The organism is Nonomuraea sp. NPDC004702 (assembly GCF_053601695.1).
The window spans coordinates 225291-335824 of the sequence record NZ_JBSGCE010000004.1 but is presented as its reverse complement, the minus strand read 5'-3'; the positions used below and the strand labels follow the sequence as shown (position 1 = coordinate 335824).

The 110534-nt window shown below is 72.4% G+C and carries 100 protein-coding genes and 1 tRNA gene (2 of these 101 cut by a window edge); 51 read left to right on the top strand and 50 right to left on the bottom strand.

Annotated features, from left to right (window positions below; translation table 11 throughout):
• The 6 genes from ACWEJ6_RS08505 to ACWEJ6_RS08480 form a co-directional block, all read right to left on the bottom strand.
• A protein-coding gene (locus ACWEJ6_RS08505; protein WP_452422405.1) for an ATP-binding protein crosses the window boundary here: on the bottom strand, positions 1–229 show its start. It extends 1097 nt beyond the left edge of the window; only the first 229 of its 1326 coding nucleotides appear in the window; its start codon is at positions 227–229; its stop codon lies beyond the left edge, outside the window.
• Positions 226–891, bottom strand: coding sequence for a response regulator transcription factor (locus ACWEJ6_RS08500; RefSeq protein WP_364339606.1), 666 nt, complete (start codon positions 889–891; stop codon positions 226–228). Before ACWEJ6_RS08500 ends, ACWEJ6_RS08505 begins: the two co-directional genes overlap by 4 nt.
• Positions 892–900: 9 nt before the next feature.
• Positions 901–2211, bottom strand: a complete 1311-nt coding sequence (locus tag ACWEJ6_RS08495; protein WP_387672514.1) for an MFS transporter — start codon at positions 2209–2211, stop codon at positions 901–903.
• A 108-nt stretch (positions 2212–2319) separates the two neighbouring features.
• A complete protein-coding gene (locus ACWEJ6_RS08490) occupies positions 2320–4536 on the bottom strand; it encodes a glycoside hydrolase family 6 protein (protein ID WP_452422402.1) in 2217 nt (738 codons plus the stop codon).
• 26 nt (positions 4537–4562) lie between these two features.
• Positions 4563–5537: a GNAT family N-acetyltransferase gene (locus ACWEJ6_RS08485; RefSeq protein WP_452422400.1), complete on the bottom strand. Its 975-nt coding sequence runs from the start codon at positions 5535–5537 to the stop codon at positions 4563–4565.
• A 58-nt stretch (positions 5538–5595) separates the two neighbouring features.
• Positions 5596–5841, bottom strand: a complete 246-nt coding sequence (locus ACWEJ6_RS08480) for a DUF2630 family protein (RefSeq protein ID WP_387672525.1) — start codon at positions 5839–5841, stop codon at positions 5596–5598.
• 38 nt (positions 5842–5879) lie between these two features.
• Here ACWEJ6_RS08480 and ddaH (ACWEJ6_RS08475) point away from each other — a divergent pair, with 38 nt between their 5' ends.
• Complete coding sequence (ddaH, locus tag ACWEJ6_RS08475) at positions 5880–6626, top strand: dimethylargininase (protein WP_452422398.1); 747 nt, start codon at positions 5880–5882, stop codon at positions 6624–6626.
• A gap of 239 nt (positions 6627–6865) precedes the next feature.
• Positions 6866–8572: a 2-isopropylmalate synthase gene (leuA, locus tag ACWEJ6_RS08470; protein ID WP_387672531.1), complete on the top strand. Its 1707-nt coding sequence runs from the start codon at positions 6866–6868 to the stop codon at positions 8570–8572.
• A 67-nt stretch (positions 8573–8639) separates the two neighbouring features.
• Here leuA and ACWEJ6_RS08465 read toward each other — a convergent pair whose 3' ends face one another.
• Positions 8640–9335: a TetR/AcrR family transcriptional regulator gene (locus ACWEJ6_RS08465; RefSeq protein WP_452422396.1), complete on the bottom strand. Its 696-nt coding sequence runs from the start codon at positions 9333–9335 to the stop codon at positions 8640–8642.
• A 119-nt stretch (positions 9336–9454) separates the two neighbouring features.
• Here ACWEJ6_RS08465 and ACWEJ6_RS08460 point away from each other — a divergent pair, with 119 nt between their 5' ends.
• From ACWEJ6_RS08460 to ACWEJ6_RS08450, 3 genes are read left to right on the top strand one after another with little or no spacing between them, the layout of a single operon-like run.
• Positions 9455–9808 (top strand): YrdB family protein, encoded by a 354-nt coding sequence (locus ACWEJ6_RS08460; RefSeq protein ID WP_352327992.1) that lies wholly within the window; start codon positions 9455–9457, stop codon positions 9806–9808.
• A 2-nt stretch (positions 9809–9810) separates the two neighbouring features.
• Positions 9811–10722 carry an NAD-dependent epimerase/dehydratase family protein gene (locus ACWEJ6_RS08455; protein ID WP_397160622.1) on the top strand — a complete coding sequence of 304 codons (912 nt, stop codon included), beginning with the start codon at positions 9811–9813 and terminating at the stop codon, positions 10720–10722.
• Complete coding sequence (locus tag ACWEJ6_RS08450; RefSeq protein ID WP_358292079.1) at positions 10719–11603, top strand: Gfo/Idh/MocA family protein; 885 nt, start codon at positions 10719–10721, stop codon at positions 11601–11603. Before ACWEJ6_RS08455 ends, ACWEJ6_RS08450 begins: the two co-directional genes overlap by 4 nt.
• Here the strand turns inward: ACWEJ6_RS08450 and ACWEJ6_RS08445 are convergent.
• The 4 genes from ACWEJ6_RS08445 to ACWEJ6_RS08430 all read right to left on the bottom strand — a co-directional run bounded on the left by ACWEJ6_RS08445 (position 11587) and on the right by ACWEJ6_RS08430 (position 15991).
• Positions 11587–12411, bottom strand: a complete 825-nt coding sequence (locus tag ACWEJ6_RS08445; RefSeq protein WP_364339585.1) for a trypsin-like serine peptidase — start codon at positions 12409–12411, stop codon at positions 11587–11589. The genes ACWEJ6_RS08450 and ACWEJ6_RS08445 overlap by 17 nt on opposite strands.
• Positions 12412–12482: 71 nt before the next feature.
• Positions 12483–13487, bottom strand: a complete 1005-nt coding sequence (locus ACWEJ6_RS08440; RefSeq protein WP_452422393.1) for an acetamidase/formamidase family protein — start codon at positions 13485–13487, stop codon at positions 12483–12485.
• Positions 13484–14854, bottom strand: coding sequence for an APC family permease (locus tag ACWEJ6_RS08435; protein WP_387672543.1), 1371 nt, complete (start codon positions 14852–14854; stop codon positions 13484–13486). Before ACWEJ6_RS08435 ends, ACWEJ6_RS08440 begins: the two co-directional genes overlap by 4 nt.
• Positions 14855–14911: 57 nt before the next feature.
• Positions 14912–15991 carry a substrate-binding domain-containing protein gene (locus ACWEJ6_RS08430; protein WP_452422391.1) on the bottom strand — a complete coding sequence of 360 codons (1080 nt, stop codon included), beginning with the start codon at positions 15989–15991 and terminating at the stop codon, positions 14912–14914.
• Positions 15992–16042: 51 nt separating this feature from the next.
• Between ACWEJ6_RS08430 and ACWEJ6_RS08425 the strand changes: the two genes are divergently transcribed.
• Positions 16043–16528, top strand: coding sequence for a MarR family winged helix-turn-helix transcriptional regulator (locus tag ACWEJ6_RS08425; protein ID WP_452422389.1), 486 nt, complete (start codon positions 16043–16045; stop codon positions 16526–16528).
• Here the strand turns inward: ACWEJ6_RS08425 and ACWEJ6_RS08420 are convergent.
• The 3 genes from ACWEJ6_RS08420 to ACWEJ6_RS08410 form a co-directional block, all read right to left on the bottom strand.
• Positions 16497–16979: a cupin domain-containing protein gene (locus ACWEJ6_RS08420; RefSeq protein ID WP_358292092.1), complete on the bottom strand. Its 483-nt coding sequence runs from the start codon at positions 16977–16979 to the stop codon at positions 16497–16499. The two genes, ACWEJ6_RS08425 and ACWEJ6_RS08420, sit on opposite strands and share 32 nt — an antisense overlap.
• A gap of 28 nt (positions 16980–17007) precedes the next feature.
• Entirely contained in the window at positions 17008–17202 is a 195-nt protein-coding gene (locus ACWEJ6_RS08415; protein WP_352323421.1) for a hypothetical protein, read from the bottom strand.
• Between the two features lie 72 nt (positions 17203–17274).
• The gene (locus ACWEJ6_RS08410; protein WP_358292094.1) at positions 17275–18552 is read right to left on the bottom strand and encodes a Glu/Leu/Phe/Val family dehydrogenase; all 1278 of its coding nucleotides are present in this window, start codon (positions 18550–18552) and stop codon (positions 17275–17277) included.
• Positions 18553–18768: 216 nt separating this feature from the next.
• Here ACWEJ6_RS08410 and ACWEJ6_RS08405 point away from each other — a divergent pair, with 216 nt between their 5' ends.
• The 4 genes from ACWEJ6_RS08405 to ACWEJ6_RS08390 all read left to right on the top strand — a co-directional run bounded on the left by ACWEJ6_RS08405 (position 18769) and on the right by ACWEJ6_RS08390 (position 22907).
• Entirely contained in the window at positions 18769–20322 is a 1554-nt protein-coding gene (locus ACWEJ6_RS08405) for an alkaline phosphatase D family protein (protein WP_452422386.1), read from the top strand.
• A gap of 9 nt (positions 20323–20331) precedes the next feature.
• Positions 20332–21057, top strand: coding sequence for a class I SAM-dependent methyltransferase (locus tag ACWEJ6_RS08400; protein WP_452422384.1), 726 nt, complete (start codon positions 20332–20334; stop codon positions 21055–21057).
• Between the two features lie 73 nt (positions 21058–21130).
• Positions 21131–21721, top strand: coding sequence for an RNA polymerase sigma factor (locus tag ACWEJ6_RS08395; protein WP_452422382.1), 591 nt, complete (start codon positions 21131–21133; stop codon positions 21719–21721).
• The gene (locus tag ACWEJ6_RS08390) at positions 21714–22907 is read left to right on the top strand and encodes a CU044_5270 family protein (protein WP_452422380.1); all 1194 of its coding nucleotides are present in this window, start codon (positions 21714–21716) and stop codon (positions 22905–22907) included. The genes ACWEJ6_RS08395 and ACWEJ6_RS08390 overlap by 8 nt, the downstream gene beginning before the upstream one ends.
• A 124-nt stretch (positions 22908–23031) precedes the next feature.
• Here the strand turns inward: ACWEJ6_RS08390 and rocD are convergent, their stop codons facing one another.
• The 3 genes from rocD to ACWEJ6_RS08375 form a co-directional block, all read right to left on the bottom strand.
• Positions 23032–24237, bottom strand: a complete 1206-nt coding sequence (gene rocD / locus ACWEJ6_RS08385) for an ornithine--oxo-acid transaminase (protein ID WP_387672562.1) — start codon at positions 24235–24237, stop codon at positions 23032–23034.
• Position 24238: 1 nt separating this feature from the next.
• Complete coding sequence (gene ddaH, locus ACWEJ6_RS08380; protein WP_352323414.1) at positions 24239–25036, bottom strand: dimethylargininase; 798 nt, start codon at positions 25034–25036, stop codon at positions 24239–24241.
• A 124-nt stretch (positions 25037–25160) separates the two neighbouring features.
• Positions 25161–25649: an Lrp/AsnC family transcriptional regulator gene (locus ACWEJ6_RS08375; RefSeq protein WP_358292110.1), complete on the bottom strand. Its 489-nt coding sequence runs from the start codon at positions 25647–25649 to the stop codon at positions 25161–25163.
• A gap of 91 nt (positions 25650–25740) precedes the next feature.
• Here ACWEJ6_RS08375 and ACWEJ6_RS08370 point away from each other — a divergent pair, with 91 nt between their 5' ends.
• Positions 25741–28089: a GH1 family beta-glucosidase gene (locus ACWEJ6_RS08370; protein WP_452422378.1), complete on the top strand. Its 2349-nt coding sequence runs from the start codon at positions 25741–25743 to the stop codon at positions 28087–28089.
• Here the strand turns inward: ACWEJ6_RS08370 and ACWEJ6_RS08365 are convergent.
• The 5 genes from ACWEJ6_RS08365 to ACWEJ6_RS08345 all read right to left on the bottom strand — a co-directional run bounded on the left by ACWEJ6_RS08365 (position 28086) and on the right by ACWEJ6_RS08345 (position 33798).
• The gene (locus ACWEJ6_RS08365) at positions 28086–29033 is read right to left on the bottom strand and encodes an isopenicillin N synthase family dioxygenase (RefSeq protein ID WP_452422376.1); all 948 of its coding nucleotides are present in this window, start codon (positions 29031–29033) and stop codon (positions 28086–28088) included. The genes ACWEJ6_RS08370 and ACWEJ6_RS08365 overlap by 4 nt on opposite strands.
• A gap of 80 nt (positions 29034–29113) precedes the next feature.
• Positions 29114–30511, bottom strand: coding sequence for a glycoside hydrolase family 16 protein (locus tag ACWEJ6_RS08360; protein ID WP_452422374.1), 1398 nt, complete (start codon positions 30509–30511; stop codon positions 29114–29116).
• A 96-nt stretch (positions 30512–30607) separates the two neighbouring features.
• A complete protein-coding gene (locus ACWEJ6_RS08355) occupies positions 30608–31396 on the bottom strand; it encodes a hypothetical protein (protein WP_452422372.1) in 789 nt (262 codons plus the stop codon).
• Positions 31397–31573: 177 nt separating this feature from the next.
• The gene (locus ACWEJ6_RS08350) at positions 31574–32293 is read right to left on the bottom strand and encodes a DUF5941 domain-containing protein (RefSeq protein WP_352323408.1); all 720 of its coding nucleotides are present in this window, start codon (positions 32291–32293) and stop codon (positions 31574–31576) included.
• On the bottom strand, positions 32290–33798 hold the full coding sequence (locus tag ACWEJ6_RS08345) for a CDP-alcohol phosphatidyltransferase family protein (RefSeq protein WP_452422369.1): 1509 nt from the start codon (positions 33796–33798) through the stop codon (positions 32290–32292). Before ACWEJ6_RS08345 ends, ACWEJ6_RS08350 begins: the two co-directional genes overlap by 4 nt.
• Positions 33799–33938: 140 nt before the next feature.
• Between ACWEJ6_RS08345 and recO the strand changes: the two genes are divergently transcribed.
• From recO to ACWEJ6_RS08325, 4 genes are all read left to right on the top strand, one after another.
• Complete coding sequence (recO, locus tag ACWEJ6_RS08340) at positions 33939–34673, top strand: DNA repair protein RecO (RefSeq protein ID WP_352352515.1); 735 nt, start codon at positions 33939–33941, stop codon at positions 34671–34673.
• Entirely contained in the window at positions 34670–35452 is a 783-nt protein-coding gene (locus ACWEJ6_RS08335; RefSeq protein WP_358292126.1) for an isoprenyl transferase, read from the top strand. Before recO ends, ACWEJ6_RS08335 begins: the two co-directional genes overlap by 4 nt.
• Positions 35453–35572: 120 nt before the next feature.
• Positions 35573–36481 (top strand): ABC transporter ATP-binding protein, encoded by a 909-nt coding sequence (locus ACWEJ6_RS08330; RefSeq protein WP_452422367.1) that lies wholly within the window; start codon positions 35573–35575, stop codon positions 36479–36481.
• Positions 36478–38067, top strand: coding sequence for an ABC transporter permease (locus ACWEJ6_RS08325; protein ID WP_452422365.1), 1590 nt, complete (start codon positions 36478–36480; stop codon positions 38065–38067). Before ACWEJ6_RS08330 ends, ACWEJ6_RS08325 begins: the two co-directional genes overlap by 4 nt.
• A 257-nt stretch (positions 38068–38324) precedes the next feature.
• Here the strand turns inward: ACWEJ6_RS08325 and ACWEJ6_RS08320 are convergent, their stop codons facing one another.
• Positions 38325–38852, bottom strand: coding sequence for a CGNR zinc finger domain-containing protein (locus tag ACWEJ6_RS08320; RefSeq protein ID WP_352323427.1), 528 nt, complete (start codon positions 38850–38852; stop codon positions 38325–38327).
• A 91-nt stretch (positions 38853–38943) separates the two neighbouring features.
• Between ACWEJ6_RS08320 and ACWEJ6_RS08315 the strand changes: the two genes are divergently transcribed.
• Complete coding sequence (locus ACWEJ6_RS08315; protein ID WP_452422363.1) at positions 38944–39861, top strand: DMT family transporter; 918 nt, start codon at positions 38944–38946, stop codon at positions 39859–39861.
• On the opposite strand, the gene ACWEJ6_RS08310 is transcribed toward ACWEJ6_RS08315, so the two are convergent.
• The 5 genes from ACWEJ6_RS08310 to ACWEJ6_RS08290 form a co-directional block, all read right to left on the bottom strand.
• Positions 39801–40190: a Fur family transcriptional regulator gene (locus tag ACWEJ6_RS08310; protein WP_352323403.1), complete on the bottom strand. Its 390-nt coding sequence runs from the start codon at positions 40188–40190 to the stop codon at positions 39801–39803. The two genes, ACWEJ6_RS08315 and ACWEJ6_RS08310, sit on opposite strands and share 61 nt — an antisense overlap.
• Positions 40187–41059 (bottom strand): metal ABC transporter permease, encoded by an 873-nt coding sequence (locus ACWEJ6_RS08305; protein ID WP_352323402.1) that lies wholly within the window; start codon positions 41057–41059, stop codon positions 40187–40189. The genes ACWEJ6_RS08310 and ACWEJ6_RS08305 overlap by 4 nt, the downstream gene beginning before the upstream one ends.
• Entirely contained in the window at positions 41056–41835 is a 780-nt protein-coding gene (locus tag ACWEJ6_RS08300; protein WP_387672591.1) for a metal ABC transporter ATP-binding protein, read from the bottom strand. Before ACWEJ6_RS08300 ends, ACWEJ6_RS08305 begins: the two co-directional genes overlap by 4 nt.
• Complete coding sequence (locus ACWEJ6_RS08295; RefSeq protein ID WP_397160594.1) at positions 41832–42737, bottom strand: metal ABC transporter substrate-binding protein; 906 nt, start codon at positions 42735–42737, stop codon at positions 41832–41834. The genes ACWEJ6_RS08300 and ACWEJ6_RS08295 overlap by 4 nt, the downstream gene beginning before the upstream one ends.
• A 93-nt stretch (positions 42738–42830) precedes the next feature.
• Positions 42831–43175 carry a DUF6703 family protein gene (locus tag ACWEJ6_RS08290; RefSeq protein ID WP_387672597.1) on the bottom strand — a complete coding sequence of 115 codons (345 nt, stop codon included), beginning with the start codon at positions 43173–43175 and terminating at the stop codon, positions 42831–42833.
• Between the two features lie 57 nt (positions 43176–43232).
• On the opposite strand from ACWEJ6_RS08290, the gene ACWEJ6_RS08285 reads away from it, so the two are divergent.
• Together ACWEJ6_RS08285 and ACWEJ6_RS08280 are read left to right on the top strand one after the other, a co-directional pair.
• On the top strand, positions 43233–43520 hold the full coding sequence (locus tag ACWEJ6_RS08285) for an antibiotic biosynthesis monooxygenase family protein (protein WP_352352524.1): 288 nt from the start codon (positions 43233–43235) through the stop codon (positions 43518–43520).
• A gap of 94 nt (positions 43521–43614) precedes the next feature.
• Complete coding sequence (locus ACWEJ6_RS08280; RefSeq protein WP_387672600.1) at positions 43615–45000, top strand: glycine--tRNA ligase; 1386 nt, start codon at positions 43615–43617, stop codon at positions 44998–45000.
• A gap of 90 nt (positions 45001–45090) precedes the next feature.
• Here the strand turns inward: ACWEJ6_RS08280 and ACWEJ6_RS08275 are convergent, their stop codons facing one another.
• On the bottom strand, positions 45091–46002 hold the full coding sequence (locus ACWEJ6_RS08275) for a dienelactone hydrolase family protein (RefSeq protein WP_452422359.1): 912 nt from the start codon (positions 46000–46002) through the stop codon (positions 45091–45093).
• Positions 46003–46152: 150 nt separating this feature from the next.
• Here ACWEJ6_RS08275 and ACWEJ6_RS08270 point away from each other — a divergent pair, with 150 nt between their 5' ends.
• Both ACWEJ6_RS08270 and ACWEJ6_RS08265 read left to right on the top strand, forming a co-directional pair.
• Entirely contained in the window at positions 46153–46815 is a 663-nt protein-coding gene (locus ACWEJ6_RS08270) for a response regulator transcription factor (protein WP_352323395.1), read from the top strand.
• Positions 46812–47984: a HAMP domain-containing sensor histidine kinase gene (locus ACWEJ6_RS08265; protein ID WP_452422357.1), complete on the top strand. Its 1173-nt coding sequence runs from the start codon at positions 46812–46814 to the stop codon at positions 47982–47984. Before ACWEJ6_RS08270 ends, ACWEJ6_RS08265 begins: the two co-directional genes overlap by 4 nt.
• Positions 47985–48124: 140 nt before the next feature.
• Here the strand turns inward: ACWEJ6_RS08265 and ACWEJ6_RS08260 are convergent, their stop codons facing one another.
• Positions 48125–48568, bottom strand: coding sequence for a hypothetical protein (locus tag ACWEJ6_RS08260; RefSeq protein ID WP_452422355.1), 444 nt, complete (start codon positions 48566–48568; stop codon positions 48125–48127).
• 419 nt (positions 48569–48987) lie between these two features.
• Here ACWEJ6_RS08260 and ppdK point away from each other — a divergent pair, with 419 nt between their 5' ends.
• Both ppdK and ACWEJ6_RS08250 read left to right on the top strand, forming a co-directional pair.
• Positions 48988–51624 carry a pyruvate, phosphate dikinase gene (gene ppdK / locus ACWEJ6_RS08255; protein ID WP_452422353.1) on the top strand — a complete coding sequence of 879 codons (2637 nt, stop codon included), beginning with the start codon at positions 48988–48990 and terminating at the stop codon, positions 51622–51624.
• Between the two features lie 285 nt (positions 51625–51909).
• Positions 51910–52380 carry an N-acetyltransferase family protein gene (locus ACWEJ6_RS08250; RefSeq protein ID WP_452422351.1) on the top strand — a complete coding sequence of 157 codons (471 nt, stop codon included), beginning with the start codon at positions 51910–51912 and terminating at the stop codon, positions 52378–52380.
• On the opposite strand, the gene ACWEJ6_RS08245 is transcribed toward ACWEJ6_RS08250, so the two are convergent.
• Positions 52377–53867, bottom strand: a complete 1491-nt coding sequence (locus ACWEJ6_RS08245; protein WP_397160580.1) for a M48 family metalloprotease — start codon at positions 53865–53867, stop codon at positions 52377–52379. The genes ACWEJ6_RS08250 and ACWEJ6_RS08245 overlap by 4 nt on opposite strands.
• Before the next feature lie 80 nt (positions 53868–53947).
• Here ACWEJ6_RS08245 and ACWEJ6_RS08240 point away from each other — a divergent pair, with 80 nt between their 5' ends.
• Together ACWEJ6_RS08240 and ACWEJ6_RS08235 are read left to right on the top strand one after the other, a co-directional pair.
• Positions 53948–55168 carry a deoxyguanosinetriphosphate triphosphohydrolase gene (locus ACWEJ6_RS08240; RefSeq protein ID WP_387672619.1) on the top strand — a complete coding sequence of 407 codons (1221 nt, stop codon included), beginning with the start codon at positions 53948–53950 and terminating at the stop codon, positions 55166–55168.
• Positions 55169–55245: 77 nt separating this feature from the next.
• Positions 55246–56409 carry an NAD(P)/FAD-dependent oxidoreductase gene (locus ACWEJ6_RS08235; protein ID WP_452422348.1) on the top strand — a complete coding sequence of 388 codons (1164 nt, stop codon included), beginning with the start codon at positions 55246–55248 and terminating at the stop codon, positions 56407–56409.
• On the opposite strand, the gene ACWEJ6_RS08230 is transcribed toward ACWEJ6_RS08235, so the two are convergent.
• Entirely contained in the window at positions 56372–57277 is a 906-nt protein-coding gene (locus ACWEJ6_RS08230) for a M23 family metallopeptidase (protein WP_387672625.1), read from the bottom strand. The genes ACWEJ6_RS08235 and ACWEJ6_RS08230 overlap by 38 nt on opposite strands.
• A gap of 209 nt (positions 57278–57486) precedes the next feature.
• Between ACWEJ6_RS08230 and dnaG the strand changes: the two genes are divergently transcribed.
• Both dnaG and rpoD read left to right on the top strand, forming a co-directional pair.
• The gene (dnaG, locus tag ACWEJ6_RS08225; RefSeq protein ID WP_452422346.1) at positions 57487–60285 is read left to right on the top strand and encodes a DNA primase; all 2799 of its coding nucleotides are present in this window, start codon (positions 57487–57489) and stop codon (positions 60283–60285) included.
• Between the two features lie 355 nt (positions 60286–60640).
• A complete protein-coding gene (gene rpoD / locus ACWEJ6_RS08220) occupies positions 60641–61744 on the top strand; it encodes an RNA polymerase sigma factor RpoD (protein WP_241563834.1) in 1104 nt (367 codons plus the stop codon).
• A gap of 100 nt (positions 61745–61844) precedes the next feature.
• Here the strand turns inward: rpoD and ACWEJ6_RS08215 are convergent, their stop codons facing one another.
• The 7 genes from ACWEJ6_RS08215 to ACWEJ6_RS08185 are packed head-to-tail and all read right to left on the bottom strand — an operon-like array spanning position 61845 to position 70144.
• Positions 61845–62651 carry a transporter substrate-binding domain-containing protein gene (locus ACWEJ6_RS08215; RefSeq protein WP_452422344.1) on the bottom strand — a complete coding sequence of 269 codons (807 nt, stop codon included), beginning with the start codon at positions 62649–62651 and terminating at the stop codon, positions 61845–61847.
• The gene (locus ACWEJ6_RS08210) at positions 62648–64027 is read right to left on the bottom strand and encodes a hypothetical protein (protein WP_452422342.1); all 1380 of its coding nucleotides are present in this window, start codon (positions 64025–64027) and stop codon (positions 62648–62650) included. Before ACWEJ6_RS08210 ends, ACWEJ6_RS08215 begins: the two co-directional genes overlap by 4 nt.
• A complete protein-coding gene (locus tag ACWEJ6_RS08205) occupies positions 64024–64659 on the bottom strand; it encodes an FHA domain-containing protein (protein WP_452422340.1) in 636 nt (211 codons plus the stop codon). The genes ACWEJ6_RS08210 and ACWEJ6_RS08205 overlap by 4 nt, the downstream gene beginning before the upstream one ends.
• A complete protein-coding gene (locus ACWEJ6_RS08200; RefSeq protein WP_387672641.1) occupies positions 64659–65945 on the bottom strand; it encodes a vWA domain-containing protein in 1287 nt (428 codons plus the stop codon). The genes ACWEJ6_RS08205 and ACWEJ6_RS08200 overlap by 1 nt, the downstream gene beginning before the upstream one ends.
• Positions 65938–66789, bottom strand: a complete 852-nt coding sequence (locus tag ACWEJ6_RS08195) for a PP2C family serine/threonine-protein phosphatase (protein WP_452422337.1) — start codon at positions 66787–66789, stop codon at positions 65938–65940. Before ACWEJ6_RS08195 ends, ACWEJ6_RS08200 begins: the two co-directional genes overlap by 8 nt.
• The gene (locus ACWEJ6_RS08190) at positions 66786–68981 is read right to left on the bottom strand and encodes a tetratricopeptide repeat protein (protein ID WP_452422335.1); all 2196 of its coding nucleotides are present in this window, start codon (positions 68979–68981) and stop codon (positions 66786–66788) included. Before ACWEJ6_RS08190 ends, ACWEJ6_RS08195 begins: the two co-directional genes overlap by 4 nt.
• The gene (locus tag ACWEJ6_RS08185; RefSeq protein ID WP_452422333.1) at positions 68978–70144 is read right to left on the bottom strand and encodes a hypothetical protein; all 1167 of its coding nucleotides are present in this window, start codon (positions 70142–70144) and stop codon (positions 68978–68980) included. Before ACWEJ6_RS08185 ends, ACWEJ6_RS08190 begins: the two co-directional genes overlap by 4 nt.
• Positions 70145–70320: 176 nt before the next feature.
• Between ACWEJ6_RS08185 and ACWEJ6_RS08180 the strand changes: the two genes are divergently transcribed.
• From ACWEJ6_RS08180 to ACWEJ6_RS08170, 3 genes are read left to right on the top strand one after another with little or no spacing between them, the layout of a single operon-like run.
• Positions 70321–70479 carry a hypothetical protein gene (locus tag ACWEJ6_RS08180; RefSeq protein WP_352318900.1) on the top strand — a complete coding sequence of 53 codons (159 nt, stop codon included), beginning with the start codon at positions 70321–70323 and terminating at the stop codon, positions 70477–70479.
• Positions 70480–70511: 32 nt separating this feature from the next.
• Positions 70512–71786, top strand: coding sequence for an amylo-alpha-1,6-glucosidase (locus ACWEJ6_RS08175; RefSeq protein WP_387672653.1), 1275 nt, complete (start codon positions 70512–70514; stop codon positions 71784–71786).
• On the top strand, positions 71783–72256 hold the full coding sequence (locus ACWEJ6_RS08170) for a hypothetical protein (protein ID WP_452422330.1): 474 nt from the start codon (positions 71783–71785) through the stop codon (positions 72254–72256). Before ACWEJ6_RS08175 ends, ACWEJ6_RS08170 begins: the two co-directional genes overlap by 4 nt.
• 55 nt (positions 72257–72311) lie before the next feature.
• On the opposite strand, the gene ACWEJ6_RS08165 is transcribed toward ACWEJ6_RS08170, so the two are convergent.
• Positions 72312–72629 carry a YtxH domain-containing protein gene (locus ACWEJ6_RS08165; RefSeq protein WP_352318894.1) on the bottom strand — a complete coding sequence of 106 codons (318 nt, stop codon included), beginning with the start codon at positions 72627–72629 and terminating at the stop codon, positions 72312–72314.
• Between the two features lie 126 nt (positions 72630–72755).
• Between ACWEJ6_RS08165 and ACWEJ6_RS08160 the strand changes: the two genes are divergently transcribed.
• The 5 genes from ACWEJ6_RS08160 to ACWEJ6_RS08140 all read left to right on the top strand — a co-directional run bounded on the left by ACWEJ6_RS08160 (position 72756) and on the right by ACWEJ6_RS08140 (position 78508).
• A tRNA-Asn gene (locus ACWEJ6_RS08160) sits at positions 72756–72827 on the top strand.
• A 674-nt stretch (positions 72828–73501) separates the two neighbouring features.
• A complete protein-coding gene (locus ACWEJ6_RS08155; RefSeq protein WP_452422328.1) occupies positions 73502–74644 on the top strand; it encodes a nitric oxide synthase oxygenase in 1143 nt (380 codons plus the stop codon).
• A gap of 41 nt (positions 74645–74685) precedes the next feature.
• Positions 74686–75459 (top strand): enoyl-CoA hydratase-related protein, encoded by a 774-nt coding sequence (locus tag ACWEJ6_RS08150; RefSeq protein WP_452422326.1) that lies wholly within the window; start codon positions 74686–74688, stop codon positions 75457–75459.
• Positions 75460–75616: 157 nt separating this feature from the next.
• Positions 75617–76654: an NAD(P)-dependent alcohol dehydrogenase gene (locus ACWEJ6_RS08145; RefSeq protein ID WP_452422324.1), complete on the top strand. Its 1038-nt coding sequence runs from the start codon at positions 75617–75619 to the stop codon at positions 76652–76654.
• Between the two features lie 24 nt (positions 76655–76678).
• Positions 76679–78508 (top strand): glycoside hydrolase family 15 protein, encoded by a 1830-nt coding sequence (locus ACWEJ6_RS08140; RefSeq protein ID WP_452422322.1) that lies wholly within the window; start codon positions 76679–76681, stop codon positions 78506–78508.
• Positions 78509–78513: 5 nt separating this feature from the next.
• Here the strand turns inward: ACWEJ6_RS08140 and galK are convergent, their stop codons facing one another.
• Positions 78514–79626 (bottom strand): galactokinase, encoded by a 1113-nt coding sequence (gene galK / locus ACWEJ6_RS08135; RefSeq protein ID WP_452422320.1) that lies wholly within the window; start codon positions 79624–79626, stop codon positions 78514–78516.
• Between the two features lie 43 nt (positions 79627–79669).
• Here galK and ACWEJ6_RS08130 point away from each other — a divergent pair, with 43 nt between their 5' ends.
• The gene (locus ACWEJ6_RS08130) at positions 79670–80506 is read left to right on the top strand and encodes a 1-aminocyclopropane-1-carboxylate deaminase/D-cysteine desulfhydrase (RefSeq protein WP_452422318.1); all 837 of its coding nucleotides are present in this window, start codon (positions 79670–79672) and stop codon (positions 80504–80506) included.
• On the opposite strand, the gene ACWEJ6_RS08125 is transcribed toward ACWEJ6_RS08130, so the two are convergent.
• The 3 genes from ACWEJ6_RS08125 to ACWEJ6_RS08115 form a co-directional block, all read right to left on the bottom strand.
• Positions 80440–81111, bottom strand: coding sequence for a DUF6766 family protein (locus ACWEJ6_RS08125; RefSeq protein WP_452422316.1), 672 nt, complete (start codon positions 81109–81111; stop codon positions 80440–80442). The two genes, ACWEJ6_RS08130 and ACWEJ6_RS08125, sit on opposite strands and share 67 nt — an antisense overlap.
• Positions 81112–81190: 79 nt before the next feature.
• A complete protein-coding gene (locus ACWEJ6_RS08120) occupies positions 81191–81571 on the bottom strand; it encodes a hypothetical protein (protein ID WP_452422314.1) in 381 nt (126 codons plus the stop codon).
• A 46-nt stretch (positions 81572–81617) separates the two neighbouring features.
• Positions 81618–82163, bottom strand: coding sequence for a hypothetical protein (locus tag ACWEJ6_RS08115; protein WP_357979448.1), 546 nt, complete (start codon positions 82161–82163; stop codon positions 81618–81620).
• 114 nt (positions 82164–82277) lie between these two features.
• Here ACWEJ6_RS08115 and ACWEJ6_RS08110 point away from each other — a divergent pair, with 114 nt between their 5' ends.
• The 4 genes from ACWEJ6_RS08110 to ACWEJ6_RS08095 are packed head-to-tail and all read left to right on the top strand — an operon-like array spanning position 82278 to position 86637.
• Positions 82278–83009: a TetR/AcrR family transcriptional regulator gene (locus ACWEJ6_RS08110; RefSeq protein WP_452422312.1), complete on the top strand. Its 732-nt coding sequence runs from the start codon at positions 82278–82280 to the stop codon at positions 83007–83009.
• The gene (locus ACWEJ6_RS08105) at positions 83006–85483 is read left to right on the top strand and encodes a PEP/pyruvate-binding domain-containing protein (protein WP_452422310.1); all 2478 of its coding nucleotides are present in this window, start codon (positions 83006–83008) and stop codon (positions 85481–85483) included. The genes ACWEJ6_RS08110 and ACWEJ6_RS08105 overlap by 4 nt, the downstream gene beginning before the upstream one ends.
• Before the next feature lie 49 nt (positions 85484–85532).
• Positions 85533–85679, top strand: a complete 147-nt coding sequence (locus ACWEJ6_RS08100; RefSeq protein WP_387672686.1) for a hypothetical protein — start codon at positions 85533–85535, stop codon at positions 85677–85679.
• Complete coding sequence (locus ACWEJ6_RS08095) at positions 85666–86637, top strand: phosphotransferase family protein (RefSeq protein ID WP_452422308.1); 972 nt, start codon at positions 85666–85668, stop codon at positions 86635–86637. The genes ACWEJ6_RS08100 and ACWEJ6_RS08095 overlap by 14 nt, the downstream gene beginning before the upstream one ends.
• A gap of 62 nt (positions 86638–86699) precedes the next feature.
• On the opposite strand, the gene ACWEJ6_RS08090 is transcribed toward ACWEJ6_RS08095, so the two are convergent.
• Together ACWEJ6_RS08090 and ACWEJ6_RS08085 are read right to left on the bottom strand one after the other, a co-directional pair.
• A complete protein-coding gene (locus ACWEJ6_RS08090) occupies positions 86700–88682 on the bottom strand; it encodes an APC family permease (RefSeq protein WP_387672691.1) in 1983 nt (660 codons plus the stop codon).
• A gap of 82 nt (positions 88683–88764) precedes the next feature.
• A complete protein-coding gene (locus ACWEJ6_RS08085; RefSeq protein WP_452422306.1) occupies positions 88765–89736 on the bottom strand; it encodes a PP2C family protein-serine/threonine phosphatase in 972 nt (323 codons plus the stop codon).
• A gap of 138 nt (positions 89737–89874) precedes the next feature.
• Between ACWEJ6_RS08085 and ACWEJ6_RS08080 the strand changes: the two genes are divergently transcribed.
• The 5 genes from ACWEJ6_RS08080 to ACWEJ6_RS08060 all read left to right on the top strand — a co-directional run bounded on the left by ACWEJ6_RS08080 (position 89875) and on the right by ACWEJ6_RS08060 (position 96867).
• Complete coding sequence (locus tag ACWEJ6_RS08080) at positions 89875–91980, top strand: ATP-binding protein (protein WP_452422304.1); 2106 nt, start codon at positions 89875–89877, stop codon at positions 91978–91980.
• Positions 91981–92111: 131 nt separating this feature from the next.
• Positions 92112–93326, top strand: a complete 1215-nt coding sequence (locus ACWEJ6_RS08075; RefSeq protein WP_452422302.1) for a cytochrome P450 family protein — start codon at positions 92112–92114, stop codon at positions 93324–93326.
• A 242-nt stretch (positions 93327–93568) separates the two neighbouring features.
• Complete coding sequence (locus ACWEJ6_RS08070) at positions 93569–94513, top strand: alcohol dehydrogenase catalytic domain-containing protein (protein WP_397160528.1); 945 nt, start codon at positions 93569–93571, stop codon at positions 94511–94513.
• A gap of 3 nt (positions 94514–94516) precedes the next feature.
• On the top strand, positions 94517–95809 hold the full coding sequence (melA, locus tag ACWEJ6_RS08065) for an alpha-galactosidase (RefSeq protein WP_452422299.1): 1293 nt from the start codon (positions 94517–94519) through the stop codon (positions 95807–95809).
• Positions 95806–96867, top strand: coding sequence for an amidohydrolase family protein (locus ACWEJ6_RS08060; protein ID WP_452422297.1), 1062 nt, complete (start codon positions 95806–95808; stop codon positions 96865–96867). The genes melA and ACWEJ6_RS08060 overlap by 4 nt, the downstream gene beginning before the upstream one ends.
• A gap of 4 nt (positions 96868–96871) precedes the next feature.
• Here the strand turns inward: ACWEJ6_RS08060 and ACWEJ6_RS08055 are convergent, their stop codons facing one another.
• Positions 96872–97774: a sigma-70 family RNA polymerase sigma factor gene (locus tag ACWEJ6_RS08055; protein ID WP_452422295.1), complete on the bottom strand. Its 903-nt coding sequence runs from the start codon at positions 97772–97774 to the stop codon at positions 96872–96874.
• A 219-nt stretch (positions 97775–97993) separates the two neighbouring features.
• On the opposite strand from ACWEJ6_RS08055, the gene ACWEJ6_RS08050 reads away from it, so the two are divergent.
• Entirely contained in the window at positions 97994–99301 is a 1308-nt protein-coding gene (locus tag ACWEJ6_RS08050; RefSeq protein WP_452422293.1) for an FAD-binding oxidoreductase, read from the top strand.
• Here ACWEJ6_RS08050 and ACWEJ6_RS08045 read toward each other — a convergent pair whose 3' ends face one another.
• Positions 99302–100576: a C39 family peptidase gene (locus tag ACWEJ6_RS08045; protein WP_387672717.1), complete on the bottom strand. Its 1275-nt coding sequence runs from the start codon at positions 100574–100576 to the stop codon at positions 99302–99304.
• 253 nt (positions 100577–100829) lie between these two features.
• On the opposite strand from ACWEJ6_RS08045, the gene ACWEJ6_RS08040 reads away from it, so the two are divergent.
• Both ACWEJ6_RS08040 and ACWEJ6_RS08035 read left to right on the top strand, forming a co-directional pair.
• Entirely contained in the window at positions 100830–101816 is a 987-nt protein-coding gene (locus ACWEJ6_RS08040; protein ID WP_452422291.1) for a polysaccharide deacetylase family protein, read from the top strand.
• A gap of 72 nt (positions 101817–101888) precedes the next feature.
• Positions 101889–102347 (top strand): GNAT family N-acetyltransferase, encoded by a 459-nt coding sequence (locus tag ACWEJ6_RS08035; protein WP_452422289.1) that lies wholly within the window; start codon positions 101889–101891, stop codon positions 102345–102347.
• Between the two features lie 39 nt (positions 102348–102386).
• On the opposite strand, the gene ACWEJ6_RS08030 is transcribed toward ACWEJ6_RS08035, so the two are convergent.
• Positions 102387–102833, bottom strand: a complete 447-nt coding sequence (locus ACWEJ6_RS08030; RefSeq protein WP_357979480.1) for an Lrp/AsnC family transcriptional regulator — start codon at positions 102831–102833, stop codon at positions 102387–102389.
• A gap of 93 nt (positions 102834–102926) precedes the next feature.
• Between ACWEJ6_RS08030 and ACWEJ6_RS08025 the strand changes: the two genes are divergently transcribed.
• Positions 102927–106409 (top strand): indolepyruvate ferredoxin oxidoreductase family protein, encoded by a 3483-nt coding sequence (locus tag ACWEJ6_RS08025; protein WP_452422287.1) that lies wholly within the window; start codon positions 102927–102929, stop codon positions 106407–106409.
• On the top strand, positions 106406–107539 hold the full coding sequence (locus ACWEJ6_RS08020) for an acyl-CoA dehydrogenase family protein (protein ID WP_352352574.1): 1134 nt from the start codon (positions 106406–106408) through the stop codon (positions 107537–107539). The genes ACWEJ6_RS08025 and ACWEJ6_RS08020 overlap by 4 nt, the downstream gene beginning before the upstream one ends.
• Positions 107540–107644: 105 nt before the next feature.
• Here the strand turns inward: ACWEJ6_RS08020 and ACWEJ6_RS08015 are convergent, their stop codons facing one another.
• Positions 107645–108205, bottom strand: coding sequence for a GNAT family N-acetyltransferase (locus tag ACWEJ6_RS08015; protein WP_452422285.1), 561 nt, complete (start codon positions 108203–108205; stop codon positions 107645–107647).
• Positions 108206–108400: 195 nt separating this feature from the next.
• Here ACWEJ6_RS08015 and ACWEJ6_RS08010 point away from each other — a divergent pair, with 195 nt between their 5' ends.
• Positions 108401–108721, top strand: a complete 321-nt coding sequence (locus tag ACWEJ6_RS08010; RefSeq protein WP_358292272.1) for a hypothetical protein — start codon at positions 108401–108403, stop codon at positions 108719–108721.
• A 405-nt stretch (positions 108722–109126) separates the two neighbouring features.
• Positions 109127–110534, top strand: partial view of a serine/threonine-protein kinase gene (locus ACWEJ6_RS08005; RefSeq protein WP_452422282.1) — the 5' portion only. The gene runs 365 nt beyond the window's last position; only the first 1408 of its 1773 coding nucleotides appear in the window; the start codon lies at positions 109127–109129; its stop codon lies beyond the right edge, outside the window.

Here is a 110534-nt window from a genome sequence, read left to right as displayed (position 1 = left end):
CCGCGCCGTACAGGTCGGCGTAGCGGGACACCTCGGTGATCAGGCCCGTGCGGTCGTCGTCGCGGGCCGCGGCGTCGGCCAGCTCGGCGAAGCGGGTGGCGTCGGCGCGCCGGTCGAGCAGCAGGCGGTTGGTCCGGTGGGAGGCGTAGGCCAGGCCGAGCGGCACCGCCAGCGCCGCGATCAGGAAGACGATCAGCGTGGTGAACGTGACCACCAGCCGCGCGTTCATCCCGCCGGGCCCAGCCGGTAGCCGGTGCCGCGCAACGTCTCCACCAGCCCGGGACGCCCGGTCTTGGACCGCAGCCCCGCCACGTGCACGTCGAGCGACCGGGACGCCGACAGCAGCGGATCGCCCCAGACCTCGTCGAGGATCTCCTCCCGGCTGCGCACCACGCCCGGCTCGCGGGCCAGCAGCGCCAGCACGTCGAACTCGCGCCTGGTCAGCGCCACCGGCTGCCCCGCCACCGTGACCTGCCTGCACTCCAGGTCGATGCGCACGTCGCCGACGCACACCACGTGGTCGCGCGCCGGCATCGGACGCGTGCCGCGCCGCAGCACCGCCTCCATGCGGGCCATCAGCTCGACCGTGCGGAACGGCTTGACCAGGTAGTCGTCGGCCCCCGAGCGCAGGCCGCGCAGCACCTCGCGCTCCTGCGTGCGCGCGGTGACCACGATGAGCGGCACCGCCGAGACGCGGCGCAGCCGGCGCAGCACGTCGAGCCCGTCCATGTCGGGCAGGCCCAGGTCGAGCAGGACGAAGTCGACGCCCCCCGCCAGGCGGAGGGCGTCGACGGCCAGGCCGGCGCGGGTGACCGAATGGCCGTGCCGGGCCAGCGCGGTGGTGAGCGCGGAGGCGAGACGATCGTCGTCCTCGACCAGGAGAACCCGCATGGTGCCAGGTTAGACGCGGGCGGTGACCGGATCCGACGGCTCGGCGCCCTCGCTGCGGGACAGCGCCGCGTCGCGGGTCTCGCGCATGGTCAGGTAGACGACCAGGGAGACGGCGGCGCAGGCGGAGACGTACCAGTAGAAGCCGGACTCGATGCCCTTGTCCTTGAACCACAGGGCGACGTACTCGGCGGTGCCGCCGAACAGCGCGTTCGCGATCGCGTACGGCAGCGCCACCCCCAGCGCGCGCACGTGCGTCGGGAACAGCTCGGCCTTCACCACCGCGTTGATCGAGGTGTAGCCGGTCACGATCACCAGGCCGGCGAGCGACAGGACGAGCGCGCCCCCGAAGCCGCTGGCCCCGCCCAGCGCGGTCATCAGCGGCACCGTTCCCAGCATCGACCCGATCCCGAACGTGATCAGCAGCGGCCGGCGCCCGATGCGGTCCGACAGCGCACCGGCCAGCGGCTGCAGGCACATGAAGATGAACAACGCGCAGAAGCTGACCAGCGTGGCCGTCTCCTTCGGCAGGCCCGCGGTGTTCGACAGGTACTTGGTGAGGTACGTCGTGTAGGTGTAGTACGCGACCGTGCCGCCCATGGTCAAGGCGATGACCAGCAGCGCCTCCTTCTTGTGCGCCAGGAGCTGCCTGATGGTGCCCTTGTCCCGGCGCTCCTCTTCCTCCTCGCCGTACGCCTCGGTCTCCAGCAGGCTGCGGCGCAGGTAGAACACGACGGCGGCGGCCACGGCCCCGACCACGAACGGCACACGCCAGCCGTAGGAGTTCAGGGCCTCCTTCGACATCGTGTTCTGCAGGACGATCTGCAGGCCGAGGCCGACGAGCTGGCCGGCGGTCATGGAGACGTACTGGAAGCTGGAGGCGAAGCCGCGCCGGCCGCGCGGGGTGGCCTCGGTCAGGTACGTGGCGCTGGCGGCGTACTCGCCGCCCACCGACAGGCCCTGGAGCAGCCGCGCGACCACCAGGACCAGCGCACCGGCGTAACCGACCGACTCGTACGTCGGGGCGATGGCGATCAGCAGCGCGCTGGCCGACATCAGCGTGACGGTGAGCGTGAGCGCCGCCTTGCGGCCCCGGCGGTCGGCGTAGCGGCCGAGCAGCCAGCCGCCGAGCGGGCGCATGAAGAAGCCGACGGCGAAGATGGCCGCGGTGTTGAGCAGCTTGGCCGTGTCGTCCCCATCAGGGAAGAACGAAGCGGCGAAGTACACGGCGAAGCTGCTGTAGACGAACCAGTCGTACCACTCGACCAGATTGCCGACGGAGCCGCCGATCACTGCCTTCCACGGCACGCGCGCTTTGTTCATGTAGGACCTCCTGGGGGGAGTGGATGCAGGCCAGAGCCTCTCCCCAGAAGGTTGTTCGGACAAGGTGCGGCGGCTCAGATCTAACGTGCGCTTAACATCGGGTTTTCCTCAGCGCAACGGGGGCCGGGCGTTCTTCGCGCGTTCGAGCGCCAGATCGGCCCACCACTCGCCGCTCGCCGGCGCCACCACGCCGCGTTCGGGGTCCTTGTCGCCGTTCGTGCCGCGCCGGCACCGTCCGCCGGAGCTGCCGGCCCGGGTGATCCACAGGTAGGCGTCCGCCAGCTCCTCGCCCGTGTCGGTCGTGGGCCGCTCGCCGACGCCCCGGCCCGGGGGGTTGCACCAGGTCTGCGGGTCTTTGTACTTCTTCGTCGGCGACCACGAGCCCTGGCCGTTCCTGGCCGTGTCCACCACGAAGTGCGGCAGGTCGCCGCCGGGGTCGGCGTCCTTCGGGCAGGTGGCGCCGCCCGTCCTGCGCATGACGGCGATGCAGGCCGACAGCGACTTGCCGTACTCGACGGCCTTGGGGGTGGGCTGGAAGGAGGCGGTGTTGACGAAGAACCCGTCGGCCCGGTCGATCCCGGCGCCGATCAGGCGCTGGGCCATGACCTCGGTGCCGGGGTAGAGGTCCTGGCTGCCGTCGAGGTAGACGGCCGTGCCGGGGTGCCCGGTCTTGAGCGATTGCACGGCCTCGCGCAGGTCCCGGTAGCGCTGCTCGGCCGTGCCGGCCAGTGTGCAGTCCTTGGTGCCGGGGAGGTTGACCAGGCTGGACGGCTCCAGGATGATCACCGCCTTGCGGTCGCCGATCTGCCGGGCGACGCCCTTGACCCACTGCTGGTAGACCTGCATCTCGCCCGCGCCGACGGCGGCGCAGTCGCCGCCGCCCGGCATGTAGTTGACCAGGAAGACGGGCACGCCGCCCGCCTCCTGCGCGGCGGTCACGGCGGTCTCGACCGTGGCCCTGACCTCGGGCTGGTTCAGGCGGATGGCGTGCGGGACGGCGGCCAGCCGGTCCATGAGCGCGGCGTCGGCCGGACGGTCCTCGCGCCACACGGCGGCCTGGCGGGCGGCGGCCTTCTCCTTCTCGGACCAGAAGGTGACGCCATTCTCGCGCAGCGGGTTGCGGGGGGCGGCGGTGGAGGCCGGTTCTGTGCCGGTGGCCGTGTGGGTGCTCGCGGGGGTGTCGTCGTGGGGCCACAGCAGGGCCGTGGTGACGCCGGCGGCCGCCACCACGACCGCCGCGGCCGCGGCCAGCAGCCTCGTCCGCCGCTTCCCCGCCGTCGTCGCGTCCGTCCCTTCGAGAGGAGAAGGGGGGACGGTGGCCGGCGTCCCGGCGGCGGGAGGAGAAGGGGGGACGGTGGCCGGCGTCCCGGCGGCGGGTGGTGAAGGGGGGAGGGTGGGCGGCGTCCCGGCGGCGGGTGGTGAAGGGGGGAGGGTGGGCGGCGTCCCGGCGGCGGGAGGTGAAGGGGGGACGGTGGGCGGCGTCCCGGCGGCGGGGGAGGGGGGTGGGGTGGGGAGGGCGGCGGAGGGGGTGGCGGTGCTGAGGGCGTCCATCAGGTCCTGGGCCGTGGGGCGGGCGGCCGGGCTCTTGGCCAGCGACGCGGTCACCAGGTCGAGCAGCGGCCCCGACAACCCCCGCAGCTCGGGAGCCTCGTTGACGATGCGTAACAGGACCGTCGGCACCGACCCCGACCCGAACGGCGGCAGCCCCCCGGCGGCGAAGGCGACCGTGCAGCCCCACGAGAAGATGTCCGAGGCCGGCCCGACCCGCGACCCCGCCACCTGCTCGGGCGACATGTACGACGGCGTCCCCACGATCGCGCTGCTCATCTCCGACTCCGCCAGCCGCGCGATGCCGAAGTCGATGACCTTGGGCCCCACCTGGGACAGCAGCACGTTCGACGGCTTGAGGTCACGGTGCACGATCCCGGCCCCGTGGATGGCCCGCAACGCCATCGCCATGGCCGCGGCCAGCCCGTCGAGCGCGGAGCCCTTCAGCGGCCCGGAGTCGCGCACCGCGTCGTCCAGGCTGGGCCCCTCGACGTACTCGGTGACCAGGTAGGCCACGTCCGCGTGCACGTCGGCGTCGAGCACCGGGGCGGTGCAGAAGCGGGCGACCCGCCGGGCCGCGGCCACCTCGCGAGCGAACCTGCGCCGGAAGTCGGGGTCGGCGTCCATCCTGGCGTGGATGAGCTTGACCGCCACCCGGGTGCCGCCGGGCTCCTCGCCCAGATAGACGACGCCCATGCCGCCCTCGCCCAGCCGGCCCAGGAGGGCGTAGCGCCCCACCTGCCGCGGATCCGCGTCCCTCAACGCCTCCAACGTCATGACGTGTCAGGTTAGCCGGGGAAAGGTCAGACCGTCAGCCGCCACTCGTCCCACTCGTCGAGCAGCTCGAACCCCATGGCCTCGTTGATGGCCAGCATGTGGGCGTTGGACGTGGCGTTCCAGGTGATGATCCGCTCCAGGTGGGGCTCGCGCTCGCGCAGCCACAGCAGGTTGGACAGTTTCAGCAGCAGGCCCAGCCGATGGCCGCGGTGCTCGCGCAGGACGGTGGTGTCGGCCTGGTGGCCCCAGCCGTCGGAGCGGTCGGCGGTGAGGTAGATCCGCGTGTAGCCGGCGGGCGCGCCGTCGGACTCGCGCCTGGCGATCATCGTGTAACAGGTCTCGCCGCCGAGCGTGACGCGCTCCTCACGCAGGCGCAGGCGGTCGAGGTTGAAGGTCATGTCCTCGACGTCGGCGTCGCGCGGGGCGTCGTTCATGCCGCTCATCAGCGTGGCGAGGTCGGCCAGCAGCTCAGGGCCGGCCGGGCCGGCGAACCGCTCGACGCGGTAGCCGGGCACCTCGGGCAGCATGCCGCGCAGCGCGGCCCAGTCGGCCGTGCGCAGGTCGAGCGTGCGGCGGGCCTCCCGGAGCGCGACCGTCATCCCGTGGGCGCGGGCGAAGCGGGCGCCGACGCCGGTGGTGGGCGTCTCGGTGAGCAGCAGGGTGCGGCCGTGGGCGCGCATCCGGCCGAGGGCGTGCTCGAACAGCTCGCTCCCGAGGCCGCGGCCGCGCAGCTCGGGCCGGACCACGAGCGGGAACAGCCAGCCCATGTGCCGGTTGTCGGACTGGGGCAGCGCCAGGCTGTAGCCGCCGGCGACCTTGCCGCCGTCGGTCAGGACCCAGGACTCGACCCGGTCACCGGGCGGGCCCAGGAGGGCGATGACGGACAGGCGGGTGAGCGACAACTTGGGGCCGGGCTCGTGCGCGTGGGCGGCCAGGTAGGCGTCGTGCAGGCCCGTCATCAGCTCGCCCGGCCGGTCGGAGTCGATTGGCTGGATGTGCATCCGTCCAGCCAATCGCATCGGCGCCGCCTCCGGCCAGCCGTTTTACCGCCGGTGGGCCCTACTGCCGGTAGTTCTCCACCTCGCCGGCCGGGCGGACGGCCGCGCCGTCGGGGTCCTCGCCCGCGCCGCGCCTGGCCCGGCGCTGCCGGAGCAGGTCCCAGCACTGGTCGAGCGCCACCTCCAGCTGCTTGACCCGCGCGTGCTCCTCGTCGGAGGTGACCTCGCCCGCCGACAGTTTGCCGCGCAGCTCGTGCTCCTCGGCGACCAGAGCGCTGATCCTGGTGAGAATCTCGTCGTCCCGCATGCCCAAGACTCTAACGACTGCGTGATAGAACACGCCCTATGTCTGGTATCGCGCTGGTAAGGAAGCCCGGACCCCGGATCGCCGAGGGCATCGTCACGCACATCGAGCGCGAGCCCGTGGACCACGAACGCGCACGTCACCAGCACGACGCCTACGTAGCGGCGCTGGCCGCGACCGGATGGCGGCCGGTCTACGCCGAGGACGCCGACCACCTGCCCGACGCGCCCTTCGTGGAGGACGCCGTGGTGGTGTCGGGGCGGCTGGCCGTGCTCACCCGGCCGGGCGCGCCGGAGCGGCGTCCGGAGGTGGAGTCCGTGGAGCGGGCCGTACGGGAGCTCGGCCTGAAGGCGGTCCGGATCGCCCGCCCCGGCACCCTGGACGGCGGCGACGTGCTCCAGGTCGGCCCCACCGTGTACGTCGGCAGGTCGGCCCGCACCGACGACGAGGGCGTCAGCCAGCTCGCCGCCCTGCTGCCCGAGCGGCGGGTCGTGCCCGTGGGCCTGCGCGGCGTGCTGCACCTGAAGTCGGCGGTGACCGCCCTGCCCGACGGGACGCTCATCGGCGATCCCGGTCGCGTCGAGCTGCCCGGCCTGCTCGAACCGCCGGAGGAGCCGGGCGCGCACGTGGTGCCGCTGGGCGGCGACCGGGTGCTGCTGGCCGCCTCCGCCCCGAGGACCGCGGCGATGCTGGAGCGGCGTGGGCTCGTCGTGACGAGGGTGGACATCTCGGAGTTCGAGCGGCTGGAGGGCTGCGTCACCTGCCTGAGCGTGCTCATCCCCGACTAGCGGCGGCGCGCGCCGGAATTTCGCGGCCCTGACCTGGTGTTTCACCATCGGTGGACCGATCGGCTCTCATGATGTGAGATCAAGGGCAGCGAATCCCGAGACGTCTGGTAGCGTGCTTGGCATGCTGCGCGGGCTGCTTCTTAGCTGCCGCGGCGAGGGCCTGTAAGGCCGGCTCCCTCGTCGCGGAGCCAGTCATGCGCGTCGGCCGCTTTCGACTCGACCGACGAGGAGCAGCAGACATGAACGCCCAGCAGCCCAGTCCCATGCCGGCCCATCGTTATCAGCCGTTCGAACCCATCCGGCTGACCGATCGCACCTGGCCCGACCAGGTCATCACCAAGGCGCCCCGGTGGTGCGCGGTCGACCTGCGCGACGGCAACCAGGCCCTGATCGACCCGATGGACTCCCACCGCAAGCTCCAGATGTTCGAGCTGCTGGTACGCATGGGCTACAAGGAGATCGAGGTGGGCTTCCCGGCCGCCTCCCAGACCGACTTCGACTTCGTCCGGCAGATCATCGACGAGGGCCGCATCCCCGACGACGTCGTCATCCAGGTGCTGACCCAGGCCAGGCCCGAGCTGATCGAGCGCACCTTCGAGGCGATCGAGGGCGCCAAGCAGGCCATCGTCCACCTGTACAACTCGACCTCCACCCTCCAGCGCCGCGTCGTGTTCGGCCAGGACAAGGAGGGCATCACCGCCATCGCCGTCGAGGGCGCCAAGCTGGTCAGGAAGCTGGCCGAGGCCACCGACGTCGACGTCTTCTACCAGTACTCGCCCGAGTCGTTCACCGGCACCGAGCTGGAGTACGCCGTCGAGGTGTGCGACGCCGTCAACGAGGTGTGGCAGCCCACCCCCGACCGCAAGGTCATCATCAACCTGCCCGCCACGGTCGAGATGGCCACGCCCAACGTCTACGCCGACCAGATCGAGTGGATGCACCGCAACCTGCGGCACCGCGACTCGATCGTGCTGTCGCTGCACCCGCACAACGACCGGGGCAGCGCCGTGGCCGCCGCCGAGCTGGGCTACATGGCCGGCGCCGACCGCATCGAGGGCTGCCTGTTCGGCAACGGCGAGCGCACCGGCAACGTGTGCCTGGTCACCCTGGGCATGAACCTGTTCTCGCAGGGCGTCGACCCCGAGATCGACTTCAGTGACATCGACGAGATCCGCCGCGTCACCGAGTACTGCAACCAGCTGCCCGTGCACCCGCGCCACCCGTGGGGCGGCGAGCTGGTCTACACCGCCTTCTCCGGCTCCCACCAGGACGCCATCAAGAAGGGCTTCGAGCACCTGGAGCGCGACGCCGCGGCGGCCGGCACGCCGGTGGCCGAGTTCACCTGGGCGGTGCCCTACCTGCCGATCGACCCCAAGGACATCGGCCGCACCTACGAGGCCGTCATCCGGGTCAACAGCCAGTCGGGCAAGGGCGGCGTGGCCTACATCATGAAGGCCGACCACCAGCTCGACCTGCCGCGCCGGCTGCAGATCGAGTTCTCCAAGGTCGTGCAGGCCCGCACCGACGAAGGCGGCGGCGAGATCAGCCCCACCGCCATGTACGAGATCTTCCGCGACGAATACCTGCCCAACCCCGCCAACCGCTGGGGCCGGCTGAGCCTCATGGCCCACCGCCACGAGTCGACCGTCGACGACAAAGACCGCATCGGCGCCGACGTGCGTCTCGACGGTGAGATCCGGGAGATCGCGGGCGTGGGCAACGGCCCGATCTCGGCCTTCATCGACGCCATCGCCGGCGTCGGCATCAAGGTGCGCGTCCTCGACTACGTCGAGCACGCGATGAGCGCCGGCACCGACGCCAAGGCCGCCTCCTACCTGGAGTGCGAGGTCGACGGGCAGGTGCTGTGGGGCGTGGGCATCGACGCCAACACCACCACGGCCTCGCTCAAGGCCATCATCTCGGCGGTCAACCGCGCCACGCGCTGACGTTCTCGCGCAAGGGGCAGGAGTGCACGTTCACTCCTGCCCCTTTCGCCGTGCCGGGACGTTCCGGTCACGCGGCGAGGCCGAGCGCCGCGGCGGCCAGCCGCAGTGCGTGGTCGAAGGCCGCCCGCCTGCTGTCGATCGTGTTGTTGAACTGGCCGAACACCTCGAAGTTGACCCAGCCGTAGAGCGTCGACCAGGACGCCATCGCCCGCCAGACCACGTCGTCCGGCACGCCGGGCATCAGGGCGCGGATGTTCTCGGCGTCCGCGGCCACCTCGGCGGGCGGCTCGGGGGCGGCCGGCGGGTGCAGCCCGCCCGCGTTCCAGGCGTCGGTGACGATCGCGCCGAGCACGGTGACGTCGCGCAGCCGGGCCGCGACGGTGTCCTGCGGCGCCTGGTAGCCGGGCACGGGGGAGCCGTAGAGCAGGGCGTACTCGTGGGGGTGGGCCACCGCCCAGCCGCGGACGGCATGGCCGGCGGCCAGCCAGCGGCCGAGGTGGGCCGTGCGCGGGCAGGCGGCCTCGGCCTGCTCGACGGCCTGGCCCAGCGCGTTGTAGCCGTCGATGATCAGGGCGGTCAGCAGGTCGTCGCGGCTCGGGAAGTAGCGGTAGATGGCCGAGGAGACCATGCCCATCTCCCGCGCGACGGCCCGCAGCGACAGGCCGCCCGCGCCGTCGGTGGCCAGTTGGCGGCGGGCGATGTCGGTGATCTCCCTGGTGAGCTCGGCTCTCACGCGCTCTCGCGCGGTACGGCTGGCTGTCATGCACAGCAGGTTACCAGAGCACTGGCAAAAAACGAGAGCACCGCTCTTGACGAGTGCCGCTCTCTTGAGAGAGCATTGCTCTCGTAAGCGAACAGCGCACACCCCCTCAGGAGATCCCCATGCTCGCCCTCGCCAAGAACGCCAACGCCGCCCTGATGTTCTTCCTGGAGCTCGGCGTGCTGGGCGCGGTGGCCTACTGGGGCTTCACGCTCAGCCCCAACTGGGTGATCAAACTCCTGGCGGGGCTGGGCGGCCCGGCGCTGTTCATCGCCGTGTGGGCGCTGTTCGGCGCGGGAGGCGGCGCGAACGCCACGATCCCGCTCACCGGGCTGGCCCGCGTCGCGCTGGAGATCGTCTGGTTCGGCGGCGGCGCGCTCGCGCTCTACGCCGCCGGCCGGGTCACCCCGGCGATCGTCTTCGCCGCCGTCTTCGTCGTCAACGCGCTGCTGCGCGTCATCTGGAAGCAGGTCTGATCATGGGTAAGCACGTCGTCGTGGGGTCCGGCCAGGTCGGCACGCACCTGGCCGCCAAGCTCGCCGCGCAGGGGCACGAGGTCGTCGTCGTGACCCGGTCGGGCCGCGGGCCGGAGGGCACGGTCAGGGTGGCCGCCGACGTGGCCGACCAGGCCCGGCTGTCCGAGCTGGCCAAGGGGGCCGACGTCCTGTACAACTGCGTCAACCCGGCCTACCACCGGTGGCTGACCGACTGGCCGCCGATGGCCGCCTCGTTCCTGGCCGCCGCGGAGTCGAGCGGCGCCGTCCTGGCCATCCTGGGCAACCTCTACCCGTACGGGCCCGTCTCCGGCCCGATGACCGAGGACCTGCCGCTGGCCTCCACCACCCCCAAGGCCCGGGTGCGGGCCAAGATCTGGCACGACGCGCTGGCCGCCCACCGCGAAGGGCGGATCAGGGTGACCGAGGTGCGCGGCTCGGACTTCTTCGGCCCCGGCGCCACCGACCAGTCCCACCTGGGCACCCGCTTCATCCCCCCGCTCAGGGCCGGCCGGACGATCCGGCTCGTCTTCCCCGCCGACGTCCCGCACAGCTGGACCTACCTGCCGGACGTGGCCGACGCCCTGATCGTCGCCGGCGCCGACGAGCGGGCGTGGGGCCGTCCCTGGCACGTGCCCACCAACGACCCGATGACCTTCCGCGAGGTCGGCGCCCGGATGGCCGCCCTGCTGGACCTGCCGGCGCCCACGATGACCACGCTGCCGTGGCCGCTGCTGCGGGTGTCCGGGCTGTTCTCGCCCATGATCGGCGAGCTGCGGCACGTGCGCTACCAGTTCACCGCGCCCTACGTGCTCGACTCCTCGGCGTTTCAGCAGGTCTTCGGCGTCGCGCCTACGCCGGTGGAGGCCGCGCTGAAGGCTACGCTCGACGGATGAAGATAGCCATGATCGGCCTGGGCGACATCGCGGAGAAGGCGTACCTGCCCGTGCTCGCCGCCCAGTCCCTCGACCTCCACCTGTGCACCCGCAACACCGCGCGGCTCGACCGGCTCGGTGACGCCTACCGCGTCGCCGACCGGTCCACCAGTGTCGACGAGGTGATCAAGGCGGGGGTCGACGCCGCGTTCGTGCACGCCGCGACCGAGGCGCACCCGGAGATCGTCGAGCCGCTGCTCAGCGCCGGGATCCACGTCTACGTCGACAAGCCGATCGCCTACAGCCTGGCCGAGTCCGAGCGTCTGGTGCGCCTGGCCGAGTCCGAGGGCAGGTCGCTGATGGTCGGCTTCAACCGCCGTCACGCCCCCGGCTACGCGGGGCTCATGGCCCTTCCCCGTCATCTCGTGCTGCTGGAGAAGAACCGCGACAACTACCCCGACGCGCCCCGGCGGGCCATCTTCGAGGACTTCATCCACGTCGTGGACACGCTCAGGTTCCTCGCCCCCGGCCCGGTCACCGAGACCAGGATCCGCACCCGCGTCCGCCGCGACCTGCTCGAACACATCGTCCTTGAGCTGTCGGGCGCCGGGTTCACCGCGATCGGCGTCATGAACCGGGTCAGCGGCGCGGCCGAGGAGACCTGCGAGGTCATGGGCGACGGCATCAAACGGCGGGTGGTCAACCTCGGCGACGTCCTCGACTACGAGGGCGGCGAGACGCTCACCAGGCGGCCCGACTGGGTGCCGGTCGCCCGGCAGCGCGGCATCGAGCAGATCTGCCAGGAGTTCCTGCTCGCGGTCCGCGAGGGCCGGGTGATCAGCGCCGAGGACGCCCTGATCACCCATGCCATCTGCGAAGAGGCCGTCAGCCTGGCTTCCTGACCCGCATCGACTCGTCGGCCCTGGCGAACATGCGGTCGAACGTCGTCCCGCCCAGCCGGGCGAGCACCGTGTAGCCGTCGGTGTCGCTCAGCGGGCTGGAGGAGGAGACCACGCCCGCCACCGAGTCGCCGTACAGCACCGGGCCGCCGCTCCCTCCGGCGGCGGCATGGCAGTTGCGGGTGACCATCAGCCCCGGGCCCACCGTCGAGCCCTCGACCGCGTCGCCCAGGCAGCGGTACATCTGCGTGCCCGGGTAGCGCTTGCCCGCCGGGTAGCCGAGCAGTTCGAGCCCGCGCAGCCCGGCGCCGCGGCTCGTGCGCAGGGGCGGCAGGCCCTGGCCGACCACGTCCTCCAGCGGGCGTTTGCCCTTGACGACCCCGACCAGGCCGACGTCGTACGGCAGCACGTCGGGGGAGTCGGGGTTCGCCCGCCAGCGGTCCGGCGCCCACGTGCGCACCGCGGACCAGACGCCGTGCCGCGGGTTGCCCCTGTCGAACCCGGGCATGAAGACCAGCCGCTTGAGCGGCCGTCCGTCGTGGTAGAGGCAGTGCGCGGCCGTCAGCACCAGGCTGCGGCTGCGCGAGCCGATGATCGCGCCGCCGCACCACACGTCGGTGCGGGTGACGGGGTCATGGCCGAGCAGCACCCCGGTCAGCCGCCGCGCCCCCGTGTAGGGGCGCGGGACCGGCGCGTAGCCCAGGCGGTCGCCGTCCGGGGTCAGCACCTGGGGGACGGGGACGCTGCGCTGCGCGACATCGGTGACGCCAGCCGGATCGAGCAGGACCAGAGACAGTACCAACCTGAGCACTTTCCCACTCTACGGGGAAGATGATCAATGCCCTGACCTGCGACACCAAGGTTTACCTAAGTGGGGGATTGTCATGCGTCGTACTGGGCGCCCAGGGCGCGCAGGCGGGCGTGGGCGTCCTCGTACACCGAGGGGGCGCCCAGGTAGGTCTTGGGCAGCTTGGCGACCATGGTGTAGTTGGTGTCGCACACGTTCCCGACCGGCGCCTGGCCGGCCTGGCTGACGAGCTGGTACGCGTCCAGCGTGTCGAGCCCGGTCAGCTCCGACGTCCAGGTCACCAGGTCGTGCTGGCTGATGCGGTAGGCGTCCTCCAGGGGCCTGGCCGAGCCGGTGGACATCAGGTGCAGGTCGTCCTCCAGCCGGGGCCACGGCGTGGCCACGCCCTTGATCAGCTCGACCGCGACCACCGTGTTCATGGCCGACTCCACGGCCGTGCCGCAGACCTCGCCGTGCCCCTGCAGGCCGTGGCCGTCGCCGATCGAGAACATGCCGCCCTCGACGTTGACGCCCAGGTAGACGGTGACGCCGGCGCGCAGCTCCGGGGTGTCCATGTTGCCGCCGTGCGCGTCGGGGGTGATGGTCATGCGGGCCTCGTTCGCGCCCGGGGCCACGCCCACCGTGCCGTGCATCGGGTCGAGCGGCAGCGCGACGCTGAAGTCGCTGTTGCGCGCGTGGTAGACGGCCACGCCCTTGTCCACGTCGATGTCGTAGCGCCAGACCCGCTCCTCCAGCGGCGGCTGGAGCGTCGCCGTGGTGTGGGTGCCGGTCAGCGCGCCGAAGTGCGGGAACGTGGTGGAGACCGCCCAGTCGCGGGCCGGGGTGATCTTGACGAAGTGCAGCGCCAGCGTGTCGCCCGGCTCGGCCCCCTCCAAGTGGAAGGGACCGGTGACGGGGTTCAGGTACGGGAACTCGCAGACCCGCGACGGCAGGTCCTCCACGGTCCGCACCCGGCCGCCGAAGCAGTCCTCGGTGTACAGCTCCAGCACCGTGCCGGGCCGCACCCTGCCCAGGGCGGCACGGCCGCCGAAGGTGTAACTGAGCTCCTCCGGCGTGGGGTGGTAGGAGACGACGTTCACTTGACCTCCGAGGGAAGAACGGGCCTGCGGCCGACGAGATAGCTGACACCCAGGATGACCAGCCCGACCGCCAGCCAGATCAGGCCGACCGTCTGGGTCACCAGCTTGGTGTTGTACACCACGGCGGCCAGGACGAGGAAGCCGATCGCCGGCGCGACCACGTGCGCCCACACGTTCCCGCTGCGCCTGCGGAACCAGTGGTGGACGACGACGGCCACGTGCAGGATCAGGAAGGCGGTCATCGCGCCGAAGTTCACGAGCTGGCTGAGCAGCGGGATGCCGTAGTTCTCCAGGCTGCTCATGTAGAGGCCGATGCCCAGCGACAACACGGCGACGGCCAGCGTGGCGTTCACCGGCACCTTGTGCTTGGGGTGGACCTTGGCCAGGAACGAGGGGAGCATGCGGTCGCGGGCCATCGCGAACAGCAGCCGCGAGGTGGCCGCCTGGGCGACCAGCGAGTTGGCGAAGCCCCAGGCGATCGCGGTGGCGACGGCGGTCAGCACGCTCAGCCAGTGGCCGCCGGCGAACTCCGCCATGCGGTAGAAGGCGTCACCGTTCTCGTCGCCCTTGGCGATCAGCTGCGCGCGGTCCGGCATGAGCAGCGCCGCGACCCACGTCTGCGCCACGAACAGCACCGCGGCCAGTCCGAGCGCCGCCACCATCGAACGGCCGAGCCGCCTGCCGTCCTCCTTGTTCTCCTCGGCCAGCGTCGAGATGCCGTCGAAGCCGAGGAAGGACAGCACCGCCGTGGCCGCCGCGCCGAACACCAGCGTCCAGGTGAACGTCGAGGGCTCGAAGATCGGCGTGAACGCGCCCGCCTGGGCCTTGCCCTGCGCCAGGGCGATGCCGCCGACCACCAGGAAGATCGCCAGCACGGCCAGCTCGGCGACCAGCATCACCCGCGTGATGCGCGCGGTCATCTGGATGCCCATGTAGTTGACGGCCGTGTTGAGCAGCACGAAGATGACCAGCCAGCCCCAGACCGGGATGCCGGGCACGAACGAGTTCATGGCCAGGCTGGCGATGAGGTAGAGCAGCGACGGCACCAGGATGTAGTCGAGCAGGATCGCCCATCCGGCGATGAACCCGACCGGCGCCGAGATGCCGCGCCCGGCGTAGGTGTAGACGGAGCCCGCCATGGGGAACGCCTGGGCCATCTGCGAGTACGACAGCGCCGTGAACGCCATGGCGACCAGGCCGATGATGTAGGCCAGCGCGACCATGCCGCCGGACGACTGGAACACGCCGCCGAAGATGCCGAACGGTGCGATCGGCACCATGAAGATCAGGCCATAGATCATCAGGTCGGCGAAGCCCAGAGAGCGTTTGAGCTCTTGGCGGTAGCCGAACTGCTCAACGGTGCTCATGTTGCGCGGCTCCTTGTTGAGGTTGGGGGGCGTTTCGCACCTTAGAGCCAAAGCTTTCTAGTGAAAAGGTTTCTCAAGCAAGAAATCCAGGCCGTCCGCCCTGCCGAGGTGCACCGTGCGCCGCACCTGCCGGTTCAGCAGCGTGAGCGGGCCGCGCGCGCTGACGATCGTGGTGCCGTCGGCCACCGCGTCGAGGGCGGGGACGGCCAGGCTGCCCGCCCGCGCGGAGAGGGCGGCGAGCATCGCGACGGCCTCGTAGCAGCCATGGCCGTGGGCGTTGAGCATGGGGGCGTGCGGGCCGAAGCGTTTGGCGTACCGCTCGGCGAAGTGCAGGCTGGCCTCGGTCGGCAGGTCGCGGAAGTAGCCCATCGACGCGTAGAGCTCGCCGGTGCCGTCGCCGCCGATGCCGAGCAGCCCGTGCTCCTCCAGCGCCCCGCACAGCCGGGCCGCGCCGAGGCCGGCGGCCGCGTAGGCCCGGTTGAAGGCGACCAGGTCGCTGCCGATCAGCGTGAGCAGGATCGCGTCGGGGTGGGCGTCGGCGATCCGGCCGAGCCAGGAGGCCGCCTCGCCGTACCGGACGAACGCCTCGCCGACGACGGTCGCGCCGCGCGCCCGCAACCGGCGGCGGGCGCCCGCGTGCACCAGGCGGGGCCAGACGTAGTCGTTGCCCAGCAGGTACCAGCGGCGTGCCCGGTGGACGCTGACCAGCCATTCGATGCCCGGTTCGAGCTGCCTGCCGGGGGTCTCGCCGAGGAAGTAGACGCCCGGCGCGTGCCCTCCGCCCTCGTACGGCGGCGCGTACACGAACGGGACCCGCCCGCCGATCGCCGCGACCACGTCGATCCGCACGTCGCTCGCGTGCGTGCCCACCACCGCCTCGACCGTGCCGGACGCCACCAGGCCGGCCACCTCGGCCGCCACCTCGCGCCCCGGCCGCCCGCCGTCGACCAGCACCAGCTCGATCTGCCTGCCGAGCACGCCGCCCCGGGCGTCGACCTCCTCGGCGGCCAGCACCGCGCAGTTGATCGCGCACGGCCCCACCAGCCCGAGCACCCCCGACACGGGCACGACCAGGCCGATCCGGACCGCGTCCGAGGGGATGAGCCGGGCCTCGAAAGGATCGACGATCGCCGCCACGCCGACGAGTATCCTCCGAACTAGCTCTCCGGTGAAAGGACCTGATCTCTCATGGCTAAATCCGGGCTGGGGTCCTCACTCGCGTACGTGCTCAGCCGCGCCGAACGCGAGGTCACGCGCGGCCTGGCGGCGACCCTGGCCGGCGAGGACGTCACCGTCGAGCAGTGGCGCATCCTGCGCGCGCTGGCCGACGGCCGCGGCCACTCGATGGGGGAGCTGGCCGAGGCGGTGCTCATGCCGCACCCGACGCTCACCAAGGCGGTCGACCGGCTGATCGACCGGGCGCTGGTCCACCGGGGCGCGTCGGCGGGCGACCGGCGGCGGGTGGCGGTGTTCCTGGCCGACCGGGGGCGCGACCTGCTGGCCCGGGTGGACGGCGCGGTGGCCGACCACCACCGGGCCGTCGCCGCCGCGTTCGGCCAGGAGCGCACCGAGCGGCTGATGCGCGAGCTTGAAGAGCTGGCCGCGGCCCTCGACCGGGCCTCGGCGCAGGCGCCGGCCCCCGTCAGTCCAGCCAGTACGTGTCGTGGCGGATGAAGAACTCGGCCTTCTCCTCCTCGCTCTTGCCGGCCAGGTCGAGCAGCCCCTCGAAGTAGCCCTCGCGAGGGGCGCCGGGGGCGAAGTGCAGCAGCATGGTCGCGGGCTCGCCCGACTCGTTGCGGAAGGCGTGCACGCCGCCCTCGGGCACGTGCACCCAGTCGCCGGGGCGGGTGTCGATCCAGCGGCTGCCGTCGTAGATCCGCACCGATCCGTCGAGGATGTAGAACGACTCGGAGATCGACTTGTGGAAGTGGGGGCTCGGGCCGGACGGCTCGGGCCCCATCACCCAGCGGTAGAGCCCGAACTGGCCGTTGGTGGTGGCCCCGGTGGCCAGGTAGTGGGCGGTGTTGCCGGTCGGGTAGGTCAGCTCGGGGGCGTGCTCGTAGGGGCGGTACGTGGCGGACAGCTCGCCTTTGTCGCCCGAATAGCGTGGTTCCGGATAGGTCATGAGGCCATCCTGCCCGACCCGTCCGCGATCAGCTCTCGCGGTTCTTCCCGTCGTGGCCGGACCACAGCAGCAACGCCAGGCCCGCGACCGCGAGCCCCAGGTAGGCCGCCAGCGGCAGCTCCACGAACCGCCCCACGAACCCCCACTCCGTGTCGAACCAGACGCGCCCGGCGAACCCGCCGAGTCCCTGGATGATGGCCATGACCCCGATGAAACCCCTCATGACCACGACCGTCGCAGAACGGGACCCGCCCCGGCATCCGACCTTGGGCGGGTCACGTGCGACCAAAGTAGGTCAGGGGTAGAGGCCCCGCATGCTGTGGGCCTCGGCGACCCGGCCCACGCCGATCACGTGCGCCGCCTCCCGCAGCGTCAGCCCGCGCTCGGCGGACATCGACTTGACCTCGGCGAAGGCGCCCTCCATCAGGTCGCGCAGCTTCACCTCGACCTCACGGGAGCTCCAGGAGAAGGCCTGCATGTTCTGCACCCACTCCAGGTAGGACACGATCACCCCGCCCGCGTTGGCCAGGATGTCCGGCACGACGGTGGTGCCGTTCGCGGCCAGGATCTCGTCGGCCTCCGGCGTGGTGGGGCCGTTGGCGCCCTCCACGATCAGCCGGGCGCGCACGCGGGGCGCGTTCGCCTCGGTGATCACGCCTTCGAGCGCGGCCGGGACGAGCACGTCCACGTCCAGCTCGAACAGGTCGTCGTGGGCCATGGCGTCGGCGTGCGGGTAGCCGGCCACGCCGCCGGTCTCGGCCACCCAGGCGCGCACGCGGGCGACGTCGAGGCCGCCGGGCGCGTAGAGCGCGCCGGTGACGTCGGAGACGGCGACGACCTTGCAGCCCTCGTCGGACAGGTACTGCGCGGCCAGCGCGCCCACCTTGCCGAAGCCCTGCACGGCGACCGTGACGCCCTCCGGCGAGCGCCCGAGCGCGGCCAGGGCCGCGATCTGCACGCCGCGCGAGGTCGAGCCGGTGCGGCCGAGCGAGCCGCCGAGCGTCATCGGCTTGCCGGTGACCACGCCGGGCACCGAGTAGCCGGCGTTGACGCTGTAGGTGTCCATGATCCAGGCCATGGTCTGCTCGTCGGTGCCGACGTCGGGGGCCGGGATGTCCTTCTCCGGGCCGATCAGCGGCAGGATCTCGTTGACGTAGCGGCGGGTGAGCCGTTCGAGCTCGATCGTGGTCAGCGCGCCCGGGTCCACGGCCACGCCGCCCTTGGCGCCGCCGTACGGGATGCCGACCAGCGCGCACTTCCACGTCATCCACATCGCCAGGGCGGTGACCTCGTGGATGTCGGTGCTGGGATGAAAGCGGATGCCGCCCTTGGCGGGGCCGCGCGAGACGTTGTGCTGGACGCGGTAGCCCTGGACGACGTCCATGCGTCCGTCCTCGCGGCGCACCGGGACCGAGACGGTCAGCGAGCGGCGGGGCGTGGCCAGCATCGTGCGGAGGCCGTCGTCGAGCCCGAGGTGGGCGGCGGCCTGGTTGAGTTGGTGAAGAGCGGAGTCGAGCGCCTGTTGACCAGGTGTGATCAGCGCCGGCGTCTTTGACGGCACCATGATGCTCATGGTCGAGTTTCCTCCTGTATGCGCGCCCATTTTGTGGGAGAAGGCGCCGTTGCCTTCCCTCTTGGGCGTGTTGTCTCGATCATCCTAGGCCGGGCAGTTTGACCTTGCCTAGGTTATGAAGGGATATCCAAGCCGTTGATCAACGTGCTGGGAACGTGCCACTCTGGCAGGCTATCGAGCGAGAGTGTGCCGAATCGTCGAAAACCGGAGGGTTGGATGCCCGCACTCGTGGTTGGGCCGATGTTGCGTCACGTCGACTCGGTCAGTGCCTCGATCTGGGTGGAGACCAGCGAGCCCTGCACGGTCACCGTCGAGACGGCAGGCGGGGCTTATCGGTCGCCCACCTTCACCGTGCACGGTCACCACTACGCGATCGTGGATCTCGTTGACCTGTCCCAGGATATCGCCTCCTATTCCGTCAGCCTCGACGGGGACCAGGTCTGGCCGCTGGCGGGTCGCCCGGCCAGCCGGGTGCGGCTGCTGCCCGCCGAAGGGCCCCGCAGGCTGGCGTTCGGGTCGTGCCGCACGAGCGTGCCGCACGACTCGGCCCACGTCCGCACCCACGGCGACGACGTGCTGCGCGCCTATGGCGTGAGCCTCATGCGCGCCGACGAGGAGGAGTGGCCCGACCTGCTGCTGCTCCTCGGCGACCAGGTCTACGCCGACAGCCCCTCGCCCCAGATGCTCGACTACATCCAGGCGCGCAGGACCACCGAGCCGCAGGGCGAGATCGCCGACTACGAGGAGTACGCCGAGCTCTACCGCCAGGCGTGGACCGACCCGGAGATCCGCTGGCTGCTGTCCACCGTGCCCACCGCCATGATCTTCGACGACCACGACCTGCGCGACGACTGGAACACCTCCCAGCCCTGGCGGGAGAAGATGGCCCTGACGAGCTGGTGGCCGCGCCGCGTGGTCGCCGGGCTCGGCGCCTACTTCGTCTACCAGCACCTCGGCAACCTGACGCCGGCCGAGCGCGCGGCCGACCCGCTGGTGCGCGAGCTCACCGAGGGCGGCGGCGACGGCGGCCCGGCCCTCGACGCCTTCGCCGCCAAGGCCGACGCCGAGCCGAGCAGCAACCGCTGGAGCTACACCCGCGACCTCGGGCACACCCGGCTCATCATGATCGACACCCGGTGCGCCAGGCAGCTCACCCCCGGCGACCGGCGCATGCTCGACCCCGAGGAGTGGGCCTGGCTCCAGGAGCAGGCCGCCGCGCCGGCCGAGCGGCTGGTCATCGGCTCCTCGATCCCCTTCCTGCTGCCCGAGGGCGTGCACGGCGTCCAGAACTGGAACGAGGCGCTGTGCGACGGCAAGTGGGGCCGTACGGTGCAGCGGTGGTCGGAGCAGCTGCGCCAGGCCGTCGACCTGGAGCACTGGGCGGCCTTCCGGCGCTCGTTCGAGGACCTGGGCAGGCTGCTGGTCCGGCTCGGCAAGCCGGCGGTGATCCTGTCCGGCGACGTCCACTACTCCTACCTGGCCAAGGCCTCGGCCGGGCAGATCTACCAGGTCGTCTGCTCGCCGATCCGCAACCCGCTCAGCCGGCTGCTGCGCTGGGCCAACGTGCTCACCCAGTTCGGGCTGGCGACGCTGGTGGGCGGCCTGCTGGCGCGGCTGGCCGGCATCCCGCGCCCGCCGTTCCGCTGGCGGGTGACCAAGGGCCCGCTGTTCCAGAACGCGCTGGCCACGCTGACCTTCCCCGACACGATCACCTGGTACGAGTCGGCGGGCGACGGTGTCAGGCCGATCGACTCGGCCCGGCTGGCGTAGAAATGACCCATGACTGATGACCAGTACTCCAGGGCCGTGCCGTTCTACGACCTGTGGCACGAGGACGGGCACGTCCCCGAGATCCGCGAGTCGCTCCCGCCCCTGCTGAAGGGGGTGCGGGGCGGCGTCATGGAGATCGGCGCGGGCACCGGCCTGATCACCGAGGTGATCGTGCGCGCGACGGAGGGCGAGGTGTACGCCGTCGAGCCGGCGCCGGCCATGCGGTCGGTGCTGCTGTCGCGGCTGGCCGCCGGCGAGCAGGCCCGGCGCCGGGTCACCGTGCTGGCCTGCGGGGCGCTCGACGTCGATGTGGAGGAGCCGGTCGAGGCCGTTGTGATGATCTCGGTGCTGCAGGCGTTCCCGGCCGGGCGGCGGGAGGAGTTGTGGCGGGTGCTGGCCAGGCAGCTCGAACCGGGCGGGCTGCTGCTGTTCAACTGGCGCGAGCGGCCCGCGCCCACGCCGGGTGAGCTGGAGCTCATGGGGTCCTACCAGGTCGGGCGGCACGCCTACGAGGTCTGGGGCCAGGTGCTCGACGTCACCGGCGAGACCGTGCGCTCCCGCTTCCTCTACCGGATCAGGCAGCGCGGCGTGGTGATCAGCGAGGACGAGGTGACCAGCGAGGCCCACCGGCCCGGCGGCGACCGGCTCGCCGCCGAGCTGACGGCGGCCGGGTTCGTCGGGGACGAGGCCCCCGACGGCCTGTCCGCCTGGCGAAAGCGGCGAAAGGCGGCATAGCCCGAAAAAGGTGGAACCGGGCTTCCGGGTGCGGCCAACAACAGGGTGACCGCATGAGAGAGGACCGGATGTGGTGAGTGTCGAGGACACAACCGCAACGCTGGATGACTCGACCCTGATCGGGCATTCGCTGAGCGATCCTGAGCGTTTCGCCGCGCTGTTCGACCGGCACGCCGACGAGATCCACAGGTACGCCGCCCGCCGCCTGGGCGTCGAGCTGGCCGACGACGTGACGGGGGAGGTGTTCCTCGTCGCCTTCCGCGGCCGCGGCCGCTACGACCGCACCCTGCCCGACGCCCGTCCCTGGCTGTACGGCATCGCCACCAAGGTCGTGTCCCAGCACCGCAGGGCCGAACGGCGGCGCACCGCGGCCATGGCCAGGGTCGGCGCCGAGCGTCCGGGCACGTTCGACGAGCGCAGCGCCGACCGGGTCACCGCCGAGCAGCTCCAGCCTCGCCTGGCCAGGGCGCTGACCAGGCTCAACGCGGGCGAGCGCGACCTGCTGCTGCTCGTGGCGTGGGCCGACCTGACCTACGAGGACGCCGCGCGCGCCCTCGGGGTGCCCGTCGGCACCGTCCGGTCCAGGCTGCACCGGCTCCGCGTCAAGGTACGCAGGGCGCTCGGCGGCATCGATCCCTTCGCAGAGGAGCCCCAGCATGGATGACGAGATCCGGACGTTCGCCGACGGCAGGCCGCCGGCGCCGCCGTACGAGCCGCAGGCCCGCGCGCGGGCCAGGGAACGACTGCTGGCCGAGGCGCGCGGCGGGCGACGCCTGCGGCTGCCCAGGCTCGGCTGGCAGACGGCCGCGGCCTTCGGCGCCACGGTGGTCCTGGTCGGCGGCGTGGCGGTGGCGCTGTCCGGCCAGGGCGGGACGGACGCCCGTCCGGCCACCTCCGTGATGCTGTCGGCCGGCGAGCTGAACCCCCGGCCGGACCAGTTCATCCTGATCGAGTCCGACACCATGTACGGCTCGCAGTCGATCGACAGCTCCGGCGCGCAGAGCCGCTACCTCTACCGCCAGCACCGCAGGATCTGGAAGTCCGTGGACGGCAGCAAGGACGGCCTGCTGCAGATCGAGGGCCGCGAGCCGCGCCCCTGGCCGGGCGAGCCGCTGCCGGCGGACGCCACGAGCCGGCGGGGCAGCGAGTGGAGCCGGCTGGCCTCCTGCCCCGACCTGCGCGGCCCCTACCGCGACGACTACGCCTACCTGAGCACGCTCCCGGCCGACGCCACGGCCATGCGCGACCGCCTCTACCAGTCGGCCCCCAAGGGCGACAAGGACGTCGATCCCGACGCCGTCGCCTTCACCCGCGCCGGCGACCTCGTCAGGGAGAACTACCTGCCCAAGGCGCAGCGGGACGCCCTGTTCGAGGCGGTGAAGGCGATCCCCGGAGTCGAGGCGGCCGAGGGCGTCGCCGACTCCTCGGGACGCGTGGGCGTGGCGCTGGGCCGGGTCGCCGACCGGGGCGTGCGCGAGGAGCTGATCTTCGATCCGGCCGGGCACACGTTCCTGGGCGAGCGGCAGGTCGTGGTCGACGCCAAGGCGGGCGCGCCCAAGGACAGCGTCGTGGCGTTGACGGCCCAGCTCGACGTCTCCGTGGTGGACGCCCTGCCGGAGGCCCCCGACGCCGCGGCCGACGCGAGCTGCATGCCGCAGACCCAGGCCCCCACGCCCATACCGTCGGAGTCCGGCTCGACGGCGGAGAAGCTGCCGACGGCCGAGGCGACGATCACGTTCACCCCGGAGCCGACCAGCGTGCCCGCGGTCGAGCCGACCGCCGAGCCGGAGCCGACGGTGACGCGTACCGTCACCCTTACCCCGATGGAGAGCGCCCCCGCCGGTTCGTGACCCCCAGCAGGCCCACAGGGCGCGCCGTCACGGCGGCGCGCCCGCGCAGGGTCGGCGGCCGCTTCCTGGAGGGCCGCCGGCCGTGGTACGGCGGGCGGCCCGACCAGGCGAAGCCGTAGGAGACCTAGAGCTCTTCGAGGACGGCGGCGAGCTGGTCGACCGCCCAGACCAGGTCCTCCTCGGAGATCACGATCGGCGGCGCGAGCCGGATCGTGGACCCGTGGGTGTCCTTGGCGAGCACGCCGCGCGCCATCAGCGCCTTGGAGACCTCGCGCCCGGTGCCGAGGGCCGGGTCGATGTCCACGCCCGCCCACAGCCCGCGCCCGCGCACCGCCACCACGCCCTTGCCGGCCAGCTCGCGCAGCCGCGCGTGCAGCACCTCGCCGAGCCGGGCGGCCCTGGCCTGGAACTCGCCGGTGTTCAGGATGTCGATGACGGCGATGCCGACCGCGCAGGCCAGCGGGTTGCCGCCGAACGTGGACCCGTGCTGGCCCGGCTTGATGACCCCGAGGACGTCCTCGTCCGCGGCGATGGCCGAGACCGGCACCACGCCGCCGCCGAGCGCCTTGCCCAGGATGTAGACGTCGGGGACGACGTTCTCGTGGTCGCAGGCGAACGTGCGGCCGGTGCGCCCGAGGCCCGACTGGATCTCGTCGGCGATCATCAGCACGTTGTTCTCGGTGCAGATGCGCCGGACCTCGGTCAGGTAGCCGTCCGGCGGCACCAGCACGCCCGCCTCGCCCTGGATCGGCTCGACGAGCACGGCCACGGTGTTGTCGTCGATCGCCTCCCTGATCGCCTCGGCCGAGCCGTAGCGGACGATCTTGAACCCGGGCGTGTACGGCCCGAACCCGTCGTGCGCGTCGGGGTCGGTGGAGAAGCTGATGATCGTGGTGGTGCGGCCGTGGAAGTTGTCCTCCATCACGATGATGTTGGCCTGCTCCGGCGCGACGCCCTTGACCTCGTAGCCCCACTTGCGGGCCACCTTGATCGCGGTCTCGACGGCCTCGGCGCCGGTGTTCATCGGCAGGATCATGTCCTTGCCGGTGAGGTCGCCGAGCCCGGCGCAGAACTGGGCGAACTGGTCGTGGTAGAAGGCCCGGCTGGTCAGCGTGAGGTTCTTCAGCTGCTCCTGGGCGGCCTCGATGATCTTCGGGTTGCCGTGGCCGAAGTTCAGTGACGAGTAGCCCGACAGGCAGTCGAGATAGCGCTTGCCCTCGACGTCGGTGACCCACGCGCCGTGCGCCTCGTGGATGACCACGGGCAGCGGATGGTAGTTGTGCGCGCTGCGGCGCTCGCTTACTTCGATCAGCTCTGCGCTGGTGCTCATGTTACTTCTCCCCCCTGATCTCCAGTGTGCAGCACTTGGGACCGCCGCCCGCCTTGCGCAGCTCCGACAGCTCGACCGGGATCACCTCGTAGCCGTGCCGCTTGAGCTCCAGCTGGAGCCCGGACGCCTCGGAGTTGATCACCACGTTCCGGCCGTCGCTGACCGCGTTGAGGCCGAGCACCTCGGCGTCCTCGGCGGTCGCGATCACCGCGTCCGGGAACATCGCGCGCAGCACCTCCTGGCTGCCCTGGGAGAAGGCGCCGGGGTAGTAGGCGACGTTGCGGCCGTCGAGCGGGAACAGCGCGGTGTCCAGGTGGTAGAAGCGCGGGTCGACCAGCTTCAGCGAGACGACCGGGCGGCCCAGGTACTCCTGCGCCTCCTGGTGGGCGACCACGTCGGTGCGGAAGCCGGTGCCGGCCAGGATGACGTCGTCGAGGGTGAGGAAGTCGCCCTCGCCCTCGTTGACGTGCGTGGGCTCCAGCGTCGGGTAGCCGCGCTCGACGAACCAGCGCAGGTAGGCCGGGCCCTCGGGGCCGCGCTCGGGGAAGGTGAAGCGGGCGCCGTAGACCCGGCCGCCGACGACCAGCGCGCCGTTGGCGGCGAACACCATGTCCGGCAGGCCCTCGATCGGGTCGATGAGGCTGACCTGGTGCCCGAGCTCCTCGTACGCCGACTTCAGCCCCTCCCACTGCCGGATCGCCACCTCACGGTCGGCGCCGGCCTCGGGGTCCATCCACGGGTTGATGGCGTACTCGACCGCGAAGTAGTCCGGGCGGCACATGAGGAAGTGTTTGGGCATGCAGGGCTCCGTCGTCGTCAGTTCAGGGGAAGTTCCCGTGTCGGGGGAGACGGGGACAGCCTAAGAATTGACGTTTGCGCAGGCCAAGCGGTGCGCATTGCGCGTTGGCGCAGGTCTGTTGCGTCTATCGGCCAGCGACGTGCGATCCGTTGCGCGAGTCCGTCAGGGCGGCTCCCGGCGGGATGTCCACCAGCCGCGACAGCACGATCGAGCTCTTGGTCCGCACCACGAAAGCCTCCGCCGCGATGCGCTCGATGACCCGCTCGACGTGCCGCACGTCGGTGGCCCTGATGTGCAGCAGCGCGTCGGCCTCGCCGGTGATCGTGGCCGCCGCCACCACCTCGGGGAACCTGGCCACGGCCAGGGCGATGTCCGACGGCTTGGTCTTGCCCTGGCAGAACAGCTCGACGTACGCCTCGGTGGTCCAACCGAGGGCCTGCGGCGCGACCCGCGCGCTGAAGCCGGTGATCGCCCCGCTCTTCTGCAGCCGGTCGACCCGCCGCTTGACGGCCGACGCGCTCAGCCCCACCTGCTGGCCGATGTCCGCGTAGGTCGCGCGGGCGTCGTCGACGAGCGCCGCGATGATGTCACGATCGAGCCGGTCCAGTTCCACGGGCTCTGTATACCGCCTGGCCAGGCTGGCGCGCGACGAGCGCCGCGCGGGAGACTGGGCGTTCGGTCCACTGCCGGAGGATTGCCGCCACATGAATATCGCACGTTTTCCCGAGGGTTTCGTCTGGGGGGTCTCGACGTCGGCCTTCCAGATCGAGGGCGGCACGGCCGCCGACGGCCGCGGGCCGTCCATTTGGGACGCCTTCGCCGGTGGCCCGCCCGACGCCTGCGACCATTACCACCGATATCGCGAGGACGTCTCGCTGATGAAAGAGCTGGGAATGGCCGCGTACCGGTTCTCGGTGAGCTGGCCGCGCATTCTTCCGGACGGCTCGGGAAAGGTGAACACGGCCGGTCTCGACTTTTATCAGCGGCTGGTCGACGCGCTGCTGGAGGCGGGCATCACGCCGTTGGCCACCCTTTATCACTGGGATCTGCCGCAGGCGCTGGAGGAGCGCGGCGGATGGCCGTCCCGCGACACCGCCCGCTGTTTCGCGGACTACGCGGCGATCGTGGCCGAGCGGCTCGGCGACCGGGTCGGCACCTGGTTCACCGTGAACGAGCCGTGGGTGGCGGCCTTCGTCGGCCACGGCTCGGGCGTGCACGCGCCGGGCCGCCGGTCGGCCGCCGAGGCGTTCAGGAGCGCCCACCACCTGCTGCTCGCCCACGGCCTGGGCGCCCAGGCCCTGCGCGCCGCCGGGGCCGCCGAGGTGGGGGCCGTGCTCAACTTCTCGCCCGTGCTGACGCCGGCCCAGGTCGGCGACTTCGACCGGCCGCTGTCGGAGGAGGACGCCGAGGCCGTGGCCAGGATCGACGCGCTCGTCCACCGGCAGTTCCTCGACCCGATGCTGCGCGGCGCCTACCCCGCCGACCTGCTGCCGGTCATCGAGGAGCACGCCGGGCTCGGGCACGTCCACGACGGCGACCTGGCCGACATCGCCCAGCCGCTCGACCTGCTCGGCGTCAACTACTACGCGCCGGCCGTCGTCCAGGCGCAGCCCGGCGAACCGGCCGACCCGGCTTATCCGGGAAGCGCGGGCGTGCTTTTCAGCACCATTCCCACGGCGGTCACCGCGATGGGCTGGCCGATCGTCCCGAACGCCCTGTCGCTGTTACTGCGGCGGCTCGCCGGCGAATATCCGGAACTCGAACTGATGATCACCGAGAATGGCGCGGACTTCGTCGACACGGTCACTCCCGACGGCATTCACGACGTCGATCGCGTGCATTTCATCGAGGAACACCTGCGGGCCCTGCGGACCGCCGTCGAGGAGGGCGCCAACGTCCGCGGATATCTCGCCTGGACGCTGCTGGACAATCTCGAATGGGCCGAGGGGTACCGGCGCAAGTTCGGCCTCGTGCACGTCGACTTCGACACCCAGCGCAGGCGGCCCAAGGACAGCGCATTGTGGTACCGCGACGTCATCAGGCGCAACGGCCTGACCGAGGCCCCGCCCAGGCGTCCCACGCTGGAGACGGTGGCCGCCCGCGCCCGCGTCTCCCGGGCCACGGTCTCCCGCGTCGTCAACGGCGAGGCGTCGGTCAGCCCCGAGGTGCGCTCCACGGTCCTGCGGGCCGTCAAGGAGCTCGGCTACGTGCCCAACGCCGCCGCCCGCAGCCTGGTGACGCGGCGCACCGACACCGTCGCGCTCGTGCTGTCGGCCCCCAGGCGCGCCGCCGACCCGATGGTCGCGGCCGTCGTCCAGTACGTGACGAGCCTGCTGGAGGGCGCGGGCAAGCAGATCACCCTCATGCTCGCCGACACCGCCGACAGCCGGCGCCGCATCGTCCGGCACGCCGAGGCGCGCCTGGTGGACGGCGTCGTCCTGCTGCCGCCCGAGCGGGGCGACACCCTGGCCGAACGGCTCTCGCGCACCGGCGTGCCGCTCGTGCTGCTGGGCCGGCCGCCGGTCGCCTCGCTGGTGCCGTACGTGGACGCCGACAACGCCGCGGGCGCGGCGGCGGCCACCGAGCACCTGCTGGCCACCGGCCGCCGCCGGATCGGCATGATCTGCGGCCCGATGGACCTGGTCGCCACTCAGGACCGGCTCGCCGGCCACCGCGCGGCCCTCGACCGCGCCGGGCTGCGACCCAGACTGGCGATCGGCGACCTGACCCGGGCCTCCGGCACGGCGGCGGCCGGCCAGCTCCTCGGCGACGCCCCCGACCTGGACGCGATCTTCGCGGCCGACGACCAGATGGCGATCGGCGCCCTGTCGGCCGCCCGCGCCGCGGGCCGGCGGGTGCCCGACGACCTGGCGATCGTGGGCTTCGACGACATCGACGCCGCCTCGGCCACCACCCCGGCCCTCACCACCGTCCGGGTGCCCGTGACCGAGCAGGCGCTGGCGCTGGCGCGGCTGCTGCTGTCGCGGCTGGAGGGCCGGAGCACCACGCCGGTCGTCCTGCCCACCCGGCTGATCGTGCGGGAGTCGGCCTAGATCTGCCGCTCGAACAGGCTCGGGAAGACCTTGGACACCTTCGACAGCAGGTACTCGCCGTAGGTGCCGGTGAAGTCGACCTGGCCGTCCCAGCGCTCGCCGGCGGCGTAGGGGAGGGGCGGCACCACGCTGTCCCAGCCGGGGTCGAAGAAGAACGGGTAGCTCAGGCGCTCGTTGCCGCTGCGGTTGCGCACGCGGTGCGGGGTCGAGCGGTAGCGGCCGCCCGTGAGCTTGTCGAGCATGTCGCCGATGTTGCAGACGAACGTGCCCGGCAGCGGCGGCGCCTCGATCCAGCCGTCCGCCGTCCGGACCTGGAGGCCGCCGTTGGCGTCCTGGAGGAGCAGGGTGAGCAGGCCGTAGTCGGTGTGCTCGCCCACGCCCCAGGTCTCGTCGTCGTCCGGGGGCGCGGGCGGGTAGTGGAAGATGCGGAACAGGACGGTCGGGTCGGCGGTGTAGCCGGTGCGGAAGTAGCCCTCGTCCAGGCCCAGGCTGAGCGCGATCCCCGACATGACCGCCTGCGCGACCCCCGTCATCGTGTCCAGGTAGGCGAGCACGGCCTCGCGCAGCTCGGGCACCTGGACCGGGAACTGGTTGGGGCCGTGCAGCGGGAGCGGACCGGGCGGCTCCTCGGCGCCGAAGTAGACGCCCTCCTTCAGGTCCGGACGCCCCGAGGTCAGCTCGCCGCCCACCGGGAAGAAGCCGCGCCAGGCCGGGCCGCCGCGGTCCATCGAGATCTCGTCCTTGACCTCCTCGGGCAGCGCGAAGAAGCGCCTGGCGGCGGCGTCGAGCCGATCGAGGAGCTCCTGCGGCACGCCGTGCCCGCGGACGTAGAAGAAGCCGCTGTCCCGGCAGGCGGCGCCGATCGCCGCGCCGACGGCCTGCCTGTCGCCGCCCGGGGTGTCGCCGAGCAAGGGGGAGATGTCGATCACCGGCAATTCGCGCACCGTCTCATTGTCCCCCAGCCCGGGGGCGGCGGGCCGGGCCCTGGGTACGCCCGCCGCCCCCGAGGAAGGCCCTGAGAGGTCTAGGTCGTCGAGAAGGTGAACCAGTTGACGTTGACGAAGTCGGCGGGCTGGCCGCTGCTGAAGGTCAGGTAGACGGTGTGCGTCCCGGTCACCCCGCTGATGTTGGCGGGGACCGTGCGCCAGCTCTGCCAGCCGCCCGTATTGGCCAGCGCGAAGTCGCCGATCGGCGGGGCGGACGGGCTGTCCAGCCGCACCTGCACCAGCCCGCTCACGCCGGCCGCCGCCCCTGACGCCACCCTGGCCTTGAACTGGCGGGCGGGCTCGGAGCCGAAGTTCACCCCGTCGTAGCGCAGCCAGTCGCCGTTCGCGATGGCGCCGACGTTCTGACCGCCGCCGGTGTCAGTGGTGGTCTCGACGATGGTGCCCGACTGGGCCTGGTAGCGCTCGGCCTGGATGGTGGAGCGCGCGTCCACGCCGCCCGGGACGGTCGGGGTCGCCGTCGGTGTGGAGACCGTGCCGCTCTGCCAGACGGCCACGTAGTCCACCAGCAGCGGGTGGCCGGGGACGGTCGCCGCCGTCGGCGTGCCGGTGCCGGCCAGGGCGTTGGGGAACGCGCCGCCCATGGCCAGGTTGAGCAGCAGGAAGTAGCCGCCGTGCCCGGTCATGTTGGTCCAGGTGGTGGCGTCGAGCTGGTTCTGGCTCACGCTGTGGAACTGCTGGCCGTCGACGTACCAGCGGAGCTGGTTCGGGCTGGCGGCGCGGTCCCACTCGAAGCGGTAGGTGTGGAAGGCCGACTGGCAGGACGATCCGGGGCAGGCCCGGCTCGCGCCCAGGCCGGTCGTCTCGTTGCAGGGCCCGCCGGGGCTGACGCCGCAGTGGAGCACGCCCCACACCGAGTTGATGCCGTTGACGTTCTCCATGATGTCGAACTCGCCGATGCCCGGCCAGTTCCAGTAGTTCCCCCGGTACGGCGCCCCGAGCGCCCAGAACGCCGGCCAGTAGCCGAGCGCCGCCTGCCCGGTCACGTCCGGCATCTGGATCCGGCCCTCGATCCGCAGGACGCGCCCGGCGGCCGGCTTGAAGTCGGCCCGCCTGGTCTCGATGCGGGCCGAGGTCCACTCGCCCGAGCCGCTGCGCAGGGGCGTGATGCGCAGGTTGCCGGAGCCGTCGAGGCTGACGTTGGAGGTGCTGGAGGTGTAGTTCTGGATCTCGCCGGTGCCCCAGTTGCCCGGCCCGCCGGGGTAGCCGTGCCCGGTGTCGATGATCCACTCGGCGGACGAGGGCGGCGTGCCCGCCGAGCCGTTGAAGTCGTCGGACCAGACCAGCGACCAGCCGGACGGCGTGGACGGCACGGACGCCGAGGCGCTGACGGCCACTTTGACGAGCAGGCCGGTGAGTGCCACGAGCACCACCGCCACGGCCACCAGGCGGCGCCTGTGCCGGATCTCTGTTGTCATCCCTGCTCCATGGGGGGTGGTGGAGTCGAGTGAGAGAGCGCTCTCTTGACGCGACGTAAACACGCTGCTGACCGCGTGTCAATATGGGAGAGCGCTCTAGAGCAGGTCGACGGACGACGTTCCGGCGGCCTCGAACGCCGCCCGCCAGAAGCTCTCCAGCAGCAGGAACCGGTCGGGGTCGGACTTCTTCGCCCGCAGGAATCCGTGCACCACCACCGCGTACCCGGACAGGTCGGGCAGCAGCCGCGCGTCCCGCAGTTCCTCGATCTTCCGGCCGCGGGCGGCCTCGCTCAGGTCCAGCTCGCCGACGTCCAGGTCGCCGTGGTCGTTGAGCAGGTCGCTGAACACGATGAGCCGGTGCTCCCTGTCCGGCTGCCGCAGCGCGCCGAGCTGCTTGACCGCGTACCGCAGGGCGCCCAGGACGTCCGAGCCCCGGCCCTCCTTGGGGCAGTCGAGCAGCTCGGCCGCCCGGGGGAGCACCTGCGTGATCCGGCGGGCCCTGACCCGGTCCTCGACCGCGGGGTCGTCGCCGGGGTTCTCGGTGCGGGTGGCGGCGATGGGCACCGGGTCCTCGCGGCACGCGCTGCTCTCCGAGTCGCCGGTCACCGCCGCGAAGCCGATCCAGTCGCAGCCCTTGGCGAACCCCGGCAACTCGGATTCGACGTCGTTCCCGGCGGTCACCGGGTCGGCGTAGCCCGTCGAGTCGACGACCGCGCCGCACACCGGGCCCGGATCCGTGCCGCACCCGCTCACCGGGCCCGCGGCCAGCGCCAGCACCACCACGACCCGCCCGGACAGGCCCGTCATCGGCGCCCTCCGGCCGGGGAAGTCGGCGCGCCCGTCCGGCGGGTTTCCTCGGCTGAACGGCCGCGACAAGAACGCCATCCGCGTCTCCTGGCTCCGGCCGGACCGGACCTCGGCTCGAATGTCCCTGAATTTCAGACTAGTCCGTCATGTCCTTTTTCGGCGGGGCGAATCGGCGCCCGCACGCGAAACGGCGGCCACCGGCGCCCTGATCGGGAGCCCGTGACCGCCGTCGTGTCCGGAGGGGGAGGTGGCCGCTCAGCCCTTCTCCGCCTCGCCGGTGGCCTGTTCGAGCGCGTCCTCGGGCGAGGCCTCAAGGTCCTGCTCGGCGTCGGCGCCGGCCTGCGCAGAGGCCTTGTCCAGGCGCACCCAGCTCGTCACGCTCTCCACCGCGAACAGCACGAACAGGTACGCCGTCAGCACCGCGAGCACCGGCGTCAGCCAGCCCAGCGCCGCACCGGCACCGATGATCAGCAGGCGCAGCTCCCAGCCGAGCCCCGCGTGGAACACCCACGCGGGCGGCCAGATGCTCTGCCGGGTGCGGTAGACGGTGTCGTAGGTGTGGTAGCCCACGACGTAGACCAGCACGAACAGCAGCCACTTCGGCGCGCCGGCGGCCAGGCCGATCGCGATCATGGCGAGGAACTCGGTGCCGCGCAGCAGCGGCGGGGTGAGCCAGTCGAAGCGGCCGAGGTGGTCGCGCGGCGCGGTCGGCAGCACGAGCAGCAGCGTGATGGCCACCGGTACGAGCAGCAGCGGCCCCTTGTCGGGCAGCCCGACGACGGTGACGGCGACGACGGCGAGCAGCGCCACGAGCGTGGCGGGCACGGGCGGCAGGCCCTTGCCCAGCTTGCCCGCGAGGGCGTGCACGAGCGGGCCGTCGTCGCGGTAGGCGAGCAGGCGGGCGGTCTGGATGCGGCGGCGTTCCTCGTCGGGGTCCGGCGTGGGGGTGGCCATGGCCTGCGGTTGAGTGATCATACGAGCGACCTCATGAGGCGTCCGGTGAGGGTGTAGGCGGCGGCGACGGAGCCCCAGATCACGAGGGTGAGGAAAGTGATCCGGGCGTCGAAGAGGGCGGCGGTGATCGCGATGGCCGCGAACCGCTCGCCGATGGGGAACACGATCATCTTCCGCGCCCAGTGGACCGCGCGGAACTTGCCCGCCCTGGTCCACATCTTGAGCACGCCGCGCAGGCCCTGGCTGCGCTCGACCTTGCGCCGCTCCAGCGCCCTGCGCAGGTCGCGGTCGTCGGGGGCGTCGAGCGGGAGGGTGGGGAGCTGCCCGGGCGGCTTGCGCCGGTTGGAGATGCCGAAGGAGAAGTCGAGCAGGTGGCGTACGGACTGGAGCCCGATGGCGGCCAGCGCCAGGATCCAGATGTCGTCGCCGTTGCCCGAGACGACCCAGCCGACGGCCAGGCCGGCGAAGACCACGTATTCCTTGAAGCGGTCGAAGGTGGCGTCGAGCCAGGCCCCCAGCACGCCGAACTTGCGGGCGTACCGGGCCACCTGTCCGTCGACGCAGTCGAAGACGAAGGCGAAGTAGATCAGCAGGCCGCCGGCGACCATCCACGGCCGGTCGCCGGTGGCGAAGCAGGCGGCGGCGGCCACGCCGAGCATGATCGAGATCAGCGTCACCTGGTTGGGCGTGAGCCCGCGCCGCGCCGCCCAGCGGGCGATGAAGCGCGAGTAGGTGGAGACGAAGTAGGTGGTGAAGAAGCCGTCGGCGCCCTTGACCGCGTTGTTGAGCCGGGCGCGGTCCTCGTTCATGCCGGCCATCTCGGCACCGGCCTCGTTGACCTCCTCCGGCGTGCTCACCCGGCGGTAGAACAGGTCGCGGCGGCCGCGCACGCCGACCGACACGCCGTTGCGCACCAGGCCGAACACCACGAGCTGGACGAGGTCGTCGTCCGCGCCGAAGCGGTCGGCCATGAGGGCCAGCTCGCGGCAGGTCTGCGCGAGCACGGGGGCGTTGCGGGCGCTGATGTGCAGCGGGCCGAGCAGCACCGCGTTGGGCCTGGTCACCGCGTGGTTGGCGGTGCCGACCGACACGACGCGCGACTTGCCGACGCGCGCGCGCACCGGCAGCCCTTCGAGCCGGCCGTAACCGATCTCCGGGTCGGCCTCGTCGATCGGTACGGTGTCCTCCTGCGCCTCCTCGGTCACCTCCAGACGCGGCTCCTTGGCCACGAGCGCCAGCGCGCCGCGCTTGGCCTTGGTGATCTGGTAGATCAGCTCGTCGTGGACGACCGAGTTCTGGGGGATGATGAAGAGGCTCTCCGTTGCCGATTCTGCGACGTCGGCCAGGGCGCGAAGGGCGGCGGCCACGTCACCGGTCTCGATCGTGGCGGGCCGCGGGTCATAGGAGACGAGCTGGCTGCGCAGCCGCTCGGCCACGGTGGGATTGCCGGGCAGCGCGGCCAGCCTCAGGCCGGTCGGAGAGGTGTCGGGGCCGGGCGAAGAGCCCAGCAGGACCACGCGGGTCATGACTCCCTTTCGAGGCAGTAGCGGGGGGTTGAACAACGGGTGATGCGGGGACAGACGTCAAAGTCTAGTGACGGCAGGGCAAACTCGCGTCACCAGAGCATGCCCGGAACATGCCGCGCGTGCGGCCGTAAGATGGGCAAGTGAGTCTCTACCGCGACGAAGGCGTCGTCCTGCGGACGCAGAAACTCGGTGAGGCCGATCGCATCGTCACCGTTCTGGCCAAGCGCACCGGCAAGATCCGGGCGGTGGCCAGGGGCGTGCGCCGCACCAAGTCACGCTTCGGCGCGCGGCTGGAGCCGTTCACGCACGTCGACCTCCAGCTCCACACCGGCCGCACGCTCGACGTGATCACCCAGGCGGAGACCATCAGGCCCTACGGCGAGGCGCTGGCCGTCGACTACCCCCGTTACACCGCCGGCAGCGCCATGCTGGAGACGGCCGACCGGCTGACCCACGGCGAGAAGGAGCCGGCGCTGCGGCAGTTCCTGCTGCTGGTCGGCGGCCTGCGCACGCTGTCCGAACGCGCCCATGAGGCCAGGCTGGTGCTCGACGCGTACTTCCTGCGCTCGCTGGCGGTGGCCGGTTACGCGCCCGCGCTGGAGGCGTGCGCCAAGTGCCAGGCCCCGGCGGTCAGGGCCTTCGCCATCGTCGCGGGCGGCGTGGTGTGCGGGGCGTGCCGTCCGGCGGGCTCGGCGGTGCCGGCGGGGGAGACGATCGGGCTCATGACGGCGCTGCTGCGCGGCGACTGGGCCACCGCCGACGCCTCGGAGTCGCGCCACCGCAGCGAGTGCAGCGGTCTGGTGGCCGCATATCTGCAATGGCATCTGGAACACGGAATACGCTCTCTGCGACACGTCGAAAGGGAGCATGCGTGAACGTCCGGCCTCCGACCCCTCATCCGTCAGGCGCCACCCCGCCGCCGATCCCGCGTGACCTCGTGCCCCGGCACGTCGCCATCGTGATGGACGGCAACGGCCGCTGGGCCAAGGCGCGCGGCCTGCCGCGCACCGAAGGGCACAAGGCGGGCGAGTCCTCGCTGTTCGACGTCATCGAGGGGGCCCTTGAGCTGGGCGTCCCCTACCTGAGCGCCTACGCCTTCTCCACGGAGAACTGGAAGCGCTCGCCCGACGAGGTGCGCTTCCTGATGGGCTTCAACCGCGACGTCATCAGGCGGCGGCGCGACGAGCTCAACGCCATGGGCGTGCGGGTGCGCTGGGCGGGCCGGCCGGGCCGGCTGTGGAAGAGCGTGATCTCCGAGCTGCAGAGCGCCGAGGAGATGACCCTCGGCAACAGCAAGCTGACGTTGCAGTTCTGCGTCAACTACGGCGGCCAGGCCGAGATCGTCGACGCGGCGGTCAAGCTGGCGGCCGACATCGCGGCCGGGCGGGTCAAGCCGTCGAAGGTGAGCGAGAAGGTGTTCGCGCGCTACCTCGACGAGCCGGAGATCCCGCCGGTCGACCTGTTCCTGCGCTCCTCGGGCGAGCAGCGTTTCTCGAACTTCCTGCTGTGGCAGTCGGCCTACGCCGAGATGGTCTTCCTCGACCGGCTCTGGCCCGACTTCGACCGCCGCGACCTGTGGGCGGCGTGCGAGATCTACGCCAAGCGCGACCGCCGCTACGGCGGCGCGATCCCCAACGAGGTCACCGGCGCCTAGCGAAACCCCGGGGTTCCCCCCTGCTGAGCTGCCGCGCTGGACAGTGACTATACGCCGATATAGCGTCCTACTCGTTCGGGTAGTCAACTGTACGAGCGAACAGTCACGAGGCAGATCATCATGAGGGACGCCATCTCGGTGGCCGCACTCGTCAAGGCGTACGGCCGGACCAGGGCCCTCGACGGGCTCGACCTGAGCGTGCGCACCGGCGAGGTGCACGGCTTCCTGGGCCCCAACGGCGCGGGCAAGAGCACGACCTTCCGGATCCTGCTCGGCCTCGCGCGGGCCGACGCGGGCAGCGTCCGCCTGCTCGGCGGCGACCCCTGGCGCGAGGCCGCCGAGCTCCACCGCCGCCTGGCGTACGTGCCGGGCGACGTCACGCTGTGGCCCGACCTGTCCGGCGGCGAGGTGATCGACCTGCTGGGCCGGCTGCGCGGCGGCCTCGACCGCGGGCGCAGGAAGGACCTGCTCGACCGGTTCGGCCTCGATCCGCGCACGAAGGGCCGGGCCTACTCCAAGGGCAACAGGCAGAAGGTCGCGCTGGTCGCCGCGCTCGCCTCCGACGCCGAGCTGCTGCTGCTCGACGAGCCGACCTCCGGGCTCGACCCGCTCATGGAGGAGACGTTCCGGGAGGTCGTCAGGGAGGAGCGGCGGCGCGGCGACCGTACCGTGCTGCTGTCCAGCCACGTCCTGTCGGAGGTCGAGGCGCTGTGCGACCGGGTCACGATCATCCGCGACGGCCGCGCGGTCGAGAGCGGCACCCTGGCCGGGCTGCGCCACCTGACCCGCACCACCGTGCACGCCGAGCTCGACCGGCCCGCCGAAGGGCTGGCCGGGCTCCCCGGCGTGCACGACCTGCGCGCGGAGGGCGGCCGGGTGCGCTTCGACGTGGACGCCGACGCCCTCGGCCCGGCGCTGCGCAGCCTGACCGCGGCGGGCGTGCGCACCCTGGACAGCCGCCCGCCCACGCTGGAGGAGCTGTTCCTGCGCCACTACGCGGCCGGCCGGCCGGCGGAGGCGGTGCGATGAGCGGCACGTGGACGCTCGTCCGCCTGGCGCTGCGCCGCGAGCGCGCCATCGCCCCCTGGTGGCTCCTGCTGCTGGTGGCCCTGAGCCTGGCCATGGTCGGCTACATCAACCGCAACATGGGCACCTACGAGCTGAAGCTGGCCTACACCGAGGTCGTCCGCCGCTACGCCTTCTTCCGTGCGCTGGGCGGCGGGGTCGTCGAGCCGCGCCTGGAGGTGCTGGCGACCTGGCGCAGCGGCGGCTTCCTCTACGTGATCAACGCGTTCGCCGCCCTGACGGCCGTGATCAGGCACACCCGCCGGGAGGAGGACGCGGGCCGGACCGAGCTGGTCCGCGCGGGCGTGGTGAGCCGCCGGGCGCCGCTCGGCGCGGCCCTGCTGGTGGCCGGGGCGAGCAGCCTGACCGGCGGGGCGCTGACCGCCGCCGCCCTGCTAGCCGCCGGTCTCGAACCCGTCGGCACGCTCGCCTACGGCGCCGCCGTCGTGGTGGCGGGCTGGGTGTTCGCGGGCGTCGGCGCCGTCGCCGCGCAACTGGCGCGCGACGCCCGCACCGCCACGGTCATCGGCCTGTACGCCCTCGGCCTGGCCTACGTCCTGCGCTACGCCGCCGACGCGAGCGACCGGCCGTGGCTGAAGGCCCTGTCGCCGCTCGGCTGGAGCCACCTGGTGGACGCCTACCGGGCCGACCGCTGGTGGCTGCTCGGCGTCTCCACCCTGGCCGCCGGGGGGTTGTGCGCGCTGGCGTACGCGCTGCTCGGCCGCCGGGACCTGGGCTCGGGCGTGCTGCCGGAACGGCCGGGCAAGCAGGAGGCCCCCCGGCTGCGCGGCCCGGTCTCCCTGGCCTGGCGGCTGCACCGCGGCCTGCTGCTGAAGTGGGCGGCGGGGACGGCGGCGTTCGCGGCGATGGGCGGCGCGATGGGCCCGCTGGCCAAGGACGTGCTGGCCCACCCGAGCGTCGTGGTCGCCAACATCACGAACCTGCTCGGCGTCCCCGCGGCGGACGCCCTCGACGGCTACATGTGGTACTACCTGCTGATCCTCGCCTACGGCAGCGCGCTCTACCCGGTGCTCATGGTCGTGCGGCTGCGTACGGAGGAGACCTCGGGCCGCGCCGCCCAGGTGCAGGCCACGCCCCTGACCCGGGTCCGCTGGGCGGCCGGGCACCTGGCGGTGGCCGCGCTCGGCACGGTCGCGCTGCTCGCGCTCGCCGCCCTCGTCTTCAGCGCCGTGTACGCCGCGCTCCTCGGCGACTTCGCCGGCACCGCGCCGCGCTTCCTGGCCGCCGCCCTGAGCCAGGCCCCGGCGGCGTGGTGCGTCGGCGCGGTCTGCGTGGCGGCCTACGGGCTGCTGCCCCGGGCGAGCGTGCCGCTGTGCTGGGCGGCCTGGATCCTGACCGTCCTGCTCGGACAGGTCGTCGCGCCCTTCTACGGGGTGTGGGGCGGCACGCCGTTCGAGCCGTTCCACTACCTGCCGAACATCATGGCGGGGCAGGCGTTCGGCGCGGCGCCGGAGCTGACGCTGCTCGCGCTGACGGCCGCGCTCACGGCCGGCGGGCTGCTCGCCCTGCGGCGGCGCGACGCCGGCTGAGGAGACGTGGCGTCGCGGCGGTATCCGGAATTCTGGCACGAGGGTCAGGCTGAGAGCCGGTGAAGGCGGGTACAACCCGTTCCCCCACGATGAAGGAGGGCCGATGATCCCAGGTTGCGGCTCGTGCAACTGTTCCGACGTCTTCGCCACCGCCAAGCCGCCGTGGTGGCAGACGTCCAGCGAAGCACCCTGAATCACCCGCACCTGCCGCCCGTCCCCCGATCGTCGCGGGGACGGGCGGTTCGCGTGCGGGACGGTCAGGCGCGGCGGCGGGCCCGGTAGGCGGCGACGTGCATGCGGTTGCCGCAGGTGCGGCTGTCGCAGTAGACCCGCGAGCGGTTGCGGGACTCGTCGACGAACACGCGGTCGCAGTCGGGGGCCGAGCAGGTGCGCAGGCGCTCCATCTCGCCCTCCACCAGCAGGTGCGCCAGCGCCACGCCGCAGTCGGCGGCCACGTGCTCGGCCAGGGAGGCGTCGGTGGCGAAGTAGTGCACGTGCAAGGGGTGGCCGTCGTGCTCGGTCAGCCTGGGCGTGATGCGCGTCTCGGCGAGCAACGCGTTGAGCGTGCGCACGGCGCTCGCCACGTCGGAGGCCGTGAACACCCGGTGGAACGCCTCGCGCACCATGCGCACCTGGCCGAGGTCGCGGGCCGTCAGCGCGCCGATGCCGCTGATCTGCCGGGACTCCACGAAGGCTTGCAACTCGGCCAGGCTGGCCAGACCGTCGTCGCCGCCGGTGGACGGCGAGGTGTTGACCAGGTCGACAACGGTCGCCAAAGAATGCACCATGTCATGGCCAAACGGCATGTTGACTCCTGTCGGGGCCGGTTCTAGCGTGGTCGCAGCGTATCTCTCCCATGGGACTCCGGGGGTTTCCGTGAGTGCATATCGGCGTATCGTCCTGATCGCGATCGCCGGAGCACTGATCATCTCCACCTCCGCGCCCCTGGTGCGGCTGTCCGGGGCGTCGCCCGCGACGTCGGCGTTGTTCCGCTGCGCGTACGCGGCGCCGCCCATGCTGCTGCTCGCCTGGCTCGAACGGCGGAAGCTGGGGCCCCTGCCCTGGGGGAACGCCCTGCCGGCCTGGGCGGCGGGCGTGCTGTTCTCCCTCGACCTGCTGTTCTGGCACCAGTCGATCAAGCTGGTCGGCGCGGGCCTGGCGACCGTGCTGGGCAACCTGCAGGTGTTCATCGTGGCCTTCGCCGCCTGGGGCCTGTTCCGCGAGCGCCCGTCCAACCGGCTCATGGCGAGCACGCCGATCGTCTTCGGCGGGGTCGTGCTGATCTCCGGGGTGTTCGACGGCGCGGCGTACGGGCTCGACCCCGTCATGGGCGCCGTCACCGGGCTGGCGACCTCCGTCGTGTACGCGGCCTACCTGCTGCTCATGAAGGCCGGGCCGGGCCGGACGGCCGGGCCCCTGGCGCACGCGACCGTCGTGGCCACCGTGCTGATCGCCGTGCTCAGCCCGCTGTTCGGCGGCGCCGACCTGGCGCCGGAATGGCCGGCGCACGGGTGGCTGCTGCTGCTCGCGCTGGGGCCGCAGGTGGCCGGATGGCTGCTGATCACGTACTCGCTGCCCAGGCAGCCCGCGGCGCTCACGGCGCTGCTGCTGCTCGTGCAGCCGATGACCACGGTCGCCATCTCCACGCTCACGCTGGGGGAGCGGCCCTCCGCGCTGCAGCTCGCCGGGTGCGCCGCCGTCGTGCTCGGCGTGCTGTACGGCTCCCGCGGCCCTCAGCCCACGCGGGCCGGCGCCGAGCAGGACGAGCAGGTGCCGAAGACCTCGACCGTGTGAGTGATCTCGGTGAAGCCGTGGTCGCTGCCGACGGCCTCCGCCCAGCGCTCGACGGCCGGCCCGGCCACCTCGACCGTGTGCCCGCAACGGCGGCAGACCAGGTGGTGGTGATGGTCGTCGCTGGCGCACGCCCGGTAGACCGACTCGCCCTCGTCGGTGCGCAGCACGTCGACCTGGCCGCAGTCGGCCAGCGCCTGCAGCGCCCGGTAGACGGTGGTCAACCCGATCTTGGCGCCGTGCAGGCGCATCTCTGCATAGACGTCCTGGGCGCTGCGGAACCCCTCGCTGCGGCGAAGGGTGTCGTGCACGGCATCGCGCCTCGTCGTCATGCGACCTCCTCGACACGGACATGTGGTCGCCGGCTCACTGGGGACTCCTGGATACGGCCTCGCCGTACGAATTTACCGACAGCCAGGGCCAGGACGAAGCCGGCGAGGGCGAGAAGCACGATCGCCGCGCCCGGAGGCACCCGCGACGACATCGTCGAGGCCAGCAGACCGCCCACCGAGGCCAGCACGCCGAACAGCATCGCCAGCCCCATCGTGGCCCGGAAGCCCCTGGTGAGCTGCTGGCTCGTGGCCACCGGGATCACCATCAGGGCGCTGACCAGGAGCAGGCCGACCACGCGCATGGCGATGACCACGGTGAGCGCGGCGGTGACCGCGATCAGCAGGCTGAGGAAGCGCACCGGCAGGCCGCTGGCCTTGGCCATCTCCTCGTCCTGGCAGAGCACGAACAGCTCCCTGCCGAAGACGACGACCACGCCGATGACCGCCACGGCCAGCGCGCCGATGATCCAGATGTCCTCCCGCGTGACGCTGGCGATGGCGCCGAACAGGTAGGAGTTCAGCTTGGCGTTGCTGCCGCCGGGGGCGATGCCCATGAGCATGACGCCGCCCGCGATGCCGCCGTAGAACAGCAGGGCGAGCGCGACGTCGCCGCTGGTCCGGCCCCGGGCCCTGACCAGCTCGATCGCCACCGCGCCCAGCACCGAGACGACCACGGCCGTCAGCACCGGCGCCGTGCCGGTCAGGAAGCCCAGCGCCACGCCGGTCAGCGCGACGTGCCCGATGCCGTCGCCGAGCAGCGACAGCCTGCGCTGCACGATGAACGTGCCCACCGCGGGCGCGCACAGCCCCACCAGCAGCGCGGCGATCAGCGCGAGCTGGAAGAGGTTCTCCTGCAGAAGGTCGATCATCGCGGTTCTCCCTGCCAGCCGGTCAGCGGGCCGGCTGGCGGCTCCTCAGCGTGCGGATGCTGGTGCTCGTGTCCCGGCCTGGCGCACTCGCCCTCGGGCCGCGGCGGCTCGCCGTCGTGCGCGACGCGGCCCTCGCGGACCACGACGCCGCGGGTGATCAGCGGCTCCAGCGGGCCCAGCTCGTGGGCGACCAGGACGATCGTCTTGCCGTCGCGGACCAGGCCGCCCAGCGTGTCGGCCAGGAGCTGCTGGGTCTCGGCGTCGACGCCCGCCGTGGGCTCGTCCATCACGTACGTGTCGGGCTCCCCGGCCAGGGCGCGGGCGATGAGCACGCGCTGCTGCTGGCCGCCCGAGAGCGACTGCACGGGGTCGCCGGCCCGGCCGGTCAGGTCGACCGCGTCGAGGGCGTGCGCGACCGCCGCCCGGTCGGCCGCGCTGGTCCTGCGCAGCCGGCTCTGCCTGGCGACGCGGCCCGAGGCCACGACCTCGCGGACGGTGGCGGGCACGCCGCCGCCGACCTGGAGGCGCTGGGGCACGTAGCCGATGCGCCACCAGTCGCGGAACCGGGCGGGCGGGGAGCCGTACAGGAGGGTCTGGCCGCCGGACAGCGGGGTGAGGCCGAGCAGCGCGCGGACCAGGGTGGACTTGCCCGAGCCGTTGGCCCCCAGGAGGGCCACCACCTCGCCGGGGCAGACGGTCAGGTCGACGCCGCGCAGGATCTGCCGGCCGTCGAAGCTGACCCGGCCGCCGGTCATCGCGAAGGCCGTCTCGCTCATGCCGCACACCCCAGAGCCGTCCGGAGGGTCTTGAGGTTGTCGCGCATGGCCGTCAGGTAGTCGCCGGCGGGCTTGCTCTCCAGCGGGTCGAGCACGGCCGTCTTCGCGCCGACCTCGCCGGCCAGCACCTCGGCCACCTTCGGGCTCACCAGGGACTCGGTGAAGATCGTGGTGGCGCCCTCGGCCCTGGCCAGCGCGGCCACCTCCGACAGGCGCTTGGGCGACGGCTCGGTCTCGGGGTCGAGCGTGATGCCGACCTGCTTGAGCTTGTAGCGGTCGGCCAGGTAGCCGAACGCCTCGTGCGCGGTGACCAGCGTCTTGCCGGCGCAGCCGGCCAGGCCCTTGGCGAACTCCTGGTCGAGGCCGCCCAGCACGCCCGCCGCCGTGGCGGCGCGGTCCTTGTACGCCTGCGCGTGGGCGGGGTCGGCGGCGGCCAGCCGCTCGCCCAGCTTTCCGGCGACCGTGGCCAGCCGGGACGGGTCGAGCCAGATGTGCGGATCGTAGGAGACGCCGTGCTCCTCCGCGTGGCCCTCCTCATCGGCGTGCCCGCCCGCCGGGATCGTCGTGACGACGGCGGCGGCGTCGAAGGCGGTGTCGGCGGAGACGGCGTCGTCGACGGCCGGCTGCACGCCCTTGACGTAGACGGTGAGGGCGGCGTCCTGGAGCTTGGTCATCTGCTGGATGCCCAGCTCCAGGTCGTGCGGCTCGACGCCGGGCGCGGTCAGGACGGTCACGTCGGCGTCGGGCCCGGCCACCTGCTCCGTGAGCCACTGGAGCGGGTAGAAGGCGGCGATCACCGCGGGCCTGCCGCCCGCGGCGGTCTCGGTGCTCTCCGCGGCCCCGGCGCCACAGGCGGACGTGGCCAGCAGGGCTGCTCCGGCGAGGAAGGTTACGGCGCGCATTGGGGGCGTACGGGACATCACGCCCTCAAGTATGGAGAAAATGAAAATGATTGTCAAAATCTCCGGCGGGCCGGACTAGAACGGCGGGCCGGACTAGAACGCCCCAAACCGGTCAGCCGCCAGGAGCGCCAGGAAGACCAGCATCACGACCCGCAGCAGCCGCCCGCCGATGCCCAGCGACGGCCACGACAGGTACGCCAGCCACCCGACGAACGCCAGCACCACCAACGCGGCCACGCCGCCCAGCCAGTTGGCCAGCGCGAAGGCGGCCAGCAGCAGGATCACCAGCACCGTGGGGGCCGCCCACCTGGGCACCTGCGTGAACAGAAACGTCATCGGGACCGCGCTGCGCCGCTCGACGGCCTTGCGCGCGCCGCCCGCGCCCGGCGTGAAGAACTGCTCGCCCTGGGGCAGCGGGCGCTTGTTTTTGGAGGCCACGTCGAGAGCCTATGGGAGTTCGCCTGACAGCAGGGTGCGCACCTCTAGGCTGGGCTGGTGCTCGCCGTGATCCGATACACCGTGCCAGAGTCCCAGTCCCAGGACTTCCTCAAGCAGGGCCACGCCATCCTCGACACCTTCGCCGCCCAGCCGGGTTTCCACCGTGGGCGGCTGGCCCGTTCGGTCGACGAGCCCAACCTGTGGGCGCTGGTCAGCGAATGGGAGGGCGCCGGGTTCTACCGCAGGGCGCTGTCGGCCTCCAGGATGGTCATGTACCCGTTGATGATCCTCATGGTCAACGAACCCAGCGCGTACGAGGACGTGTACACGCAAGAGGGTGCGTAGCGATACTCGCGCGCGGGACCGGGTGAGCGTCCCCTAAGCTGGGATCTCACCGAATTCACTCGCCGACCTCCAGCCGGAAAGAGACGCAACCAAAATGGCACGACGCACCGACGTCATGGACACCATCGTCAGCCTCGCCAAGCGCCGCGGGCTCGTTTACCCGTCGAGCGAGATCTACGGCGGACTTCGCGCGTCGTGGGACTACGGTCCTCTGGGTGTCGAGCTGAAGAACAACGTCAAGCGGCAGTGGTGGCTGTCGATGGTCCAGTCGCGCGACGACGTGGTGGGCCTCGACTCCTGCGTCATCCTGGCCCCCGAGGTCTGGCGGGCCAGCGGCCACGTCGAGACCTTCACCGACCCGCTGACCGAGTGCCAGTCGTGCCACAAGCGCTTCCGCGCCGACCACCTCGTCGAGGCGTACGAGGAGAAGAACGGCAAGGAGCCCGAGAACGGCCTGGCCGACATCACCTGCCCCAACTGCGGCAACAAGGGCACCTTCACCGAGCCCCGGCAGTTCAGCGGCCTGCTCAAGACCTTCCTCGGCCCGGTGGAGGACGAGTCGGGCCTGGCCTACCTGCGCCCGGAGACCGCCCAGGGCATCTTCATCAACTACCTCAACGTGCAGCAGTCGGCGCGCAAGAAGGTCCCGTTCGGCATCGGCCAGGTCGGCAAGTCCTTCCGCAACGAGATCACCCCGGGCAACTTCATCTTCCGCACCCGCGAGTTCGAGCAGATGGAGATGGAGTTCTTCGTCAAGCCCGGCACCGACGAGGAGTGGCACCAGTACTGGATCGACGAGCGGTTCCGCTGGTACTCCGACCTGGGCATCAACAAGGACAACCTGCGCCTCTACGAGCACCCGCAGGAGAAGCTGTCCCACTACGCCAAGCGCACCGTCGACGTCGAGTACCGCTTCAACTTCCAGGGCTCGGAGTGGGGCGAGCTCGAAGGCATCGCCAACCGCACCGACTTCGACCTCACCGCCCACTCCAAGGCCTCGGGCGTCGACCTGAGCTTCTTCGAGCAGGACACCGGTGAGCGTTACGTCCCCTACGTCATCGAGCCGGCCGCCGGCGTCGACCGGGCCACGCTGACCTTCCTGCTCGACGCCTACACCGAGGACGAGGCGCCCAACGCCAAGGGCGTCCTGGAGAAGCGCACGGTGCTGCGGCTCGACCACCGGCTCGCGCCGGTCAAGGCCGCGGTGCTGCCGCTGTCGCGCAACGCCGACCTGTCGCCGAAGGCCCGCGACCTGGCCGCGCAGCTGCGCAGGCGGTGGAACGTCGAGTTCGACGACGCCGGCGCGATCGGCCGCCGCTACCGCCGCCAGGACGAGATCGGCACCCCGTTCTGCATCACCGTCGACTTCGACACCCTCGAAGACCACGCGGTGACGATCCGCGAGCGCGACAGCATGGCCCAGGAGCGCATCGCCATCGACCAGGTCGACTCCTACCTGCGCCAGCGTCTCAACGACTGACCCCGGCCTCACCTGTCAGCGCCGCCCCGGCTCTCCTGCCGCGGGCGGCGCTCGCATTTTCCAGCCAGACCGCAGGACACGCCGGGTCGGTCAGGACAGGTGGCGCCCGAACCAGGTCAGCACGTAGTCGTAGGCCTGCGAGGCGGCCCGTTCGTCGTAGCGGGGGCCCGTGTCGTTGAAGAAGGCGTGGCCGACGCCGGGGACGGTCACCAGCTCGTGGGTGAGCCCGGCCTTCGTCAGCGCCGCCTCGGCCGCGTCCCTGGTGGCGTTGACGCGGTCGTCGTGCTCGGCGTAGATCGCCAGCACGGACGCCTTGGCCTCGGTCAGGTCCGCGTCGTCGGGCAGCGGGCCGTAGAAGGGCGCCGCGGCGGCCAGCCGGGTCTCCCCGGACGACAGCAGCAGCCACGTCATCCCGCCGCCGAAGCAGAACCCGATCATGCCCAGCCCGGCGCCCTCGGCCCGCTTCTCCAACTCGTCGACGGCCGCCTTCATGTCGGCCACGAGCCGTTCCTGGGGGATCTCGCCCAGCTTGGCGGTGACCTGCGCGGTGTCGGCGAACGCGGCCGTGCCGCCGTCCCGGGAGAGCAGGTCGGGCGCCAGGGCCGAGTAGCCGCCGGCGGCCAGGCGGCCGGCGACCGAGCGGATGTGGTCGGTCAGCCCGCGGTTCTCGTGCATGACCAGCACCGCGCCCTTGGGGACGGCGGCGGGGGCCCAGGCGGCCCGCAGGGTGGTCCCGTCGGGGCCGGGGAACGTGATCTCCTGCGTGGGCAGCGGGGCCGGGCCCGCGGGGGAGGCCGTGCCGGACGGCGAGGCCGCGAGCGGCGGAGGCGTGCTCGCCGGGTCGGTGTCGGGAGTGGCGCCGCAGGCGGCGAGGAGAGCAGTGGCGGCGGGGAGGGTGAGCCCGAGGAGGCCCAGGCGGCGCAGGGCCTCGCGCCGCGAGATCAGGCCCTCTACGTGGTCGAGTGCCACTTCTTCTGCCAAATATCGCTGGAAGGGCGTCATGGTCGAAAGATCTAACCGTGAACACCGAAAAATCGTGTAAAGGCGATAGTTATGTGGTTTTTCGCTGGCGTTTGGTGAGGTGGTGCTGGAACCGGGAACGCCGCTCCGGCCCCATGGCGTGACCCCTCATCCGGAACTATGGTCAAGATCATGCGACTGCTGGTGGTCGAGGACGAGGAAGACCTGGTCGACGCGTTACGGGTGGGTCTGGTCCGGGCGGGCTACGCGGTGGACGTGGCCTACGACGCGCCGTCGGCGCACGAGAAGCTGGAGGTCAACACCTACGACCTGGTGCTGCTCGACCTGAACCTGCCCGGCGGCGACGGCTTCGAGCTCTGCCGTTCGGTACGGGCCGCCGGCCGCGGGGTGCGGATCATCATGGTCACCGCCCGCGACCGCCTCGACGACCGGGTGCGCGGCCTCGACGAGGGCGCCGACGACTACCTGGTCAAGCCGTTCGCCTTCCCCGAGCTGCTGGCCAGGGTGCGGGCGCTGCTGCGCAGGGACACCGGCGGCACCGCCGTCCTCCAGGTGGGCGGGCTGCGCATCGACACCGCCCGCATGGAGGTGTCCCTCGACGGCCGCTCCCTGGCCCTGACCCCCAAGGAGTACGGCGTGCTGCACTACCTGATGACCCGTCCCGGCCACGTGGTCTCCACCGAGGAGCTGCTCGAACACGTCTGGGACGAGCACGCCGACCCGTTCACCAACACCGTCCGGGTCACCGTCGGCAACCTGCGCCGCAAGCTCCAGGAGGACGGCCTCATCGAGACGGTGATCAGCCGCGGCTACCGGCTCAGGGAGCCGGCGTGATCCACACCATCCGCTTCCGGCTCACCGTGCTCTACTCGGGGCTGCTGTTCGTGCTGGCCGCGCTGGTGCTGGGCGGCATCTACGTCGCGGTCTCCAAGACCACCGAGGAACGCCCGTACTCGACCGAGTACGCCAAGGCGTACCGCGGCAACCAGTACGTGGGCAAGCAGGAGGTCGTCTTCATCGAGGAGGTCGAGAACGAGGTCAACATCAGGACGCTGGCCACGCTGCGCGACTACTCGCTGGCCACCCTGGCCGGGCTCTACCTGGCGTCCCTGGGCATCGGGTGGGTGTTGTCGGGACGGGTGCTGCGTCCCGTCCGGTCGATCACCCGGACGACGGAGGAGATCCAGGCGACCGACCTGACGCGGCGGATCAGGCTGGGCGGCTCGCGCGACGAGCTCAAGGACCTGGCCGACACCATCGACACCATGCTCGACCGGCTGGAGGAGGCGTTCAGCGCGCAGCGCCGGCTGATCGACGACGCCTCGCACGAGCTGCGCAGCCCCCTGACGATCATCCGGGCCAACGTGGACGCCGTGCTCGCCTCGCCCGACGCCAGCGAGGCGGAGCGGGCCAGGGCCGTGCAGATCGTGGACCGGGCGACCACCCGCATGACCAGGCTCGTGGAGGACCTGCTGGCCAGCGCCCGGCGGCAGGCGACCGCGTTCGCCGACGCCGACCTCGACCTGAGCAGGGTGGCGCGGGAGGCGTGCGAGGAGTACGCGGCGCCGGCCGCCGCCCGCGGCCTGACGATCACCCGCGGGCTGGACCGGAACCTGGAGATGACCGGCGACCAGGACGCGCTGCGCCGGGCCGTGGCCAACCTGCTGTCCAACGCGGTGCGCCTGACCCCGCCGGGCGGCGGCGTCCGGGTGGAGGCCGGCCGGTCGGGCGGCTGGTTGTGGGTCGCGGTCAGGGACGACGGGCCCGGCCTCGGCGTGGCCGAGCAGGAGCGGGTCTTCGACCGGTTCTGGCGCGGCGAGGCCAGCCGGCGCGACCGGCACACGGGGCTCGGCCTGGCCATCGTCCGCCAGATCGTGGAGTCGCACGGGGGACGGGTGGCGGTGTTCTCCAGGCTCGGGCAGGGGGCCACGTTCGTGTTGTGGCTGCCGCCGCGCGACGGCGCGCCGGGCCCGGCGCCCGAGACCAACCCCATCCCCGCCTGACCGCCCGCCCCCGCCTGGCTGACCGCCCGCCCTTCCCGACCGCCCCCGCCTGACCGCCCGCCCGCCCTTCCCGACCGCCTCGCGGGGCCCGCGTCGTGGGCCCGCGCCGGGGGGTCCGCGCCGGCGCGGGCCTGTGCGTCCTACTCCACCACGCGCCCGACGAGCTGCCCGTCCCGCGCCACCGCCACGCAGTACGCCGTGCGATGGCGCGGCCACTCCTCCTCCAGCGGCGGTAACGCGGTCACCTTGACCTCGCCCCGCCTGCCCGGCGCGATCCGCAGCCGCGGCGCGCAGAAGTCCGTGGCCTGCCGCCTGGCCTGCTCGGCGCCCGGCCACGCCCCCTCCGGCACGACGTAGATCATGCCGAACTCGGCCGCGTGCGGGTTGCCGCACGGCACGAGCGTCGCGATCAGGTCGTCGGGGATGGACACGAGGCAGTCGCCCGGCCGGAGCTGGGTCGCGTGCCGCTGTTCCGCTCCCGGCACCGTCGACCCCCCGGAGGGCTCGGGCGTTCCCGAGCCGCAGGCGGACAGCGCCAGGACCAGGCAGGCGGCCATCAGACCTCGGGGCGTCGTGCGGGGCATGCGAGCAGAGTGTCATGCCTCGATCACGTCCATATCGCGGAACGACCCGAGGTGGGTCACGTTGAGCGATCACGACGTCCGCCGCCGGTCGCGGGGGCCGGAGGTCCAGGTAGATCACCGTGTCCGCGGAGGGCTTGGCCGATCCCGCGACGAAGCCTGCACGACGCTTTGGCTTGCCGCGAGCCGCCATGGGCGTCTCCTGGCGGGGCCGGATCCGATTCCCCACCTCTCGCTCCTCTTTCTCAAGAATTGGTGTAAACCAATTGGTATAAACCAATTTATCGGGCAGCGGTCCTATAATTGGATTAGACCTGTCACGGGCGGTTGACCTGCAAAAACGATGACTTAACCGAGGAGTGCAGTTTCATCATCAATTTCGCCGGTAGAGTCCCGGGCAGAAGCGTTGGATTGGAGCTGTGGTGGCCAAGTACGTTTACGACTTCACCGAGGGCAACAGGAATCTCAAGGATCTTCTCGGTGGAAAGGGCGCGAATCTCGCCGAGATGACGAATCTCGGGCTGCCCGTACCCCCCGGATTCACGATCACCACTGAAGCCTGCCGTCACTACCTGACGGAAGGCGCTCTTCCCGACGGCCTGGAGCGCGAGGTCGCCGAGCACCTGGACGCCCTGGAGGCCCAGATGGGCCGCCGGCTCGGTCAGGCCGACGATCCGCTGCTGGTCAGCGTACGGTCGGGCGCGAAGTTCTCCATGCCGGGCATGATGGAGACGGTCCTCAACATCGGGCTCAACGACGAGTCGGTGCACGGCCTGGCCAAGCAGGCGGGCGGCAACGACCGCTTCGCCTGGGACTCCTACCGCCGGTTGATCCAGATGTTCGGCAAGACCGTGCTGGGCCTCGACGGCGACCTGTTCGAGCACGCGCTCGACGAGCTGAAGGGCCGCCGCCAGGACACCGACCTCGACGCGGGCGAGCTGCAGGGTCTGGTCGAGACCTACAAGGGCATCGTCCGGGAGCAGACCGGCAAGGACTTCCCCGCCGACCCTCGCGAGCAGATGCGGCTGGCCGTCATGGCGGTCTTCGACTCGTGGAACGCCCCGCGCGCCATCCTCTACCGCCGCCAGGAGCGCATCCCGGCCGACCTCGGCACCGCCGTCAACATCGTGGCCATGGTCTTCGGCAACGTCGGCAACGACTCCGGCACCGGCGTCGCCTTCACCCGCGACCCCGGCTCCGGCCAGCAGGGCATCTACGGCGACTACCTGCAGAACGCCCAGGGCGAGGACGTCGTCGCCGGCATCCGCAACACCATCCCCCTCCAGGAACTCGAACGCCTCGACAAGCGCTCCTACGACGAGCTGCTGCAGATCATGGAGACGCTGGAGAACCACTACAAGGACCTGTGCGACATCGAGTTCACGATCGAGCGCGGCAAGTTGTGGATGCTCCAGACGCGGGTCGGCAAGCGCACCGCCGCGGCCGCCTTCTGCATCGCCACCCAGCTCGTCGACCAGGGCCTGATCACCCTCGACGAGGCCGTCACCCGCGTCAACGGCGACCAGCTCGCCCAGCTCATGTTCCCCCGCTTCGACGGCGGCGCCGAGAAGAAGAAGATCGCCAAGGGTATGAACGCCTCGCCGGGCGCCGCCGTGGGCAAGGTCGTCTTCTCCTCCGAGCGCGCCGTCGAGCTGGCCGGGCAGGGCGAGGACGTCATCCTCGTCCGCCGCGAGACCAACCCCGACGACCTGGCCGGCATGATCGCCGCCAAGGGCATCCTGACCAGCCGCGGCGGCAAGACCTCGCACGCCGCCGTGGTCGCCCGCGGCATGGGCAAGACGTGCGTGTGCGGCGCCGAGGAGCTGGAGGTCTCCACCGGCGAGCGCAGGTTCACCGCCCCCGGCGGCGAGGTCGTCGCCGAAGGGGACGTGATCTCCATCGACGGCACCACCGGCGAGGTCTACCTCGGCGAGGTCCCGGTCGTGGACTCGGCCGTCGTCGAGTACTTCGAGGGCGCGCAGCCGGACGACGACCTGGTCAGGGCCGTGGACCGGATCATGGGCCACGCCGACTCCGTGCGCCGGCTCCGCGTCCGCGCCAACGCCGACACCCCCGAGGACGCCGCGCGGGCCCGCCGCTTCGGCGCCCAGGGCATCGGCCTGTGCCGCACCGAGCACATGTTCCTCGGCGAGCGCCGCCAGCTCGTCGAGGACCTCGTCCTGGCCGACGGCGACCAGGAGCGGCAGGCCGCGCTCGACGCCCTCGAACCCCTGCAGAAGGCCGACTTCATCGGCATCTTCAAGGCCATGGGCGGCGACCCGGTCACCATCCGGCTCATCGACCCGCCCCTGCACGAGTTCCTGCCGGACCTGGTGGACCTGTCGGTCAAGGTCGCCACCTCGCCCGACGTGACCGACAAGGACCGCAGGCTGCTGTCCGCCGTCAAGAGGCTGCACGAGCAGAACCCGATGCTGGGCCTGCGCGGCGTGCGGCTCGGCCTGGTGATCCCCGGGCTGTTCGCCATGCAGGTGCGGGCGATCGCCCAGGCCGCGGCCGAGGTCCCGGGCGCGCGTCCGGAGATCATGATCCCGCTGGTGGCGTCGGTCCAGGAGCTGGAGTCCGTACGCGAGGAGGCGACCAGGATCCTCGCGGAGACCGGCGTCGAGGCGCTGATCGGCACCATGATCGAGGTGCCGAGGGCGGCGCTGACGGCGGGCCAGATCGCCGAGGCCGCCGAGTTCTTCTCCTTCGGCACGAACGACCTGACCCAGATGACCTGGGGCTTCAGCCGCGACGACGTCGAGGCCGCCTTCTTCTCGCGCTACCTGGAGCTCGGCATCTTCGGCGTCAGCCCGTTCGAGACCCTGGACCGCGACGGCGTCGGACGGCTGGTCAGGATCGCCGTCGAGGAGGGCCGCGCGGCCCGCCCCGACCTGCACGTCGGCATCTGCGGCGAGCACGGCGGCGACCCCGACTCGGTGCACTTCTGCCACGAGGTCGGCCTCGACTACGTCTCCTGCTCCCCGTTCCGCATCCCGGTGGCCCGGCTGGAGGCCGGCCGCGCGGCGCTGACCGACACCGACTCCGACACCCGCTGACGAGCGCGGCGGCCGGGGCCCCTGCCCCGGCCGCGCCTACCCGCGGCGCCGGTTGGCCAGCGCCACGGCGGTGAACACCACGATCCCGATCAGGAGGAAGAAGAGCACGAAACCGATGATGATCTCCGGGACGCCTAAGTTCACGGGGGTTCCCTCCCTGCCGGCGCCCCCTGGAGGAGCGCTCCTTGCGACGGATCGTAGGAGCGCCCGGTTGAAGATCTGTTGATTTCCTGTCCATGAACCCCGGAGATCGCGCGAAAAGCGGCTTTTGGGATACTTTCCGCCATGAAAGATCTCCTGGAATGGGAGCTGCGGCCCGCCGGGCCGGACGAGGTGGAGGCCATCGCGGAGCTGCGGGCCACGGTGATGCGCCCCGACCTGGAACGGCTGGGCCGCTTCGACGAGCACCGGGTACGACAGCGCTTCCGCGACTCCTTCGCTCCCGGGCACACCTCCGTCATCCTGGCCGGCGGCGCCTTCGCCGGCTGCGTCACCCTGCGCCCCGCCGAGGACGGGCACTGGCTGGAGCACTTCTACCTCGCCCCCGCCGTCCAGGGACGCGGGCTCGGCTCGGCCGTCCTGCGGGCGCTGCTGGACCGCGCCGACGCCGAGCGCGCGACCGTGCGCCTGGTCGTCCTGCGGGGCAGCGCCGCCCAGCGGCTCTACGCGCGGCACGGCTTCACCGTCGAGGGCGAGGACCAGGTCGACGTCCTCATGGTCCGCCGGCCGGACGCCGGGCAGCCCGCGACCCGCTAGCGGGGCAGGGCCTCCTCGGCCGGCACGTAGTCGTGCCGCATCCCGTGGTCGCCCAGCCACTGCCGCAGCCCGGCCACGGCCTCCGGATCACCCGCCACCCTGGCCGCGTACTCGGCCAGGGCCACCTCCTCGCCGTCCTCGAACAGCAGCCGGGCGGGGCCCGACCAGGACAGCGTCCACCTGGCCTCGCCGAGCTGGATCAGCACCGCCTCCAGCGCCTGTCCCAGCACCCCGGCGAGCAGCGTCTCCGACGGCTTCCAGCCCAGCTCGCGCAGCCGCTCGGCCAGCTCCGCCTGGCGGCCCCTGGCGATCGCCTCGAAGGCCGCGTCGAGGTAGGGCCGCGTCGCCCCCATCACCCGCTGTCCCGCCACCGCCAGGTCGTGCAGGGCCTCGGCGTTGCGCGCGGCGTACATGCCCTGGGCCACCAGCTCGTCCCACGGCACCGGGCGCAGCCCGGCCAGCGCCTCCGGCGTCCACATCGACCGCTCGACCGCCTCGGCCGCGACGTCGGGGTCGCGCAGCAGCGTCAGCGCCGGACGCGGGTCGGGGACGTGCTCGGGCTCGGGCAGCACCGCGATGGCGGCCAGCCGGTCGGCCAGGCTGGGATGGGAGTCGTACGGCGAGACCTCCTCGGGCCGCTCGCCCAGCCGGGCGATCTCGGCCCGCCGGCCGGGGTCGTTCATCAGCGCGTGGAAGCCGCCGAACACCGAGGCGGGCCGGGTGCCGCCCACGCCGGTCAGCGACAGGTAGTCGCCGGCGTACAGGTCCCACCCCAGGGAGGTGTCGTGGATCTTGCGGAGCGCGCCCGACATGGCCTGGCGCCCGCCGATCGCCACCGCGAACTCGTCGGCCTCCAGCTCCTGGCGGCGCGACACGGCCTGCGACACCCGCAGGTAGAGCTTGGCGTACCCGGCGAAGAGCCGTTGAATGATCGGATGGTTGCCCAGCCCCTGCACGGTCGCGATCAGCGAGACCCGCCCCCGGTAGACGGGCGCGCCGAGCCGCGTGTGCGCCCCGCTGTAGTGGCCCAGCTCGTGCCCCAGCACGGCGCGCAGCTCGTCGACAGTGAGCGTCTGGAGCAGCGGCAGCCCGATGAACATGCGCCGCCGCGTCGCGCGCAGCCCCAGGAACCGGGTGTCCTCCGAGACCGCCGCGTTCACCTCGGGGACGAGCCGGATCTCGTCGGGCGGCGCGGTGCGCACCCGCCGGGCCAGGTCCTCCACCGCCTGCCAGAGCGCGGGCTCGTGCTCGCGCCCCACCGGCACGCCCGGCAGCTCGCCCCCCTGGTTCCTGCCCACCATGAACAGCGCCCGCACCAGCGCGCCCGCCGCCAGCGTGAGCACGATCGCGACCTTCAGCGCCGCGGCGTGGAAGTCCACCAGCAGCAGGACGTCGAAGAACACGGCGGCCACCAGGATGACGCCGACCAGCACGTAGAAGCCGGCGAGCAGACTGAAGGCCAGCACCGCTCGGAACGCTGTCGTCATGGGGGAGGGCTCCCGGGGAAGGGGTTCTCGCGAGGCTCGACACTAGCGGAGACAGGAAACTGGATAAAATCACTGCACCAATGTCGTACTACGACGAGCACGACCAGGAACGATGGGTCCCGGAACCACCCGGCAACCCCGGCCGCGGTGCGTTCGAACGCGACCGCGCCCGCGTCCTGCACAGCGCCGCGCTGCGCAGGCTGGCGGCCAAGACCCAGGTCGTGGGCCCCGGCGAGACCCTCGGCGGCGGCCAGCACATCCCGCGCACCCGGCTGACCCACTCCCTCGAATGCGCCCAGGTCGGCAGGGAGATGGGCGCCACGCTCGGCGTCGACCCCGACCTGGTCGAGACCGCCTGCCTGGCCCACGACCTCGGCCATCCGCCGTTCGGGCACAACGGCGAGGTCGCGCTCAACGCGCTGGCCACCTCGTGCGGCGGCTTCGAGGGCAACGCCCAGAGCCTGCGCCTGCTCACCAGGCTGGAGGCCAAGGTCCTGACCGACGACGGCCGCAGCGCCGGCCTCAACCTCACCAGGGCCGCACTCGACGCCGCCGTCAAATACCCCTGGACGTGCGAGAAGTCCCCGAAGTTCGGCGTCTACCACGACGACCTGCCGGTCTTCGAGTGGATCAGGGACGGCGCCCCGGAGGGCCGCGTGAGCTTCGAGGCCCAGATCATGGACTGGGCCGACGACGTCGCCTACTCCGTCCACGACCTGGAGGACGCGCTCCACTCCGGCCACGTCACCCCCGAGGCGCTCCAGTCGCCCGTGGAGCGCGGCGCGGTGGCCCGCGTCACCCGCGCCTGGTACGCGCCCGGCGCCGACCTCAACGAACTGGAGGAGGTCTTCGCCAAACTGATCGCCGACCCGCTGTGGCCGCGCCGCTTCGAGGCCACGCTCGCCGACCTGGCCGGCCTCAAGGCGCTCACCAGCGGCCTGATCGGCCGGTTCTGCCGCTCGGCCCAGACCGCCACCAAGGAGGTCCACGGCGCCCGCCACCGCGCCGACCTCGTCGTGCCGCGCGCCACGCTGCTGGAGTGCGCCCTGCTCAAGGGCGTCACCGCCCACTACGTGATGACCACCGAGGGCCACCACGCCAACCAGGCCAGGCAGCGCGAGCTGATCACCGAGCTGGCCTCGCTGATCACGCTCGGCGCCCCCGCCACCCTCGAACCCGCCTTCCGCCCCGCCTTCCTGGACGCCCCCGACGACCCCGCCCGGGTGCGCGTCGTGATCGACCAGATCGCCTCGCTCACCGACACCTCGGCCGTGGCCTGGCACCGGCGCCTGTCGAAGTGACGGCAGGCCGCCGAGGCCGGTGAAACCGCCCCCACGAGCGGCTTTGCGGACCTGCCTCGTCGGCGGATACTGCGCGCATGGCTACATATGTCATCGTCGGCGCGGGCCTTGCGGGAGCCAAGGCCGCGCAGACGTTGCGCGAGGAGGGCTTCGCCGGCGAGGTCGTGCTCGCCGGCGCGGAGAGCGAACCCCCGTACGAACGGCCGCCCCTGTCCAAGGAGTACCTGCGGGGCGGCGGCGAGCGGGAGAAGATCTACGTCCACGCCCCCGGCTGGTACGCCGACAACGACGTGGAGCTGCGGCTCGGCCTGCCCGTCACCCGCATCGAGCCCCGCAACCACGTCGTCAGGTTCGCCAACGGGTCCCGGCGGGCCTACGACAAGCTGCTGATCGCGACCGGGGCGACGCCGAGACGCCTGCCCGGCCCCGCCTACTACCTGCGTACCGTCGAGGACTGCGAGGCGCTCAGGCGGCGCTTCGCCGAGGGCGGCAGCGTCATCGTGGTCGGGGCGTCCTGGATCGGGCTGGAGAGCGCGGCGGCGGCCCGCGCGGCGGGCTGCCCGGTCACCGTCGTCGAGCCCGAGCCCACCGCGCTCAACCGGGCGCTCGGCCCCGAGCTGGGCGCGGTGTTCGCCCGCCTGCACGCCCGCAACGGCGTGGACCTGCGCTTCGGCACCGCCGTCGCCGAGGTCACCGGCGCCGGCGTGCGGCTCAGCACCGGGGAGCGGCTGACGGCCGACCTCGTGGTGGCCGGCATCGGCGTCGCGCCCGAGGTGGAGCTGGCCCGCGACGCGGGCCTGGAGGTGCGGCACGGCATCCGCACCGACGCCTCCCTGCGCACCTCGCACCCCGACGTCTACGCCGCCGGCGACGCCGCCGAGCCCTTCCACCCCCTGTACGGCCGGCACGTCCGCGTCGAGCACCGGTCGGGCGCGCTCAAGGGCGGTCCGGCCGCCGCCCGCGCCATGCTCGGCCAGGACGTCGTCCACGACGACATCCCCTACCTCTACACCGACCAGTACGACCTGAGCATGGAGTTCACCGGCGACACCGACGGCCACGACGAGATCGTCTGCCGGGGCTCGCTGGAGGACCTGCGGTTCGTCGCCTTCTGGCTGCGCGAGAGCCGGGTGGTCGCCGGCATGAGCGTCAACACCCGGGACGCCGTGCCGGAGATCCAGGAGCTGATCAGGTCGGGCGTCGTCATTGACCGAAAGGAGTTGACGACGGGTCCGCCGTGATCGGATTGTCGTCCTTGGGCTCGGCGGTCCTGCGCGGCTTCCTGGGCTGCTTGGTGGCCTGCGGCACCTTCTTCGACGTGCACTGGACCGCGCAGCGCGGCGTCTCGCCGAGTTTGCCGCGCAGCGCCAGCGTCTCCTTGCGGGGGGAGAGCGTGCGGTTGCCGGAGCGCCAGGCGTCCAGGTAGTCCCACGGCTCGACCATGCCCCGGCGCACCCACCAGTAGGCCGGGCCGGTCTTCCAGGAGATCGCGAAGTACAGGTTCGAGCCGGCGTCGCGGGCGTTGCCCGACCTGCCCACCCGGCCGAGCAGCTGCCCGGCCTTGACCCGCACGCCGGGCCGCACGCCGTCGGCGACGGAGTCGAGGTGGCCGCCGAGGTAACGCACGCCGTCGTCGCCGATGATCGTGACGAACCGGCCCTCGCGGTCGGCGCCCTTGTCGGTGGAGGGCGCCCACCGGTTCTTGACGTTGACCTCGTCCACGACGCCGTCCACCGGCGCGACGAACGAGCAGCCCTGCGGGGCCCAGATCGTCGTCTTGGGCAGCACCAGCAGGCTGCGCTGGTAGGTCGTGCCGCAGCCCTTGACCGGGAACGTGTAGGTGAACTTCGACAGCTTGGGCGGCGGCACCTTGACCGGGTCGTCCCCCTTGGGCGGCTGCTCGGCCTGCTGCTCGCCGTCCTGGCCGGACGGGCCGGGCGAGGGGATGGTGGCGGTGACCGCCGGGGTGACGGTGGGCGTGCCCGTGGGCGGGGCCGTGGAGGGCGACTGGGCGCTGACGCCCGCCACCCCGGTCGCCTGGGCGCAGGCGCCGGTGAGCAGCACGGCGCCGGCCACAACCGCCCACCGCACGATATGCCCGGAATGCATAGTCTTCCTCACCCGTGTCACCGTTTCCACCGACAACCCTCACCTTTGTAGCCGACCACGGGACTCCGCATCACCAGTTTCCCGCTTTAGCAACCCAGAGGTGACGCGCGTCTTCCCCGGCCGTCGACAGCCCGTGCCACGCCGTTCACCGGCCGCGGCACACCCCGCGCGGGGCGGAACCGTCGGTCGGGCGGAATAGACTCACCGGCGTGGCTGGCCGGATCCGTGATGTCGACATCGCGCTCGTACGCGAGCGTTCCCCCATCGCCGACGTGATCGGCGAGCACATCCAGTTGCGCAACGCCGGAGGGGGCAACCTCAAGGGCCTGTGCCCCTTCCACGACGAGAAGAGCCCGTCGTTCAACGTCACCCCCGAGCGCGGAATGTACTTCTGCCTCGCCGCGGAGACGCGGGTCATGACGTGGGAGGGCGTGCGCCCCATCGCCGAACTGGCGGGCGGCGTGCACCGGGTGCTGGCCGCCGACGGCACCTGGGTCGACGCGCCGTTCAGGTCGTTCGGCGTGCAATCGCTGATGAAGATCGTGGTGACCCGCAACGGGCAGCGCAAGGAGATCTTCGCGACCCCCGAGCACCGCTGGTTCGTACGATCCGGGCGGCGCCGCGACAAGCGCGCCGAGGTCATCACCAAAGACCTGAAGCAGGGGCACCGCCTGGCCTCGGTGTTCCCCGGGTCGCGCATCAAGCGCACCACCCCGTCCCCGTTCGGCGTGGCCCACGGCATCACCTTCGGCGACGGCACCCGCGCCGGCTCGGGCAGCAGGGCCACGCTCGACAGCGTCAAGGACGCCCAGCTGCTCAAGTGGTTCCCGCTCAGCTTCGTGACGGAGGGCCGGGGCGGGAAGTCGGGCAGGAGCCAGCTCCTGGTCCACCACCTGCCACGGTTCTTCAAGGAGCTGCCCGCGCTCGACGAGTCCGTCTCCTATCTCTACGGCTGGCTCGCGGGCTACCTCGCCGCCGACGGGCACGTCGCCAAAGACGGCACGATCATGCTCAACTGCGCCGACCGGGAGACGCTGGAATACGTCCGGACGATCTGCACAAGGCTTGGCATAGGCACGTACGGCGTCACGGAGCAGGTCCGTGTGGGCTTCCCCGGCCGCGAGCCGAGTTCGATCTTCCGCGTCCACTTCGTCAACGACGACCTGACCGAAGACTTCTTCCTCATCGACGAGCATCGGCTGCGGTTCTCCGGCGCCTCCAAGGCGTTCGCGCGGCGCGGCTGGGTGGTCCAGTCGGTCGAGGAGACCGACCGGGTCGAGGAGGTCTTCTGCGCCACGGTCGAGCACGGGCACGCCTTCGTCCTGGAGGACAACCTCCTCACCGGCAACTGCTTCGGTTGCGGGGAAGGCGGCGATGTGATCACGTTTGTCGAGAAGATCGAGCATCTGCCGTTCGGTGAGGCGGTCGAGCGGCTGGCCCAGCGGGCCGGCATCCAGCTCCAGTACGAGCAGGGCGGCTACGTCCCCAAGCGCGACCACGGCGAGCGGGCCCGGCTGATCGAGGCCCACCGGGTGGCCGCCGAGTTCTACGCCGAGAAGCTGTTCGGGCCCGACGCGGCCCCGGGGCGGCGGTTCCTGTCCGAGCGCGGGTTCGAGCGCGCCGACGCCGAGACGTTCGGCGTCGGGTACGCGCCGGCCGAGTGGGAGGCGCTGGCGCGCCATCTGATGGGGCGCGGGTTCACCGCCGACGAGCTGGTCAAGGGCGGCCTGGCCAAGGAGGGCAGGCGGGGGCCGATCGACCGGTTCAGGGGGCGGCTGATCTGGCCGATCAGGGACGCCACGGGTGACGTGATCGGATTCGGCGCACGCAAGTTGCTCGATTCCGACGATGGTCCGAAATATCTGAATACGCCTGACTCGCCGCTTTACAAGAAGAGCCAGGTCCTTTATGGCATTGATCTCGCCAAACGAGAGATCAGCAAGCGCGCCCAGGCGGTGATCGTCGAGGGATACACCGACGTGATGGCCTGCCATCTGGCCGGAGTTCCGACCGCGGTGGCCACCTGCGGCACGTCGTTCGGCGAGGAGCACATCAAGATCCTGCGCCGGTTCCTGCTCGACCAGGCCGAGTTCCGCGGCGAGGTGATCTTCACCTTCGACGGCGACGCGGCCGGCCAGAAGGCGGCGCTGCGGGCCTTCGCCGACGAGCAGAAGTTCGTCACGCAGACCTACGTCGCGGTGCAGAGCGACGGCCTCGACCCGTGCGACCTGCGGATCAAGCAGGGCGACGCGGCGGTGCGCGACCTCATCGCGAGCCGCGAGCCGCTGTTCCAGTTCGCCATCAGGAGCACCATCTCCCGCTACGACCTGCGCAGCAACGAGGGCAAGATCGCCGCCCTCGACGCGGCGGCGCCCATCGTGGCCGGGATCAAGGACGTCGGCCTGCGCAAGCGCTACGCCATCGACCTCGACCGCTGGCTCGGGTTCATGGACGAGCGCTTCGTCATGCAGCGCATCGGCGAGGTGGCCAACACCCAGCAGGGCCGCCCCCAGCGCGCCCCCAAGGCGGCTCCCGTCGATCCGAGCGTGCGGGTGGAGGGCGAGCTGCTCAAGCTGGCCGTCCAGCGGCCGGCGCTGCTCGGGCCGCGCTTCGACGCCCTCGACCCGCAGGCGTTCACCGCGCCCGACCACGTCGCGCTGCACAAGGTCATCCAGGCCGCCGGAGGCGCCGGCTCGGCCGGTCACGGCGGCCGCGAGTGGGTCGACCGGCTGCTGGAGCACGCTCACGACGAGGGCACCAGGGCGCTGGTGACGCGGTTCGCGGTGGAGCCCGTCCAGGCCGACGCGCACGCCGAGGAGCGTTACGCGGGGGCCATGCTGGCGGCCATCGAGGCGATCGCGGTCGACCGGGCCATCGCCCAGGCCAAGTCCCGCATGCAGCGCCTCAATCCGGTGGAGGAGCAGCAGGAGTACAACAAGCTGTTCGGCGAGCTGGTGGCGTTGGAGCAGCAGCGCCGGGTGCTGCGCGAGCGCGCCGCGGGAAGCTGACCGCCGGGGCGTTTTGATAACAGTTCGGCAGCGGGGACGGGCGGTGAACCGGGTGGTTCGCGGGGAATCCCGGCCGGTCCGCGCTGCCGTAATGGGGCATCTCCGGCGTCTTCCGGGCAGCGAAAGAGATACGTCCGGCCGGCGGACGTCGCCGGACGTGGGATTCCAGACCGCGTAATTGACTTTTCTTTCCTGATCAAACTCGGGCCAAACCTTTACTCGATCTCAATTCGGTAATGCTGATCGTCTTACCTTCCGCAACAAAAATGGGTCTGCCATTTGATGGAACCAATACTGCAGACTGTCTCCCGTGGGTGCATCGGTGCTGCCAAGCGGGCCGCCATCGGTAGATCAGGTGGCGGACCTCGTCGCGAAGGGAAGGGAGCGCGGAAGCGTAACCGTCGATGACGTCGCCGCCGCGCTTGACCGATCCGAGCTGCCGTCCGACGCGCTGGAACGCGTCGTGCGGATGCTCGCAGAGAACGGCGTGGAGGTCCTCGAGCCCCAGGGCGACGAGGAGTCCACCCGCGCCGATGAGGAGGACGTAGGCAAGCGGGCGCCGACCAGCGATCTCGTCCGTATCTATCTGCGGGAGATCGGCCGCGTCCCCCTGCTGACCGCCGAGGAGGAGGTGGAGCTCGCCAAGTCGATCGAAGCCGGCCTGTTCGCCGAGGACAAGCTGGCCAACGGGGTCTCGCGTCTGGCCTTCCCGGAGTTCAGGGAGCTCGTCTGGCAGGGCACCAGGGCCAAGCAGCGGCTGATCGAGGCCAACCTCAGGCTCGTGGTGTCGATCGCCAAGCGGTACGTGGGCCGCGGCATGCTGTTCCTCGACCTGATCCAGGAAGGCAACCTCGGGCTCATCCGGGCGGTCGAGAAGTTCGACTACACGAAGGGCTACAAGTTCTCCACCTACGCCACCTGGTGGATCAGGCAGGCGATCACCCGGGCGATCGCCGACCAGGCGCGCACCATCCGCATTCCGGTGCACATGGTGGAGACCATCAACAAGCTCGTCAGAGTGCAGCGTCAGCTCCACCAGGACCTCGGCCGCGAGCCCATCCCCGAGGAGATCGCCAAGGAGATGGACCTCCCGGTCGACCGCGTGGTGGAGATCCAGCGCATCGCCCAGGAGCCGGTGTCCCTGCAGTCGCCGATCGGCGAGGAGGACTCCGACCTCGGTGACTTCATCGAGGACGCCGACGCCGTCGTGCCCATGGAGGCCGCCGCCTTCATCATGCTGCAGGACCAGCTCGACGACATCCTGGCCACGCTGTCCGACCGCGAGCAGCGCATCATCCAGCTCCGCTTCGGCCTGGCCGACGGGCATCCGCGCACGCTGGAGGAGGTGGGCAGGGAGTTCGGCGTGACGCGCGAGCGCATCCGGCAGATCGAGTCGAAGACCCTGGCCAAGCTCCGCCACCCGACGCGCGCGCAGATGCTCAGGGACTACCTGGACTGACCCTTCGACCCCGCGACGGGCCCGGCGAGCGTGCCGGGCCCGTCCGCATGCCGGGCGGCGGGCTCAGGAGCAGCCCTCGAACGCATGCCGGGCGGCGGGCTCAGGAGCAGCCCTCGAACTGCGGCACGGCGATGTTGGTCAGGTCCAGGCCCGCCTTGCCGAACCACTTGTGCAGCAGCTTGCCCGCGGTCCCGTCCTGGTACATGTCGGTGATCGCCCGGTTCACCGCCTCGCAGCCCGGCACGTCGTTCTTGTGCAGGCCCACCCCGCTTCGCTGCTCGTTGAACTGGGCGTTGGCCAGCCGCAGCCCCGACCCGTCCTGGTTGGCCAGGCCGGCCAGGATCACGTCGTTGGTGGTGACCGCGTCCACCTGCCGGTTCTTCAGCGCGCTCAGGCACGTCGCGTAGTCCTTGAACGGCACCAGCTTGGCCGCCACGCTGCGTTCCTCCACGACCCGCTCGGCGGCGTTCGAGCCCTCCACCGCGCAGATCCGGCGGCCCTTCAGCTGCCGGACGTTGTCCACCTTGTCGTCCGGCCGCGTCAGGATGTCCTGGTAGGAGATGTGGTACGGCCCCGCGAACAGCACCTTCGCCTTGCGGTCCATGCTGATCGTGTACGTCGCCACCACCATGTCGGCCCGCCCCTGGACCAGTACCTTGTCCCGGTCGCCTGCCAGCACGGGGATCAGCTTGAAGTCCTTGCCCAGCCGCTTGGCCACGTACCGCGCGACGTCGACGTCGAAGCCCTCGAAGGTGCCGTCCGGCTTGCGGAAGCCCACCGACGGCAGGTCGGGGCGGACGGCGATGACGATGGAGTCCTTGTCGAGGATCGACTCCCGGCCGCCGGTCCCGCAGGCCGCGGCGGCCACCGCGGTCAGGGCCAGGGCCGCTATCAGTGCCCGCTTCAACGGTACTCCTTGAGTCTCGGCCACACCCCGGCGATCATCAGCAGCCCGATCCCGGCGATCGCGAACGGCAGCAGCCGCCACAGGTTGTCCAGTGCGTTCTCGCCGGCGTCGATGGCCTGGTCGAAGGTGCGCTCGTGCCGTTCGGCCAGGGCCACCAGGGCCCGGTCGTAGGCGTCGAACGCGGCGGTGACCGGCCCGAGCTTGGCGGTCACGGCCTCGGCGGTCCTGCCGTCCAGCGCCAGCGCCCGGAAGGAGGTGTCGGCCTGCTGGAAGGCCCGGTACGCGTCCAGCACCCGGGTGCCCTCCGGACCGGTCAGCTCGGGCCCCAGCATGCCGCGGGCCGCGCCGGCGTCGGCGGCCACCTTCGCGTGGTACTGGGTGAGGTTGCCCGACTCGAAGTAGACGACCGTCTGCGACTTGTCCAGGAACGTGTGCTCGTAGGTGTCGGCGCGGTCCTTGTCGAGCAGGTACCGGCTCTGGTCGCCCTGCATGCTGTTGCTGATCGCGCGGGCCTTGGCCAGCGTCAGGACCGAGTCGAAGCCCTGTGTCTTGGCCGTGCGCAGGTCCGTCTGGTCCTGGCCGAGCACGTTCACGCCGAGGATCAGCGAGACCACGGTGGCCAGCGTGGCGACCAGCAGCGCCGGGCCGAACACCCGGCGGAACCGCCGGGCCAGGAAGATCTGGAGCCAGATCAGGCAGCCCAGCGCGAGCAGCCCGGCCAGCAGCACCGCGGAGCGCAGCAGCGGGACCATGGCGTTCTTGTCGTCGTAGGTGCGGCGGACGATCGTGCCGCTCTCCAGGGTCAGGTTGTAGGCCTGCGGCAGCAGCACCAGCCGCATCAGGTCGGTGGCCTGCCGGTAGGTGCCCACGACGGTGTCCGGCGGCGCGCCGGGCGCGTGCCGGGACTGCTCGTTCAGCAGCAGCGCCTGCCCGGCGAGCCGTTCGTAGCGGCCGAGGCCGTCGAGCACCGACTGCACGGTCCGCCGTTCGGCGGCGTTGTCGCCGGCCAGCTCGAACGCCTTCAGCAGCGCCTGGTTGGCCTCCGTGCGCCGCCGCTCGTACCGGTCGACGGCCTCGCGGCGCTGCTGGCCGTACTGGTCGCCCATGACCAGCGCGTTGGCGACCTGGGCGTCCATGTCGCTGAGCGCCAGGTAGAGCCCAGCGGTGGCGACGACCTGCGGCCCGGCGTCGCGGCCGATGACCTGCAGCCCGTCGCCGGCGGTCAGGCTGCCCACCCCGAGCGCCGCGAACAGCAGCGCGAGCGCCGCCACGGTGACGCCGGAGATGACGCGGATGCGGCCGGGCACGCTGCGGCGCGGCAGGGGGGCGGGGGCGCCCGCCGGGACGACGGCGCCCGGGTTCTGCACCAGGGTCACGGTGTGCCCTCCCTGATGGTGATGACGGTCCAGGCGCCCAGGTGGATCCGGTCGCCCGGACCGACCCGGACGGGCGTGTTGATCTCCACGGCCCTGCCGTTGACCTGGGTGCCGTTGGCCGAGCCGGGGTCCACCAGCGTCCAGGTGCCGTCGGGCTGGGCCAGCAGCACGGCGTGCAGGTGCGACACGCCCGGGTCCTCGGGCGGGCCGGTCAGGTCGATCTCCGGCGCCAGGTTCCTGGCCTTGCTGCGCCGTCCGATGCGCACCTGCTCGCCGACCAGCCCGAACGAGCGCTCGGGACAGTACGGCGGGAAGGCCATGCGCGCCGCGTCGGGACCGCCCTCGGCGACCACCTTCTCGTAGTAGGTGCGGTCGGCGGCGGCGACCGCCTCCCACCGCGCCCCCCGCACCGGGAGCGGGACGCCGCCCCCGCCGCCGGTGAAGTCGTGCCCGCACACCTCGCAGAACTGCCCGGCGCGCGGCGTCTGGCAGACCGGGCAGGCGTCGTCGCCTCCGCCGGCGGCCGCCGCCGGCTGGGGCTGGGACGCGGCGGGCGTCCCGGCCATCTGCGCGCCGCAGACGTCGCAGTAGTCGTCGGAGCCGGAGGCGTGCCCCTGGGGACAGGTCGCCATCAGCCCTCGCCCTTACGCAGCCGGCTGGTGCGGACGGAACCGGTGTCCAGCTCGATCTCGTCGGCCTTGTCCACGTTCCTGCGCAACCGTGCGGTGCCGGTCGCGGGATCGATCTCCACGACCTTCTCCAGCAGCCGGGCGGTGTCCTCGCGGCCCGACTCCGCGGCCAGCTCCCTGGCCTTGGCCAGGCGCGCGGTGGCGGCCTCCACGTCCCCGGCGGCGCGGGCGCTGAGGCCGTCCTGGATGAGCTCGTGCAGCTCGGCCTGGCCGGTGTAGTGGGCGACCTTCCGGTTGATCTGGGTGGACTGCGCCAGGTCGTCGGTCCACTGGGCCAGCACGTTGCCGCTGGCCACGACGTCCTGGGTGTCGGGGCGCACCAGCTTCACCCAGCCCGCCCTGATCTCCTGGCCGATCTGGCCCGGCGGCACCTCGACGCACAGGTGGTACTCGCGTTCCTCCTGGCCCCACGAGCCGGTCGGGTAGTCGCCGGTCAGCGGGTTGACGTCGGTGCGCTTGCCGGTCAGGTCGAGCAGCGTGGGGGAGACCTGCTTGACGAACTTCAGCTTGGCGGTCTGCGGCACCCACACCCGCAGCGACAGGTCCGCCACGGTCTTGCTCATCGACGTCTGCGTCACCCGGCGGAAGAACTCGGCCAGATCGCTCTGGTTCCGTACGAACTCGAACGAGCCGAGCATCGCCTCGGCGACCTTCCGCAGCTCGGCGGGCACCCAGTCGTCGCCCACGCCCAGGCTGTCGCAGACGAACTTGCCGCTCCACCCCTGCAGCACGGCCCCGAACACCTCGGGACGCTCGTTGTTCTGCCCGTCGGTCATCAGCAGCGCGTGCCTGATCGCGTTCGGGTACCCGCTCAGCAGGTGCCCGGCCAGCTTCAGCCACTCGCCGATGGCCGTGCCGCCGTGCGCGAGCAGCCTGCTGATCGCCCGCTCGGCCTCGGCGCGGGTGGCGGGCGTGGCCCTGACCAGGTTGGCGTTGCCGCCGGGGTAGACGACCTTGGCCCGCTCGGTCCCGGCGATCACCGCGAAGTGCACGCCGTCGCGCAGCGCGTGCACGGCCGCCGCCGCGGCCTGCCGGGCCTCGCGGATCTTGCCGCCGCTCATCGAGCCCGAGGTGTCGACGATGATGACCTCGGCCGCCTCGGTGGGCGCGGCCTGGGCGAAGCCGCCGCCGGAGGAGGCCACGGTCAGGATCGCGTGCACCTCCCGGGCGTCGGTGGACAGGTACTTGTTCTGGTCGATGTTCAGCGTGAACGTGGGCTGGTCACCCATGCGTTTCTCCTAGGGGGATGAGAACGATCGTCACGTTGTCCTGGCCGCCGGAGGCCAGTGCGTGGCGCAGCATCTCGCGGGCCATGTCGAGGGGGGTTCCCGGCTGCGGGAACCGGTAGCCGTCCAGGTAGCGCCACAGCCCGTCGCTGCACACCAGCAGCAGGCCGGGCGCCCCCAGGGCGAGCGTGCGCACATGCAGCGACACCTCGCCGGAATCCGCGCCGAGCCACGCGGTGATCTCGCCGGTCGGGACCACGTCGTCCTCGGTCAGCAGCACGCCCTGCCCGGGGGCCTCGCCGGGCAGCCAGTACGCCCGCGTGTCGCCCGCCCAGCTCAGCGTGATCCCGCCGGGGCCGGCGACCGCGGCGACGTAGGTGCAGGCGGGGGCGTCGTCCACGGAGGTCGCCAGGGCGGTCACCGCCTTTCCGGCCAGCTCGAACGCCTCCTGCGCGGAGGCCCCCCTGGCCAGGGCGGCGCCCGCGGTCTCCACCGCCGCGGCCGAGGCCGCGTCGGCCCGCGGCGAGCTGCCCACGCCGTCGCACACCACCGTGATCACGGCGTCGCCGGTGGTCAGCAGCGCCATGGCGTCCTCGTTGCGGGCGCGTCGCAGCCCCTTGTCGGTCACGGCGGCGGCACCGCCGTCCAGGACGATCTCGGCGTGGTCGCGGCCGGTGGGCTGGCGGGCGCCGCACCGTTCGCAGTAGCCCTCCGCGTCCACCGCGGCCGCGCCGCAGGAGGTGCAGACCGGCGCGCCGAGCGCGTGCCCGCACCGCTCGCAGTAGACGTCCCCCTGGACGACGGGGGACGCGCACATCGGGCAGTTCTGGGGGGTGGGTTCGGTCACAGCCACGTCCTCGGTCGTACGGCGTTCGCCTCGTCGATGAGCGCGTGGCGTTCATGGCGGGAGCCGGCCGCCACCGCGAGCTTCCGGTAGATCGACTCCAGCCGCCTGCGCAGCCCCGGTTCGGTGAAGTCGGCCTCGGCCAGCTTCGTCCCGGGCGGCGCGGGGTTGTCGTCCAGCCAGGCCAGCGCGCAGCGCAGCAGCTCGGCGGTGAGCAGGTCGCGGCGGCGCGGGTCGAGGTCGGCCAGGTTGGCCAGCCGTCCGGCCGCGCCGACCAGGTCGGGGGCGGACACCGTGCTCAGGTCGGTCCGGCGGAACACCGAGGCGGCCAGCGCCACCTGCGCCGCCACCCGGTAGCTGGAGGTGGGCGGCACCTCGTCCAGCACGTTGACGCGGCCCGTCCTGGCCAGCCCGAACGCGGCGCTGACGTAGGAGTGGTCGGTCCGCCAGACGGCGTTGTACCAGTGGGCCGACTGCCTGCCGGCGCACTCCAGCGCGAACGCCAGCGCCAGCTTGGGCGCGAGCTCGCCGGGCAGCGCGGACACGCAGGCGTCGAACATCGTCACCGCGGTGTCCGTCTGGCGCGTGGCCAGTGCGAGCACGCCGCGGTACCAGGTCGTCCGCCAGTCGCCGGGGAGCTGCTGTTCCAGCTCCGACAGCGCCACCGGGGTCTCGGCGGCGCCTGCCTCGGCCAGCAGCCTGGCACGCATGAGCCGGGTCTCGGGCGTCGGCGGCATGGCCGAGAGCTGGTCGAACAGCTCCTTGCCGTCGAACCCGAGCAGGCCCGCCAGCGCGCCCGCCGCCGGGTCGAGCGGATCGACGTGCGGCACCGGCAGCTCGACCGCGACCGCGGCCGGGTCGAGCGGCCCGAACACCTCCTGGCGGGAGTCCGACAGCGCCGTCCACACGGCCGAGCGCTCGGGCCCGAACAGGGTCGAGGGCGCCGGGAACGGCACGCCCTCCTCGGCCGCGCTGATCTCCCGCAGCACCCCGACGAGCTGCTCCTCCATCTCCCACGCGCTCTGGAACCGGTCGGCGGGGTTGGGCGCGGTGGCCTTGCGCAGCAGCCGCGCGAACGACTCGTGCCCGCAGTCCTGCGGCAGCGGGCTGGCCACGCCGCCCTTGGCCGGGCTCCAGGACGGGATCGTCAGCACCGCCAGGGTCCTGGCCACCGTGTAGAGGTCGGAGGCCACGGACGAGGGGTGGGTGTCCAGCTCGGGCGCGTGGTAGCCGACCGTCGCCCAGGACGTGCCGGGCGGCGAGCCGACCGGCTGGACGGCGCCCAGGTCGATCAGCTTGAGCCGCCGGCCGACCCGGATCACGTTGGCCGGCTTGAGGTCGCAGTAGACCAGGCCGTTCTCGTGCAGGTAGCCGAACGCGTGCAGGATCTCGCGGCCGTAGATCAGGGCCTCGCGCAGCGGCAGCGGGCCCTGGCGGCGCAGCTCGTGCAGGGACTGGCCGCCGACGTACTCCATGACGATGTAGCCGAGGCCGCCGGAGAGCTGGAAGTTGAGGATCTTGACGATGTTCGGGTGGTCGACCGTGGTGAGGAACTTGCGCTCGGCCTCGGCCGCCGCCAGCGCCTCGGCGTCGTTGGTGTTGAGCAGGCCCTTGAGCACGACCCAGCGGCCGTCCAGGGCCTCGTCGGCGGCCAGGTAGATCCAGCCGAGGCCGCCGTGCGCCAGGCAGCCGAGCACCCGGTACTGCCCGGCCACCATGTCGTCCTTGGCCAGCTTCGGGGTGAAGGAGTACGGCGTGCGGCAGTGCGGGCAGAACCCCTCCGTCAGCCCCGGACGGCCCTGCCGGGACCGGCCCACCGGCTCCCCGCAGGCCGGGTTGGCGCAGAACCGCTTCTCCTCCGGCACCTGCGGATCGGCCATCACGGCCGTCGCCGGATCCCGGTACGGCACGGACGGCAGGTCGGCGATGCCGCCCAGCACCCCGGCCCGCGACCTGCCGCTGCTGCTCACCGGCGAGGTCAGCGACCGGCTCACCGGCTGGGTGTTCACCGGCCCCGAGAGCGGGCCCGAGAGCGGCCCCGAGAGCGACCCGGAAGGCGTCCCCGAGGCCGGGGCCGACGCCTGCCGGGGGACGGACACCGCCGCCGGGGGCGGCGCGGCCGCCGCGTTGCCGCACAGGTCGCAGTAGCCGTCCTCGATGGTGCCGGTGCAGCCCGGCTGCGCGCAGCGGGTCATGGCTTACCTCCGTGTATCGCGCGCTGGTAGGTGTCGACCGCGGCCGCCGCCTCGGTCAGGTCGCAGGGAGCGCTCCACAGCAGGGATCGTGCCCGCTCGAAGCACGCGGTGGCGTCGGGGTCCTCGGCCATGCCCTTGCGCACCGCCATGGCCTGGCAGGCGCCGAGCCGGCCGCGTAACTCGTCACGCCTGCCGACCAGGCCGTACAGGGCCTTGGCGGTGGCCCGCGCCCGGTCGGCGGCCTTCTCCGCCTCGCTCTCCACGCTCGCCAGCCGCCTGGCCCGCACCAGCCAGGCGTCGGCCGAGGCGTCGAGCGCGGCCAGCTCGCCGGTCAGCTCCTCGACCCGGCTGCGCGGGCGGGCCTGCGGCGGCAGGGCGATCTTGACCACGACCGCGCCGTGGGCCAGCCTGGCCTCGCTCTCGGCCGCGCGTACCCGGTCGAGGGCGGCCACCAGGTCCTCGCGGCGCCTGGCGTACTCGCGTTTGACCACGATCGCCTGGTCGATCTCCGCGCGGGCCTCGGCCAGCACGCGGGCGACCCCGCCGAGATCGGGTCCGACGCCCGCGCCGAGCGGGTCGGCGAGCAGGGCCGCGCGCATCCGCCGCAGCTCCGCCTCCTGCGCCTCCAGGCCGGCGCTCTCGCCCAGCTCGCGCTCCAGGTCGCGGATCTCGCGCAGGACGCGGTCGGCGTCGTCGAGCCGGGGCAGGACGGCGTTCCACACGGCGTCGATGTCGTTGAGCGCCGAGGTGACCTCGCGGAAGGCGCCGTCCATGCGGGCGACGGTCTCGTCGAGGGTCAGCCGCTCGTCGGCCTCGGGCAGCAGCGAGCGCTGCTCGACGGGCTTGGCCGCGGCCCGCAGCACGACGGACGTGCCCGACAGCAGCCGGGTCAGCTCGTCGAGCTGCTCGGCCCCGAGTTTCGCGCGCGCGGCCCTGACCTGCTCGGCGTCGCGCAGCACGGCCCGGTAGGCGTCGTTCAGCAGCCACAGCCGGGTCAGCGCGGCCTGGACGGCGGCCCAGCGCTGCCGCGTCACCCCGTCCAGCGTCGCGCCCTTGAGCAGCTGGTACGTGGTGTGGGATTCGAGATCGAGCAGGTCGCCGGAGATCCGGTCACGTTCGTCGGCCCGAGCGCGCAGCGCGTACTCGGCGCCTTCCCTGCTCATGGGTGGTCCCAGACTCATCACGCTCCCCGTGAAGAGGGCCCCCGATGCCCCGTGTCCTACCGGCTCAACGGGAGTCTTGACCGGTTGGTTCCAAAGGGTAGGGGTGACCCTGACTTGTCCCTGATTCAACCCTCGGTCACCTGCAAACGGCTTAACGGATCTCCTACGGTGGAGACATGGCACGCATCCTTCTGATCATCGCCGCGATCATCGTCGCACTGCTTCTCGTCGGCCCGCTCGTGGGTTTCGTCTTCACGCTTCTCAAGTGGGCTCTCATCATCGGCGCCGTCGTCCTCGGTGTCACGTTCGTCGCGAAGTGGGCCAAGAGGCCGTAGCTTCCGCCCGCTTCCCAAGGCATAGTGAGTGAATGGAGGCGCGGCCGGCGGTTGACGATGCCGCGCTCGGGCGCGAGGCCCTGGCCGTGCTCGAGGCGAACTGGACGGGCAGCGGCACCGTGCCCGCGCCGGGTCTCTACCCGCACCAGTGGAGCTGGGACTCCGCGTTCGTCGTCATCGGCCTGGCCAGGCACCGTCCGGAGCGCGCCCGGGAGGAGCTGCTCAGCCTGCTGAGCGGCCAGTGGGCGACCGGCATGGTGCCCCACATCGTCTTCCACACCCGCGAGGCGTACTTCCCCGGGCCGTCGGTCTGGCGCTCGCAGGAGCACGCCTCCGCGCCCCGGGTCTACACCTCCGGGCTCACCTCCCCGCCGCTGCAGGCGCTGGCGCTGCGGTGGCTCTACCGGCACACCGGCGACGTCGCGTTCGTCCGGCGGACGTTCCCGCTGCTCGTCGCCCAGCACCACTACCTGGCCTCGGCCCGCGACCTCGGCGGCGCCGGACTGGCGGCGATCGTCCATCCCTGGGAGTCGGGCATGGACGACAGCCCGGCCTGGGACCAGCCGCTCGCCGCGCTGCCCGCCATCGGTTACGGCTACCGCAACGTTCAGCTGGCCGACCGCCACCCCGACAGCGACCACGACCGCTACGTCTGGCTGGCCATGCGGTACCGCGACGCCGGCTACCGGCCCGAGTACCTGCGCGACGAGCACCCCTTCGCGGTCGAGGACCCGATGTTCAACGGCATCTGGCTCGCCTCCTGCCAGGCGCTGGCCGAGCTGGCGCCGGTGGCGGGGGCCGACCCCGCACCCCACGCCGAACAGGCCGAACGCATCAGGCAGGCCATGCTCGACCGGCTCTGGGACGGCTGCTTCTACCCCCTTGACCTGCGCTCCGGCCGGCTGATCAAGGTCTGCACGGTGGGCGCGTTCGGGCCGCTGCTCGATCCCGGGCTGCCCAGCGACCACCTGCACGCCTGCGTCGAGGTGCTGGAGTCGGCCCGGTTCATGGGCGCGACCGGCTACCCGGTGCCGAGCTGCGAGATCCGCGCCGCCCAGTTCGACCGCACCCGCTACTGGCGCGGGCCGTCCTGGGTGAACACCAACTGGCTGTTACGCCGGGCCGCCGCCGTCCACTCGCTCGACCAGCTCGGCCGGCAGCTCGCCAACGGCACCCTGCGGCTGGTCCGGCAGGCCGGGTTCCGCGAGTGCTTCGACCCGTTCGACGGCAGCGGGCGCGGGTGCAGGGACTTCTCCTGGAGCGCGGCGCTCACCCTCGACCTGCTCGCCGATACCGTGGAGATATGAGCATTCTTCGCCGCCTGCCCGCCGACGTGCGCCGATCCCTGGACACCCGGCCGGGGGAGCGGGTGCTGACGTTCACCGAGACCGCCGACGGTCACCTGGTGGCCACCAACCTCGCCCTGTTCCTGTCGGACGGGACGCGGGTGCCGTACGAGGAGATCGACAAGGCGTCCTGGGACGACGAGGGGCTGCGGGTCGTCACCACCGGCGGCGCCCGCCACTTCGAGCGCGTCGCCGAACCGCGGATGGTGCCCGAGACCGTGCGCGAGCGGGTGAACTCCACCATCGTGGTCAACAAGCGCGTCAGCCTGCCGGGGCGCGGCGGCGTCCGGCTGGTGGCCAGGCGTCCGCCGGGCGGCGAGGTGCTGGGCTGGACGCTCGTCTTCGACGACGGGCTCGATCCGACGGACCCGGGCCTGCGCGCGCAGGCCGAACAGGCCCTGGAAGGCGTCCGGCGCAGCATGGGCGTGTGAGGGATCACACGTCCGTGCCGCGCCGGATCTCGGGGCCGGATCTCAGGCCGGGCCGTCAGTAGGGGATGCCGGTCTCGCGGGACTTCCGTTCCGCGAGATCCTCCTCCTCGGGCCAGCCACTGCCGGACCTGTGGTGGCCGTCGGAGCCGAGGAACGGGATCTTCTCCTGAAGCGTCCCGCCCACCTTCTCCCTGGCCGCCCCGGCCAGCCTCGACGCCTGCGCGCCGACCACCCCCGCGGCCTCCTGGACCCTCGGGCTGTCGGCCACACGCTGGGCCGCCCGCTTGATCTGTTCGTACCGCTCGCGGCCCGCCCTGCTGCCGAGCACGTAACCGACAGCCAGACCGACCGCGAATGTCATCCGATAACGCATCTTGCACCTCCGCTGTCTCCCGGCCTACCCCAGTTGCGATGCGACACGCACTCCAAGAGTGCGCTAATCTATTCCTGCGCACGACGGAAGGGCCCAACAAGCCCGACCAGCAGGGCGAACGTTCGATCCCGCGTAGCTCAACGGCAGAGCAGCCGGCTGTTAACCGGCAGGTTATAGGTTCGAGTCCTATCGCGGGAGCTGTAGTCAGACAGCAACTAAGGCCCTCTCACCGAGACAGGTGAGAGGGCCTTAGGCGTTCCATGGGACGTTCCGTCGCTGAGGGCTCCAGGGAGTCATCTCGCTGACACCCTCATCGGGAAGTTGTCCATCCGCAGCGGTTCCAGTGACGTCCTCCTCACTCCGCGAGAGGCCGTTGACCACGTCTGAAGCACCCCTCAGCCCGGAGCGGGGCCGCACTCCGCCGGCGGGCCTGACGCGTGCCAGGGCGCGGCAGATCGTCGGGCGTCTCACGCTCTGGGTGGCGTTCGGGGTGATCTTGGGCTGCCGGCCGCCGCGGCGGTGGGGGAACTGGTGCCGCCTGCGTCGGATGGGCGGCGGGCCGATGACCGATGTTCTCGGCCTCGCGGTCGTCCTGGCCGGATCGGGCGCCCTGGCGCGTTCGCCTCCGCGCTGCTGGCCTGGCAGGGCATGTCCTGAAAGGAGAGGGATTCACGCGTTGTAGTGGGTGAGTTACCGATTTTGGCGTTACGCGGGACAACGGGCGTTCGCGGCGGCAAGATGGGGGAGCCGGCCGGGTGTGGCCGGCAGCCGCGGGAAGTCGTGACGGGGGCGTGGAGAGGGCGCCGCCGGCAGGACGTGCCGCCGACCCGGAATCGGCGGGGCGCTCCGCTGAGCGAAATGTTGGTTGCCGCGTGCGTACCTGGATCAGGTCACTGCGTCCCTTCGATGTGCATGCCGTGCACGCGCTGTTCGAGCGCACCACGGACCTCCGCGAGGCGGAGCGGTTCATCAGGCTCTTCCACGCCGAGAACCCCTCCGCCGGCGGCCTGGCCGCCCGGCTGCGCGACGTCGCCAGAGACGTCGCCCGCCACGGCACCTACGTCCACACCTTCGAGGAGCTGGAGTTCGGCGCCCGGGTCGCCTGGCGCAACAGCGGCCGGTGCATCGGACGCCTGTACTGGCGTTCGCTGAAGGTGCGCGACCGGCGGGAGGTGACGACGGCCGAGGGCGTGGCGGTGGAGTGCGTGGCGCACCTGCGCGAAGCGACGGGGGAGGGGCGCATCAGGCCCACCGTCACCGTCTTCGCCCCGGACACCCCGGCCATGCCGGGCCCCCGGGTGCTCAACGACCAGCTCGTCCGCTACGCCGGGCACCGGCTGAACGGCGGCGGCGTCCTCGGCGACCCGCGCAACGCCGAGCTCACCGACCTGGCCAAGGAACTGGGCTGGCGCGGCGGGCCGGGCCGGTTCGACGTGCTGCCGCTGGTCGTGCGGGCCGGGCTCGGCGACCCGCTGGTGTGCAACCTGCCGGGCGACGCCGTGCTGGAGGTGCCGCTGCTGCATCCCGAGTACGCGTGGTTCGCGGAGCTGGAGCTGCGCTGGCACGCCGTGCCGGTCATCTCGGACATGTGCCTGGAGATCGGAGGCGTCTGCTACCCGTGCGCGCCGTTCAACGGCTGGTACATGGGCACCGAGATCGGGGCGCGCAACCTGGCCGACTCCGACCGGTACGACCTGCTCCCCGAGGTGGCCAAGCACCTCGGCCTGGACACCTCCACCGAGCGCTCGCTCTGGCGCGACCACGCGCTGGTCGAGCTCAACGTGGCGGTGCTGCACTCGTTCGAACGGGCGGGGGTGACGATCACCGACCACCACACCGAGTCCCGGCGCTTCCTGACCCACCTGGAACGCGAGGAGCGCGCCGGACGGCGCTGCCCGGCCGACTGGTCGTGGATCGTGCCGCCGCTGTCGGGCGGCGCGACCCCGGTCTTCCACCGCTACTACGACACCTGCGAGCTGACCCCCGCGTACGTGCACCGCCACCCCGCCCGCTGACGCGCTTGCCAGCCCCGCCCAGAACATGGTTCGGTTAGCGCATGGCGGAACTCGTGCTCTCATCGTCGGACCGGGGCGTGCTCACGCTGACCTTCAACCGTCCCGACACGCTCAACGCCTGGACGGACGCCATGGGCCGGCGCTACTTCGACCTGCTGGCCGAGGCCGAGAAGGACCCCGGCGTCCGGGCGATCGTGGTGACCGGCGCGGGCAAGGGCTTCTGCGCCGGCGCCGACTTCAGGACGCTCGCCGCCATCCAGACCGGCTCCTACGACGAGACCCCCGACCCCCGTCCCAACACCTTCCCCACGACCATCGGCAAGCCGATCATCGCCGCGGTCAACGGCGCCTGCGCCGGGCTCGGCATGGTGCACGCGCTCGTCTGCGACCTGGTCTTCACGGCCGAGGAGGCCAAGTGGACGACCGCCTTCCCGCGCCGCGGCCTGGTCGCCGAGTACGGCCTGTCCTGGGTGCTGCCCCGGGTCATGGGCCAGCAGCGGGCCATGGACGTCCTGCTGTCGGGCCGGGTGTTCAGCGGGCGGGAGGCGTACGAGCTGGGGCTGGCCAACCGCGCGGTGCCGGGGGAGTCGTTGCTGGCGCAGGCCCAGGAGTACGCCAGGGAACTGGCCGTGCACAGCTCGCCGGCGTCCATGGCGGTGATCAAGCGGCAGGTGTGGCAGGACTGGGACGTCACCCTGGAGGAGTCGGCCAGGAAGGCCGTCCACGAGATGCTGGCCTCCTTCGGGCGGCCCGACTTCGCCGAGGGCGTCGCCAGCTTCCTGGAGTGCCGCCCGCCGGACTTCCCGGCGCTGTGAAACCGCAGGCCGGAGGGGGTACGAGCGGCGCGCGCCGAGGTTAGACGGCGATCCCCGCCGGGTAGGGCTGGGCGTGTCCGAAGGGTCCGCGGCCAGGCCGGGGCGTGGGGGACGTCCAGCGGGGGCACGTTCGGGGGGCGCGGTGCAGGCTTTCGTCATGAAGGAGATCGGCCGGGTCGGCTTCATGGACAAACCGGTGCCGCGGCCGGGTCCGCGCGACGCCGTCGTCCGCACCACCACCGCCCTCATCTGCACCTCCGACTCCCACACCGTCCAGGGCGGCATCGGGCCGCGCACCGATCTCACGCTCGGGCACGAGGGCGTCGGCGTGGTGCACGAGGTGGGCGAGGAGGTGCGCGACTTCCGGCCGGGCGACCGCGTCCTGGTAGGGGCCATCACCCCCGACTGGGGTGATCTCGCCTGCCAGAACGGCCATCCGTCGCAGTCGGGCGGCCCGCTCGGCGGGTTCAAGTTCGCCAACTCCAAGGACGGCGTCTTCGCCGAGTACTTCCACGTCAACGAGGCCGACGCCAACATGGCGAAGATCCCCGCCGGGGTGCCGGACGAGACGGCCGTCTACTGCGCGGACATGCTCTCGACCGGGTTCATGGGCGCCGAGAACGGCGACATCCCCATCGGCGGGGCGGTCGCCGTGCTGGCCCAGGGCCCGGTGGGCCTCATGGCCACCGCGGGCGCCCGGCTGCGCGGCGCGGGCCTGGTCATCGGGGTCGAGTCGGTGCCCCGCCGCAAGCAGCTGGCCCGCGACTTCGGCGCCGACGAGGTCGTCGACTTCAGCGCCGAGGACGTCGTCGAGGGCGTGCTCCGCCTGACCGGCGGACAGGGTGTGGACACCGCCATCGAGGCGCTCGGCGCGGACGCCACCTTCCAGACCGCGATCAAAATCACCAAGCCGGGCGGGACGGTCTCCAACACCGGCTACTACGGCCAGGGCGAGTTCGTCCGCATCCCGCGCGTCGAGTGGGGCGTCGGCATGGCCGAGAAGAAGATCACGACCGGCCTGTGCCCGGGCGGGCGGCTGCGCATGGAACGCCTGCTGCGCGTCCTGGAGGGCGGCCGGGTCGATCCCACGCCGCTGACCACCCACACGTTCCCCTTCGCGGAGATGGAACGCGCCTTCGAGGTCTCGGACAAGAAGCTCGACGACGTGGTGAAGGTGATGATCACCTTCACGTGAGGACCTCGGAGGAGAACGGCGGCCATGCTCGATCTCGATCCACCCTTCCGCCCGGTGCGCCACCGGGAGGGCTACCCGGCGCTGGAGGACCTCGGGCTCATCGGCGACGGCACGACGGCGGCGCTGGTCGCCCTCGACGGTTCGATCCCGTGGTTGTGCCTGCCGCGCTTCGACAGCGACCCGCTGCTGTGCGGCCTGCTCGACCGTGAGCGCGGCGGGTGCTTCACGCTGACGGCCGACGACCTGCGCGAGGCCAGGCAGTACTACGAGCCGGACACCGCCGTGCTGGTCACCGAGCTGCGCGGCCCGTCCGGCGTGGTCCGGATCACCGACGCGCTGGCCCTGCGCGCCGGCGCCGACCTCAGCGACGACGCCGGCGGCGGACGGGGCGAGCTGGTCAGGTCCGCGGTCGTCCTGGCGGGGGACGTGCGCCTGCGGGCCGAGCTGGCGCCGCGCGGCGGCGGGCAGGCCCGGATGCTCGGCAGCGGCCTGGAGGTGCGCGCGTCCCGCCGGCCCGACCTGCGGCTGCACCTGCGCTCCAACCGGCCGCTGACCGGGCTGCGCACCGTGCACGACCTCCAGGAGGGCGAGCGCCTGGACCTGGTGCTGTCGTGGGGGCGCATCCACCGTCACCACCGGTTCGACCCCGAGGCGATGGTGCGGCAGACCACCGACGCCTGGCGGCGCTGGATGGGCGCGTGCACCTACCAGGGGCCGCAGGAGGCGCTGGTCCGGCGTTCGGTGATCACGCTGAAGCTGTGCGACGACTGGGTGAACGGCTCGCTGGTCGCGGCGCCGACGTCCTCGTTGCCGGCGCCCGTCGGCGGGGTGCGCAACTGGGACTACCGCTACACCTGGATCCGCGACGCCGCCTACGCCGTCTTCGCGCTGCGCCGCGTCGGCTTCGCGGAGGAGGCCGACGGTTTCCTCGGCTGGGTCCTCGACGCCTTCGAACAGAGCGGCCAGCCGCGGATCATGTACACGCTGCGCGGCGACCCCGTACCCGAGGAGGTCGTCGACGCCGACCTGGAGGGCTACCGGCGCTCGGCGCCGGTGCGGTGGGGCAACGGCGCGGCCGACCAGCGCCAGCACGACGTCTACGGCGAGGTGCTGGACTGCGCCGACCAGTGGCTGCTGCCCGGCCGCGACCTGCAGCCCGCGCTGTGGTCGGGGCTGTCGGCGCTGGCCGAGGCCGCCGCGCACAGCTGGCGGCAGCCCGACCAGGGCATCTGGGAGGTACGCAGCCAGGGCCGGGTGTTCACCTACTCGGCGGGAATGTGCCAGGTGGCGCTCGACCGGGCCGCGGCCATCGGCGAACGGCTGGGCCTGGCCGGTCCGATCGCCAGGTGGCGTGCCACCGCCGAGGAGCTGCGCCGGCTGATCCTGGAGCAGGCGTGGGACGAGGACGCGCAGTGCCTGAGCGAGCACCTCGACGGCGGCGGCGGCCTGGACGCCAGCCTGCTCGCGCTGCCGCTGCGCAAGGTCGTGCCGGCCGACGACCCGCGGATGGCGGCGACCACCGCCGCCGTCGCCGAACGCCTGTCCGCCGGTGACGGCCTGCTCTACCGCTACCTGCACGACCGGTCGCCGGACGGCCTGCCCGGCGACGAGGGCGCCTTCCTGCTGTGCAGCTTCTGGCTGGTGGACAACCTCATCCTGCAAGGCCACCGGGCCCGCGCCGAGGAGCTGTACGCCTCCCTGTGCGCCCGCGCCGGCCCGCTCGGCCTGCTCCCGGAGCAGATCGACCCGGCCACGGGCGCGTTCGCGGGCAACTACCCGCAGGCGTTCAGCCACATCGGGGTGATCGCCAGCGGGGTCAACCTGGCACGGGCGGGAGCGGCCCGCACGCCCTGACCGGCTCAGGCAAGGCGGTGGGCGCCCTCGGCGGCGGTGGCGGCCAGGAAGCGCGGGGCCTGGAAGCCGCGCTCGGCGTAGGCGGCCGAGACCGACTCGCGCACGCCGTCCAGGCGGTCGTCCGGGACCAGGGCGATGGCCGAGCCGCCGAAGCCGCCGCCCGTCATCCTGGCGCCGCGGGCCCCGCCGCGGAAGGCGGCCTCCACAGCCACGTCGAGCTCCGGCGAGGAGACCTCGTACTGGTCGCGCAGCGACAGGTGGGAGGCGTTGAGCAGGGCGCCGATCTCGGTCACCTTGCCCGCGCGCAGCAGGCCGACCAGGGCCTCGACGCGGTGGTTCTCGGTGACGACGTGCATGACGCGCTTGCGCTCGTCGCCCTGGAGCCGGTCGAGGGCCGCGGCCAGGTCGGTGACGTCGCGCAGGGACGCCACGCCCAGCTTGCGGGCGGCGGACTCGCACTCGGCGCGGCGCTTGGCGTACTCGCCGCCGGCGTGCTCGTGGTGGACCTGGGTGTCGATGATGAGGATGCTCAGGCCCTCGGCGGCCAGGTCGAGGGGGATCTTCCTGGAGCCGAGCGAGCGGCAGTCGAGGAACAGCGCGTGGCCCTCCTCGCACAGCGCCGAGGCGGCCTGGTCCATGATCCCGCAGGGCATGCCGACGAAGTCGTTCTCGGCCCGCTGGCTGAGCAGCGCGATCTCCATCGGCGTCAGGCCGAGCCCGTGGACGTCGTTCAGCGCGGAGGCGACGGCCACCTCCAGCGCGGCGCTGGAGCTGAGCCCCGCGCCCTGGGGCACGTCGCCGTCGATCGCGATGTCCGCGCCGGCGACCCGGTCGCCGAGCATGGCCAGGACGCCCACGGCGTAGCGGGCCCAGCCGGTCGCCTCCTCCCTGGCCGAAAGCTCGATCGGGCCGCCGGAGGACTGGAGGGACAGCAGCCGGACGGTCTGGTCGGCGCGCGGGGTGACGGCGGCGCTCACCCCCCACGGCACCGCGAAGGGCAGGACGAAACCGTCGTTGTAGTCGGTGTGCTCGCCGATCAGGTTGACCCGGCCGGGCGCGCGCCAGACCGTCCGGGGATCGGCACCGAAGGCGGCACGAAAAGCTTCAGCAACGCGCATAATCCAACACTCCTCAACAAAGGCCCGACCGTAGACTAGCGCCATGGAGGAGCTCCTGGATCCAGCGCTCGGCCAGGTCCGGGTGTTCCTGATGCACGACGACAACAAGCGGCGCAAGCTCAAGTACAACCTGGGCCATCGGCGGCTGCTCACCTTCGGCGGGGCGTACTCCCATCACATCAGGGCCGTGGCGCAGGCGGGAAGGCTGCACGGCATCGAGACGATCGGGGTGATCAGGGGCGAGGAGCACCTGCCGCTCAACCCCACGCTCGCCTTCGCCGCCTCCTGCGGGATGACCCTCACCTACCTCGACCGCGCCACCTACCGGCTCAAGCACACGCCCGAGGTGCAGGCCCGGCTGCGGGAGCGGTGGGGCGACGTCACGATCCTGCCCGAGGGCGGCAGCAACGCCGCGGCCGTGCGCGGCTGCGCCGAGCTGCCGCCCGAGATCGACATCGACTACGACGTCGTCTGCTGCCCGGTCGGCACCGGCGGCACGCTGGCCGGCATCTCGGCCGGGCTGCCCGAGGGCAGGCGGGCGCTGGGCTTCGCGGTGCTCAAGGGGGCCGGCTTCCTGGCCGGCGAGGTGGCCCGGCTCCAGCGCGAGGCCTACGGCCGCACCTGGACGAACTGGTCGCTCGACCTCGACCACCACTTCGGCGGCTACGCCCGTACGACCCCCGCCCTCGACCGGTTCGCCGCCGAGCACCGGGTCGAGGGCGTCTACGTGGCCAAGATGCTCTACGGCGTCCTCGACCTGGCCCGGCGGGGGGCGTTCGCGCCGGGCACCCGCGTCGTGGCCGTGCTGACCGGTCAGCCCTCGACGTCCGTGGCCGCGTGCGGGGCGCCGACCGGCTTCGACTCGGGCGAGCCGCGCTGACGCAGGTAGACCGACAGCACCACCATCGACAACACGGCCAGCAGCTCAGACTGCCAGTTCTGCAGGCTGCGGTTCCAGAACTCGGCGGAGGTCACGTACTGGCCCCACGAGACGGGGTCGCGCAGGTCGCCGAGCCGTCCGGAGTTGTAGGCCGCCTGGCCCGCCACCGACTGGGCCAGCCACGACAGCACGAAGATGGCCCCCATCACCAGCCCGAGCGAATTGCTGAACAGCCACAGCCGGGCGCCGCGGGCCTTGGCCCAGGCGGGGGAGTAGCTGGTGGCGTGCGCGCCGACCTGCTGCTCCTCGTCCGACTCGGCCCCGGCGTCCTCCACCTTCTTGGACTCGGGGGAGCCCTTCTGGACGAGCCAGACGGTCAGCATGATGTACAGGAAGAACTGCAGGTACTCCGACTGCCAGTTCTCGGCCACGTCCACGGCGAAGTCGGAGGAGGTCACGTACTCGGCGAACGACACCGGGTCGGCGCCCTGGACCAGCTGCACGTCGTTGAACTGCAGCATGCCCGCCACCGCCTGCCCGCCGAGCGCCAGCAGGAACATGACCAGGAAGGCCAGCGAGAGGGAGTTCTCCTTCAACCACTTCACAACCGCGCCCACCCTATGGCCAGGAACCAGGCCAGCCCCGCCGCGATGACGAGCAGGGTCAGCGTGAACATCACCCGCATCAGTCCTCCACCTCGCATTCGTAGGGCAGGTCGTGCACGGGCCGGCAGCCCGCGGCCTTGACCCGCCAGCCGTCGTCGAAGCGGTGCAGGAACAGGGTGTCGCCGGCCAGCCGCACCTGGGCCTCCTTGCCCCACACGTTCACCTCGGTGACCGCGCCGCCGGGCCCCAGCTTGAGGTCGCCCAGCGCCTGGGCGCAGGTCTGGCCGCGGTCGGGCAGTTTCTCGGCGGTGGTCCGGGCCAGCAGCCCGCACGCGGCGTCCTCCTGGTGAGCCTCCAGGGCCGCGTGGAAACGCTCGGCCGCGCGGGCGGGGGACGTCGTGTCCACGGCGCAGCCGACGGCCGCCAGGAGGAGCGCCGTCACGACGAACGGAAATCTCATGAGCCTCCCGCTACCCACTGGGGCAGCGGGCATGCTGGCCGGCGAGCTACCCGAGCTGGTCGAGCACCGGGGCGACCAGCGCGTTGAGCTCGCGGACCAGCACGAGCACGGCCCGGTGGGCGCGCTGCTCGACCTCGTCGTGCGGCCCCTCGGGCTCCGGCGGGAGGTCGCCGAGCGGCACGGGCGCCTCGACGAGCAGCGTGGCGCGCAGGAACGGGATGCGGGCGAGGTCCTGCTGGCTCGGCTCGACGTACTGGCCGAAGGTCTCCTGCCAGCCCAGCCAGCCGCGGTCGCGCCACCAGGCGCGCGACCTGGTCAGCTCGGCGGGCGGCGGCGAGACGATCCGGACGCGCGCGAACAGGGTGCCGTCCCAGGTGTTGCGGTGGCAGGTGGCCTCCAGGACGCGGCGGTCCCAGCGCACGTAGCCGGGGGTGAGGGCGGGCGGGGTGGCCAGCCGCCAGGCCGCGCAGGCGAACCTGACCGGCGCGATGTCGCCCCACTCGAACTCGTCGAGGTTCTTGCGCACGTGCACGGCGTAGCGCCCGTCACGGTCCCTGTCGAACTCCTGGTCGATCCAGAACGCCTTGCCCATGCCCCCTACGCTACGGCCCGGCGGCACCTTCCCGGCGGCGTACGGGAGATCCGGCCTTGCCATCAATTAGATGACCGCTTAAGCTCATCCGGTCAAACAATTGGAGGATGACGTATGGCCAGAGCGGGCAGGCCGCCGCAGGACCCCGCGCGGCAGGCCGAGCGCGCCCACCGGATCCTCGACGCCGCCGCCGAGCTGATCCTGCGCTGGGGCTACGACAAGACCACCGTCGACGACGTCGCCAGGCGCGCCGGGGTCGCCAAGGGCACGATCTACCTGCACTGGAAGACGCGTGAGGAGCTGTTCGCCGCGCTGCTGCGGCGCGAGCGGGTGCTCATGATGGACCGGGTGCGCGACAGTGCGCCCGCCACCCTCGGCGAGCTGTTCGGGAGCCTGGCCTCGGCGCTGCTGCACCGGCCGCTGCTGCACGCGGTGCTGCTCGACGACTCCGAGGTGCTCGGCAAGCTCACCCGGCTCAAGCGGCAGGGCCCGGCGGCCGGCGGCCTCGAACTCGGCGGCCCCTTCGACGCCTACCTGCGCGAGCTGGTCCGGCTGGGCGCCGTGCGCGCGGAGCCGGCCGAGCACGTCACGGTGATCGGCTCGATCTTCTACGGCTTCATGTTCCTGCCCGGCGCGCGCCCGGAGTCCGAGCGGCTGCCCGACGACCGCGTCGCCGAGCTGCTGGCCGAGACCGTCGAACGCGCGGTGGGCACCGGACGCGCGCTGCCGCCCGACGACGCCGCCGCCGTCGCGCGGGCCACGCTCGACCTCATCGACGCCCTCGCCGACGTCGCCCGGCGCAAACTGGCGACATCCATGAGCCCGGCCAAGGAGCGCGTGCAATGAAAGCAGTCATTCCCCTCGACGACGAAGCCGCCGCCGACCTCGGCACCGCGGGCGGCAAGGGCGCCTCGCTGGCCCGGCTGGTCAGGGCGGGGCTGCCGGTGCCCGGCGGGTTCGTCGTCACGACCCTGGCGTACCGGTCGTTCGTGACGGCGTTCGGCGCCGAGATCGCCTCCAGCGGCGACCCCGGCGCGCTGTTCGCCGCGCACGAGATCCCGGCCGGCCTGGCCGAGGAGATCCGGGCCGCGCACGCCGCGCTCGGCGACGACGTCGCGGTGGCCGTGCGCTCCTCGGCCACCGCCGAGGACCTGCCCGAGCTGTCGTTCGCCGGGCAGCAGGACACCTTTCTCAACGTCAGGGCCGACGGCCTGCTGGAGGCGGTCCGCCGCTGCTGGGCCTCGCTGTGGAACCCGCGCGCCGTCGCCTACCGCGAGCGCAACGGCGTCCCGCACGACGACGTGGCCCTGGCGGTGGTCGTCCAGGAGCTGGTGGACGCCGACGCGGCCGGGATCATGTTCACCGCCGACCCGGTCACCGGCGCGCGCGACGAGATCGTGGTCAACGCGTCCTGGGGGCTCGGCGAGGCCGTCGTCGGCGGGCAGGTCACGCCGGACACGATCACCCTGTCCGGCGGCCGGGTCACCGGCTCGCGGGTCGCCGACAAGACCGTCATGACCGTGCGCACCGCGAGCGGCACCCGCGAGGAGCCCGTGCCCGAGGAGCTGCGGCGCGCTCCCGTCCTCGACCCGGCGCAGGCGGTGGAGCTGGCCGCGCTCGGCGAACGCGTCCAGGCCCTGTACGGCATGCCCATGGACGTCGAGTGGGCCAGGCGCGACGGCACGTTCGCGATCCTCCAGGCCCGCCCGATCACCGGCCTGAAGCCGCAGGCCGAGGAGTGGAACGACAGCCTCAAGGGCGACTACCTGTGGACCGCGGGCAACCTGGGCGAGGCCATCCCCGACGTGATGACGCCGGCGACCTGGTCGTTCGTCCGGATCTTCATCCACGAGGCCATGTCGGCCTCGGCGCTGCCCGGGTTCGACCTGGTGGGCAACATCGGCGGCCGCTTCTACATGAACCTCAGCGTCGTCCACTCCATCGCCGCGGCCCTGGGCATGCGGAGCAGGCTGGGCGCGGTCGAGCAGGTCTTCGGCAGGCTGCCGGCCGGCCTGGAGGTGCCGCTGGTGCGGCTGTCGCGCTGGGAGATCGTCCGGCGCGTCCTGCCGATGGCCGTCACCCTCCAGCGGCGGGTGCGCCGGAACATCAAGGAGCTGCCGGCCTTCCTCGCCACCTCCCGGCAGCGCTGCGAGGAGCTGCGCGAACGCGTCGCCGCCACGTCCTCCGGCCCCGAGCTGGCGGACCTGTGGACGTCCGCCATCGAGCCCCACCTGGTCACCTCCAGCCGCATGCTGGAGGCCGCCGGCCGCCAGGGCGGCGCCACGCTGGTCTGGACCCGCGACCGGTTGCGCAGGCTGATGGGCGAGGCGGACGCCGAGGCCATGCTCACCGGCGTCAACGCCGACGGCGAGCTGGCCAGCCTCGGGCCGGTCCTGGGCCTGGGCCGGCTGGCCAGGGGCGAGATCAGCAGGGAGGAGTTCGCGCTGGCCTACGGGCACCGCGGCCCGCACGAGTTCGAGGTCTCAAGGCCCCGGCCCGGCGAGGACCCGGCCTGGATCGACGCCCAGCTCGCCGGCCTGCGCGACCTGCGGGCCGGCACCGAGGCGCTGCTGGCCCGGCAGGAGAAGGCCAGGCAGGAGGCGTGGGCCCGGTTCGCCGCCCGCCACCCCGGCAAGGAGGCCCGGATGCGCGCCCGGGTACGGCGGTGGAACGCGGTCGTCCGCGACCGGGAGAGCGCCCGCTCGGAGAACATCCGGGCCTTCTGGGTGCTGAGGGCATTCGTCGTGCGTGCCGGGGAGCTGACCGGGCACGGCGACGACCTGTTCCACCTCTACCTGGAGGAGATCCTCGACGTGCTGCGCGGCGACGCCTCGGCCCTGGCCCGGGTCCCGGTCCGGCGGGCGACCCACGACCGGTACGCCGCGCTGCCGCCGTACCCGACGGTGATCGTCGGCCGGTTCGACCCCGTCCGGTGGGCCGCCGACCCGGGTCGTCGGGCCGACGTCTACGACGCCCGCGGCTTCGACGTCCCGGTCAGCGACACCGTGACCGGGTTCCCCGGCGCGCCGGGCGTGGTCGAGGGTGTGGCCAGGGTCATCGCCGGCCCGGAGGACGGCGACCGGCTGGCGCCCGGCGAGATCCTGGTGACGACCCTGACGAACGTCGGCTGGACCCCCATGTTCCCGCGCGCGGCCGCCGTCGTCACCGACATGGGCGCGCCGCTGTCGCACGCCTCGATCGTGGCCCGCGAGCTGGGCATCCCGGCCGTGGTCGGCACCGGCAACGCCACCATGCGGCTGCGCGACGGCGACCGCGTCCGCGTGGACGGCGAGCGCGGCACGGTCGAGTTGCTCCAGTGAAAAGACTGCGCCAAGTCGGCCGTCCCCCGGCGGCCGGTGTGTTCACTGGATGACCATGATCGAACAGTGGATCCTCGAAGACGAGCGTGAGCTCGAAGCGCGCTGCGCCCGCTTCCGCCTCGCCCTGCTGGGCCTCGACCGCGACGCCGCCCAGCCCGACCTCCAGGAGGCCCGGCAACCGGATGACACCACCTGAACAGCACGACCCGCCCGGCCCCCGGACGACTCCGCCCGAACGGCACGACCCGCCTGGCCCCCGGAGCGGGCCGCTCGGGTGGGAGGACCTGCCCGGTGTTCTTGTCCGGGAGGTCGAGCGGCGGCTCGGGCGGGCGGCGGCCGGCTTCGCGGCGCGGCACGGCGGCTTCACCGGCGGCGTGCGCGGCGTGCTCACGCTCGCCGGCGGCGGCCGGGTGTTCGTCAAGGCCGTGCCCGCCGGTTCGCCGCACGCGGCCGACTACCGGGCGGAGGCCGTGGTGGGCGCGGCCCTGCCGCCGGGCGTGCCCGCCCCCCGGTTCCTGTTCTCCTGCGAGGCGGCGGGGTGGGTCCTGCTCTGCTCGGAGGTCGCGCCCGGCCGCGTCCCGCACGAGCCCTGGCACGACGACGAACTGGCCGCCGCGCTCGCCCTGCTCACCGCGTGCGCCCGCGAGCTGACCCCGTCCCCGCTGGAGGGCCTGCCCACGCTGGCCGGGCGCATGTCGGGACGCTGCGAGCTGTGGAACACCCTCGACCCCGCCCGCGCCGGAGCCTGGGAACGCGCCCGCCTGCCCCGTCTTGCCGCGGTCGAACGCCGCTGGACCGCCCTGGTCACCGGCGGCACGCTGCTGCACTTCGACCCGCGGTTCGACAACATCCTCATCGCCCGCGACGGGACCGCCCGCCTGGTGGACTGGGGACGCGCCTGCACCGGCCCGGCCTGGGCCGACCTGGTCTGCCTGCTGCTGCAGTCGGACCTCGGGCCGCGCGACCCCGAGCGCCTGCTCACCGCGCACCCGCTCGGCCGCCGGGCGCCCGCCGACCAGGTGGACGCCCTCCTGGTCGCCCTCCTCGGCTACTGGACGCGCTCGGCCACCGAGCCCGCGCCGCCGGCGCTGCGCGACCGTCGCGAACGCTCCCGCCGCACCACCCTCGCCTGGCTGCGCACCCGCTGGCCCTGACGCGCCCCCGAACCGGCGCCTGACAGGGGCCCTGGACCGGCCCCTGAGCGCCTCTGGACGGGTCAGCCGCCGACGTGGATGCCGGGCCGCCGCTGCGGCTCGGGCTCGACCTTGCGGATGATCTCGCGGACGACCGGCGCGGTGTCGCCGCGGCCCAGGATGAGGTAACGCAGCAGGTGGACCATCGGCGAGCCCTCGGCCCACTCGAAGTAGCAGTGGGGACGCACCCCGGTGCCGTCGCGCAGCGCCAGCAGCACGGCCGCGATCGCGTTGGGCGCCGCCGGGCTCTCCGCGCGCAGCACGCGATGGCCGTCGACCTCGACGCCGCGCACCCGCAGCACGTCGCTGAAGCTGGACGGGTCGATGACGTCGATCTCCAGGAACAGCACGTCGGCCCGGCCCGGCACCGGGTTCATGGACCGCTGCTCGCTCTCCTTGGCCAGGTACTCGGCCGCGTCGCCGGGACCGCGCCGGTTGGCGATGATGTTGAGCGCGCCGTCGTGGTTCAGCGAGTCGGTGACGAACCGGCGGGCCGCCGCGTCGAACTCGATCCGGTCGGCCCGCAGCTCGGTCGTGCGCGACACCCGCGAGATCAGCGAGATCGCGACGATGCCGAGGATGAAGAACGCCGAGATGGTGATGCCGTCGGGCTTCTCCCTGATGTTCTCCACCAGCGCGTAGACCAGCACCAGAGTGAGGACGGCGAAGCCCACGACGGCCGGGGTCTGGCGGTGGCGGACGGCCGAGATGGTCACCGCCACCGCGCCGGAGACCATCATCGCCAGGATGCCGGTGGCGTACGCGCCGGCCTGGGCGTCGACGTCGGCGTTGAAGGCCAGGGTGAGCAGGACGCAGATGGCCGTGTAGACCAGCACGACGGGCCGGACGGCCTTGCCCCACTCGGGCGCCATGCCGTACGAGGGCAGGTAGCGCGGCACGATGTTGATCAGGCCCGCCATGGCCGAGGCGCCGGCGAACCAGAGGATGAGGATGGTGCTGACGTCGTAGACCGTGCCGAAGCCCTCGCCGAGCCGTTCGTGCGCCAGGTACGCCAGCGCCCGGCCGTTGGCCTGCCCGCCCGGCGCGAACTGCTCGGCCGGGATGAGCACGGTCGTGACGAAGCTGGTGGCGATCAGGTAGACGCTCATGATGAGCGCGGCCACGGTCAGCAGCTTGCGGGTGTTGCCGATGCGCGAACGCAGCCGCTGCTCGGGGTCGTCGCCCTGGGCGGCCACGAGCGGCATCATGCTGACGCCCGTCTCGAACCCGGACAGGCCCAGCACCAGCAGCGGGAAGGCCAGCACGGCCGGGCCGACCAGCCCGGTGAAGCCGCCGCGCCCGTTGAGCAGCGCGTCCGTCCAGCGCGACAGGGTCTCCGGCTCGGCCGCCACGTCGGCGAACCCGACGGCCACGACGACCGCGTTGAGCAGCAGGAACAGCGCCACCAGCGGGATCGCGACGCCGACCGCCTCGGTGAAGCCCATGAGGAACACCCCGCCGAGCACCACCAGCAGCACCACGGTGATGATCACCGCGTGCCCGTGCAGGAAGCTCGGGAAGTACGGGTTCTCCAGGATGTGCACCGAGGCGTCGGCGGCCGACAGCGTGATCGTGATGATCCACGACGTGGCCACGAAGCCCAGCAGGACCAGCACGAACAGCTTGCCCCGCCAGAACGGCAGCAGGCGTTCGAGCATGGCGACCGACCCCTGCCCGTGCGGGCTCTCCTTGGCCACCCGCCGGTACATCGGCAACATGCCCAGCAGCGTCAGCGCCACGATGAGCAGCGTGGCCAGCGGCGACAGCGCGCCGGCCGCGAGCGCGGCGATGCCGGGCAGGTAGGCCAGGGTGGAGAAGTAGTCGACGCCGGTCAGGCACATGACCTTCCACCAGGGCTGCGGCTCGCCGTGGCCCTCGGCCGACTCCGGGCCGACGGGCTGGACCTGGTGCCGCAGCAACCATCGCGCCGGCCGGCTCGAAGGCGGCCCGGTACGGCCCGCGCTCTCGACCGACTCGGGTATGGCAAGCTCACCGGTACCACTCACCGGAACTTCCTCTCGGGGACGCCGCCAACGAACGTCCCCACCTTAGGGGGTCCGATCCCGGCGGCCCCGCCGCGGTCCTCCCTCAGAAGCCGTCCCTGCGGGAGTCGGCCGGAAGGGCGGTGGCGGCCGGGCCGTCCGGCGCGGGACCGGCCGCGCGCTCGGCCGGGTCCGGCGCGGGCACCGGCTGCACCAGCACCAGCGTCAGGTCGTCGCGCAGGTCGCCGGCGTGCTCGTCCAGCAGGTCGAGCAGGTTGGGCAGCGCGTGGTCGAGGCCGGGCGCGGCCAGGGCATGCCGGACGTGCTGGTCGAGCGGGAACTCCACGCCGTCGGCGTCCCTGGCCTCGCTCAGGCCGTCGGTGTAGAGCAGCAGCCGCTGGGACAGGCCGAGCCCGGCGCGCCGCATCCGCGGCTCGGGGCCCAGGCCGAGCGGCGGCGAGGGCTCGGGCGGCTCCAGCGCCTCCAGGCGGTGGCCGATGCGCAGGGGAGCCGGATGGCCGCAGTTGACCAGCCGCACCTCGCCGGGCACGAACTCGGCCAGCAGGACGGTCACGAAGTCCTCCTCGCCCAGGTGCGGGACGAGGTCGGCGTCGAGCGCTGTGACGAGCGTCACCAGGTCGGGCGCGTCGGGCGCGTGCCGCCGGAAGGAGGCCAGCACGACGGCGCTCAGGCGGACGGCCTCCATGCCCTTGCCCTTGACGTCGCCGACGATCAGCCGCACCCCGGAGGGCGCGACCAGCGCGTCGTGCAGGTCGCCGCCGATCAGCGCCTGGTCGGTGGCAGAACGGGTGTGGACGGCCAGGCTCATGCCGCCGAGCCGGGGCGGCAGCGGCCGGACGATCGCCTGCTGGGCCAGCTCGGCGATCTCCCGCACCCGGGACAACTCGCGCTCCTGCTCGCACTGGAACCGGTAGGCCACGGACGCAAGCCCCATCGCAGGGGCGAGGACGAGCAGCCCCGTCAGCGGGTCGAAACCGGCGCGCCCGAAGGTGACATAGAGCGCGACAACCCCTTCGACCAGCAGGAACAGCAGGAACCAGCCTCGCTGTGAACGCATGGTGTGTCTCCGGTTATCGGCTTCTTCTTTCCGGACGCGGCGAACAGGGTGAGTAGCTACTTTCTCACTTTTAGTCACGCAGTGCATCAGGTTCCGGCAAGCTGCTGTCACAACTTCATCCGATAGGTGGCGATCACGATGGCAGGTAAGTGGCAGGCGGGCAACCTTCCAGCGGAACTCACGAGCCTGATCGGCCGCGGCGCGGAGCTGGAGCAGGTGCGCAGGGCGTGCCGGCGTTCGCGGCTGGTGACCCTGACCGGGGTGGGCGGCGTCGGCAAGACCCGCCTGGCCCTGCGCGCCGCCGCCGACCTGCGGCCCGACTTCGCCGGCGGTTGCTGGCTGGTGGAGCTGTCGCCGCTGGACGACGGGACCCTGCTGCCGCACGCCATCGCCGAGGCGCTCCGGCTCACCGACCAGACCACCAGGCCCATGTCCGAGGTGCTGGCCGAGCACCTGTTCGGGCGCGAGCTGCTGCTCGTGCTCGACACCTGCGAGCACCTGGTCGGGGCGTGCGCGGCGGTCGTCGAGGGGCTGCTCGCGGCGGTGCCCGGGCTGCACGTCCTGGCCACCAGCCGCCGTCCGCTGGAGGTGGACCCCGAGCTGGTGATCGTGGTCGACCCGCTGCCGGTGCCGGCCGCGGGCGCCACCGCGCCGCTCGGCCACGACGCCGTGACCCTGCTCGTCGAGCGCGCCGCGGCGACGATGCCGACCTTCGAGATCACCGACACCAACCGCGACGACGTCGTCCGGCTGTGCCGCAGGCTCGAAGGCATCCCGCTGGCGATCGAGCTGGCCGCGGCCCGGCTGCGCGACCTGCCCCTGGGCCATCTGGCCGACCGGCTGGAGGACCGCTTCGCCACCCTGGAGGACGACCTCGCGCTCACCCAGGAGGCCGACCCGCCCTGGCACCAGGCGCTGCGCACCGCCGTCGGGTGGAGCCACGAGCTGTGCGAGCCCGCCGAGCGGCTGCTGTGGGCGCGGGTGTCGGTGTTCGCCGGCGACTTCGACGCCGAGGCGGCGCGCCGGGTGTGCGCCGACGAGCGGCTGCCCGAGGCCGACATCGGGCTGCTGCTCGACGCCCTGGCCGACGAGTCGATCCTGACCTGGCTGCCGACCGGCTCGGGCGAGCGCTACCGCATGCTGGACACGCTGCGCGAGTACGGCGCGGGCTGGCTGCGCGGCCTCGGCGAGGAGGAGGAGCTGCGCCGCCGGCACCGGGCCCACTACCAGGACCTGGCCGTGCGCGGCGCGGCCGGCTGGCTCGGCGCCGCCCAGCCCGCCTGGTACGACCGGATGGTCGGCGAGCACGACAACCTGCGCGCCGCGCTGGAGACCGCGCTCGGCGAGCGGGACGGCGCGGCCGCCCTCGACCTGGCCGGCACGCTGGCCTTCTTCTGGTACGGCTGCGGCTACGCCAAGGAGGGCCGCCACTACCTGGGCCAGGCCCTGGCGCTCGACCCGGCCCCCGGCCCCGTCCGCGCCCGCGCCCTGTGGGCCGACGGCCTGCTCGCCGCCACCCAGGGGGACGCCGCCGCGGTCGAGGCGCGGGCCGATGAGTGCGAGGCCGCCGCGGCCGACGACGACGCCTTCGCCGCGCTGTGCGTCAAGGCGCTGCGCTCGTCGGCCGGTGTGATCCGCGGCGACCTGGAGCAGGCCATGGCGGAGTCGGAGCCGGCGTACGCGATGCGCTGGAGCGGCGACGAGCTGACGATCGCCGGGCTGCTGGCGCTGATGTGCCGGGCGGTCGCGCACACCGTCGCCGGCCGGATCGAAGAGGCGATCTCCGTGCTGGAGGACCTGCGCGCCCTGTGCGACCAGCAGGGCGAGCAGGCCATGCGCTCCCACGGCGACCTGCTGCGCGGCCAGGCCGAGCTGGCCCGCGGGCGGGTGGCGGCGGCCGTCGCCTACGGGCAGGCGGCGTTGCGCACCAAGCGGAGGCTGCACGACGACTTCGGCATCGGGCTGACCGTCGACCTGCTGGCGCTCGGCGCGGGGGCCGCGGGCCGGCCCGAGCGGGCGGCCCGGCTGCTGGGGCTGGCGCAGCGGATCTGGAGCAGCCACGGTCAGGCGCAGGCCAGCGTCCCGGCCTGGGTGGCGGCCCGGCAGGAGTGCGAGCGGCAGGCGCGCGAGGCCCTGGGCGACGACGCGTACGGGGCGGCGTTCCGCGCCGGGTACGACGGCGAGGTCGACGCCGGGATCGCGTACGCGCTGGAACCCGAGGGGGAGGGGCTGCCGAACGTGTGAGACCGCCGATCCTGGGGCTCCGACGTGGCGGAGGAGGCAGATGTTGCCTGCCTGGCGGTGACAACCTCACCCCTTGGATCCATCGGCGTTACCACGGAGAGTAGGGAGACATCCGTACATGGGAGGCTGCATTGGACACCGCGCCACTTCCGTTCCCGGTTCCCGGCGAGCGGACGTCCGACACGATCCGCCGCCTGCGGGACGAGCACGGACCGGTCCTGCCCGTCCTGCTGCCGGGGGAGGTGAACGGCTGGCTGGTGACCTCCTACGAGGCGACGGACGAGGTGCTGGCCAACGACGAGGCGCTCTACAGCAAGGACGCCAGGAACTTCACCGGCCTTCATGACGGCACCGTCCCCGCCGACTGGCCGCTGCGCCAGGTCATCGAGGGCGACCACCTGCTGACCAAGGACGGCGCCGACCACCGGCGGCTGCGCAGCCTCATCAACCGCGCCTTCACCCCGGCCCGGGTGGCCGCCCTCGCGCCGCGCGTCCAGGAGATGACCGACGAGCTGCTCGACCGCATGGCCGAGCGGGACGGCGAGGTCGATCTCGTGCATGCCTTCACCGAGCCGCTGCCGGTCGCCGTGATCTGCGAGCTGTTCGGCGTCCCGCAGGAGGAGCGGGCGCAGATCCGCGAGTGGACGGGGGTGATGTTGTCGCACGCCGCCGCCCCCGACGAGGTGAACGCGGCGGCCGGGTCGCTGCTCGGCTACCTGGCGGCCTTCATCGCGCGCCGCCGCCGCGATCCGGCCGACGACCTGACCACCGGCCTGATCCGCGCCAACGAGGACGACGGCGGCCGCCTGTCCGACAACGAGCTGCTGTGGATCCTGTGGGTCGTGCTCGTCGCCGGCCACGAGACGACCGTGCACCTGATCGCCAAGGCGGTCGTGGCCCTGTGCGCCGACCCCGCCCAGCTCGACCGCGCCCGTACGGAGGACGCGTGGGAGCAGGTGGTGGAGGAGGCGCTGCGCAGCCGCAACTCGGTCGTCGGCCTGGTCTTCCGCTACGCGCTCAAGGACGTCACGGTCGCCGGCACCACCATCCCGGCGGGCCGGCCCATCATCGTCGGGCTCACCGGCGCGGGCACCGACCCGGCCCGCTACGGCCCGGACGCCGGCCGCTTCGACCTGGGCAAGGCCAAGGAGGGACATCTCGGCTTCGGCCGGGGCCCGCATTTCTGCCTGGGGGCGCCGCTGGCCCGGCTGGAGGCCAGGATCGCGCTGTCGTCGCTGTTCGGCAGGTTCCCGGGGCTGCGGCTGGCGGTCCGCCCCGAGGAGATCGCCTACACGGCGTCGATCATCACCGAGGGGCCGCTGGCGGTGCCCGTGCTGCTGCGCTGATTCTGCCTGTCGCACCAGCTTTCCGTGATTCGGAACAGGGCGGCCGGGTCGAGGATGACGTCCTCGACCCGGCCGCTCCGGGCTTACCGGGTGCGGCGACGCCGCCTCTTCCCCTGGCCTCTTGACATGATCTTCGCCGCAATGGTCTCCTAGCGCCAGTTCGGAATAGCATTCCTTATGGCGGAACACAAACAGGACAGGACATCAATGGAACGCGCGCATTCGACCGCCGGCCGGCCCTCGTGAGGGCTCTCGTCTTCACCGCCCCCGGCGTCGTGGAGCAGCGGGACGTGCCCGAGCCCGTGGCCGGGCCGGACGAGGTGCTGGTGCACGTGGTGGCCTCCGGCATCTGCGGCAGTGAGCTGCACGGCGTGCGGACCCCCGGGTTCCGGGTGCCGCCGCTGGTCATGGGGCACGAGTTCGCCGGGCGCACCGACGACGGGCGGCCGGTGACGGTCAACCCGATCCTGTCGTGCGGCGCGTGCGACGTGTGCCTGATCGGCCGGCCCAACGTGTGCAGGAAGCGGCAGATCATCGGCGTGCACCGGCCGGGCGCCTTCGCCGAGCGCGTCGCGGTGCCGGCCGGGGCCGTGGTGCCGCTGCCCGACGGGCTCGGCTGGACCGCGGCCGGCGTGGTGGAGCCGGCCGCGAACGCCGTGCACGCCTGGGGGCTGGCCGGGCGGCCGGCCGGCGCGCGCGTGGGCGTGCTCGGCGCCGGGGCCATCGGCCTGACCTGCCTGCTCACCGCCCTGTCCGGCGGCGCGGCCGGCGTGGACGTGGCCGACCGCTCGCCCGAGCGGCTGGCCGTCGCCGCGGCGCTCGGCGGCGTGGCGGCGGGCGCCGAGCTGACCGGCGAGTACGACGTGATCTTCGACGCGGTCGGCGCCGCCGCCACCCACGAGCAGTCCCTGTCCCGGCTGCGCCCCGGCGGCGTGGCCGTCTGGCTCGGCCTGGCCGACCACGTCGCCGGGTACGACGCCGCCGACCTGGTGCGCGGCGAGAAGCGCGTGCTGGGCTCGTTCGCCTACGACGCGGCCGACTTCGCCGCGGCCGTCGGCCTGGTCGGCCGCTGGGACCTGAGCTGGGTCCGGACCTTCCCCCTGGAAGAGGGCGCCGAGGTCTTCACCCGGCTGATGAACGGCCAGGCCACCCCCGTCAAAGCCCTGCTGACCCCGGAATCGAGGTAACCCATGGCCCGCATCGTCCTGGTGGGCGCCGGCAGCATCACGTTCGCCAAGAACCTCCTCTCGGACATCCTGACATTTCCGGAACTGTCGGAGTCCACGATCGTGCTCCACGACATCGACAGGGCCCGGCTCGACACCGCCACGGCGATGGCCCGCTGGATGGTCGCCGAGCTGGGCATCGCCGCCCGGATCGAGGCGTACGCCGACCGCCGGCCCGCCGTCGAGGGCGCCGACTACGTGATCAACGAGATCGCGGTGGGCGGCCTGGAGGCGGTCAGGCGCGACCTGGAGATCCCCGCCGCGTACGGCGTGCGCCAGACGATCGGCGACACCCTGGGCATCGGCGGCATCTTCCGCGCCCTGCGCACGATCCCCGTCATGGTCGGCATCGGCGACGACCTGGCCGAGCTCGCCCCCGACTCGGTGCTGTTCAGCTACACCAACCCGATGTCGATGATCCCCTGGTCGGTCTACGCCGGCACCCCGTTCAAGAACGTCGTGGGCGTCTGCCACGCCGCCCGCGACACGCAGAGCACGCTGGCCGCCATGGTCGGCGTCCCGGAGGAGGAGATCTCCTTCCTCACCGCGGGCGTCAACCACCAGGCGTTCGTGCTGCGCTTCGAGCGCGACGGCGAGAACCTCTACCGGCGGCTCGACGAGCTGATCGACCGGGACCCCGAGCTGCGGCGGCGGGTGCGCGTGGAGGTCTACCGCAACTTCGGCTACTTCCCGACCGAGTCCTCCGAGCACGGCTCGGAGTACCTGCCGTGGTTCCTGCCGCACGCCGAGGAGGTCGAGCGGTACCGCATCCCGATCAACGTCTACCTGGAGTGGCTGGCCGAGGGCTACGAGGAGTACGAGCAGTACAAGAGCTCGCTGGAGGCCGGCCGGGGCGTGCCGATCGAACGCGGCGACGAGTTGGCCTCGCTGGCCATCCACTCGATGGAGACCGGCACCCGCAGGCTGATCCACGGCAACGTGCGCAACGGCGGCCTGATCTCGAACCTGCCGCCGGAGGCCACGGTCGAGGTGCCCTGCCACGTCGACCGGTCCGGCGTGCGGCCGCTGCCCGTCGGCGAGCTGCCCGCCCAGGTCGCCGCACTCAACCGGGCCTTCCTCAGCGTCGGCGAGCTGACCGTCAAGGCGGCCCTGGAAGGGCGGCGCGACCACGTCTACCAGGCCGCGCTGCTCGACCCCAACACCGCCGCCACCCTGCCGGTCCGCAAGGTCCGCGAGCTGGTGGACGCCCTCATCGAGGCCCACGGCGACCTGCTGCCCGAAGGCATCAGGAAGTGACCCTGTCGTCCGACGCCGGCCTGCCGCTGTCCCGCTACCGCCCGGTGTCGCAGCTCCGGGTGGCCGTGCACGAGGTCGACCGGGCCCGGCTGCCCGTCGTGGACGCCCACATCCACCTCGGCCGCTGGCTGACCGAGGACGGCGGCTGGATGGTCGAGGACGTCCCCGCCCTGATCGGCATGATGGACGAGCTCAACCTGCGCGGCATGGTCAACCTCGACGGCCGCTGGGGCCTGGAGCTGGCCGAGAACCTCGAACGCTACGACGCCGCCCATCCGGGCCGGTTCGCCACGTTCTGCCACGTCGACTGGTCCGAGACCGCGGCGCCCGGCTTCGGCGAGCGGCTGGCCGCCCAGCTGCGCCGCTCGGTCGCCGAGGGCGCGGCCGGGCTGAAGGTGTGGAAGGACGTCGGGCTGCGGGTGCGCGACCACAGGGGCGAGCTGGTCATGCTCGACGACCCCCGCCTGGACCCGCTGTGGGCCGCCGTGGGGGAGGCGGGCGTGCCCATCGCCCTGCACACCGCCGACCCGGTCGCCTTCTTCCAGCCCGTGGACGAGCGCAACGAACGCCTCGAACTGCTGGCCGCCCGGCCCGACTGGAACTTCTCCGGGCCGGGGTTCCCGCCGTTCGAGCGGCTCATGGAGGCCATGGAGTCGATGGTGGCCCGGCATCCGGCCACGACCGTGATCGGGGTGCACGCCGGGTGCTGGCCGGAGAACCTGGGGTTCGCCGGCCGGATGCTGGACGCGTACCCGAACTTCCACATCGACATCGCGGCGCGCGTCGCCGAGCTGGGACGCCAGCCGCGCGCCACGCGGGCGCTCATGCTCCGCCACCCCGGCCGGGTGCTGTTCGGCACCGACGAGATCCCGCCGCACCCGGACGTCTACCGGATCCACTTCCGGTTCATGGAGACCGACGACGAGGCGTTCGCGCACTCCCTCGACGACCCGCCGCTGATGGGCCGGTGGACGATCTCCGGCCTCGACCTGCCCGACGACGTCCTGGAGCGGGTGTACGCGGGCAACGCGCTGCGGCTCGTGCCGCGGCTGGCCTGACCGCTCAGGGCGCGGCCACGCCGCCGTCCGGGGCGGGGCCGGACTCGGGGTCGAGGGCGAGGTCGAGGGCGGCCAGGCGGGCCGGGTCGGAGACGATGTCGATCTCCGTGATGCGCTCGCCGTCCGTCGTGACGCGCAGCACCAGGAACAGCCGGCCGCCGCGCAGCACGCCGATGCCCGGCCTGCCGTCGACGAGCAGGAGGTCGGCGAAGCGCGCGCCGCCGGAGTCGGTGAGCGTGCCCTGGGCCACCGGACGGGCGCCGCGCCGCTCGCCGCCCGACCCCGGCACGTCCGACCGGTGCAGCACGTCGGGGTCGAGGACCGCGAGCAGGGCGTCCAGGTCGCCGGCGCGGGCCGCGGCGAGGAAGGCGGCCACGAGCCTGCGCTGCCTGGCGTGGTCGGCGGCGGGCAGGACGGGCGTGCCGTGCACCCGCTGCCGCGCCCGGCTGGCCAGCTTCTTGGCCGTGGCGGGCGATCGCGCCACGATCTGCGCGATCTCCCCGAACGGCATCGCGAACAGGTCGTGCAGCACGAACGCGACCCGCTCGGCCGGGCTCAGCGTGTCGAGGACCACCAGCAGGGCGAGCCCGACCGAGTCGGCCAGCACCGCCGCGTCGGCCGGATCGCCGTCATGGACGCTCACCTGGTCGAACCGCTCGCCCTCGACGAGCTGCTCGTCCCTGCGTCCGCGGGCGCGCAGCATGTCGAGGCAGACCCGGCCGACGATCGTGGTCAGCCAGCCGGGCACGTTCGCGACCCCGTCCGTGCCGGCGCGGGCGGCCCGCAGCCAGGTCTCCTGGACGGCGTCGTCGGCCTCGTCGGCCGAGCCGAGCATGCGGTGCGCCACCGCCCGCAGATGGCTCCTGGTCAGGTCGAAGTGGCCGGCCAGGTCGGCTTGCGCGTTCATCGGTCACCTTTCGTCGCGCCGGGTCGTCATACAGGCGGCTGGGCGACGACGGGGGGCGACCATGGCGGCATCCTAAGCCCGTCAGGACATGGTGCGGGGCCCCGGCGCACGAGCGCGACGGGGCCCGCCGGCATGTCCCCGGGGCGATCTTTCCGGCGGTCGGTCACCTTTCCCGGGCTCGCGTCGTCAAGGAGGTGAGTCTTCATGAAGGAGTGGACGATGACGTACGACAAGCTGCGCACCGCGGTCGAGGGACGCGTGTGGCTGCCCGGCGACGAGGGTTTCGAGGCGGCGGCCAGGGCGTGGAACCTGACCGTGGCCCAGCCGGTGGCCGCCGTGGTCGAGGCGGCCGACGCCGCCGACGTGGCCGCCCTGGTCCGCCATGCCCGCGAGGAGGGGCTGACCGTCTCCGCCCAGCCGCGCGGCCACGGCGCGAGCGGCACCGCCGACGGCGTGATCCTGCTGCGCACCAACCGGCTGGACGAGCTGGAGATCCACCCGGCCGAGCGGCGCGCCCGCGCGGGGGCGGGCGTGACCTGGGGCGCGGTGCAGGCCGAGGCGGGCAGGCACGGCCTGACCGGGCTCGCCGGCAGCAACCCCGCCGTCACCGTCACCGGCTACACCCTCGGCGGCGGCCTGAGCTGGTTCGGCCGCAGGTACGGCTGGGCGGCCGACAGCGTGCGCGCCTTCGACGTCGTGGACGCCGAGGGCCGGCCCGCGCGGGTGACCGGGGAGAGCGACCCCGACCTGTTCTGGGCGCTGCGCGGCGGCGGCGGCGACTTCGCGCTGGTCACCGCCGTCGAGTTCGACCTGTACGCCGAGCGCGCCCTGTACGGCGGCCGCCTCATGTGGCCCGGCGCGAAGGAGGCCGAGGTGTTCGCGGCCTTCCGCGAACTGACCGCCGACGCGCCGCCCGAGCTGTCGTTGTGGGTGAACCGGGTCCAGTTCCCCAAGGCGCCTCCGATGGTGACCGTGGACCTGGCCCACCTGGGCGAGGCGGCCGAGGCCGAGGACCTGCTGGGCCGGCTCGCCAAGATCGACGGCGTGCTGAGCGACACCCGGTCCGCCATGGCCACGGCCGACCTCGGCGCGATCACCGCCGAGCCGACGGACCCGGCGCCCGCGGTGGCCCGCACCGAGCTGCTGACCGGGCTGGACGCCGGCGCCGTGGAGATCCTGCTGGCCGAGCCGGTCGGGCCGCTGGTCGCCATGCAGGTCAGGCACCTGGGCGGGGCGCTGACCCGGCCGGGCGGCGGCGCCGGGGGAGCGCTGGCCGAGCCGTACCTGCTCTACCTGCTCGGGGCCGGGATCAGCCCCGAGCTGGGCCAGGCCGTACGGGCCAAGCAGGACGCGGTCGTCGCCGCCCTGGGCGACCGGGTGAGCGGGCGCAAGCCGTACACGTTCCTGTCGCCGGGTGAGCGGGCGGCTCAGGCGTTCCCCGAGCCGGCGCTCGCCCGGCTGCGCGAGATCAAGCGGTCGCGCGACCCGCAGGGCGTGTTCCGCGCCAACTACCCGGTGCTGGACTGATCACCAGTTGGCGGGCAGGCCCGGCGTCGTGGCGGGCAGGGCGTGGCCCGGCGGGCGGATGACGTAGGCGACGCCGCCGCTGCTCGAACTGCGCAGCCACACGTTCTCGAAGTCGGCGCGCGGATAGACGTGGCGGACGGCGTCGTTGCTGGGCGAGGCCGGGTCGTTGGCGATCACGTCGCCCGTCGCGGTGAAGCCGACGATCACCATGAGGTGGCCGTCGGTGCCGTAACCGGCGCCGGGCAGCTCGCCCTTCTTGAACGACTGCGAGGTGATCACCGGGATGCCCGCCTTGATCAGCCGCTCCAGCTCGGTCAGGGTGCGCAGGCGGGTGACGAAGCCGTCCAGGCCGTAGCGGCCGGCGTAGGCGGTGTTGAACGGCCAGTTGCCGGCGCCCTGGTAGGCGTGGTCGTAGGTGTAGCGGGCCGCGTGGTCCACCTCGGGGTTCGGGTCGGACGGGTCCACCCAGGAGGTGTCCTGCGCGCTCGGCCACGTGTCCCAGTAGCCGAGCACCATCGTGGTCGAGGTCGGGCTGCACCACGCCTCGCCGCCGCCGTCCCACTCGGGGTAGTGGCCCGCGTGCACGTTCTGGGAGCGGCGCGGGACGTTCAGCTCGACGCCCCACGCCCCGCCGCCGGGGCTGACCGGGACGGTCTTGCGGTCGGGCACGTTCGAGGCCATCGCGCCGAACGTGCGCACCCGCGGCGTCACGGCCGAGCCCGGACTGCGGTAGAGGGTCAGGCGGAGCTGGTACGCCGACAGTTGCCGCCCGGACGCCGCCACCAGCGTGTCCACGGCGACGGACGCGTCCGCGTCGCCCTGGCCGGCCACGGAGGTGCGCAGGATGTCGCCCTCCGCGTAGGACCAGCGGCCGAGGACGTACCACTTGCTCAGCCCGGCGGTGTTCCTGGCCCTGGCCTCGACCTGCAGCCAGCTGCCCTGGGGCACGTCGGCCGTCCAGGAGGCGATCAGCTGGGTGGCGGGGAAGCCGACCGTGCGCTCGGGGCCGGTCCAGCGGGCGTACTCCCACGTCCTGGTGCCCAGGGCGTCGGTGTAGGAGGTGGTGCCGGCGGCCGAGGCGAACGACAGCCCGTCGGCGGCGGACGTGCCCTCGCCGGTGCCGGTGGCGAAGTCGGCCCGCTGGTAGACGACGTCGGGCACGACGGGGCCCGGCTTCGTCCCGGCGGCGTCCTTCCCGGCGACGGCGGCGACGGCGGGCGGTTGGAGGGTGGTGGCCAGCAGGAGTCCGGACAGGAGGACGGTCAGCGCGCGCATGAACCCACCTTGCTCGGAAGGCTTCGGATGGGCCCGACAGTAGGGACATCCGGCGGGCAAAACATCGGGAAATCTACGTATGGGCCATGAAGCTTTCCGAGCGCCGAAACTTTCTCTCCCGATCGCCGCAGCTCGTCCTGGTGTTGTTCGGTACGCGATGGCGAAAGTTTCTGTGATGGATTGACATGTTTCGGCATGGTCATCAGACTCGCGATCGAGCTCCCCGTACCGCCGCACGCCTTGGAGGCAGACCATGATCAGGAAGTTGCTCATCCTCGGCGCCGCGTGCACGTTCGCCGCGGGCCTCGCGCTGACCTGGGCCACCACCCCCTCGAACGCCGCCGACTGCAGTGGCGGCTACGTCGGCCTCACCTACGACGACGGCCCCAACCCCGCCACCACCTCCAGCCTGCTCAACGCGCTGACCGCCAACGGCCTGCGGGCCACGATGTTCAACGTCGGCCAGAACGCGCAGAACAACCAGGCCCTCGTCCGCGCCCAGCAGAACGCGGGCATGTGGATCGGCAACCACAGCTGGACCCACCCGCACCTGACGCAGCTGAGCGCCGCCCAGATGCAGTCCGAGCTGCAACGCACCCAGCAGGCGATCCAGCAGGCCACCGGCGCCGCGCCGAGGCTGTTCAGGCCGCCGTACGGGGAGACCAACGCCACTCTCCGGTGGGTCGAGCAGCAACTCGGCCTCACCGAGATCATCTGGGACGTCGACTCCCAGGACTGGAACGGCGCGAGCACCGCCCAGATCGTCCAGGCCGCCGGCCGGCTGCAGAACGGCCAGGTCATCCTGATGCACGACAACTACGCGACGACCATCGCCGCGATCCCGCAGATCGCCGCGAACCTGCGCGCCCGCAACATGTGCGCGGGCATGATCTCGCCGGCGACCGGCCGGGCCGTCGCGCCCGACGGGAGCGGCCCGACCACCCCGCCCTCGTCCCCGCCGCCCGGCGGCGGCGCCTGCACGGCGACCGTGTCCGCGGGCCAGCAGTGGGCCGACCGCTTCAACCTGTCGGTCGCGGTCTCCGGCACGAACTCCTGGATCGTCACCGTCACCGTGCGCAGCCCGCAGAAGATCATCGCCACTTGGAACGGCACCCCGACCTGGGACGGCACCGGCAACGTCATGACGATGCGGCCGAACGGCAACGGCAACACCTTCGGGTTCACCGTCCAGCACAACGGTGACTGGAGCTGGCCCGCGGTCTCCTGCCGGGTGGGGTGAGGCCCGTCCCGGTATGGAATGCTCTCCGCCATGCTGATAAGGAACGGGACAATTGACGACATTTCCCCGATCGTGGCGTTGCACGTGGAGAGCTGGCGTACGGCCTACGCGGGCATCATGCCCGACGGTTTCCTGAACGGCCCCCTGGACGACGACCGGCTCGCGCTCTGGCGGGAGCGGCTGGACCCGCCCGTCCGGGGGGCGGGCCTGTTCGTCGGCCACGACGACGAGGGGAAGCTGCTCGGCTTCGCCTACCTGCTGCCGGCCCCGGACGGCCGGATCCTGCTCGACAACCTGCACGTGCGGCCCGGGAGCACGGGCTCCGGCGCCGGATCGCGCCTGTTGCGGCACGGACTGGCCTGGGCGGCGGACGAGCATCCCGGCCGGGAGGTCTACCTGGAGGTGCTCAGGGCGAACACCCGGGCCATCGGCTTCTACGAACGGCACGGCGCACGCCGCACCGACGAGCGGATGTGCCGTTTCCAGCAGGGGTTCGAGCTGCCCGAGCTGGAGTACGCCTGGGTGAACTGACCCTCCGGCGACGCGCGCCGCGAGCGGACGGCCGGGTCGTCAGGTGAGGGCGTCGCGCGTCCAGGAGCCCAGGACCAGCAGGGATTTGGTGCCGGTGACGTTGCCGGCCCGGCGTAGCCGGTCGATGACCTGCTGGAGGTGCCCGAGGTCGCGCACCCGTACGTGGATGAGGGCGTCGGGGTCGCCGGCGATGGTGAAGACGGCCTGCACCTCGGGCACGTCCGTCGCCGTGCGGACGATCTCGCCCACCGGCGTGGTCCCCGGGTACCGCAGCTCGGTGAACGCCTCGATGCCCCAGCCGAGCTTGGCGTAGTCGATCTGGACGGTGAACCCGGTGATCACCCCGATCTCCCTGAGCCGGTCGACCCGCCGCTTGACCGCCGCCACCGACAGCCCGACCTGCTCGGCCATCTCGGAGAAGGTGCGGCGGCCGTCCTCGCGCAGCAGCCGGAGCACCTGATGGTCGATGTCGTCGATGTCCGGCATGTGAGAATCCTCCTTGGTGACGCAAAGTTCTTCTGCGCCAGAATCGCCCAGCTCACATTATTTGCGTCTTCGTTGTGGTTTCACGTCTGATACTTGCGCACAGTAGCTCTCCGTTGCTGTGCTGGGAAACCCCACATACGCATTGCCCGCCAGGAGGTTCGCGTGAGCGTGAACAGCGCGACCGTGTCGCTCGACGACAAGTACGCCGCGCCGGACGGCCGGGTGCTGATCTCCGGCATCCAGGCCCTCGTCCGGCTGACCCTCGAACAGCGGCGCCTGGACCGGGACCGCGGCCTGAACACCAGGGCCTTCGTCTCCGGCTACCAGGGCTCCCCGCTGGGCGGCCTGGACCTGGAGATGGGCCGCGCGGCCCGCTTCCTGGACGAGGCCGGCGTCGTCTTCCAGCCCGGACTCAACGAGGAGCTGGCCGCGACGGCCGTGGCCGGCACGCAGCTCCTCGGCCAGGTCCCCGGCCGCAGCCACGACGGCGTCACCGCCTTCTGGTACGGCAAGAACCCCGGCCTCGACCGCGCCGCCGACGCCATCAGGCACGGCAACATGGCCGGCACCGCCGCGCTGGGCGGCGCGGTGGCCTGGATCGGCGACGACCCCGGCTGCAAGTCCTCCACCGTGCCCAGCTCGTGCGAGCCGATGTGCCAGAGCCTGTCGATGCCGCTGCTCGCGCCCGGCTCGGTGGCCGAGATCATCGAGTTCGGCCTGCACGCGGTCGCCCTGTCCCGCGCCACCGGCCTGTGGACGGGCCTGAAGATCGTCGCCGACATCGCCGACGCCTCGGCCACCGTCGAGCTGGGCGCGCCGTACGACATCCCCACCCCTGACCACGCCGACCGCGGCAAGTCGCCGATCCTGGTCGGCCCCTCCGCCCTGGACGCCGAGTACGACCTGCTCACCCGCAGGCTGGAGCTGGCCCGCGACTACGGCCGCAGGCACGGGCTCAACCGCGTCATGCGCGACGCCCCCCGCGCCACCCTCGGCGTCCTGGCCTCCGGCACCACGTACGCCGTGGTCCTGCGCGCCCTGGCCGACCTCGGCCTGGACGAGAGCGCCACCGAGGACCTCGGGCTGCGCCTGATCCGGCTGGGCATGCCCTTCCCGCTGGCCGAGGCCGACCTGGCCGCCATGACCTCCGACCTCGACCGGGTGCTGGTGGTCGAGGACAAGGTGCCGTTCCTGGAAGGGCAGCTCAAGCAGGCCCTCTACGGCGGCGAGCGCGCCCCCGTCGTGTCGGGGCGGGACCTGCTGACCGCCCGCGGCACCCTCGGCGCCGAGGACGTCGCCAAGGCGCTGGCCGCCTGCCTCGGCCCCGACCGGCTCCCGCGCGGGACGGTCCACCTGGCCCGGCCCGCGTCCGCCGCGCGCCGCCTGCTGCCGATGGTCGCCGCGCGCACGCCGTACTTCTGCTCGGGCTGCCCGCACAACTCCTCCACCCGCACGTCCGACGACACGCTGGTCGGCGTCGGCATCGGCTGCCACGCCATGATCGCCCTCGACGGGCACGGCCGCGGCACCCAGATCGGCATCACCCAGATGGGCGGCGAGGGCGCCCAGTGGATCGGGCTCGCGCCGTTCACCCGGGACCGGCACTTCGTGCAGAACCTCGGCGACGGCACCTTCCACCACTCCGGCTCCCTGGCCGTGCGGGCCGCGGTGGCGGCCGGGGTGACGATGACCTACAAACTGCTCTACAACGACGCCGTCGCCATGACCGGCGGCCAGCGCGCCGAAGGGCGGCTCGACGTGCCCGCGCTCACGCGCTCGCTGGCCGAGGAGGGCGTGCGCAGGATCGTCATCACCACGCCGGAGCCGGAGACGTACCGCGGGGTGCGGCTCGCGCCGATCGCCTCCGTGCGGCACCGCGACGACCTCGCCGACGTCGAGCGCGAGCTGGCCGCCCTCGACGGCGTGACCGTCCTGCTGCACGACGACAAGTGCGCGGCCGAGGAGCGGCGGCTGCGCAAGCGCGGCAAGCTGCCCACCCCGACGGCGAAGGTCGTGGTCAACGAGCGCGTCTGCGAGGGCTGCGGCGACTGCGGCGACGTCTCGACGTGCCTGTCCGTCCAGCCCGTCGAGACCGAGTACGGCCGCAAGACGCGCATCCACCAGCCGTCGTGCAACTCCGACCTGAGCTGCCTCAAGGGCGACTGCCCGTCGTTCCTGCTGGTCGAGCCCGGCACCAAGGCGCCGCGCGAGCTGCCGCCGCTGCCCGTGCGGCTGCCGGAGCCGGTCGTCAGGCTCGACGGCGACGCCGAGACGCTGATCCGGATGCCCGGCATCGGCGGCACCGGCGTCGTCACGGTCTCGCAGATCCTGCAGATGGCCGCCCACCTCGACGGCCTGCACGCCGCCGGCATCGAGCAGACCGGCCTCGCGCAGAAGGGCGGCCCGGTCGTCAGCGACGTGCGCATCGCCAAGCGGCCGGTGGACGGCTCGGTGCGCGCCTCGCGCGGCACGGCCGACGTGCTGATCGGGTTCGACCTGCTCGGGGTCGCCGCCGACGCCAACCTCGCCGTCGCCGCGCCCGGCCGGACGGTCGCCGTGGTGAACACCTCCATCGTGCCCACCGCCGCCATGGTCACCGGTCGGGCGACCGTGCCCGGCTCCTCGGCCGACGCGGTGGTCAGGCTGGAGTCCGCCACGGAGGGCGCGGACAACCTGTACCTCGACGCCCACGAGCTGTCCGAGGCGCTGTTCGGCGACCACATGCCGGCCAACATGCTGCTGGTCGGCGCGGCGTACCAGCACGGCTGCCTGCCCGTCTCGGCCGCCTCGATCGAGGCGGCGATCAGGCTCAACAAGGCCGCCGTCGAGAAGAACCTCGCGGCCTTCCGCTGGGGCCGGGCCGCCGTCGCCGACCGTGAGGCGGTACGCCGGGCCGCGCTCGCCGAGCCCGCCGAGCGGCCCGCGCCCGGCCTGGAGGAGACGCTGGCCCTGCGGGTGGCGGACCTGACCGGTTACCAGAACCAGACCTACGCCCGTACGTACGAGACCGACGTCAGGCGCGTGACCGCCGAGGCGGCCAGGCGGGCGGGGGAGGAGGCCGGCGCGCGCGTCGGGCTCGCCTACGCCCGCTCCCTGCACAAGCTCATGGCCTACAAGGACGAGTACGAGGTCGCCCGGCTGCACCTCGATCCCGAGGAGCAGGCCAGGCGCGAGCGCGAGTACGGCGCCGACGCGGTCGTGTCCGTGATGCTGCACCCGCCGCTGCTGCGCGCGATGGGCATGAAGCGCAAGATCCGGCTGCGCCGCTCCGCGCCGGTGCTGTTCCGCGGCCTGCGGGCCGCGCGCGTGCTGCGCGGGACGGCCCTCGACGTGTTCGGCCAGGCCGAGGTCCGCCGGGTCGAAAGGGAACTGATCACCGAATATCGTGATCTCATGCGTGCCGCCCTCGCCCGGCTGACCCCCGGCACGATCGACGCCGTCGCCGAGATCGCCGGCCTTCCCGAGTCGATCCGCGGGTACGAGGACATCAAGCTCGCCCGCGTCGCCGAGTTCCGTGAGCGGGCCGCGGCCGCCCTGGCCCGCCTCGCCGAAGCCGCACCCAAGGAGTCGTCGTGACCGTTGACCGCCTGCTCCCCGACCAGGACGCCAAAGACCTGATCGAGCTGACCCGCGACATCGCCGACAAGGAGCTCGCGCGCCGGGTCGACGAGCACGAGCGCGCGGAGACGTACCCGGAGGGGCTGTTCGCCACCCTCGGCGCGGCCGGACTGCTCGGCCTGCCCTACCCCGAGGAGTTCGGCGGGGGCGGGCAGCCGTACGAGGTGTACCTCCAGGTGATCGAGGAGCTGGCGGCCCGCTGGGCGGCGGTCGCGGTGGCGACGAGCGTGCACACGCTGGCCTGCTTCCCCGTGGCCGCGTACGGCACCCCCGAGCAGCGCGAACGCTGGCTGCCCGACATGCTGGCCGGACGGATCGTCGGCGGCTACAGCCTGTCGGAGCCGCAGGCGGGCTCGGACGCGGGCGCGCTCACCTGCCGGGCCGAGCGCACCGAGAGCGGCGACTACCGCATCACCGGCAACAAGGCCTGGATCACCCATGGCGGCATCGCCGACTTCTACGCCCTGTTCGCCCGCACCGGCGAGCGCATCTCCTGCTTCCTCGCGCCCGGCGCGGCCGAAGGGCTCACGTTCGGCCGCCCCGAGGAGAAGATGGGCCTGCACGCCGTGCCGACCACCAGCGCCCACTGGGACGGCGCCGTCATCGACGGCGACCGGCTGATCGGCGAGGAGGGCCAGGGCCTGCAGATCGCCTTCAGCGCCCTCGACTCCGGCCGGCTCGGCATCGCGGCCTGCGCCGTCGGCCTGGCCCAGGCGGCCCTCGACGAGGCCGTCGCCTACGCCAAGGAGCGGCAGACCTTCGGCAAGCGCATCATCGACCACCAGGGCCTCGGCTTCCTGCTGGCCGACATGGCGGCGGGGGTGGACAGCGCGCGGGCGACGTACCTGGACGCCGCCCGCCGCCGCGACGCCGGCCTCGACTACAGCCGGCAGGCCAGCGTGGCCAAACTGGTCGCCACGGACACCGCCATGAAGGTCACGACGGACGCGGTCCAGGTGTTCGGCGGCTACGGCTACACCAGGGAGTTCCGGGTGGAGCGCTACATGCGCGAAGCCAAGATCATGCAAATCTTCGAGGGCACGAACCAGATCCAGCGATTGGTCATCGCCCGCCAACTCGCCAAGTAGCCCCTGGCACCGCAATCCCGACGGACGCCGTCGGCGAAGTGGATCGAACGGGAATGGCCCTGTGATCGACATCAGTGATCACGGGGCCTTTCCCGTGTCTCGCGTCTAGCCGGTGCGGTTGGCGGGGGCTTCGAAGATGAGGCCGTGGCCGTCCTCTTCGTCCCAGTCCTCTCCGACCTTGACGAAGCCGAAGCCGGCGATCGTGGCCAGGGACGCCGCGTTGTCGGGGCTGATCGTCGCCCGTACGGTCTTGACCGCCGGTTCGGCCGCGGCCCGGTGCAGCAACTCGATCAGGATGGCTCGGCCGTACCCCTGGCGACGGAACTCTGGAGCGACCGCGTAGCCGATCTCCACCATGCCCGCCTCGTCGGGCGGTCCGTGAAATCCGGCATGGCCGATGACGGCGCCTTCCGGCCCGGTCACCGCCTGCCGCGCCATCCACGGTGCGTGGTCCGGGTCGGCGGCCATCTGGTCGATCCGGATCCGCCACAGCCACCGTGCTCTGTCTGTCACGAAGTAATCGGTGAGAGCGACCCCGGCCGTATCGCTGGCTGTGGCCAGATCCCCGTCGAGCAGAGCGGACATCGCGGTGCTCGACAACTCGACGAAGCGCACCTGCTTCGGACTGGTGGGGAATGACGTCTGGCGATCGGCTTCATCTGTCACGGTGCGATGGTCGCAAGGTGTCCGACGGACGTCCACGAGTTTTTGGCCGGTCTTCGGTGGTCACCGCAGGAGCAACGGGGCGCCGGGTGCTGGGCCCTGATTACTGGCGTAACGGATAGTAGTTGATTAATCACTCTATGCTTAGGGTTGGGGTTGGGTGGCATCCGCCGCTCCCGTCCCGAAGGGAAATCGATCATGCGACGCATCCCGATCGCGCTGGCCGCCCTCGCCGCCGCCGGCGCCGTGGCGATGGCTCCGCTCGCCACAGCCCAGGCCGCCACCGCGGTTTCGCTCAACGCGCCGGTGGCGCGGGCGGGCGAGGTCATCACGTGTCAGGAGGTGGACGCGCAACTGCCGGACATCTTCGCCCGCGCCTGCGACACCGACCATTGGGGGCCTCTGTCCGACTTCGTCATCAATTCCAGAGACCGGGCCGTCTACCGCTGCGTCACCGGCTGGGCCGAAGGCAGCCTGTGGGTCCGTGGCCAAGGCTGCCGGCGGCTCCAGACCTCCTGACCGGCCGACGGCTCGGACCGGCAGCTCGGACCGGCAGCTCAGGCCGGCGGCTCAGGCCGGCGGCTCAGGCCGGCGGCTCAGGCCGGCGGCTCAGGCCGGCGGCTCAGGCCGGCGGCTCAGGCCGGCGGCTCAGACCGGCGGCTCAGACCGGTGGCCCGAACCGTCGTGGGCGCGTGGGGGAGTCCGTCCGGAAGTCCGCGAAACGCCGGGACTGGTGACTGCATCGTGAGCGCCGCCCGTCCGGCGGCGGCCGGGAGCGGCCGGAGTGCCGCTCACCCGGCGGGCCGATCCGCCAGGCGGCGCCGAGCGTTCCGCCGGTCCTCCGCCCGCGCCTTGCGGGGGTGACTTGACCCGCTGTGTGTGACTTTGAGGAGATCTTGCCGGCGAACGCTAGGGTGAGATCTCGTGCAGTCGCTCACGCCGGAAGACTTATCGCGGATCGGCCCCTATCGGCTGGTCGGGGTGCTGGGGCGAGGCGGTCAGGGAACGGTCTTCCTGGGGCAGGGGCCGTCCGGCGAGCAGGTCGCGGTCAAGGTGCTGCACGCCGATGCCGCGGCGGACGAGAACGCACGCCGCCGATTCCTGCGCGAGGCCGAGGCGGCCCGCCGGGTGGCCGCGTTCTGTACGGCGCGGGTGCTGGACACGGGCCTGGTGGCCGGCAGGCCGTACATCGTCAGCGAGCACATTCCGGGGCCGTCGCTCGATCTGCTGGTCAGGACCGAGGGGCCGCGATCGGGCAGCGGGCTGGAGCGGCTCGCGGTGGCCACGCTCACCGCGCTGGCGGCCATCCACCGGGCCGGCATCGTCCACCGCGATTTCAAGCCGCACAATGTGATCATGGGGCCGGAGGGGCCCGTGGTGATCGACTTCGGGATCGCCAGGGTGACCGCCCAGACGGCCACGCACAGCGTGGTGGGCACCCCCGTCTACATGGCGCCGGAGCAGTTCGGCGGAGCGCCGATCACCCCGGCGGCCGACCTGTTCAGCTGGGCGGCCACCATGGTCTACGCGGCCACCGGGCAGCAGGCCTTCCGCGGAGACACCCTTGCGGCGATCATGCACGCCATTCTGACCCGCGAACCCGACCTGTCGTCCGTGCCGCCGGAGCTGCGGCCGGTGCTGGCGGCGTGCCTGGTCAAAGAGCCCGCCGCCCGGCCGGACGCCGCGGCCCTGGTACGCCGCCTGACCGGCGACGAGTCTCCGCCGGCCGTTCCCGCCCCTCCTGCCCCTCCCGCGGCGCACGCCACGACGGGCATCCCGGAGGCCGAACGGCTCACCCTCCGGGTATATCCGCCGACGCGGGAGAACCTTCCTCCCGGCCCGGCGGACCCGCACGGGCCACCTGGCCAGGACGTCCCTTCGCCGCCTCCAACCGGCGGCGACGGGGGCCGGTCGAAGAGGGTCGGCCTGGCAGTCGGCGCCGGAGCGGTCGCTCTGGTGCTGGTCGTGGTGGGCGTACGAGCGGTGGTCAAGGGCGCGGTACGGGGAGTGCTGTCGATCGGCCGGCCCTCCACCGCCGGCTCCTCCCAGCCAAACCCCTCAGGGACGCCGGCGCCCTCCCGGACACCATCGCAGACGCCTTCCCAGACGGCTTCGGAAAAGCCGCGCGAGGACCCGTTCACCCCCGCCGACCTCGACAAGGAGAGCACGGACCCGACCCCGATCACCGCCGACGCCCTGCTCCCGCAGTCCTTCACGAGTGCCATGGGGATGCGTTTCAGCCGTAAGGCGGCCGGGGTGGAGGACTGCCCGAGCCCGTGGCCCGTTGCCAGGGTCAAGTCCGCCCTGCGCAAGGCGCGCTGCGACGACATGG

Excerpts from the sequence above, each read along its gene's own strand:
- ACWEJ6_RS08500 (WP_364339606.1), bottom strand. The coding sequence starts at position 891 with ATGCGGGTTCTCCTGGTCGAGGACGACGATCGTCTCGCCTCCGCGCTC.
- ACWEJ6_RS08495 (WP_387672514.1), bottom strand. The coding sequence starts at position 2,211 with ATGAACAAAGCGCGCGTGCCGTGGAAGGCAGTGATCGGCGGCTCCGTC.
- ACWEJ6_RS08490 (WP_452422402.1), bottom strand. The coding sequence starts at position 4,536 with ATGACGTTGGAGGCGTTGAGGGACGCGGATCCGCGGCAGGTGGGGCGC.
- ACWEJ6_RS08485 (WP_452422400.1), bottom strand. The coding sequence starts at position 5,537 with ATGCACATCCAGCCAATCGACTCCGACCGGCCGGGCGAGCTGATGACG.
- ACWEJ6_RS08480 (WP_387672525.1), bottom strand. The coding sequence starts at position 5,841 with ATGCGGGACGACGAGATTCTCACCAGGATCAGCGCTCTGGTCGCCGAG.
- ddaH (WP_452422398.1), top strand. The coding sequence starts at position 5,880 with ATGTCTGGTATCGCGCTGGTAAGGAAGCCCGGACCCCGGATCGCCGAG.
- leuA (WP_387672531.1), top strand. The coding sequence starts at position 6,866 with ATGAACGCCCAGCAGCCCAGTCCCATGCCGGCCCATCGTTATCAGCCG.
- ACWEJ6_RS08465 (WP_452422396.1), bottom strand. The coding sequence starts at position 9,335 with ATGACAGCCAGCCGTACCGCGCGAGAGCGCGTGAGAGCCGAGCTCACC.
- ACWEJ6_RS08460 (WP_352327992.1), top strand. The coding sequence starts at position 9,455 with ATGCTCGCCCTCGCCAAGAACGCCAACGCCGCCCTGATGTTCTTCCTG.
- ACWEJ6_RS08455 (WP_397160622.1), top strand. The coding sequence starts at position 9,811 with ATGGGTAAGCACGTCGTCGTGGGGTCCGGCCAGGTCGGCACGCACCTG.
- ACWEJ6_RS08450 (WP_358292079.1), top strand. The coding sequence starts at position 10,719 with ATGAAGATAGCCATGATCGGCCTGGGCGACATCGCGGAGAAGGCGTAC.
- ACWEJ6_RS08435 (WP_387672543.1), bottom strand. The coding sequence starts at position 14,854 with ATGAGCACCGTTGAGCAGTTCGGCTACCGCCAAGAGCTCAAACGCTCT.
- ACWEJ6_RS08425 (WP_452422389.1), top strand. The coding sequence starts at position 16,043 with ATGGCTAAATCCGGGCTGGGGTCCTCACTCGCGTACGTGCTCAGCCGC.
- ACWEJ6_RS08420 (WP_358292092.1), bottom strand. The coding sequence starts at position 16,979 with ATGACCTATCCGGAACCACGCTATTCGGGCGACAAAGGCGAGCTGTCC.
- ACWEJ6_RS08415 (WP_352323421.1), bottom strand. The coding sequence starts at position 17,202 with ATGAGGGGTTTCATCGGGGTCATGGCCATCATCCAGGGACTCGGCGGG.
- ACWEJ6_RS08410 (WP_358292094.1), bottom strand. The coding sequence starts at position 18,552 with ATGAGCATCATGGTGCCGTCAAAGACGCCGGCGCTGATCACACCTGGT.
- ACWEJ6_RS08405 (WP_452422386.1), top strand. The coding sequence starts at position 18,769 with ATGCCCGCACTCGTGGTTGGGCCGATGTTGCGTCACGTCGACTCGGTC.
- ACWEJ6_RS08400 (WP_452422384.1), top strand. The coding sequence starts at position 20,332 with ATGACTGATGACCAGTACTCCAGGGCCGTGCCGTTCTACGACCTGTGG.
- ACWEJ6_RS08390 (WP_452422380.1), top strand. The coding sequence starts at position 21,714 with ATGGATGACGAGATCCGGACGTTCGCCGACGGCAGGCCGCCGGCGCCG.
- rocD (WP_387672562.1), bottom strand. The coding sequence starts at position 24,237 with ATGAGCACCAGCGCAGAGCTGATCGAAGTAAGCGAGCGCCGCAGCGCG.
- ddaH (WP_352323414.1), bottom strand. The coding sequence starts at position 25,036 with ATGCCCAAACACTTCCTCATGTGCCGCCCGGACTACTTCGCGGTCGAG.
- ACWEJ6_RS08370 (WP_452422378.1), top strand. The coding sequence starts at position 25,741 with ATGAATATCGCACGTTTTCCCGAGGGTTTCGTCTGGGGGGTCTCGACG.
- ACWEJ6_RS08360 (WP_452422374.1), bottom strand. The coding sequence starts at position 30,511 with ATGACAACAGAGATCCGGCACAGGCGCCGCCTGGTGGCCGTGGCGGTG.
- ACWEJ6_RS08355 (WP_452422372.1), bottom strand. The coding sequence starts at position 31,396 with ATGGCGTTCTTGTCGCGGCCGTTCAGCCGAGGAAACCCGCCGGACGGG.
- ACWEJ6_RS08350 (WP_352323408.1), bottom strand. The coding sequence starts at position 32,293 with ATGATCACTCAACCGCAGGCCATGGCCACCCCCACGCCGGACCCCGAC.
- ACWEJ6_RS08345 (WP_452422369.1), bottom strand. The coding sequence starts at position 33,798 with ATGACCCGCGTGGTCCTGCTGGGCTCTTCGCCCGGCCCCGACACCTCT.
- ACWEJ6_RS08330 (WP_452422367.1), top strand. The coding sequence starts at position 35,573 with ATGAGGGACGCCATCTCGGTGGCCGCACTCGTCAAGGCGTACGGCCGG.
- ACWEJ6_RS08325 (WP_452422365.1), top strand. The coding sequence starts at position 36,478 with ATGAGCGGCACGTGGACGCTCGTCCGCCTGGCGCTGCGCCGCGAGCGC.
- ACWEJ6_RS08310 (WP_352323403.1), bottom strand. The coding sequence starts at position 40,190 with ATGACGACGAGGCGCGATGCCGTGCACGACACCCTTCGCCGCAGCGAG.
- ACWEJ6_RS08305 (WP_352323402.1), bottom strand. The coding sequence starts at position 41,059 with ATGATCGACCTTCTGCAGGAGAACCTCTTCCAGCTCGCGCTGATCGCC.
- ACWEJ6_RS08300 (WP_387672591.1), bottom strand. The coding sequence starts at position 41,835 with ATGAGCGAGACGGCCTTCGCGATGACCGGCGGCCGGGTCAGCTTCGAC.
- ACWEJ6_RS08295 (WP_397160594.1), bottom strand. The coding sequence starts at position 42,737 with ATGCGCGCCGTAACCTTCCTCGCCGGAGCAGCCCTGCTGGCCACGTCC.
- ACWEJ6_RS08280 (WP_387672600.1), top strand. The coding sequence starts at position 43,615 with ATGGCACGACGCACCGACGTCATGGACACCATCGTCAGCCTCGCCAAG.
- ACWEJ6_RS08275 (WP_452422359.1), bottom strand. The coding sequence starts at position 46,002 with ATGACGCCCTTCCAGCGATATTTGGCAGAAGAAGTGGCACTCGACCAC.
- ACWEJ6_RS08270 (WP_352323395.1), top strand. The coding sequence starts at position 46,153 with ATGCGACTGCTGGTGGTCGAGGACGAGGAAGACCTGGTCGACGCGTTA.
- ACWEJ6_RS08260 (WP_452422355.1), bottom strand. The coding sequence starts at position 48,568 with ATGCCCCGCACGACGCCCCGAGGTCTGATGGCCGCCTGCCTGGTCCTG.
- ACWEJ6_RS08250 (WP_452422351.1), top strand. The coding sequence starts at position 51,910 with ATGAAAGATCTCCTGGAATGGGAGCTGCGGCCCGCCGGGCCGGACGAG.
- ACWEJ6_RS08245 (WP_397160580.1), bottom strand. The coding sequence starts at position 53,867 with ATGACGACAGCGTTCCGAGCGGTGCTGGCCTTCAGTCTGCTCGCCGGC.
- ACWEJ6_RS08240 (WP_387672619.1), top strand. The coding sequence starts at position 53,948 with ATGTCGTACTACGACGAGCACGACCAGGAACGATGGGTCCCGGAACCA.
- ACWEJ6_RS08235 (WP_452422348.1), top strand. The coding sequence starts at position 55,246 with ATGGCTACATATGTCATCGTCGGCGCGGGCCTTGCGGGAGCCAAGGCC.
- ACWEJ6_RS08230 (WP_387672625.1), bottom strand. The coding sequence starts at position 57,277 with ATGCATTCCGGGCATATCGTGCGGTGGGCGGTTGTGGCCGGCGCCGTG.
- ACWEJ6_RS08205 (WP_452422340.1), bottom strand. The coding sequence starts at position 64,659 with ATGGCGACCTGTCCCCAGGGGCACGCCTCCGGCTCCGACGACTACTGC.
- ACWEJ6_RS08200 (WP_387672641.1), bottom strand. The coding sequence starts at position 65,945 with ATGGGTGACCAGCCCACGTTCACGCTGAACATCGACCAGAACAAGTAC.
- ACWEJ6_RS08190 (WP_452422335.1), bottom strand. The coding sequence starts at position 68,981 with ATGACCCGCTGCGCGCAGCCGGGCTGCACCGGCACCATCGAGGACGGC.
- ACWEJ6_RS08185 (WP_452422333.1), bottom strand. The coding sequence starts at position 70,144 with ATGAGCAGGGAAGGCGCCGAGTACGCGCTGCGCGCTCGGGCCGACGAA.
- ACWEJ6_RS08180 (WP_352318900.1), top strand. The coding sequence starts at position 70,321 with ATGGCACGCATCCTTCTGATCATCGCCGCGATCATCGTCGCACTGCTT.
- ACWEJ6_RS08175 (WP_387672653.1), top strand. The coding sequence starts at position 70,512 with ATGGAGGCGCGGCCGGCGGTTGACGATGCCGCGCTCGGGCGCGAGGCC.
- ACWEJ6_RS08170 (WP_452422330.1), top strand. The coding sequence starts at position 71,783 with ATGAGCATTCTTCGCCGCCTGCCCGCCGACGTGCGCCGATCCCTGGAC.
- ACWEJ6_RS08165 (WP_352318894.1), bottom strand. The coding sequence starts at position 72,629 with ATGCGTTATCGGATGACATTCGCGGTCGGTCTGGCTGTCGGTTACGTG.
- ACWEJ6_RS08150 (WP_452422326.1), top strand. The coding sequence starts at position 74,686 with ATGGCGGAACTCGTGCTCTCATCGTCGGACCGGGGCGTGCTCACGCTG.
- ACWEJ6_RS08145 (WP_452422324.1), top strand. The coding sequence starts at position 75,617 with ATGAAGGAGATCGGCCGGGTCGGCTTCATGGACAAACCGGTGCCGCGG.
- ACWEJ6_RS08140 (WP_452422322.1), top strand. The coding sequence starts at position 76,679 with ATGCTCGATCTCGATCCACCCTTCCGCCCGGTGCGCCACCGGGAGGGC.
- galK (WP_452422320.1), bottom strand. The coding sequence starts at position 79,626 with ATGCGCGTTGCTGAAGCTTTTCGTGCCGCCTTCGGTGCCGATCCCCGG.
- ACWEJ6_RS08130 (WP_452422318.1), top strand. The coding sequence starts at position 79,670 with ATGGAGGAGCTCCTGGATCCAGCGCTCGGCCAGGTCCGGGTGTTCCTG.
- ACWEJ6_RS08120 (WP_452422314.1), bottom strand. The coding sequence starts at position 81,571 with ATGAGATTTCCGTTCGTCGTGACGGCGCTCCTCCTGGCGGCCGTCGGC.
- ACWEJ6_RS08115 (WP_357979448.1), bottom strand. The coding sequence starts at position 82,163 with ATGGGCAAGGCGTTCTGGATCGACCAGGAGTTCGACAGGGACCGTGAC.
- ACWEJ6_RS08110 (WP_452422312.1), top strand. The coding sequence starts at position 82,278 with ATGGCCAGAGCGGGCAGGCCGCCGCAGGACCCCGCGCGGCAGGCCGAG.
- ACWEJ6_RS08105 (WP_452422310.1), top strand. The coding sequence starts at position 83,006 with ATGAAAGCAGTCATTCCCCTCGACGACGAAGCCGCCGCCGACCTCGGC.
- ACWEJ6_RS08100 (WP_387672686.1), top strand. The coding sequence starts at position 85,533 with ATGACCATGATCGAACAGTGGATCCTCGAAGACGAGCGTGAGCTCGAA.
- ACWEJ6_RS08095 (WP_452422308.1), top strand. The coding sequence starts at position 85,666 with ATGACACCACCTGAACAGCACGACCCGCCCGGCCCCCGGACGACTCCG.
- ACWEJ6_RS08085 (WP_452422306.1), bottom strand. The coding sequence starts at position 89,736 with ATGCGTTCACAGCGAGGCTGGTTCCTGCTGTTCCTGCTGGTCGAAGGG.
- ACWEJ6_RS08080 (WP_452422304.1), top strand. The coding sequence starts at position 89,875 with ATGGCAGGTAAGTGGCAGGCGGGCAACCTTCCAGCGGAACTCACGAGC.
- melA (WP_452422299.1), top strand. The coding sequence starts at position 94,517 with ATGGCCCGCATCGTCCTGGTGGGCGCCGGCAGCATCACGTTCGCCAAG.
- ACWEJ6_RS08055 (WP_452422295.1), bottom strand. The coding sequence starts at position 97,774 with ATGAACGCGCAAGCCGACCTGGCCGGCCACTTCGACCTGACCAGGAGC.
- ACWEJ6_RS08050 (WP_452422293.1), top strand. The coding sequence starts at position 97,994 with ATGACGTACGACAAGCTGCGCACCGCGGTCGAGGGACGCGTGTGGCTG.
- ACWEJ6_RS08045 (WP_387672717.1), bottom strand. The coding sequence starts at position 100,576 with ATGCGCGCGCTGACCGTCCTCCTGTCCGGACTCCTGCTGGCCACCACC.
- ACWEJ6_RS08040 (WP_452422291.1), top strand. The coding sequence starts at position 100,830 with ATGATCAGGAAGTTGCTCATCCTCGGCGCCGCGTGCACGTTCGCCGCG.
- ACWEJ6_RS08030 (WP_357979480.1), bottom strand. The coding sequence starts at position 102,833 with ATGCCGGACATCGACGACATCGACCATCAGGTGCTCCGGCTGCTGCGC.
- ACWEJ6_RS08010 (WP_358292272.1), top strand. The coding sequence starts at position 108,401 with ATGCGACGCATCCCGATCGCGCTGGCCGCCCTCGCCGCCGCCGGCGCC.